The organism is Listeria sp. Marseille-Q6474, from assembly GCF_946902005.1.
GTDB classification, from domain to species: Bacteria; Bacillota; Bacilli; order Lactobacillales; family Listeriaceae; genus Listeria; species Listeria innocua.
The window spans coordinates 1-115343 of record NZ_CAMPPS010000001.1; the positions used below are offsets into that span (position 1 = coordinate 1).

Genomic DNA, 115343 nt, shown 5'->3' on the forward strand with positions numbered 1-115343 from the left:
CAAGGGGTCGCAGGTTCGAATCCTGTCTTCCCGATTGTTTCATCTTTTATAATGGGGCCTTAGCTCAGCTGGGAGAGCGCCTGCTTTGCACGCAGGAGGTCAGCGGTTCGATCCCGCTAGGCTCCACTTACTTCACATTTAATCACATAATTAGAAAGAAAATGGTAGCCTTATTATTATGGCGGCGTAGCTCAGCTGGCTAGAGCGTTCGGTTCATACCCGAGAGGTCGTGGGTTCGATTCCCTCCGCCGCTATTTTCAATCTTGGACCTTTAGCTCAGTTGGTTAGAGCAGACGGCTCATAACCGTCCGGTCGCAGGTTCGAGTCCTGCAAGGTCCACTTGTCACTTTATTATTATCATGGAGGAATACCCAAGTCTGGCTGAAGGGATCGGTCTTGAAAACCGACAGGCGGGTAATACCGCGCGGGGGTTCGAATCCCTCTTCCTCCGTTTTTTCACTTGTGATATGTGGACTAAATTAAATATTATTGTCGCGGGGTGGAGCAGTCTGGTAGCTCGTCGGGCTCATAACCCGAAGGTCGTAGGTTCAAATCCTGCCCCCGCAATAGTGGTTCCGTGGTGTAGGGGTTAACATGCCTGCCTGTCACGCAGGAGATCGCGGGTTCAAATCCCGTCGGGACCGCCATTATGGCTTGGTAGCTCAGTTGGTAGAGCACTTGATTGAAGCTCAAGGTGTCGGCAGTTCGATTCTGTCCCAAGCCATTCTTTTTAAACATTTTTGCCTTATGGCGGATATGGCGAAGTGGTTAACGCACCTGATTGTGGTTCAGGCATTCGTGGGTTCGATTCCCATTATCCGCCCTTTGTTTTTAAATTTTATTATGCGGGTGTAGTTTAGTGGTAAAACTACAGCCTTCCAAGCTGTTGTCGTGGGTTCGATTCCCATCACCCGCTTTTTACCATGAAATTAGATTTACTAGGGGCCTATAGCTCAGCTGGTTAGAGCGCACGCCTGATAAGCGTGAGGTCGATGGTTCGAGTCCATTTAGGCCCATTTTATTCCACAGTAGCTCAGTTGGTAGAGCAATCGGCTGTTAACCGATCGGTCGCAGGTTCGAGTCCTGCCTGTGGAGTTATTCTTTCAAAAAGAGAATAGATTTTTTATATCTGGGGAAGTACTCAAGTGGCTGAAGAGGCGCCCCTGCTAAGGGTGTAGGTCGCTCGCGCGGCGCGAGGGTTCAAATCCCTCCTTCTCCGCCAGATATGGCCCGTTGGTCAAGCGGTTAAGACACCGCCCTTTCACGGCGGTAACACGGGTTCGATTCCCGTACGGGTCATCTAAAAAAACAATGTCGAACATCGACATTGTTTTTTTTTAGTAAGTTTTCGGAGGTGTGTTATGGGGGCAAAAGGGAAGTTTTGGATTTTAACGATGGTTGTAGCTATATCTGGATTATCTCAGGGTGTTTTACTGCCACTTATTGCGATAATTTTAGAAGAAAAAGGGGTAAGTGCTGGAATAAATGGGTTTCATGCAACAGGAATTTACTTAGGTGTTCTACTGATTTCTCCATTTATTGAGGCACCTTTACATAAATATGGTTACAAGCCTATAATATTAGTTGGCGGAGGGCTTGTTGCGATTGCAATATTTGCTTTTCCTATTTGGTTTAATTTATATTTTTGGTTTATATTGCGATTGCTTATTGGTATTGGGGATCATATGTTGCATTTTTCATCGCAGACATGGATTGGAGCAATGAGTGATCCTAGTAAGCGTGGTCGGAATATGGCTATTTATGGTTTGTTTTTCTCTGTAGGATTTGCGATTGGGCCACAGTTGGTGAATTTGGCAAAAGTAAATGCAAACTTGCCTTTCTTTTTGTCAGGTATTTTAGTATTGATTGCTTGGAGCCTTGTTTGGTTTATTCGAAATGATTTCGTGGGAGAAAAGGCTGTTATTCGGAAAATTTCTTTTTGGGGAAGTATAAAACGCTTTTCGGGCGTATTTAAGATGGCTTGGGTTGCGATGATTCCACCGTTTTTGTATGGGATTCTTGAAACCGGACTTAATGCGACATTTCCAGTTGTAGGGTTGCGAGATGGCCTTGATACAATGATGATTGCGATGATTATTTCTTCTTTTTCAGTTGGGACGATTATTTTTCAAGTGCCGATTGGGATTATTAGTGATAAATTTGGTCGTGGTAAAATGTTACCGCTTTTGACTGGAGCAGGGGCTGTGGTTTTTGTATTAACAGCGTTTGTTAAGATACCTATTTTCTTTGTGATATTTTTCTTTATTTTGGGGATATTGCTAGGCTCCCTTTATTCACTAGGGTTATCTTATATGACTGATTTGACGCCGCTTGAACTACTTCCGGCTGGAAATATTTTGGTAGGAATGTTCTTTAGTTTAGGGAGTATTATTGGTCCGAGTGCAACGGGGATGATGATAGGGATTTTTGGAAATCAAATATTTTATTTTGTGGTCGCTGGAATCCTTTTGCTAGGCTGTTTATTATTAGCTTTGGGAGGACGGAAGGAAGCACATTGAAAGAAAATAAAAATTTAATGATTGACAGTTTTTAGTTGCAAGTGGTATGATGATTTCAATCCAATTTAAGTGATTAAAAAAACTAAATAAATTACTCTTATTATGAGTGGTAGAGGGACTGGCCCGTTGAAACCCAGCAACCTTTCAATTCGTTGAAAAGGTGCTAAATCCTGCGAAGTGTGATGCTTCGAGAGATAAGAGAGACTTAAAAAGTTTCACTGTATTTGTGTATCGAAACTTCCAAACCTCTCTAGTTCTCTAGGGAGGTTTTTTATTGGCAAAAAATTGAGAGGATAAGGTGATAGGTATGGTAAAGGCGATTAGTTCAAACTTGGGGTATCCGAGACTTGGGGAGAAACGTGAATGGAAACGTGCGCTAGAAAAGTTTTGGAATGGTGCGATTTCAGAAAAGGAATTATTGGCGGAAACGAAAGCTCTAAGATTACATGCGCTAAAAAAACAACAAGATAAAGGAATTGATTTGATTCCAGTTGGTGACTTTAGTTTTTATGATCAAGTGCTTGATACGAGCGTTACATTTGGGATTATTCCAAAACGTTTTCAACATGATGGTGGGAAAGTTTCGCTAAATACATATTTTGATATTGCGCGTGGTAAGAGTGACGCGGTTGCTTCTGAAATGACTAAATGGTTCAATACTAACTATCATTACATCGTGCCAGAACTTGCTGAAGCTGATCCTAAAGTATTAGATAACCGGGCGCTTTACTACTACGAGGAAGCGAAAATCGAGCTTGGGATTGAAGGGAAGCCAGTACTAGTTGGTCCAGTTACTTATTTAAAACTTGGAAAAGGTAGCGATGCAGAAAGCTTTGAAATATTATTAGATAAATTTATTCCAGCGTATATTGAAATTTTGAAAGAGCTTGAAACTGCTGGTGCTACGTGGGTTCAAATTGACGAACCTTATCTTGCAACTAGTTTTGATAAAAAAGAAATTGCTTTATTTGAAAAAGTATACAAAGCGTTTCATGATGCTGTACCAAACTTGAAAATAGAATTACAAACTTATTTTGAAAGTTTGGATTATTATGAAGAGGTTGTTAATTTGCCAGTTGCGGCGGTTGGAATTGATTTTGTTCATGATCACGGCGATTCGATTAAAGCGTTGAAAGCTCACGGATTTCCGCAAGATAAATATTTAGCGGCTGGGGTGATTGATGGTCGAAATGTTTGGCGCAGTGATTTGGATGCGAAATTGGCACTCCTTACTGACATCGCTCATTATGTGGCGGAGGATAAATTGATTGTCCAACCATCCAATTCATTATTACATGTACCAGTAACCAAACTAAGCGAACCTGATTTAGATGAAGTGATTCTAGGTGGTTTATCATTTGCTGATCAAAAATTAGATGAAATTGCTATTTTAACGAAAGCTTTAACAGAAGGTGAGGAAAGTGTGGCTGCTGAGCTAAATGAAGCTCGTGAGGCTGTAAAAGCACTTAATGAATCAAGCCATCGAAATAATTTAGAAGTTCAAGCGGCGATTGCTAATTTAGAAAATGTTCGGGTTGACCGAGAATTACCATTTGCAGAACGAATCAAATTACAACATGAATGGCTCAAATTACCACTGTTTCCAACAACGACTATCGGAAGTTTTCCACAGTCACCAGAAGTTCGGAAAACACGTGCAGATTGGTTAAAAGGAAATATCACCGATGCAGAATATAATGCATTTATTGAAAAAGAAACTGCTCGCTGGATTAAAATTCAAGAGGATTTAGATATCGATGTGTTAGTTCACGGTGAATTTGAACGTACTGACATGGTAGAATATTTTGGACAAAAATTAGCAGGCTTCCAGGCAACTAAATTTGGGTGGGTACAATCTTATGGTTCGAGAGCGGTTCGTCCACCACTTATCTACGGGGATGTTGCTTTTACAGAGGAAATTACAGTGAAAGAAAGCGTCTATGCCCAGTCGTTAACGAAGCGCCCAGTGAAGGGGATGCTAACGGCGCCAGTAACAATCATCAATTGGAGTTTTGTCCGTGATGATGTGCCGGAAAGTGTTGTTGCGAATCAAGTTGGCCTCGCGCTTCGTAAAGAAGTAGAAGCATTAGAACGTAATGGCATTAAGGTTATCCAAGTGGACGAGCCAGCCTTACGTGAAGGTTTACCATTGAAACAAGCGAGATGGCAAAAATATTTAGATGATGCGGTATATTCATTTAAATTAACAACTGCTTCGGTTCAAAATGATACGCAAATTCATACGCATATGTGCTATTCGGATTTTGATGACATTATTGATACAATCAGCGCTTTGGATGCCGATGTTATTTCGATTGAAACGTCAAGAAGTCATGGGGAGATTATTTCGACATTTGAAGAAGTGACTTATGATAAAGAAATTGGACTGGGTGTTTATGATATTCATAGCCCGCGAGTTCCAACTGTTTCAGAAATTCAAGATAATATCCGTCGTGCGTTACGTGCAATTGATGCAAAACAATTTTGGATTAACCCGGATTGTGGGTTGAAAACGCGTAAAGAGCCTGAAACAATTGCCGCACTTCAAGATATGATTAAAGCTACTAAAGAAGTTCGTGCAGAATATCAAGTATTAGAGAAATAAAGGAATGGAGGAGAGGTAATTATGGCAAAGCTGAAACAAGAGACGATAGCAGCGCAAATTGGAAATAGAAAGTGTGAAAGAACGGGTGCTGTCAATATGCCAGTCTACTTCTCTACAGCTTACCAGCATGCCGATCTTGGGGTATCAACGGGATATGATTATACTAGAACGGGAAATCCAACGCGAGATGCTTTACAAGAAGCACTTGCGGAACTAGAGAATGGAACGCATGCATTTGCGACGAGTTCTGGGATGAGTGCAATTCAATTAGTCTTTCAGCTTTTTAAAACGGGTGAACATATCATAAGCTCGCAGGATTTGTACGGTGGGACTTTTAGATATTTTGAACAGTTTGGAGCGCAATATCAGATTGGTTTTTCTTATTGGGACGGGGCGAACGTGAATGATTTGGAAAAATTGGTTCGCCCGGAAACAAAAGCGATTTTCATCGAAACGCCGACTAATCCATTGATGCAAGAAACAGACATTGCTAGTGTGTCTCGGTGGGCACATGCGAATGATTTACTTGTTATTGTAGATAACACTTTTTATACACCTGTTTTGCAGCAACCATTAACTTTAGGCGCAGATATTGTTATTCATAGTGCGACGAAGTATCTTGGTGGACATAACGATGTGCTGGCAGGCGCGGTTATTGTTAAAGAGGAATGGCTTGGAAAATTCTTTTTTGATCAGCTAAATGCAACGGGTACTGTGTTATCGCCATTTGATAGTTGGCTTTTGATTCGTGGTCTGAAGACGCTTGTTTTACGAGTGAGACAGCATCAAGCAAATGCGGAGAAAATCGCTGCGTTTTTGGAGGAGCATGAGTTAGTGGAGGAAGTGCGTTATCCGGGCCGCGGGGGAATGATTAGTTTCTTTATTAAGGATGCAGCGCTCGTATCGCCACTTTTAAAAGAGCTTGAGTTGTTTACTTTTGCGGAAAGTTTAGGTGGGGTAGAGAGTTTGATTACTTATCCAACAACGCAAACTCATGCCGATATTCCAGTGGAACTTAGAAATTCTTATGGGCTCACAGATAAATTATTACGAATTTCGGTTGGAATTGAAGCTAGTGAAGATTTAATTGCTGATTTATCTAAAGCGCTTGATGCGGTTTTGAAAGGGGTGACCGCTCGTGGCTAAGGATTATGGGCAAGATACAGCTGTAATTAAAGCTAGTTTAGGAATCGATAAAGAAACAGGTGCACTTAATACGCCCATTCATTTATCGTCTACATTTCATCAACATGATTTTGATAATTACCATACTTATGATTATGCAAGAAGTGGCAATCCAACGCGGGAAAAAGTGGAGCAAGCGATTGCGGAATTAGAAGGTGGCACGAACGGTTTTGCTTTTGCAAGTGGTATGGCTGCTGTTTCTGCGGCACTTTTCACACTATCTAAAGGGGATCATTTTATTATTTCAAAAGATGTGTATGGTGGAACTTTTCGTTTGGTTGAGCAAGTGTTGCCGAGGTTTGGGATTACGCATACTTTTGTTGATACGACAAACATTGATGAAGTTGCGAAGGCGTTTCAAGCGAATACTAAGTTGGTTTACTTGGAAACACCATCCAATCCGCTATTACATGTGACGGACATTCGGACTGTTTCTAAACTTGCGAGAGCGAATGGCTGCCATACGTTTGTTGACAATACATTTTTAACACCGCTTATTCAAAAACCGTTAGAGCTTGGGGCAGATTTGGTTATCCACAGTGCGACGAAATTTCTTGGCGGTCATAGTGATATTTTGGCGGGGCTTATTGTTACTAATAACCCGGATTTGGCTGAAGCTATTTACTTTTTGCAAAATTCAACTGGTGGGGTTCTTGGGGTGCAAGATTCTTGGCTGCTGCTTCGTGGACTTAAAACGCTATCTGTTCGGATGAAAGCTGGGACGGAAACTGCGGAAAAAATTGCTTTGTTTTTAAATGCGGAACCAGATGTAGTTGCGGTGCATTATCCTGGGTTACCATCCCATGCAGGCTATGAAATTCAAGTAGAACAAGCCACGAGTGGTGGAGCTGTTTTGTCTTTTGATCTTGGTAGCGAAGAAGCTGTGCGCGAGCTCGTAAATCATTTGGAGTTACCGGTATTTTCCGTGAGTTTAGGTGCGGTTGAGAGTATTTTATCTTACCCTGCTAAAATGTCTCATGCTGCTGTTCCGGAAGAGGAGCGTTTGGCGCAAGGAATTACACCAGGATTATTACGTTTTTCAGCGGGACTAGAGGATGCCGATGATTTGATTGCTGATTTAAAACAAGCACTTTCGTTCGTTAAGAAAGGAAGTGTCGCGAAATGAATTTAAGAAAAGATTTAAGCGAAAAAGTATTAATTGCAGATGGTGCGATGGGCACTTTGCTTTATTCCTACGGGGTGGACCGTTCGTTTGAAGAACTGAATTTATCTCATCCGGAAGATATTGTAGCGATTCATAAGGCTTATATTGGTGCTGGTGCGGATATTATTCAAACTAATACTTACGGAGCCAATTATATTAAACTCGCTCGATATGGTCTTGAGGATGAAGTGAAGCGAATTAACCAAGCCGCCATTCGGTTAGCAAAGGAAGCGGCGAGAGGGACTGGGACGTATATCTTTGGCACGATTGGCGGGATAAATGGTGCTGTGGATGCAAGACTTCCGGCGGCTCCTCTGGAAGAAATTAAGCGTAGTTTTCGGGAGCAGCTATACTGTTTTTTGTTAGATGGTGTGGATGCAATTTTGCTCGAGACGTATTATGATTTAGATGAACTTAAAACGGTGTTGAAAATTCTCCGTGAGACGACTGATTTACCTGTCGTGGCAAATGTATCGATGCATGAACCAGGTATCCTTCAAAACGGGAAAAAATTACCAGATGCGCTGGAAGAACTTATTGCGCTCGGTGCAGATGTAGTTGGTATCAATTGCCGACTTGGACCATATCATATGGCGCGTGCTCTTGAAACAGTACCACTTTATGATAAGGCATACTTAGCTGTTTATCCCAATGCGAGCCTGCCAGAAGTGCAAGAAGGGAAAGTCATTTATCAGTCAGATACAGATTATTTTGAGCATTACGGGGAAGTTTTTCGACAAGAAGGTGCACGAATTATTGGTGGCTGTTGCGGAACGACTCCAGATCATATTCGTGCTTTGCGTAAAGGATTAGAAAGTACTAAGCCCGTTTTGGAAAAAGAAGTTCGACCGATTTTGGAGCTTGTTCCTGAAGAAGTGGAGGACGAGGAGTCTGGTGAGCGTTTACTTGATAAGGTGAAGGAACGGTTGACGATTTTAGTAGAACTTGATCCACCTCGGACTTTTGATACATCGAAATTTTTTGAAGGAGCTAAGGCGCTGGATGAGGCTGGAGTTGACGCGATTACGATTTCGGATAATTCGCTAGCGACTCCGAGAATTAGTAATATGGCGCTGGCTTCCATTTTGAAACATGAGTATGGCATTAAACCGCTGATTCATTTGACGACGCGGGACCATAATTTAGTTGGGATGCATTCACATGTGATGGGATTTCATAAGCTCGGTCTCCATGATGTGCTTGCGATTACGGGCGATCCGACTAAAGTAGGTGATTTCCCAGGAGCATCCTCGGTGTTTGATTTAAGATCGGTGGAGCTCGTTCAGCTGATTAAAAAGTTCAATGACGGTATTTCATATACGGGAAAATCGTTGAAGGAAAAAGCGCGGTTTCATGTTGGCGCAGCGTTTAACCCCAATGTGCTTAACTTAGAAAAGGCGGTTCGATTAATTGAACGAAAAGTAGAATACGGCGCGGATTATATTATTACGCAGCCCATTTATGATGTAAATAAAGCTGTTTTGCTTAAAGAAGCTTTGCAAAAGGCAAATATTGATGTGCCGCTTTTTATCGGGGTTATGCCATTACTTTCAAGTCGAAATGCAGAATTTCTTCATAATGAAGTTCCGGGCATTCGCTTGACTGATGAGGTTCGGGAACGGATGAGAGAAGCGGAAGAACACGGTCACGCAAATGAAGAAGGCATGGCGATTGCGCGTGAATTAGTTGATGCTATTTGTGAGCATTTTCAGGGGATTTATATTATTACGCCATTTTTACGATATGATTTGTCGATTGAACTTGCGAAATATGTTCAAAATAAACAACAATTACAAATTGCTTCCAAATAAAAAAACTGGTTGTCATTAGGACAACCAGTTTTTTACATGAATAAGTTTCTAGATAATAGGCTTAAAAGATAAGCGAATGCTAGTGTAATTCCAAAAATAGTTAAAGCCTTGGAAGTAGATTTCATTGCTGGAACCATTGTGATAGGTGAAGTTTTTCCAATGAAACGACGAACAGCACGAATGGCTTCTGGCAAACTAAGTAGAATTAATAGTGTCCACCACGGAGCATCTTGGGTAAAGATAAGGGCGATTTCAAATACATAACTGAAAAGAAAAGCAGCTGCGAAAAGAACGGTTGCCCATTTACGACCAAGTAAAATAGCTAAAGTTAAACGGCCATTTTTCTTATCAGGAACTAAATCACGAATACTATTGGCTAGTAACAAGTTTCCAACAAGTACCATTATTGGAATGGAAACGTAGACGATAAACGAACTAATAAATTCCGCTTGGATGTAGAAAGAAATAAAAGTAATAATTCCTCCCATAAAGAACCCTGCCATAATTTCACCAAACGGCGTATAAGCGATTGGATAAGGTCCGCCTGTATAAAGAAAGCCAACAAGCATACAAATTGCGCCAAGTAAGCCAACGTACCAATTTAATTCAATGGATAGATAAACGCCACCGAGAATCGATAAAATGTATAAAAAGATTGCTAGGAACAATATAAAACCTGGGCGCATACCATTACGAACGATAGCACCACCATTTCCAACCGAATGTTCATCGTCTTGTCCTTTTTTATAATCAAAATATTCATTGAATAGATTGGCTGATGTTTGAATGAAGAAACAAGCAATTAGCATGACGATAAAACGTGTAAAATGAAAACTGGTATAGCTCATTGCGACGGAGGTTCCTAAAAATACCGGAACAAAAGAAGCTACAAGCGTATGAGGGCGAAGTAACGACCACCATTTTTGAAATCCAGTTTGTTTCGTAAGTGCAGATTTTGAGGCATTAGCCATGTTTTTCTCTCCTTTTTCACTTCCATATGTTTCAGATGTCTACCCTTCATTTTAGGGAATTAATTGAACGACGTCAATAATTAATAACGAAATGAAAGAAAAAACGCAAACCAAGCAGTTTAGCTCTATTTTTGGTATAATAGAAGATGTGAATGTAAAAGGAGAGATAAGCATATGAATACTAAATTGCCTCTTGATTTATTTAATCAAGCGAAACGTAGCGCAAGCCAAGATCAACCGGCTCTATTTAGCTGGGTAACTGAGTTAGATGAATTAGTGTCTCCAGTCAAATTGTTTAAAAAAGCTGGTACGGCTTTTAAAGGTGAACGTTTTTTCTGGCAAAATCCAGAAATGACACTGACGATGACCGGTTTTGGTGTAACGAAACAATTTTTGGCGGAGAAGAAAAAAGATGCTTTTCTTGGACTGCAAGAGAAAATTGAAAAAAGACTGCGCACTTGTGTAACAAATGCAACAGTAGATGCAACTGGGCCAATTTACTTTGGCGGTTTTGCTTTTGATCCTGAGCGGGATACAGAGAAAGAATGGCAAAGTTTTAAAGATGGTTTGTTCTACTTACCGCTATTTATGTTGACTAATAAGGATGGGAAAAGCTACTTAACGGTCAATTTGTCCATCTACTCAGATGATACGGAGAGCAAATTAGAAGCTGTTTTTAATCAGTGGCAAAAAATCATTCATCAAGAGGTTAATGAAGCTGAAATGGCATTGCTAACAGATTTTAAGGAAATTGGTAAAGAGCATTTCCTAGAGACTGCAAGTGAAATTATCGATATGATTAATCATTCAGAAGACGTGAAAAAAGTAGTTTTAGCTAGACGGATGGGGTTACGTTTCCAGCGACAAGTAGATAGCGCAATTATTTTGGAAAATATGCTAGCAACACAAGAAAATAGTTATTTCTTTCTTATAGAAAAGGGAACGGGAGTCTTTTTTGGCGCAACTCCAGAAAGATTGCTTGCTGTAAATGGGGATACAATCCAGTCCTCTTGTGTAGCAGGTTCAACCGAACGTGGTGCTACGGATGATGCAGATGAAGCCCTAGGAAATGCTTTACTGCAAGACGCAAAAAATTTACGAGAGCATTCCTATGTTGTACAAATGATGGAAGAAACGTTAAAACCATTTACGACAGGTCTTTCGTTATCTAGCCAACCCGTTCTACTAAAAAATCGCGATATTCAACATTTATATATGAATATTACAGCGAAGAAAAAGCCTGATGTGACAATGCTTGAAATGGTGAAAGCTCTTCATCCGACACCGGCACTTGGCGGATTACCGCAAAAAATGGGGCTGGCGATTATTCGAATGAAGGAAGAAATGGACCGCGGATTTTACGGCGCACCAATTGGCTGGGTTGATTTAAAAGGCTCTGGTGAGTTTGCTGTTGCGATTCGTTCTGGTTTAATTGTTGATTCGCAAGGTTTGATCTATGCTGGTTGCGGGATTGTTGGTGATTCTGTTCCAAAAGAAGAATTAAAAGAAACTGAGGTTAAATTCCAACCGATGTTACGCGTATTAGGAGGCATAAAGAAATGACAAACCACGAACAAGTGCTGACAGATTATTTAGCTGCATTTATTGAGGAGCTTGTGCAAGCCGGTGTAAAAGAAGCAATTATTAGCCCGGGTTCTCGTTCAACTCCGCTGGCACTGATGATGGCAGAACATCCAACATTGAAGATTTATGTAGATGTTGATGAACGATCGGCTGGTTTTTTTGCGCTTGGGCTAGCGAAAGCATCCAAACGTCCAGTTGTTCTGCTCTGTACTTCCGGAACTGCAGCGGCAAACTATTTTCCTGCTGTGGTGGAAGCAAATTTATCACAAATTCCATTAATTGTCCTAACTGCTGACCGTCCGCATGAACTTAGAAATGTTGGAGCACCACAAGCAATGGATCAACTGCATTTATACGGTTCGCACGTAAAAGATTTCACTGATATGGCGCTTCCTGAAAACAGTGATGAAATGCTTCGTTATGCTAAATGGCATAGTAGTCGCGCGGTGGATATTGCTATGAAAACACCTAGGGGACCAGTGCATCTTAATTTTCCGCTTCGTGAACCACTTGTACCTATTTTAGAACCTTCTCCATTTACTGCTACTGGGAAAAAACATCATCATGTACATATTTACTATACGCATGAAGTTTTAGACGATAGTTCCATTCAAAAAATGGTCACCGAATGCACGGGCAAAAAAGGCGTATTCGTTGTTGGACCGATTGATAAAAAAGAATTGGAACAGCCCATGGTAGATTTGGCGAAAAAACTAGGGTGGCCAATTTTAGCGGATCCTCTTTCTGGCTTACGTTCTTACGGGGCAATGGATGAAGTGGTAATTGACCAATATGATGCATTTTTAAAAGAAGCGGATATTTTGGATAAATTAACACCAGAAGTAGTGATTCGCTTTGGAAGTATGCCAGTTTCTAAACCACTAAAAAACTGGTTGGAACATCTTTTTGGTATCAGATTTTACGTAGTAGATCCTGGTGCTGCTTGGAAGGATCCAATTAAAGCTGTAACTGATATGATTCACTGCGACGAGCGATTTTTACTTGATATTATGCAACAAAATATGCCGGACGATACGAAAGACGCTTCATGGTTAAATAGATGGACTTCTTACAATCAAAAAGCGCGCGAAATCGTTCTGGAAGAAATGGCGAATACAACTACTTTAGAAGAGGGCAAAATTGTTTCGGAATTGCGCCGTTTGTTACCAGATAAAGCTGGTTTATTTATTGGTAATAGTATGCCAATTCGCGATGTAGATACCTATTTTTCGCAAATTGATAAGAAAATAAAAATGCTCGCAAACCGTGGCGCTAATGGTATTGATGGGGTTGTTTCCTCGGCGCTAGGTGCTAGTGTTGTATTCCAACCAATGTTTTTACTGATTGGTGATTTATCGTTTTATCATGATATGAATGGCTTGCTTATGGCGAAAAAATATAAGATGAACCTTACTATTATTATCGTCAACAATGACGGCGGTGGGATCTTCTCATTTTTACCTCAAGCAAACGAACCGAAGTATTTTGAGTCACTGTTTGGTACTTCAACTGAACTTGATTTCCGCTTTGCTGCGGCATTTTATGATGCTGATTATCATGAAGCAAAATCTGTGGACTCACTTGAAGAAGCTATTGATAAAGCAAGCTACCATAAAGGTTTAGATATTATTGAAGTAAAAACCAATCGTCATGAAAATAAAGCAAACCACCAAGCGCTTTGGGAAAAAATTGCGACTGCTTTAAAGGCGTTAGATTAATATGCTAGTAAACGGTCAACATTATCATTTAATAAATGATATAAGCGGGGAAAAACCAGTTTTATTAATGTTACATGGTTTTACTGGTTCCAGCGAGACTTTTCAAGATAGCATATCGCTTTTAAAAGAGCATTTTAGTATCATCGCGCCTGATTTACTTGGGCATGGAAAAACTTCTTGTCCCAAGGAAGTTGCGCGTTATTCGATTGAAAATATTTGCGATGATTTGGCCAGTATTTTACATCAATTAAAAATCGATAGCTGTTTTGTTTTAGGGTACTCAATGGGCGGGCGAGTAGCGACTGCTTTTGCTGCAAAATATAAGGAGCTTGTGCGCGGGCTTATTCTAGTTAGTAGTTCACCAGGACTGCGAGACGAAAAAGAACGCGCAAGTCGAATTAGTGCAGATAATCGTTTAGCTGACACGCTTGATGCAGATGGTATTGAACCTTTTGTAGCTTACTGGGAAAATTTAGCCCTTTTTGCATCACAGAAGAATTTACCGTTTGCGTTAAAAAAGCGAATAAGATTAGAGCGATTAGCTCAAAATCCACATGGTTTAGCAATGAGTTTACGCGGAATGGGCACCGGGAAGCAACCTTCTTATTGGGAAAATTTAGCGGGCTTTACGTTTCCTGTGCTACTGATTACGGGCAATTTAGATGAGAAATTCGAAAAAATCGCCCGAGAAATGAAGCAACTTTTACCAAATAGCACACATGTCACGGTACAAGAAGCGGGGCATGCTGTTTATTTAGAACAACCAAACATTTTTTCAAGTCAGCTCATATACTGGCTGGAAGGTATTTTAAAGGAGGAAGAAAAATGAGTTTTAATTGGCAAACAGAAAAAGTATACGAGGAAATCAAATATGAAAGTTATGAAGGAATCGCAAAAATTACGATTAATCGTCCAGAAGTACATAATGCATTTACACCAAAAACAGTAACAGAAATGATTGATGCATTTAACTTAGCACGCGATAATTCGGATCTTGGCGTTATTATTTTAACAGGGGAAGGCGAAAAAGCATTCTGTTCTGGCGGAGACCAAAAAGTGCGCGGTCACGGCGGTTACGTTGGCGATGACCAAATTCCACGCTTAAACGTACTTGATTTACAACGTTTAATTCGTGTTATTCCAAAACCAGTTATCGCGATGGTTGCAGGCTGGTCCATTGGTGGGGGAAATGTTCTTCAATTAGTATGTGACTTAACAATTGCAGCAGATAATGCGAAATTTGGACAAACTGGGCCGAATGTTGGTAGTTTTGATGCTGGCTACGGTTCTGGCTATTTAGCACGTGTTATCGGACATAAGAAAGCGAAAGAAGTTTGGTTCATGTGCCGTCAATATACAGCGGACGAAGCACTTGAAATGGGCTGGATTAACACAGTTGTTCCAGTAGCAGATTTAGAAAAAGAAACAGTAGCTTGGGCGAAAGAAATGCTACAAAAAAGTCCAACTGCCTTGCGTTTCATCAAAGCAGCTTTCAATGCAGATACTGACGGTTTAGCAGGTATTCAGCAATTAGCTGGTGACGCAACACTTCTATACTATACAACAGATGAAGCCAAAGAAGGTCGCGATGCCTTTAAAGAAAAACGTGATCCAGACTTTGACCAATTTCCAAAATTCCCTTGATTTGAAGGTGTAAAAATGGACATGACAAACTGGCTTCAAAAACGAGTGCGGCTTTCTCCTGGAGAAACCGCGCTCGTTTTTGAAGGAAAACAAGAAACGTTTGAAGAAATATATGAAGCCGTAGAGAAACTTGCGGGTAAATTATTCGCGCGTGGTATTAGAAAAGACGAGATGGTTGCTTTACTTGGAAAAAATGACCGAATGACTTTTTTACTTATTCATGCTTTGCAACAACTTGGAGCTATCACTTTATTCCTTAACAATCGTTTAACGAAAAAAGAGATTACTTTTCAATTGGCAAATGCTGAGGTAAAACAAGTGATTGTAGCAGATGTGTTTTTGGATAAAGTGACTTCTGGAATTAGCTATGAAGAGTTAGAGCAAACGACATACGTGGAACCCGATTTATGCAAAACATGGGATTTATCACGCACGGCTTCGGTTATGTATACTTCAGGAACAACTGGAAAACCAAAAGGTGTAATGCAAACATATGAAAATCATTGGTGGAGCGCTGTTTCTTCTGTTTTAAATTTAGGTTTAACGGAGAAAGATAGTTGGCTTTGCGCTGTACCTATTTTTCATATTAGCGGTTTATCAATTATGATGCGTTCCGTTATTTATGGTATTCCCGTGTATTTAGAAGAGCATTTCGATGAAGAAAAAATTACGCAATTGCTTGAAAGTGGTAAAATTTCTACCATCTCTGTAGTGACTTCGATGTTAGAACGATTGTTAAAAATTCAAGGCGGAAGCTACCATCCGAATTTGCGAACTGTTTTGTTAGGTGGGGGTCCGGCAAGTAAAGCTGTTTTGGAAATTTGTAAACAACGCGATATTCCATTAGTACAGTCGTTTGGAATGACTGAAACGGCTTCACAAATTGTGACATTGCCACCAAAAGATGCCTTAAACAAAATTGGCTCCTCAGGTAAAGCGTTATTTCCTGCAGAAGTAAAAATTGCTGACGATGGCGAAATTTTACTAAAAGGACCTTCGATTACACCTGGATATTTACACAATGAAGAAGCAACGGCAAAAGCTTTTATAGATGGCTGGTTTAAAACGGGCGATATTGGTTATTTGGATGAGGAGGGCTTCTTATTTGTTTTAGAGCGGCGTTCTGATTTAATTATTTCTGGTGGCGAAAATATTTATCCGACTGAAATAGAACATGTGATTGGCGCTTATGAGGCTGTGGAAGAAGTTGCGGTTGTAGGTAAATCAGATGCTAAATGGGGCAGTGTTCCTGTTGCTTTTATCGTTGTAAATGAAGGATTTGATGAAGGGGTATTAAAAGATATTTGTCAAACGAACTTGGCTAGTTTTAAAATCCCTAAGCAAATAACAATTGTGGAGCATCTACCGAAAACAGCTTCAGGCAAAATTCAGCGAAATAAATTAAAAGAAAGACACTCTAATTAATTAGAGCGCCTTTCTTTTTTTTAATAATCAAGTCCTTGTTTTAAAGCTTTTAAATTATCGTTCATGATGGAAAGATAATCGCGACCTTGGTCTATATCTTTTTGTGTCAGTGTTTCGAGATTATGAAGTGTCAGCGTTTTTGTATTTGTTTCTTGTTTGATGACATCTGCTATTTTTGAATTAGTGTTTTGTTCCAGCATAATGTAAGGGATTTTTGCTGCTTCGATTTTTTCCACGATAGTTTTTAATTTTTTTTGAGAAGGTTCGTCGCTAGTCGATACGCCGGCTATAGGGATTTGATGTAAGTTATATTCTGTTTCCCAGTAACTGTAAGCGGCATGAGCTGTAACAAAATCTTCTTGTTTTGCTTCACTTGTAACGGAGCGGAAATCTGTGTCTAATTTTTTTAATTTTTCTTCTACAGCTTGATAATTTTGCTCGAATGTTTCTTTTTGATCGGGCATTTCTTTAATTAACTTATCTTTTACGATAGTGGCCATTTGTTCCATATACACAGGGTTTAACCATACGTGTGGGTTTATATCGCCGTGCTCGTGTTCCTCTTCGCTTTCGTGGTCATGTTCTTCGGCCGCATCAGGATCTTTTGGCAAGTCGAGTTTTTCTGCGGTAGAGACAAAAGTAACATGTTCGTTCGCTAATGTTTTTTCTGCTTTATCGACAAAACCTTCCATACCAAGTCCGATATAGAAAAATAAATCGCTATCGGCAATTTTCATCATATCTTTCTGTGTCGGTTCAAAACTGTGGGCATCAGAACCAGGCGGGTAAATGCTTTTAACGTCTACATATTTGCCACCAATTTGTTCTGTTAAATACTGCAAAGGATAAACGGTAGTGTAGACGTTCAATTTACCGCTTTTTGTTGCTTTTGTATTACTACTGTCTGAACAGCCCGTAAGTATTAAAAAAACGGATAATAATGCTGTTAAAGCAAGAAGATAACTTTTTTTCAATCCATTCACTCCTCTAAATCGAAATTGTTCTTGTTTAAATAGTATACTAATCGTAGCAATTACGATTTATAGTCCGAATTTGATAATACCTTATTATTTCAGAAAAAGCAAGAAAAAATGAACCGGTATAAACCGATTCATGCTATTATTAATGGTGATGATGGGCTTTACAAGTATGGCCAGAATCATCATTTTTATCTTTTTTAGGTGGTACGAAATCAAGTCCGCCTTTATGAAAAGGGTGGCATTTGGAAATACGTCTAATTGCGAGATAACTTCCTTTTAGGGCGCCATGTGTTTCTATCGCTTCAATTCCGTAAGCAGAACAGGTCGGATAAAAACGACACGTAGCCGGAGTGAAACGAGAGATATATTTTTGATAAAGTCGGATTCCTCCGATAAGCATTTTTTTCATTAATATTCATCCTCTAAAATTCATCTTACTAACAGCTTACCATATTTTTGAAAAAAGAAAAGGAAGTGAGTTTTTGTTTATTTATAAAGATACTTTAGGCAATAAAGTGACCATTTATTTTGAAGAACAAGGGAAAAATCCAGATGACGTACTCATTATTCCTAAAATTGACGATGGTTGGCTTTTTACGGAACATAAAATTCGCGGTCTCGAATTCCCCGGTGGTAAAGGAGAGCACGGTGAAACGAGTCTTTTAGCAGCCCGCCGCGAACTAATGGAAGAGACTGGTGCAGTGGCTGAAGGATTTCATTTTGTTGCGGATTATTTAGTTGAATCTAAGGAACGAACTTTTACTAAACGGGTTTATACAGCAAAGATTGTTTCAATAACAAGGCAACAAAACTACTTTGAAACAAAAGGTCCAGTTGTTGTGAAAGGAACACTTAGTAAGTTTATTTTGCAACCGGCATTTAGTTTTTTTATGCGTGACGCTGGAATGGTACAAATTGTTAAGCAGGCTGAGCGGATTTTAAACGATAAAAACTAGTCAAACCAGGGTAATCTCTGCTATTATAAAAGAAACTGGAGGTGAGAAAATTGGGTATGCCACTTGAGGTAAACACAATGATCGTAACAAAGGGAAATGAAAAAAGAATTTCAGATAATTTCTTTGAACTGGAAAAAGTAGGTTACCGGATTTATCCAATTGATGTTCCAATTGCTGTTCGTAAAACAAAAGAAGGCGAAACACTTGGAGAAGCAATTCCGCGCAAACTTGTATGGGAAAATAATAAAACCATCATTAAATATGAATTAATCGCTTTAAATTCAAGTAACTAATTTTGGAGGGGATTTTTTGAAACGCAAAGTTGGTATAATTGGTGCTGGTCATGTTGGAAGCGACGTGGCTTTTTCTCTTGTTACGCAAGGGATTTGTGATGAAATCGTTATAATTGATAAAATAGAAGCAAAAGCAGAGAGTGAAGCGCTTGAGTTACGCGATATGGCATCGATGACTCGTTCCTATACAACCATTACAGCGAATAACTGGGAAGCTCTTTCAGATGCAGATATTATTGTGATGGCTGTTGGTCCGGAAACACTACTACGAGAAGATCGTATGGAAGAACTCGTTGAAACAAGTCGTTCGGTAACGGAGATTGTGCCGAAAATTTTAGCGACAGGTTTTAAAGGGATTTTTGTGAATATTACTAATCCGTGTGATGTTATTACCATGCTCATTCAAAAAATATCTGGTTTTGATCGTTCCCGTGTATTTGGAACAGGAACATCGCTTGATACCGCTAGAATGAGAAGAGTGGTTGGAGAAGCTTTACATATTAATCCAAAAAGCATCGAAGGTTACGTTCTTGGCGAGCATGGTGAATCACAATTCGTTGCGTGGTCGACTGTGAAAATCGGTGGCGTCAATTTCACTGATTATAAAACGAAGGCACCGCTTGATTTACCTGCTTTAAAAGATGCTGTACGCGGCGGTGGCTGGAATATTTTAACGGGTAAAGGTTGGACGAGTTTTGGAATTGCTACTGCTACAGCGGGAATTGTTGATGCTCTCTTAACAGATGCGAAACAAGTATTTCCGTTAGCTGTTTTTTCAGAACAAACAAATACATATATCGGACAACCAGCACTTATTGGAGCAAATGGGGTTCTAGATACGATAAAACCACCACTAACCAAAGAAGAACAAACTAATTTTGAACATTCAGCGGAAGTTATCCGTAAAGCTTTCGACTTGCTTTAGATTTAAAATTATCCATAAAAAAACTAGCTACATTAAAGATTCTCATCTTTTAACGTAGCTAGTTTTTTAAGCTGTTTTGACTTTTTTCTTTTGTTTAGGTTTTTTTGATTTTTTGGAAATAAAGCGAACTAGGCTAATAATAAGTGATACGACATATTCACCAAATGAACCAATAAAAATAGCAATAGCGATTTCTGTTTGTGACATCCCACCACCGTAAAAACTGATGAAAAATACCACACCACTTGCAATTAATCCCATTGTTGCTAGGAAATATTTAAACCAATACCAACGAAAAACAAAATCAAATAAACATACAACGGCTAAAAACCCAAGAAAAATAATCAAGGATAACGTAATTAAACTCATAGATACAATCTCCTTTAGATAAGTAAAACATCTTTTTTATCCATCTATCATACCACAGGATGGAAATAATGATAAGCGAAAAATAAAGGAAGGCATTTTTTTACTGTTTTTTGCAAATGGAAATCAAGACAAAACCGAATTTTTATTGCATATAGCCTCAGTTTATGGTATTCTATCTTAGAATTAAAATTTATCTCTTATCCAGAGCGGTAGAGGGACTGACCCTTTGAAGCCCAGCAACCTACACATATAAGTGAAAGGTGCTAATCTGTTGCAGGAGTAATATCTCCTGAACGATGAGAGCAAAGGTATAATTATAGCCTTTCTCTATTCGTGCGCGTTTCGTGCAAAATAGAGAGAGGCTTTTTATATGAGACGTATTTGGAGAGAACTAAAGGAGGAAAATAAAATTGGCTAAAAACCGTCATCTATTTACATCGGAATCGGTTTCTGATGGACATCCAGATAAAATTGCAGATCAAATATCTGATGCAATTTTAGATGCAATTATTTCAAAAGATCCGGACGCACGTGTCGCTTGTGAGACTACTGTGACGACTGGTTTAGTTTTAGTAGCAGGTGAGATTACTACTTCTGTTTATGTAGATATTCCTAAAATCGTTCGTGATACTATTAAAGAAATCGGCTATACTCGAGCAAAATATGGTTTTGATGCAGAGACATGTGCTGTTTTAACGGCTATTGACGAACAATCACCAGATATTGCGCAAGGTGTGGACGAGGCACTAGAATCAAGAAGTGGCAGCGAAATTGATGCTGCTATTGAAGCAATTGGGGCAGGAGACCAAGGTTTGATGTTTGGTTTTGCTACAGATGAAACAGAAGAGTTAATGCCACTACCAATCTTTTTGGCACATGGCTTGGCACGCAAGTTAACAGAATTACGCAAAACGAATAAATTAGATTATTTACGACCAGATGCGAAAACACAAGTAACCGTAGAATATGATGAATTTAATCAACCTGTTCGCATTGATACAATTGTTGTTTCAACGCAACATCATCCTGACATCACACAAGAACAAATCGCGAAAGACTTACACACACATCTATTCCCAGAAGTAATTGATGCTTCTTTCTTAGATGAAAATACGAAATACTTTATTAATCCAACTGGCCGCTTTGTTATTGGTGGACCACTTGGCGATGCTGGACTTACTGGCCGTAAAATTATCGTGGATACATACGGTGGTTATGCGCGTCACGGCGGGGGAGCGTTCTCTGGTAAAGATCCAACCAAAGTAGACCGTTCGGGTGCTTATGCTGCAAGATACGTAGCTAAAAATATCGTTGCTGCTGGACTTGCTAAAAAAGTAGAAGTACAAGTTGCATATGCCATCGGAGTTGCGCATCCAGTTTCCATTTCGATTGACACATATGGAACAAGTGACTATTCAGAACAAGAACTAATTGATGGCGTTAATGAGCTATTTGACTTACGCCCAGCTGGGATAATCCATATGCTTGATTTACGTCGTCCAATTTATCGTCAAACAGCTGCATTTGGTCATTTTGGCCGTAGCGACCTTGATTTACCTTGGGAAAGAACGGATAAAGCAGAAGCCTTAAAAAAATTAATCGTAAAATAAGCTTAACCGAACATTTCTTGTGAGGAATGTTCGGTTTTTTTCTTTCCTAAACAGTGCAAAGAAAGCCTAGTTATGATATGATAGACGTTGTGAAAAAAAGATAAAATGATTATCTATATAGAGGAGAAATGTTACCATGTGTGGATTTGTAGGATGCGTACATGACCGCATTACAGAAATTACTGGCGCTGATAAAGAAACCTTTAGACAAATGAACAGTATGATTACGCACCGTGGGCCAGATGATGAAGGATACTTCACAGATGATCACGTGCAGTTTGGTTTCCGCCGTTTAAGTATTATTGATGTAGAAAACGGTCATCAACCGTTAACGTATGAAAATGAACGTTACTGGATTATTTTTAATGGAGAAGTTTATAACTATGTGGAACTCCGCGAGCAATTAGTTGCTGAAGGAATGACATTTGAAACCGAAAGTGATACAGAAGTAATTATCGCTACATATGCGAAATACAAAGAAAAAACAGCAGAACGTCTTCGTGGGATGTTTGGTTTTGTTATTTGGGATAAACAAGAAGAACTTGTTTACGGCGCACGCGACCCATTCGGAATTAAACCATTTTTCTATGCAGAAGAAGACGGTAAGCTATTTATGGGTTCTGAAAAGAAATCCATTTTACATGCTTTAAAAGAAAAAGAATTAGATGAAGTTTCATTACAAAACTATATGACTTATCAATTCGTTCCAGAACCAGATTCCTTAACTAAAAATGTAAAACGCTTAGAACCAGGGCATCAGTTCACGAAAAAAATCGGTCAACCAATGGAGATTACAACTTATTGGAAAGCATCTTTTGCACCAGTAACTAAATCAGAAGACGCATGGATTAAAGAAGTGCGTGACGTAATGTATGATTCTGTAAAAATGCATATGCGCTCCGATGTACCAGTTGGTTCATTCCTATCTGGCGGTATTGATTCATCGATTATTGCGGCGATTGCCAAAGAATATCATCCTGCAATTAAAACATTCTCTGTTGGTTTTGAACGCGATGGTTTCAGTGAAATCGATGTAGCAAAAGAAACAGCAGATAAGCTTGGTGTAGAAAATATTAGTTATGTTATCTCACCGGAAGAATATATGAAAGAATTACCAAAAATTGTTTGGCATATGGATGACCCACTTGCTGATCCGGCTGCTATTCCGCTTTATTTCTTATCAAGAGAAGCGCGTAAACAAGTAACAGTAGCCTTATCAGGTGAGGGCGCAGATGAACTTTTTGGCGGTTATAACATTTATAACGAACCAAATTCCCTTGCGATGTTTAACAAAATGCCAGGCGTATTTAAATCAATGTTAAATAGCGTGGCGCGTATTATGCCTGAAGGAATGCGTGGTAAAAGTTTCTTAGAACGCGGAACAACACCGATGGAAGAACGTTACATCGGAAACGCCAAAATGTTCACAGAAAAAGAAAAACAAATTTTACTTCCGAAATACCAATCTGGTCATGATTATACGAACATTACAGATCCATTTTATGCAGAAACTAAGAATTATCATCCTGTAGAAAGAATGCAGTATATTGATATTCATACGTGGCTACGTGGAGATATTCTCCTAAAAGCTGACCGGATGACGATGGCTAATTCACTGGAAGTTCGTGTACCTTTCCTTGATAAAGAAGTGTACAATGTAGCAAGAAATATTCCAGATACAATGAAAACAACCAATGGAACAACCAAATACATCTTACGTAAAGCGGCAGCCACTTTTGTACCAGAACACGTACTTAATCGCCGTAAACTAGGATTCCCAGTACCAATTCGTCACTGGCTAAAAGACGAAATGAACGCTTGGGTTAAAAATATCATTAAAGAATCACCAACCGATCATTTAATTAACAAACAATATGTTCTAGGCTTACTAGAAGACCACTGTGCTGGTAAATTCGACTATAGTCGTAAAATCTGGACAGTTGTTATCTTTATGATTTGGTATGATGTATACGTAGCAGATAAATACGATTTTGGAAAATAAAAAGAAAACCTAGACAGGCTAATTACTAGCTTTGTCTAGGTTTTCTTTTTTCGATGATAATGACGAATGGGGCATCATTTTTTTGATTGATAAATTGATAAGATAAAACGTGGAAATCTTGTTGTGGGATTGCTTCACAAAAAGTCACAACAGCATCTTTTTCCAGTTTTCCAGCGGGGTGGCCGTGATATATAACGAGAATAATGACGCCACCAACTTCGAGTAGCTGCATTAAATGGCCAATGCTTTCTAACGTAGAATCAGCGGTTGTCGTAATTTCTTTATCGCCACCTGGCAAGTAGCCGAGATTGAAAATAGCAGCGCGAACAGGTTTTGTTGCATATTCTGGAATAAGCGCATGGCTAGCACATACGAGCTCTACTTGTGATGCGACACCCGCATTTTCTAAACGAGTTTTCGTTGCATCAATTGCCATTTGTTGAATATCAAACCCGAGCACATGACCATTTACACCCACAAGTTCTGCTAGTAAAAGCGTATCATGCCCATTGCCACATGTTGCGTCAATTACATAATCTCCAGAGCGAACTACTTTTCGAAGTGTGTCATGAGCGAAGGGGAGAATACCACGTAAATTCATTTGGAACTCACTTCCACAGGTTGATATAATTTCCCTTGCCAACTATCTCTTCGAACGAGTTCCGCATCAATGGCATTCAGTACTTCAAATTTATTTAAACTCCAAACTGGGCCAATTAAGTCATCCACGCCACCATCACCTGTAATTCGGTGAATAACCATTTCAGGAGGCAGAATTTCGAGTTGGTCAGCCACTAAGTTCACATAACCATCACGGGTTAAAAATTCTAAGTCACCTTTTTTATAATCTTCTACCATTGGCGTTCCTTTTAATAAATGGAGTAAATGGATTTTAATACCATCAACGCCACTTTCAACTACTTTTTGTGCGGTTTCCATCATCATTTCCGGCGTTTCTTTCGGAAGACCATTAATAATGTGAGTACAAATGCGGATATTATGTGTTTGTAGTTTGCGCACGCCTTCTAAATAACAATCATAGTCATGCGCGCGGTTAATTAAGCGCCCAGTTTCATCGTGAGCAGATTGCAAACCAAGCTCTAACCATAAATAAGTCCGTTCATTTAATTCAGCCAGGTATTCAACGACATCATCCGGCAAACAGTCAGGTCGTGTCGCAATCGAAAGCCCAACCACGCCAGGCTCATTCAAAACTGTTTCAAATTTCTCACGCAGTTCAGCAACAGGGGCATGAGTGTTAGTAAAAGCCTGGAAGTAAGCAATACATTTCCCGTCTTTCCATTTCGTTTGCATTTTGTCGCGCACTTGCTGGAATTGTACTTTTAAATCAAGCGCTCGGTTCCCAGCAAAATCACCAGAACCAGCCGCGCTACAAAATGTACAACCACCATGCGCTACTGTGCCATCACGATTTGGACAATCAAAACCGCCATCGAGCGCAACTTTATATGTCTTTTGCCCAAATTCTTCTCGTAAACAGTAGTTCCATGTATGGTATCTTTTATTATCATTACTATATACAAATGGATTCGTTTGTTTCACTAGTTTTAGACTCCTTCAAATGAAATTCTCCATTCATTTTAGCACATTTTACTACGAAAGTTAGATAAATCTTCAGACCGCTTGCTAAAAAACCTAAATTCAGCTACAATAAGACTAATGAATTTTGCGAAATAGCGATGAATTGGAGTAGTAATCTGCATATTTTGATGTGAAGAGAGCTGACGGTTGGTGCAAGTCAGTCACAAAATCCGGATGAACTTACCATGGAGCTTGGGTGTATCCCCGTTTTCCGCGTTAAGGAATTGTTAAGTTGAGTGGTTAAACACTAATGTGGGTGGTACCGCGGGAGAAGCATCTCTCGTCCCATGGCGATAAGCCGTTGGGATGTAGGGATTTTTTTGTAGCCAAAATTCGATATTTTAAGGAAAAGAGGATGAGTAAAGTGACATTTAATCATAAAAAAATGGAACCGAAATGGCAACAATATTGGAGTGAACATAACACTTTTAAAACAACAGAAGATAAAGACAAAGAAAACTTCTATGCACTAGATATGTTCCCTTACCCATCTGGAGCAGGTCTTCACGTAGGACATCCAGAAGGTTATACAGCAACAGATATTTTGTCTAGAATGAAACGTATGCAAGGGAAGAATGTCCTTCATCCAATCGGTTGGGATGCATTTGGACTTCCTGCAGAGCAATATGCGATTGATACTGGTAACGATCCAGAAGAATTCACCGCACTGAATATTGCCAACTTTACTCGCCAAATTAAATCTCTTGGTTTTTCCTATGATTGGGACCGTGAAATTAATACAACAGACCCAGAATATTATAAATGGACACAATGGATTTTTGAAAAACTATATGAAAAAGGCCTAGCTTATGAAGCCGAAATCGCTGTAAACTGGTGTCCGGCACTTGGAACCGTACTAGCCAACGAAGAAGTAATCGATGGCAAAAGTGAACGCGGTGGTTTCCCTGTTTTCCGCAAACCAATGCGTCAATGGATGCTTAAAATTACTGCCTATGCAGACCGTTTGCTAGATGACCTTGAACTTGTAGACTGGCCTGAAAATATTAAAGATATGCAACGTAACTGGATTGGTCGTTCAGAAGGCGCAGAAGTTACTTTTAAAATTAAAGATAGCGATGAAACGTTTAATGTCTTTACAACACGCCCAGATACACTTTTTGGCGCAACATATACGGTTTTTGCACCAGAACACGAACTTATCGAAAAAATCACAACACCTGAGCAAAAAGAAGCAGTTGAAGCTTATAAAAAACAAGTAGAACTAAAAAGCGAACTAGAAAGAACCGACCTTGCAAAAGACAAAACAGGCGTATTCACAGGAGCTTATGCGATTAATCCAATCAACGGCGAAGAAGTGCCGATTTGGATTGCGGACTACGTGTTGATTCAATATGGAACGGGTGCAATTATGGCCGTACCAGCACATGACGAACGCGACTTTGAATTTGCGCAACAATTTGGTTTGAATATTCGTCCAGTACTTGAAGGCGGCGACGTTACAAAAGAAGCTTTCACTGGCGATGGACCACATATTAACTCTGATTTCTTGAACGGACTAGCTAAAGCCGAAGCGATTACCGCTGCAATTGATTGGCTAGAAAAAGAAGACATCGGTAGCCGTAAAATCACGTATCGTTTGCGCGACTGGTTGTTCAGCAGACAACGTTACTGGGGTGAACCAATTCCAGTTATTCACTGGGAAGACGGGGAAACAACGCTTGTACCAGAAGACGAACTACCACTACTTCTACCAAAAGCAACAGAAATCAAACCATCAGGAACAGGCGAATCACCACTTGCTAACTTGCATGACTGGGTAAACGTAACAGACGAAAACGGTCGAAAAGGTCGTCGTGAAACAAATACTATGCCACAATGGGCTGGGTCAAGCTGGTATTTCCTGCGCTATATCGATCCAAACAATACAGAAGCAATTGCTGATAAAGAAAAATTAGCAGAATGGCTTCCTGTAGATGTTTATATCGGCGGGGCAGAGCATGCTGTACTTCACCTTCTTTATGCACGTTTCTGGCATAAATTCTTGTATGATATTGGCGTAGTTCCAACAAAAGAACCTTTCCAAAAACTATTTAACCAAGGCATGATTCTTGGCGAAAATAACGAAAAAATGTCCAAATCAAGAGGCAATGTCGTTAACCCTGATGAAGTAGTAGAAAAATACGGTGCAGACACACTTCGCTTGTACGAAATGTTCATGGGACCACTAGAAGCTTCTATTGCTTGGAATGAAAATGGACTAGAAGGTGCGCGTAAATTCTTAGACCGTATTTGGCGCTTGCTAGTAACTGAAGAAGGCACTCTTGCTGAAAAAGTAACAACCGATGCGAATGCTAATTTAGAAAAAGCGTATCATCATATGGTAAAAACAGTGACTAATCATTACGAAAATCTGCGTTTCAATACGGGAATTTCGCAATTAATGATTTTCATCAATGAAGCGTACAAACAAGATACGATTCCAAAACAATATGTTGAAGGTTTCGTGCAACTCTTGTCCCCAATCGCGCCACACCTTGCAGAAGAATTGTGGGAAATCCTTGGTCATACAGAAACAATTAGCTATGTAGCTTGGCCAGCCTACGATGAAACAAAACTAGTAGAAGATGAAGTAGAAATCGTACTTCAAGTAAATGGCAAAGTAAAAAGTAAAATCACCGTTGCAAAGTCACTCGGAAAAGAAGAACTAGAGAAACTCGCACATGAAGACGATAAAATCAAAGAAAACATAGACGGAAAAACCATCCGTAAAGTAATCGTCGTTCCAGGAAAACTTGTAAATATTGTTGCGAATTGATTAGAGAAACGCTTCGAAATTGAGCTTTGTTGCTAATTTTGAAGCGTTTTTTCTTTGGAAAATTTTAAGCAACATGCATAACAAATATAGCTAATATTTTGCTAGTATTAATGTAAAACGGGGTGTCAGCAATGAAAAACAGTATAGACTACATTAAAACTGTCCAAAATGTAAAACGTTTTTTTGAGGAGTTTCAGTATTTGGTCTTCCTTTTAGGACCTAGGAACAAAATAAAACTTAATTCTGAGGGAATAATAGAAGAAAAGTTAGTAACTGATGACAGTAGCTATCTAACTGCAATAGGAAAATTAGTTCAATTATATACAGAGATATTAAATACCATGAAACCTCTGCATCGTTTCATTCTAATTAAATGTTATATTGATAAACAAAAAGACATCGCTACAATGATGGAATTACCTTATGAAATAGCACAATTTAAAAGAATAAAAAAACAAGCCGTTCTCAGTTTAGCCGAAGAACTTGAGATTATCGTTGAAAAAAACTAGTTTAGGAAGAAAATCTGTATTACAGGTTGCATATTTCTCGTTTTTATGGTATATTAGGAAACGGTGTTAAATCACACACGCACGGTGACAGACTGAGAAGGTGCTTGGCGCTTGTTCGCTTAAGTTTTTCAGCTGGTTGATCCATGCGGAGGGCGGTTATCCGCAAAAAATAAACCAATAGGAGGGAATAACACATGCCTGTTATTTCAATGAAACAATTACTCGAAGCAGGAGTTCACTTCGGCCACCAAACTCGCCGTTGGAACCCAAAAATGAAGAAATATATCTTCACAGAAAGAAATGGTATTTATATCATTGACCTACAAAAAACAGTGAAAAAAGTAGACGAAGCTTTCAACTTCATGCGTGAAGTAGCTAGCGACAACGGAACTATCCTGTTTGTAGGAACTAAAAAACAAGCTCAAGAATCCGTTCGCGACGAAGCTATCCGTTCTGGACAATATTTCGTAAATCATCGTTGGTTAGGTGGTACTTTAACTAACTTTGAAACTATTCAAAAACGTATTCAACACCTTAAAAAAATCGAAAAAATGGAAGCAGACGGAACTTTTGAAGTCCTTCCTAAAAAAGAAGTAGTCCTTCTTAAAAAAGAACAAGAAAAACTAGAACGCTTCTTAGGCGGAATCAAAGACATGAAAGGTCTTCCTGATGCTTTATTCATCGTTGACCCACGCAAAGAACGTATTGCGGTTGCAGAAGCTCGTAAACTTCATATTCCTATCATCGGTATTGTTGATACAAACTGTGATCCGGATGAAATCGACTACGTAATCCCTGCAAATGATGATGCTATCCGTGCGGTTAAACTTTTAACTGCTAAAATGGCTGACGCTATCATTGAAGTGAACCAAGGGGAAGAGTTAACTGAAGCGGAAGTTGCTCCTGTAGAAGAAAAAGCTGCAGAAGAAACTACTGAAGCATAAGATTTTATTTGAAACTTTCAAGGTGATAAGGCACTATTCTTATCACCTTTTTTAAAGAGAAAAATTGGAGGGAAAATAAATGGCTAATATTACAGCTCAAATGGTAAAAGAATTACGTGAAAAAACTGGCGCTGGTATGATGGATTGTAAAAAAGCGCTTGTAGAAACTGAAGGAGATATGGAAAAAGCAATTGACTATCTTCGTGAAAAAGGAATCGCTAAAGCTGCGAAAAAATCTGATCGTGTTGCTTCTGAAGGTATGACTCATGTAATCAGCAATGAAAAACATGCAGTAGTACTTGAAGTAAATGCTGAAACAGATTTCGTTGCTAAAAACGACAACTTCCAACAATTAGTTGATGCACTAGCTAAACAAATTCTTGAAGTACGTCCAGATAGCTTAGAAGATGCACTTAAAACAGAAATGCCTAATGGTCAAACTGTTCAAGACTACATCACTGAAGCAATTACAAAAATCGGTGAAAACATTTCCCTTCGTCGTTTTGAAGTTAAAGAAAAAGCGGACAACTCTGCTTTCGGCGAATACATCCACATGAACGGACGTATTGGTGTTCTTACACTTCTTGAAGGAACTACTGACACTACTGTTGCAAAAGATGTTGCAATGCACATCGCTGCAATCAACCCTAAATACATTTCTCGTGAAGACGTTTCTACTGAAGAAGTTGAACACGAAAAAGAAGTATTAACTCAACAAGCATTAAACGAAGGCAAACCAGCTAATATCGTTGAAAAAATGGTAGAAGGTCGTTTGAAAAAATATCTAAGCGAAATTTCTTTAGAAGACCAACCATTTGTTAAAAACCCAGACATCACTGTTGGTGAATACGTAAAACAAAGCGGCGGAAAAGTTGTATCATTCGTACGTTTTGAAGTAGGCGAAGGAATCGAGAAAAAAGAAGATAACTTTGTTGAAGAAGTAATGAGCCAAGTGAAAAAATAAGTAATATTTGAATGAATATCAACTCCTGCAACCCTCTACGGATTGCAGGAGTTTTTTTATTTATTTTGATAGTTTATCCTGCGTGTGTTTTTTGCTATACTTAGAAGGTACAATAAAACTAAGGGAGAACAGCATGAAAAAAATCATCAAGGTTATTTTTGTTACTTTATTTATTTTATTTTTAGTAAATAATTTACGAGTAATGATTCAAACAAAGGACGGATTAGATTCACCTCTTTGGCTGCAAATCGTTTATTTATTAGCTTATCTAGTTTCTGCAATTGGTGCCTATAAAGAAAAGTGGTTCGGTTTTTTTATCGCATTTTTATTTGGAGTTATGATTATGATAGCAAGTATTATTATCACTTTATAAACAAAAAGCCTCGATTTAATTATCGAGGCTTTTTTTGAGAATTTTAATATACTACGGATGAATATTTATACATTTTATATATAAGAATTTATATATATAAAGGGATTTTGGTATTGGTTCTTAACCACGAAATCCAGTTCCTTGAACAATTTGTCATATTTGGAACGTCAGTTGCATAAAATAGTGAAATACACTCAAAATAAGGTGAAATAATAGACCAAATAGACGATTCGTTTCAAAAAGTGTAATAATAATTCTAATTTAAGCCTGATTTTAGTCGTTCATGACAAGAATCGGCTATTTCATTACATTTTTGGTTATACATTCGCTATCCATGTTACAATTTTTTTGGAGGGTATAAAGTTTAGAAATGAGGAGTTCAAAGTTGGAAAAAGGGATGACGAACATTAAAAGAAATATTTATAAATTACTTTTATTTTTACTTAGTTTCCTAGTAGCTTTTATTGTATATTTCCGTATATTTTATAATATCTTACCCATGTACTTTGGCAATATGGAGAGCTTGAATAAAAATGTTTTAGCTTTTGGGATTGTGGTACTCACGCTATACATTTTACTCAAAATGGTTTTTAAGCTTCAAAATAAATGGGATGGATATTTATTACTTTTATTGTATTTATTCGTTTTAACTATCGGCTTATTAAGACCTGATGATAGTGTATCTTTAGAGTCCTATTTCAATGTCAATGTGATGCTTATTTTAGAAGATTTACGCATTAATGAAGCTTCGTGGTCCGTACTTTTAATTAATTTAGTGTTATTCACTCCTATGTATTTTCTGCTAAGCTTTGTTCCATTTTTGGATGATTTTCTAAAGCGCTTTATTGCCTTTTTTACTTTGATTTTAGTAATCGAAAGCTTGCAATCTGTATTAAAAGTGGGGATGTTTGATGTAACCGATTTGCTATTATATATCATCGGATTTTTCGCTGGATTCGGAGTTTACTGTTGTATAAAAAATGTATTTAGAGCACAAAAGCCCAGAAACTCGAGCCAATTTTAAAAATTTAGTACGTACGAAAGCTTGTTATTATTTAAATAGGGATTTCCTATTTTTATGATATAGTTTGAGAGAAAAGGGGGAGTATTCATCACGTTAGGAAGAAAAAAAGGTATACGTATTAACTAATATGTTTACTGTTTCACTTGAAAAATTACTTACAAAGAGGAGCGACACAGAATGAAGAAAATTTTATCATTGTTAGTAGCATTTATTTGCGTATGGAGTATGGTTATGCCGAGCGTGGAAGCGAGTGCGGCAGCTAAAATTATTACATGGGATTTAGTAGATAGTAGTAAGCATTTAGATTACTCGGGTAATTCGAAGTATATGTCTTTTATAAGATCAGGGGCCAATACTTGGAACGCCTATAAAAAGGGAGTAATTAGACCAGCTTCTGCGCAGAATAAATCAGATGTTTATTGCAGTGATGTTTCCGTCAATAACAATGTTAATGCTACTACTTATAGCAATGGAAAAATTACTTTTAACAAAAAAAATATGGATAAAAAAAATAATGCTGGTAAGCAAAATGTAGCAACACACGAATTAGGTCATGGTTTGCGATTAGCTCATAATGCATCCTCTGATGTGATGTACCAATATAGTACTTCCAAGACGAGCTTATCTACGAACGACAAAATATCTTATGATGCAGCATATAAAAAATATTAAAAAGGGGTACTTAAGATGAAAAAGACAACTATGGGAATAATTGCTTCAACAGTAACAATTTTAGGTATCGGTTGCTTGCTAACAGTAAGTACATATGCAGAAAAAACAGAACCAAAGAAAAAAGAAGTTCCAACTTATGCAATCCATTCAGACTATACACTAAATATCGATAATCCAAATGAAGTTGTTGGTGATGCGGATTATGTGTTTGTCGGAAAAGTAACAGAAGAGAGCGGGACTATTTATAAAAATAAAACGCCAATCGAACAAGAAGATGGTTCGGTAAAATATATCGGAGAAGCCTACACAAATTATAAAATCAAAGTTATTTCTAATTTAAAAAATGAACTGACAACGGATAAAGAACTTGCGATAGCCAAACAAGGTGGTATTCGAGAGGACGGTTCTGCCTATGATATATTTGAAGATGACATACTGCCAGATGTAGGAAAAGTTTATATTTTTACTGCTTATACGCAAGATGATGGTTCATTACTTATTTCAGGTGGTAACTCTACAATAGCCTTCGATGAAAAAACAAAAAATATCGATACAGCAAAAGAAGTTACGCAAACAGAAGAATATGAAACGTATGAAAATGCCGTAGAAAACCAAGTGAAAATAGAAGAAAACTAAATAGAAATGATCAAAAAGCATAACGGTGCTTACTAAGTATCGTTATGCTTTTATTGTATATAGCTGTATTTTTTCTTAAAAGTAATCCCGAAATACAAATAATTTTTAAACAATTTGCAATTATTTGTTGCGCTTTCAAATGAAATCGGTTAAACTAATATCGTTGCATAATAAAACAAAGGAGGAATGGACGATGAATAATTATATTACGACTTCAAACATGGCATTATTGCGCTTAAAAATAGAATTTATTTCACCGGACCATTTCGCGAGCAAGGGAACTCTCCTTTAAGTTGGTTTTATTTTATACAAAGTGGTGACAAATAAATATATTTTTTCGGGTAATAATGGGCAGAAATAGGTCCATTATTTTTATTTGTCCAAATTTAAGGAAAAAAGGGAGGGATAGTTGTTTGAAAATTTTTAAAGCATTAAGCTGGTTTTTTAAAGAAAATTGGAAGTCTTATGCGTTTGGGGTAACAATTTTATTTACAATTGCGCTTTTGCAGTTAGTACCGCCGCAAATAATTGGCTACACGGTGGATGCAGTCACAAATGACTCACTGACAAAAGAAAAATTGATTAAATGGATGCTTATTCTCGTTGTAGCAGCTGTTCTTGCTTACGTTGGACGTTACGTTTGGCGGATGTTGATTTTCGGTTCTGATAACAAATTACAACGGACGTTACGCTTGCGACTGTTCGAACATTTTACGAAGATGTCACCATTTTTCTTCCAACGGTATCGTACTGGGGATTTAATGGCACATGCGACGAATGATATTACCGCTATTCAACAAGTGGCGGGAATTGGTGTTTTGACATTATCGGATTCTGTGTTAACAGGAGGAACGGTTATTGCAACCATGGCGATTACGATTGACTGGCGCCTTACTTTGATTGCATTACTTCCAATGCCGTTTATGGTACTCGGAAGTTCGATTTTAGGTAAAAAATTACATGATCGTTTCCACGGGGCTCAAGCTGCTTTTTCGATGTTAAATGATAAAACACAAGAAAGTATTTCAGGAATTAAAGTCACACGAACATTTGGGCAAGAAAAAGAAGATATTCAAGATTTTGCCAAACAAACAAAAGAAGTAGTTCAAAAAAATATTTCGGTTGCTAAAGTGGATGCGATGTTCGATCCAATGATTTCGATTATTGTAGGGATTTCCTTTGTGCTTTCCTTAGGGTTTGGAGCTAAATTCGTTGTTGACGGAGAATTGACTATTGGACAAGTGATTGCTTTTTCAAACTATTTATTCTTACTCATTTGGCCGATGTTAGCATTTGGATTTTTATACAATATCATTCAGCGCGGAAATGCTTCTTACGACCGTGTGCAGCATTTGCTTGCGGAAAAAGAAGATGTAATTGATCACGCAGATGCAGTAGATGTTGCGCCAGAAGGTAATTTACATGTGGAAATTAATGCATTTACCTATCCAGATGAAAGTGAACCAGTATTGTCTGAGATTGGTTTTGACTTAGAATCTGGTGAAACGCTTGGAATTGTTGGGCGAACTGGTTCTGGGAAAACATCGTTATTAAAATTATTAATGCGAGAATATGATACGTACGATGGCGAAATTTCTTTTGCAGATGTAAAAATTCAAGATTACACTGTACGAGCTTTGAGAGAAGCAATCGGTTATGTGCCACAAGATCAGTTTTTATTCTCAACAACCGTGCGTGATAATATTCGTTTTGGGAAACCAGAAGCACCTCAAGAAGAAGTGAGCAAAATCGCGCAACTTGTATCTGTTGATGAAGATATTCTTGGGTTTGAACATGGGTATGATACGATTGTCGGCGAGCGCGGAGTTTCACTTTCTGGTGGGCAAAAACAGCGGCTTGCCATCGCACGTGCCTTAATTATGAATCCAGAATTGCTGATTTTGGATGATGCACTTTCGGCGGTAGATGCAAAAACGGAAGAACAGATTCTATCTAATTTAAAAGAGAATCGTTCTGATAAGACGACTATCATTAGCGCACACCGACTTAGTTCTGTGGAACATGCTAATTTGATTATTGTTATTGATAAAGGGAGAATTGTGGAACGAGGAACGCATAGTGAGCTAATGACGTTAGATGGCTGGTATGCAGAAATGTTCCATGAGCAACAACTAGAGGAAGCTTTAGGAGAAGGGGGTGCGGCTGATGGAAGTGATGAATGAACAAGACGAAATGTTAGTGATGTCCGGTAAAGAACACCGTGCAGTATTAAAGCGAATGCTTAGTTACACAAAATATCATATTCCAAGTTTGATTTGGACTGGAATTCTTGTTCTTCTTGTAACGCTTGCAGATGTATTCGCGCCAATTTTGATTAAAATATTCTTGGATGATTATTTAACGCCAATGAATTTAGAAATGCAAGCTTTGTTAATTTTAGGAGCGGGGTATTTAGGGCTGACAATTGGGAAATCCATTGTGTGGTACTTCCAATTGCTTTATTTCCAAAAAATCGCGCTTGAAATTGTGCAGCAAATGCGGATTGATATTTTTACGAAGCTTCATTCACTTGGAATGCGTTATTTTGATAAAACGCCTGCTGGGAGTATCGTTTCGCGTGTGACAAATGATACGGAAGCTGTGAAAGATATGTTTATTAATGTGCTTTCAACTGCGATTCAAAGTTTGTTTATGCTCGTAGGGATTTATGCGGCGATGTTTGCGCTCAATGTTCAGTTAGCGCTTTATAGCTTGCTGTTATTCCCACTTATTGTCTTTATTATTTTTGTTTACCGGAAATATAGTTCCCAGTTTTACCGGGCAAGACGAGAAAAATTAAGCCAATTAAATGCGAAAATTGCTGAGTCGATTTCAGGGATGTCGATTGTGCAACAATTTAATCAAGAGCGCCGTTTAGTAAAAGAATTCGAGCACATCAACAAAGACTATTATGATGTTGGAATGAAAAATATTAAATTTAATGCGCTCTTACTTGGGCCAGCCATTGACTTGATTTACGCGCTAGCAGTTGTGATTATTCTTAGCTTTTTCGGGGCTGAATCATTAACTGGTCCTGTAGCTATCGGGACAATTTATGCGTTTGTTAGTTATTTTGATCGGTTTTTAGAAGCGATTTATAACGTAATGGAACGTTTGGCTATGTATCAAGAAGCCATCACAGCAGCGTCTAGAGTATTTCGTATTATGGATGAAACAGAAGAAGTCCCAGCTCAATTAAATGATCCAGAAGCAAAAATTACTCGTGCAAAAATTGAGTTTAAAGATGTTTCGTTTGCGTATGAAGGCGGACGTGATGTACTTAAAAATATTAGCTTTACAGCAGAACCTGGTCAAACGGTGGCTTTAGTTGGTCATACAGGAAGCGGGAAAAGTTCGATTATCAATTTAATGATGCGCTTTTATGAATTCGAGCGTGGCGATATTTTAATTGATGGTAAGTCGATTAAATCCCATGAAATTGCTGAATTGCGTAAGAAGACTGGACTTGTCTTACAAGATAGTTTTATGTTTTATGGCGATATTAACACGAATATTCGTCTTTATGATAAAAACATTACGGATGAGCAAATTGTGGATGCCGCGAAATTTGTTCAAGCAGATGGTTTTATTCAAACGCTATCCGATCAATATCAACATAAAGTTATTGAGCGAGGTGCTTCATTTTCAAGTGGGCAAAGGCAGTTGATTTCTTTTGCTAGAACAGTTGTGACGAATCCACAAATTCTTGTGTTAGATGAAGCGACGGCAAATATTGATACAGAAACAGAAAGCTTAATTCAAACTGGGTTAAAACGAATGAGAGAAGGACGTACAACGATTGCGATTGCGCATCGACTTTCGACAATTAAGGATGCCGATTTAATTTTAGTTTTATCTAAAGGGCGAATTATTGAGCGCGGTACACATGATTCATTAATTGCAGAACAAGGTGTATATCACTCAATGTATCAATTACAAAATAGCGGAATGGATTTAGACGAAGCGCTTTAAGCAGAGAAGTTTATTTCAAGCGGTAAAAGGAATATAATGAGGAGCGAAGTGTTACAGCAGATAAGTAGGGGGAATTAATCGTGTCATTAGTCATTTCAATTATCATTACACTTGTTTTTGGGGCTGGAATTATCATGATAAGAATGAAAGCATCGAAGCGTCCAGCAAGTGTGAAAGGGATTATCATACCGCCAATTATGATGTCGACAGGCGCACTCATGTTTGTTATTCCTTTTTTCCGTGTTTCGGTAGTAGATATTTTAGAAGCAATTGCCATGGGGCTAGTGTTTTCTGTTATTTTAATTTGGACTACAAAATTCGAAGTTCGTCATAAATACGTATTTATTAAACGCACGAAAGCTTTTCCGGTTATTTTGATGGGATTATTGCTTATTCGGATTTTCATTAAATATTGGATTAGCGGCAGTTTGGAAGTAGGCGAATTATCTGGTATGTTCTGGATTATGGCGTTTGCAATGATTGTGCCTTGGCGAATCGTTATGTATTTCCAATATAAAAATACGGAAAAACAGCTAGGTAAAGTGGAAGTTAGTGGCGAGTACGAATAATAGTGAAAGCATTTTCCAAAACAGCTTGAATTATCTAGTATGAATAGCTTATAATGAATAATGTTACATCGTGAGTAATGTTACTTGCCGGATGGGTGAAGCATATCCGAGACTGACGCGGCCAGTTACAAAAGGGCTTCCGAGTTTGGCTTGAAAAAAAGGAGGACATCATCTTGAAAAAATGGTTATTAGTAGTTTTAACTTTAGCACTAGGATTGTCGCTTGCGGCTTGTTCCGGTTCTAATAGTTCCGACAAAAAAGAAGACACAAAAAAAGAAACATCAAACGTTAAGGACGACGTATTAAATTATTACATGGACTTAGTAGACGTTATTAATGAAAACAATGGCGATTACAACGCTTATGTAGGAGCGGTTGGCGCAGATCCTAAACCATCTGAAGCAGACCTTGCTGCTCTTGCAAAACCAGCTAGTGAATCAGCACTTAAAGTATCTGAAACACTTGCTAGTGAAAAAACACCAGACCTAGGTAAATACACAGATGATTTCAAAGCAGCTGTGAAACAATTAAGTGATGCTTATAAATTAGAAGCAGATGCTCTTAAAGCTAGTGGTCGTGATACAACAAAAGCAGACGAAGCGATGGCAAAAGCGGACGAAGCAATTGCTGGCGTATTAAAAGATGCTGGACTTAATCCTTCAAGCATTACAACTGATACAGCTTCCTGATAATAAAAAAGACAGTTTCCAAATTGGAAGCTGTCTTTTTTATTATTTGTTTTTTGTCTGGTTAATTTCATTTTGAAGTTGTTCAAATGTCGCCATTAATTCTTGAGACTTAACTTCTAGTAGCTCTTTTTGGTCAAGTTCGGTATCATTGAATAATACTGGATCGCCAAAACGAATAATGATTTTTTTGCGTTTTAAAATTTCTCCAAATGTTTTGGGCCCATCATAAACAGCAGGTAGCATTGGAACTTTTGCTTTATGGGCAATCGTTACAGCACCACGTTTTAAATGAAGGTTGGTTGTTTTTCTTGTACCACTAGGGAAAATCCCAACTACTTTACCAGACTTTAGCATCCGGATTGGGGCTTTAATGGCACTTGGTCCAGGATTATCACGATTGACTGGAAAAGCGTTAAGGTGTGTCATTAGCCAGTTGAGGAATTTTCCTTTGAAAAGCTCTTGTTTCGCCATATAATGTACTGGTGTTGGCGACAAAGCGAAACCAAGATATAAGATCTCAATCCAAGACGTATGAGTGGAAACTACAACATAAGGCGCTTCGATAATTTTCTCTTTGTTTTGTACTTGAAATCGTCCACCAATAATAATTAAAATAAAATGAACGAGGTTTTTTGCGAAATGATAAAACAACTTCTTCACTCCCAATATTGCTAGTTATTTTTTTAAACTATATCTAGTATACTTAAAAATGACGAGTTTTGCATTAAAAATAAATAATCTCTGAGAAAAAGAAAAGAGGAAAACGATGAAATTTTTACATACAGCTGATTTGCATTTAGGGAAAATTGTATCTGGCGTATCGATGCTAGCTGAGCAAGAATATATTTTGGCACAAATAACGAAGATTGCCGAGGAAGAACAAGTTGATGCGCTTATTTTGGCTGGAGATTTATATGACCGTGCTGTACCGCCTGCGGATGCGGTGAAAGTGCTAAATGATATTTTAGTGAAATGGAATGTAGAACTAGGTATTCCGATATTTGCGATTAGTGGTAATCATGATAGTGCAGAGCGACTAGCTTTTGGCAGTCAGTGGTACGAAAGCAGCAAGCTATATATGAAAGGGAAATGTACTTCGCAGTTTGAACCAATTTCGTTTATGGATGCGGAAGTGTGGCTTGTGCCTTATCATGAGCCGGCAATTATTCGTGAAGTCTTGGCTGATAGTTCAATTCGTAGCTTTGAGGACGCTATGCAAGCCGTGACGAAACAAATTCGAACAAAATGGAACCCAGCTAAGGCGCAAATTTTAGTAGGACATGCGTTTGTTTCTGGCGGGATTCCTAGCGATTCAGAACGCCAACTTGCGATAGGAAATGTGGACCGAGTTTCAACGAACTGTTTTGATGGATTTACTTATACCGCGCTTGGTCATTTGCATCACCCACATGCGATTAATCATCCTGCTATTTTTTATAGCGGATCGCCGTTAAAATATTCTTTTTCAGAAACAAAGGATAATAAAAGTGTGCGCATTGTAGAAATTGAGGGAAATGAACTTATTAATGTAAAAGAGCGATTTCTAACGCCGAAACATGATATGCGCATTATTTCTGGAACACTGGCGGAACTTACGGAAAACTTAGTGGAAAATCCAAATGATTTCTTTCAAGTTAATTTAATGGATGAAGGTGCTTTAATTGATCCAATGGGGAAATTGCGCCAATTTTATCCCAATATTTTACATTTAGAACGTAAAAAGCAAACCTTAAAAGAAACGCAAGATAACTTTGAAGAAATGATGAAAAAAGATGATTTAGAGTTATTTGGGCAATTTTTTGAATATGTAAATGGTACGAAATTAACGGAGACGCAACAACAAAAATTAGCAGATGTGTTTGAAGAAGCGCGAAAGGAGGATACTGAATGAGACCGATAAAATTAACCATGCAAGCTTTTGGAGCTTATGCCAAAAAAGAAGTAATTGACTTTGAAAAACTAGGAACGGAACAAATTTTCGTGATTTCTGGTAAAACAGGGGCAGGGAAATCCACTATTTTTGACGCAATTAGCTTTGCAATTTTTGGAAAAGCAAACACATTTGATCGGGAAAGTTTTTCCATGCGCAGCCATTTTGCGACGGACAAAGAAATAACGGAAGTAACGCTTGTGTTTAGGTTGAAAGACAAAATTTATCAGATCAGTCGTATTCCTCAACAAGAAATTGCTAAACAACGAGGAAATGGAACGACAATTTCTCCTCAAAAAGCTGAATTATACGAACTCATAGGTGATGAAATGAAGCTCCTTGCGAGTTCCGTTCGTGATGTTAATACGAAAATGGAAGAATTAATTCAACTTAATGTGGATCAATTTAGACAAATTTTAATGATTCCTCAAGGTGAATTTAGAGAACTACTTGTATCGGATAGTAAAGAAAAAGAAGTAATTTTGCAACGATTAGCGCATACCGTGTACTATGAAAAAGTTGAAAATTTGCTGTGGGAAAAACAAAAAGAAGCAGAAATTTTAGTTGTCGAAGCGAGAAAAAAAGTCACCGAGCTTGCCGAACTCAGCTTGCCAGGAATAGAAATAACCGGCAAGACAACAACTGAAATTAGTTTGCTGCAAACAGAAGCTATCAAGCAAGAACAAGCAATTTTAGCAGAGTTAGAAAGTGCTTTAAGCATCATTCGTAAAGAAACAAGTGAAGCTGTTGAAAAAGTGACTCTTGCGAAAGAACAACTGCTTGATTGGCAAAATTTAGATTTATATATAGAAGAAGTAGCTAAATTAGAAGCTGAAAAAGATTTTTATCAAGTGATAGCAAACCGAATTGAAGCAGCTAAAAGAGCCAGTAACCTGCGTTCTCAGGATGCGCTTTGTATCCGTTTAAAAGAACAATTAGAAACAGCAGTAAATACTGAAAAACAAGTAGCGCATGAAGTAGAGTTGATAACAAACCAATTTTCAAATGCAAAAAAACAAAAAGAAGCACTCGCCGAACAAGAAGAAATACTAGAAACTAACAAACGGACACTTTTTCAATTAGAAGAAATGGAACCAAAAATCATTGAATTAGAAACAGTAACGATTCAAAAAAGACGCGCAGAAATTAATTGGAAAGAAGCAGCGAATCGTTTAGAAAAAGTGATGAAAACAGAGCAGGAAATCGCAGCAGAACTACAGTCAATGGAAACTCGTTTAGGAGAAATTAACCAAGCAGAACTAGCGATTTTAGAGGCTATTAATAAACGAACAACTGCCGAAGCTCTCATTGAAAAAAATCAAGAACTTGTTAATAAACGAATGAAAATGGATCTATGGAATAAACAAAAACAAACAGAAGAACAAACGCTAAAACAACTTTTAACAGAAAAATTAGCTATAGAAACAACGATTAAACAAGAAGAATCAAATTTACAACAAGAACAAGCTGCAACACTCGCAGCTCATTTGCACGAGGGTGACGCTTGTCCTGTCTGCGGATCTGTGTCACATCCACAATTGGCAGAATACGGGGAATCGGCCAGCCTTACAACGCTAGAAGAGGCAAAAGCCAAACTACACGAAAAACAATTAGCGATTAATGAGGTTGAAAAATCAATCAGCCAACTTGAATGGCAATTAGCTGAATGGGCAGACATAGCAGGTGTCGATCTAGTTGCAGTAGAAAAGTTATTAGCAGAAAACCGCCAATTAGCTAAAAACCTATCAGATCAAATAAATCAATTACAAACTAACGTGGCGCAAAAAGAAAATATTCAAGGCACACTTGAAACATTAAAAAACAAACAAAAAGAGCTAGAAACAGAAAAAAATAATACGGCTCTTCAAGTAGAAAGTTTTCATCAAGAAGTCCAACTCTCATCTGGAAAACTAAGCTATTTAGAACAAGCAATTCCAGTCGATTTACGAGACAAAACTATTTTTGATAAGAAAAAGAATGAATTAAGTAACAGCATTAAAACGCATCTGGAACAAGCCGAACAAGTGGATAAAATATTTAGAGAAGCTGAAAAAGAAACAACTAGGCTAGAATCGACATTGCAATCTGCCGAGAAAACAACACTAGACGCTAAAGAAGCATTACAAATTCAACGCGAAGTTTTTAAAGACGCAATGAAACAAAATGATTTTCCTACTTATGAGGCTTATAAACAAGCTTTAATGTCAGTAGAAGAACTAAAAAGTAAAGAAGAACAACTAGCTGACTTTGAGCGGAAACGCCATTTAGCTATATCACGCCAAGCTGATTTAACAGAAAAACTGAAAAACAAACAAAAACCAAATATCGAACAACTAGAATCATTTATGACCGAAAAGCAATTAGAACTTGCTCAGTCAGAAGAAAACACAATTAAACAACGTGACTTTGTTTTGAAACGAAAAGAACTTGCCGAAAACTATCAAAACAGTATTCAAGCAGTAGAAAAAGCAGAAGAAAATTATGCGGACATTGGCTTATTAGCAGACTCAGCTCGTGGTAAAAATGCTAGAAGGCTAACATTTGAACGTTATATTTTAGCGATGTTTTTAGATACTATTATCCACCGAGCTAATCATCGTTTATCTAAAATGACTAGCGGACGCTTTGAACTCAAGCGAAAAATCGAAAAAGCAAAAGGGAATGTCCAAAGTGGGTTAGAACTTGAAGTTTTTGATGAATATACGGGGCTGACGCGTCATGTAAAAACACTTTCAGGTGGAGAAAGTTTTAAAACTTCGCTAGCACTTGCTTTGTCGCTTGCAGAAGTTGTCCAAGAAATGGCTGGTGGAATTTCACTGGAAACCATGTTTATTGATGAAGGATTTGGTACGCTTGATCCAGAATCACTAGAGGCCGCCGTAGAATGTTTACTGGAAACACAAGAAAACGGCCGCTTAGTCGGGATTATTTCCCATGTGCCCGAGCTAAAAGAACGCATTTCAGCAAGGTTAGAAGTAACCGCAACTAATCACGGAAGTACAACTAAATTTATTACTGCTAATAGCTAAAAGACCGCTTGCGTTGCCGTCACTCGTCTTTTCCTATATAATAGTAGTTTAGAGTAATGGACGGTTTTGGGAGGAAGAAAGTAATGGAGCACTTTACAGCAATTCAAAATAAAATGATTCCATATAGTGTGAAACAGGCTGGAAAAAAACTGATGGAAGACGGAGAAATCATTCAGTTTCGTGAAAAAGACGCATCAGACCATTTTTTAACCTATTTTATTGATCAAAATGTCGTAGAAGATGCTGGGAGTGAAAATTATGCTTGTAGCTGTGCCGATTTTCAGCTAAATGCTATTTGCAAACATATCTACGCGACACATTTAAAAATGGAAAAAGAAAAACAAAAAGCAGCCAAACAAGATTTTAAAAATCGAATTCTCACACAAGAATCAAATACACTTCTTTCCCTTTTTCAACAAAATATGGCGCAACAACTTGAAGTGGAAGAGGATATTACTAATAAAATACCACTTCAAACACAATATATCATTCGCTTAAAACCCGATGATTCTAGTTATATTATGACAATTGAAGTCAAAGTAGGGACAGAGCGAACGTATGTAGTAAAAAATATGAATACATTTTTAGCTGCGATTCGTGATCGGCAGTGGCTTGTCTTTACTAAGAATTTTGCTTATGATCCAAATGAGCATTTCTTTTTGGAAGAAGACAAACAAATTTTGGATAAATTACTTCAAATCAGTGAAATTGCCAAGATGTATGATACAGATTCTTTCTACTGGTCAAAATCCTATGCAGAAGAGAAAAATCTAACTATTCCACCTAGCATGGCTGGTGAACTATTAGAACTCTTAACTGAACGCGACACGACTTGTATTATTATGAAAGAACGCGTAGAAGATATTAAATACCGCGGCATCAACGTTCGCCGCGATAACCTAGACTTTATTTTTGAACTTAAAAAAAGTGCGGATGACAAATATCAACTGGAAATGGAAGACTTACAGCAAGCAATCTTTTTCGAAGCTTATCAATTACTTTTCTTTGATGGTACTTTTTTCATCCCTGTTAAAGAAGTTTGGGAATCTTTAAAACCGTTAATGGAGTTTCATAAAGTCACGAAAAATGAAGTGGTGCAGTTTTCAGAGTCGCAATTGAGTGAAGTGATTTCCTATGTTTTACCAGCTTTACAAAAAAGTGGTAAATTGAAACTGGACGACTCGATTGAAGACCGGATTACACAGCAACCACTTGATTGTAAATTATTTATTGCATTGGAATACGGAGAGCATACATTACGCCTTGAATATCATTATGGCAATCAATTATTTGATCCATTTGCAATTACGGAAGAAGAAAACGAAAAAATCATGATTCGTGATGTGGAAAAAGAAGCACGCGTGATGAATATTATCGAAAGCGCTCCTGTTCATTTTTCAGGAACAAAAATGGTTGTTAATAAACAAGAAAAGGATTTATATCAATTTTACTATCGAACCATTCCAAAACTTGCCGAGTATGCGGAGATTTATATGGAAGATGGTTTAGAAGAAATGGTAGAAGACAATGTGCGCCCTGTGACAACGCTAGATGTTTCTTCAGATAATGATTATCTTTCTGTTTCGTTTGATTTCAAAGGCATCCCGGAAGAAGAAGTCCAAAATGTCCTGGAATCATTGCGAGAAAAACGTAGCTATCATCGTCTGAAAAATGGACGTTTCTTATCGCTTGAATCGGAAAACTATAAACAAATGGAAGACGTACTACAAATGTTAGAAGTGCGTAAAAAAGATGTCCAGCCGAATATGCAAGTTCCGCTTTATCGAGGTATGCAAATTTACGATATTTTAGGGGCGGGAACGCAAGATGAACATCATAAATTCAGCCGTTCTTTCCGTGAACTACTGACAGACATAACTACTCAATCAGAAGACAGTTTTAGTTTACCAATAGGATTAAAAGCAGAGTTGCGTGATTATCAGTTAACAGGTTTTGAATGGATGAAGTCACTTGCTAAATATAATCTTGGTGGTATTTTGGCAGATGATATGGGACTCGGTAAAACTGTGCAAACGATTAGCTTCTTGGCATCAGAATTAGAAGAGAATCCGAACTTAAAACCGGTCTTAATAGTTACACCAGCTTCACTGCTCTACAACTGGCAAAGTGAATTAGAAAAATTTGCGCCAGAAATCCCTGTGACTGTTTTACATGGAACAAAACAAGCTCGTATGGCAGAAATGGAAGAGATAAAACACGGTCATGTTTATTTGATTTCTTATCCATCTTTACGTCAAGATATTATTCATTTCGCTGATGTAGCTTTTTCAAGTGTCATTATTGATGAATCGCAAGCCATTAAAAACTACCATACAAAAGCATCCCAAGCGGTGCGAGCGCTTAAACGAAATCATGTATTTGCGTTAAGTGGAACGCCGCTTGAAAATAGTATTGATGAATTATGGGCGATTTTCCAAACATTAATGCCAGGATTTTTCCCATCGCTACGCAAATTCAAAGAAATCCCGTACGAAAACATTGCCAAAATGATTCGTCCGTTCTTACTGCGCAGATTAAAACAAGACGTAGTAAAAGAACTACCCGATAAAATTGAAACAAACCTTTATTCTGAATTAACCGATGAGCAAAAAACAATCTACTTAGCTTATTTAGAGAAAATTCAAGCTGACTTAGAAGAAAGTAATGGCAATGCTTCGGAAGAGCGAATCAAATTACTCGCGGGATTAACCCGTTTACGCCAAATTTGCTGTGATCCGAGTCTTTTTGTCGAAAATTATCAAGGTGAATCTGGTAAATTACTACAGTTATTTGATACAATACAGACAGCAAGAGAAAACGGCAAACGAATACTGATTTTTTCTCAGTTCACTGGTATGCTTGCGATTATTCGCCGGAAATTAGAAGAAGATGGTCAACCCCTTTTCTATATGGATGGTAAAACGCCTGCTAAAACAAGATTAGATATGGTTAATGCTTTTAATGAAGGTGAGAATGATATTTTCCTAATCTCTTTAAAAGCAGGAGGAACCGGGCTAAATCTTGTGGGTGCAGATACGGTGATATTATACGACTTATGGTGGAATCCAGCTGTAGAAGAACAAGCGACAGGACGTGCTCACAGAATCGGTCAAAAACGTGTCGTTCAAGTGTTCCGAATGATTACAAAAGGAACGATTGAAGAACGAATTTTTGACTTACAAAAGAAAAAACAAGCGCTCGTGGATGAACTTATCCAACCAGGGGAACAAATGCTAGGTAAGTTAAGCACAGAAGAAATTAAACAAATTTTACAATTGGATAATGGAAGGGATGACAAATAATGAAAAAGTGGGAAGTATTCGCAGTTCAAAATGTAGGCGCAGCAGAGGAAATTATCAACAAGTTAGTAAGTGAGGGTTATGAAAAAGAAGATATTTCTGTTTTAGCTAAATCCAAACATAATAAAAATCTCGAAACATTAGCGGAAAAAGAAAACATTGAAATCGAACGTCCAGTTAATGAAGAGGCGTTTGGCATTATTTCTGGAATACTGCAATCACTTAGTGGCGCAATTGTTATTCCTCAAGCTTATAATCCGAAATACGGCGCTCTATATGCGGCAGGACCTTTTGCTAAATGGTTCTCAAAAACAGACGATAAATCTGTTAAAAAACTTCTAGAAGATTTCGACTTAACAGAAGAACAGGTTGATAAAATGATTGAAAATTTACATGCAGATAACATCTTAATTTTTGCGAGATAGTATCGGTGAAAAAGGAGAAGTTTATGCAAATTAAAGAATTTTTGATTAGTCGTCGTTCAGAGGTAGTTAACAATTTTTACGATAATTATTATACTCAAACGGATGAATATAAGTTGAGGCTTAGTGCTGGTGAGGATGAACAATCTATTCGCTCACTAAGTACCGCATCGTGTGGCATGATTATTGATGTCATTACGGGAGTGAAAGAACGAGATTTTGAAAACATCGGTAAAAGACGCTTCAATGACAAAACGGACATTAGAAAAATCCATCAACATATGAGCGAAATTGATAAATTTATTATAAACAGCTTACTTAAATGGAAAGAAACTGAAGATGTTTTTTATACGGATGCTGATATTATTCAGTTTATGTTAGAAATAAAAGACACACTCGCATCCATTCAACAGCAGCTTCTTGAAGGATTTATGCAAGAAAATAGAAATCAAGTTATGGCTCAGCGCAAAGAAATTATCCAATTATCGACGCGTATTATTCCGATTACTGATTCCATCGGAGTTTTACCGATAGTTGGAAGTTTGGATGATGATCGAGGCTATTTTATGAAAGAAAAAGCAATCGAATCTGCGGATAAGTTAAATTTAGACTTCATCGTAATAGATTTTTCTAGCGCCGTTTTAAAAGATGATTTTGCAACAAAACACATGGAAGATATGATTCAGTCATTTAAATTGATTGGATTAATCCCGATACTTTCTGGTATGCAACCAAGCTTTGCCCAGCGCACAATTCAAGTCGGTTCGAATATTTCGAAACTCCAATCATTTGGCTCCCTAGAACAAGCATTAACCAATTTAGGTCTATAAAGAAAAGGTGAATGGCATTTCGTTGTCATTCATTTTTTTGTTATAAGAAAAAGTTATTGAATTATAGCGAATTCTCTTTGTTTACTTATCGCTTATTTTTAAGTACAATAGATGAGAGAGACCAGTCGTTTCAAGAATTGAAGGAGGAAACGTGGATGACTAATTGGAAAGAAAAAGCAAAAGCATCATTTAAACTTAATGACAAAACGTATCATTACTACAAACTTAAAACCTTAGAAGAGGACAAAATCACAAACATCGAGAAATTACCTTATTCTGTACGAGTTCTACTTGAATCTGTATTAAGACAAGCTGATGGTAGAGTAATTAAGGATTCACACGTTGAAGACCTAGCTCATTGGTCAAAAAATGGTAACGAAGGAGAAGTTCCTTTTAAACCAGCTCGCGTTATTTTACAAGATTTCACGGGTGTACCAGCAGTTGTTGACTTAGCATCATTACGGAAAGCGATGGCTGACCTAGGCGGCGACCCAGAAAAAATCAATCCAGAAATCCCAGTTGATTTAGTAGTCGATCACTCGGTACAAGTTGATAGTTATGCGAATCCAGAAGCGCTAAAAATCAACATGGAGCTAGAGTTCAAACGCAATATGGAGCGTTATCAATTTTTAAACTGGGCGCAAAAAGCATTTGATAACTATCGTGCTGTGCCACCTGCAACTGGTATCGTTCACCAAGTTAACTTAGAGTATTTAGCAAACGTCGTCATTGCGAATGAAGTTTCGGACGGCGAATTTGTAGCGTTTCCAGATTCCCTTGTTGGGACAGATAGTCATACGACAATGATTAATGGTATCGGCGTTTTAGGTTGGGGAGTTGGCGGTATTGAAGCTGAAGCCGGAATGCTCGGACAACCATCTTATTTCCCAATTCCGGAAGTTATCGGTGTGAAATTATTAGGTGCTTTACCAAACGGCGCAACTGCCACTGATTTTGCCTTGAAAGTAACACAAGTTTTGCGGGAACAAAAAGTAGTAGGGAAATTTGTTGAATTTTATGGTCCAGGTGTTGCAACACTTCCACTAGCTGACCGCGCGACTGTTGCCAATATGGCTCCTGAATACGGCGCAACTTGCGGATTTTTCCCGGTAGACAAAGAAGCACTTAACTATTTAAAACTAACTGGTCGTGACAAAGAACAAATCGAATTAGTAGAAGCTTATTTAGAAGCAAACGATTTATTCTTTACGCCAGAAAAAGTAGAACCAAATTATACACAAACAGTGGAAATCGATCTTTCTGCTATTGAGCCAAATCTATCTGGGCCAAAACGTCCACAAGATTTGATTCCGCTTTCGAAAATGAAAGAAACATTCCGTGAATCCATTACCGCTAAAGCAGGCAACCAAGGTTTCGGTCTTGATAAATCAGCTTTAGACAAAGAAGTAACTGTTACATTTGGCAATGGTGACCAATCAACAATGAAGACTGGTTCCGTTGCTATTGCAGCAATTACAAGCTGTACAAATACCTCTAACCCATACGTAATGCTAAGCGCCGGTTTGGTCGCTAAAAAAGCTGTTGAAAAAGGCTTAGAAGTACCAAAATTCGTCAAAACTTCCTTAGCGCCAGGTTCCAAAGTTGTTACAGGCTACCTGGAAAAAGCTGGTTTACTTCCATATTTAGAAAAACTTGGCTTTGACCTAGTTGGTTATGGTTGTACAACTTGTATCGGTAACTCAGGTCCATTAAAAGAAGAAATTGAAGAAGCGATTCAAGAAAGTGATTTACTAGTTTCCGCAGTTCTCAGTGGTAACCGTAACTTTGAAGGACGAATTCATGCACTTGTGAAAGCAAACTTCTTAGCTTCACCACCACTTGTAGTTGCTTATGCGCTTGCTGGGACAACGAACGTAGATATGTTAACAGAACCAATCGGACGTGGTAATAATGGCGAAGATGTCTTCTTAAACGATATTTGGCCAAGTTCAGAAGAAGTGAAGGCGCTTGTAGAAGAAACCGTAACGCCAGAACTTTTCCGTGAGCAATATGCCCATGTATTTGATGAAAATGAAGCTTGGAATGCGATTGAAACTACAGAAGATGCTTTATACAAATGGGATGAAAATTCGACGTATATTGCCAACCCGCCATTCTTTGATAATTTAGCAAAAGAAGCTGGCAAAGTAGAAGCTTTATCTGGTCTTCGTATTATTGGTAAATTTGGTGATTCTGTTACAACCGACCACATTTCACCAGCTGGCGCAATCGGTAAAGATACACCAGCCGGAAAATTCCTGCAAGAAGAAGGCGTAGCGATTCGTGATTTCAACTCGTATGGCTCTCGTCGTGGTCATCATGATGTTATGATGCGCGGTACATTCGCCAATATTCGAATCAAAAACCAAATCGCTCCTGGAACAGAAGGTGGTTACACAACATACTGGCCAACTGGGGATGTGATGTCCATTTATGATGCATCTAGAAAATATATCGAAAACAACACTGGCTTAGTGATTCTTGCTGGCGATGATTACGGAATGGGATCTTCACGTGACTGGGCTGCCAAAGGAACTAATTTACTTGGAATTAAAACTGTAATTGCAAAAAGTTATGAACGGATTCATCGTTCTAACCTTGTAATGATGGGTGTTTTACCACTTCAATTCCTACCAGGAGAAGATGCAGATACACTAGGCCTTACTGGTTCAGAAAGTTTACAAGTGGAAATCAGTGAAGGTGTAGCGCCAAGAGATATTGTCAAAGTAACAGCTGTTCGCGAAGACGGCACTAGCTTCACCTTTGATGCACTTGCACGATTTGACTCAGAAGTAGAAATTGACTATTACCGTCATGGTGGGATTTTACCAATGGTCCTTCGTGGCAAATTAAAATAATTACCAAAAAAAGAAGCGAGCAAATAAGTTCGCTTCTTTTTTTATTTTCACTTGCAAAAAGGGAACGTATGTTTTATGATTGGTAAATAGGAGGCTTGAGCGAATGAGGTATCAAAAGATAAGTTTGGTTGTAACAGGAATAATTGCAGCAGTAGTTGGTTATCTTATTTTCAAAAGCGAGTATCACCCAGATGTTCCGAACTGGCTATTATTTTTATTTTTAGCATTAAGTATCGCAGTTGCAGTTAGTCAGTGGAAAGAGAAACGGATAATTTGGAGTTGTATTGGTTTGTTTGTAGCCGTATTAATTAGTGTGTATTATATTTTAACTATATAGGAGGAACTCAATTTGTCCGAAGAATTACGTTGTCCATGGTCGATTAATGACCCGTTTGAACTAGCATACCATGATGGCGAGTGGTGCGTCCCGAGTAAGGATGATACTTATTTATTTGAAATGTTGAATTTAGAAGGGGCACAAGCTGGCCTGTCATGGAAATTAATTTTACATAAAAGAAAAGCATATCAAGAAGCTTTTTTTCATTTTGATATTGATAAGTGTGCTCGGTTAACAGATGAAGATTTAGCGCGGATCGTTTCAGAAGCGGCCATTGTGAAGAACCGTTTGAAAGTCAAAGCAGTTCGCACCAATGCCCTAGCTACACAAAAAGTCCAAGCAGAATTCGGCTCATTCGCTAATTATATTTGGAGTTTTACAAATGGAGAGCGAATTATTAATGAATGGCAGGGAATGGGAGAAGTGCCAGCTAAGACGGAACTATCCGAAAAAATAAGTAAAGATTTGAAGAAACGAGGATTTAAGTTCGTTGGACCTGTGATTATCTATTCTTATTTACAAGCTATTGGCATCCTAGACGATCATTTACGTTCATGCCCATTCCATACACTAAATAGGGAGGCGATCAAATGATGATTCCCGCAAAATTAAAACAAGGTGATGAAATTCGTATCATTGCTCCAAGTCGATCTCTTGGTATAATGGCAGAAAATCAAGTCGATTTCGCTGTTAAACGCCTAAATGAGATGGGTTTCAAAGTTACTTTTGGAGAGCATGTTTCAGAAATAGATTGTATGTTAAGCTCTAGTATTCGCTCAAGAGTAGCTGACATTCATGAAGCGTTCAATGATTCGAATGTGAAAGCGATTTTAACGGTTATCGGTGGTTTTAATAGCAATCAATTACTACCATATTTAGATTATGATTTAATTGCTGAGAACCCTAAGATCTTATGCGGATTCTCTGATATTACAGCGCTAGGAACGGCTATTTATACCCAAACCGAACTCGTTACTTATTCCGGCGCACATTTCTCTACCTTTTCAATGAAAAAAGGCCTAGACTACATACTTGATTCATTTAGCGCTTGCTTAGTAGATAAAGAACCATTTGCGCTAACGGCAAGTACCTCGTGGAGTGATGATGAATGGTACTTGGATCAAGAAAACAGGGACTTCAAGCCAAATGAAGGGCTAGTTGTTCTTCAAGATGGAGAAGCAGAAGGAACCATTATTGGCGGGAATCTCTGCACGCTTAATTTACTACAAGGAACCGAATATATGCCTGATTTATCTGGTGCTATTTTATTTCTGGAAGATGATTTTATGACTGTTCCAGAAACGTTTGATCGTGATTTGGAGTCACTTCTTAATCAACCAGGTGCAGATGAAATAAAAGGTTTGGTCATTGGTCGCTTCCAAACAAAAACGGCAATGACGAAAGAGAAACTTGCTTTTATTATAGAAACGAAAACAGCTTTACAAAAAATCCCAGTTATTTCAGGTGCGGATTTTGGCCATACGCAACCACTTGCTACTTTCCCAATTGGCGGAACAGCAAGAATTGATACAAATGCAGTAAATAAAATTGAGATTATCAAACATTAAAAAAAGAGGTTGTCCATAACGGACAACCTCTTTTTTGGATTAACTTAACGCGACATCTCGTTTTTTGAAAATGAAGAATGTAAAGAAGAGGATAATCGCTGTATATACGCCTAGGCCAGCAATAATTTGCCAATCTGCTAAACCGCCAGCGATTTTTTGACCGCCAACTGTATCATTTAAGCTAAGCAAGTTGAAAATAATCCATTTCATCCAGTCGTATTTTTCGATAGCGAGTGGTAGTAGTTGACGAATAATTCCACCAGAGAATAGTACGCCAACACCAACACCAACTGCTAATGCTTGTGAACGAACAACGGATGAGAAGAAGAATGCGATAGTTGCATACACAATCATCAGTAAGAAGTTTGTTCCGAGTAACATCCAAGCATGATCCCACGCTGTCATTGCGCCTGATGAAGGGGAGAGCGGCATGAAAATCGATTGCTTCGGAAGAATAAACGAGAAGATAAAACTAGCTAATAATAGCGTGATGGAACTAATGATGCTATAAACAATACACATAAAATATTTAGAGAAGAGAATTTGACTTCTAGAATAAGGTCGTGCGAGTAATAACTTAATTGTTCCGCCAGAAAACTCTGTTGCAACAATAATACTTGCGACAATTACTACTAGCATCGTTGCGACTGCCCCGGAGCTACCGAGTGATGCAAAGAAGTCAGCACTTGAAATTCCCGCTGAATTGCTAGCAGGTTTTTCATCTGCATCTACATAAGCTTGATAGAAATCAATTTGTTTTTGAACTGATTCTTTTTCATCTTTCGTTTGAGCTGCTTGTTTTTGAGTTTTTAAGTAAGCAACGGAATCTGTTAGTGATAGTGTTTCGGTTTTATATGTTGGGTTACCATCTTTATCTGCTGAATTCCAGTATTCCTCCTCACTAACCGGAGTTCCTTTATCATCGTAATAAGCTGTAATTCCAGCATTACTTGCATTGCCACCTTCAACACCGCTTGTATCAATCTTACTAACGAAAAACATAAGTAGTGCCAAAGTTAAAACTGCTGCAAATAAGACAATTTGCATAATCCAACTAGATTTTCTAGAAAATAATTTAGTAAATTCATTTTTTATTAATGCTATCATGCTTTCACACCTCCGCCATTTGTTAATTCTAGGAATCGTTCTTCAAGGGAGGCTTGAAGTGGAACCATTTCCAATAAATCGATATTTGCTTGAATAATCGCGCGGGCAATTAAATGGACATCTTCGTGAGCCACTTCGATTTTAAAGGAATTTTCTTTCTCAGCAACAAGTTTTACTGGAAGTGTAGCAAGAACAGTTTTTGCTGCTACGCTATCAGTGACTTTTAGTTGATAAACAGCCACGTGATTTTCAAGTACGTCACTCATTTTTTCCGTATGAGTTAAGACACCTTTATTAATAATAGCAAAACGATCGGTAATTTGTTGAATTTCGCTAAGTAAATGGCTAGAAATTAAAACAGAAGTACCGTTTGTTGCTAAATCACGAATTAATGCTCTGAATTCTGCCATCCCTTGTGGATCAAGTCCATTGGTTGGCTCATCTAAAATAAGTAGGGCGGGGTTGTGAAGTAAGGCTTGTGCAACGCCTAAACGTTGACGCATACCTAAGGAATATGTTTTTACTTTTTGATTGATGGCATCTGAAAGTTTTACAAGTTCTACAATTTCACGAATATGGTCGTCTGTAATATTTTTTTGACTCATCCGTGCAAATTGCTTTAAGTTAGCCCATCCAGACATATACATATAAAATTCCGGATTTTCAATAATTGCTCCTACTTCAGAAATTGCTGCTTTAAAGTCGGTATCAATATTTTTACCATTAATATAAACTGTACCTTCTGAGCGGCGAATTAAGCCTACAATCGAGCGGATAATAGTTGTTTTACCGGCACCATTTGGACCAAGTAAACCAAATACTTCTCCTTTATGTATGTCAAAGCTGATATCGTGGACAATATTTTTTTGTCCGATTTTTTTCGTGACATGTTCTAATTTTAAAACTGTCTCAGTCATGAACTCACTCCTTTTTTTCTCTCACTACTAAAATTGTACTATTTTTTAGTTCTAATTACATTCGGCTAGAGGACGGGAAAAAATCATACTTTAGTAGTAGACTCATTTTCTAAGTTAAGGTGCCAATCTATGCTGTAATGATCGATAACTTTTGCGTATTTTGCATCCCAAAAAGTTTTTTGAATAGGGATTTCAACGGTCCCTGTTTTAGAAAGTAGTACGAAAGCATGTACAAAACTTTCTTCAGTTTCAAAATTAACTGCAAGTGATAAACGATTTCCCGCATCTGTTTCGCCTTCTAGTGTATCTGAGAAGTAAAACAAATCTTTATCGTCTTTCGTAAGCCTAGCATGAAGGATTCGTTCGCCTAATTTTTCATCTCCAGAGAATCCTTCCATCTCGTGAAAAAAACGAGTTTTTGTAATTTCTGCTTGAAACACTTTTTTATAAAATTCTAGTGCTTCTTGGGCTTCCCCGTTAAAAGTGAAGTAGGGCACAGTTGCTCGTATCATTAAATCAACTCCATTCTTGTTTCATTATACTAATTTTAGTACTAAAGCGAAAGCGCAAGCCCTGGGATGGACTTGCGCTTTCTTCTAACTTTATATATTAATGGTGGACAAGTTAGCTAGTTTTTAAACACCTTTGTAAGCTTCAAGGTAAATTTCTTTTAGTTCGCTTACAAGTGGTTGTTTAGGGTTGGCAGTAGTACATTGGTCCATGAATGCGCGATCTGCAAGTGTATCTACAACAGCATCCAAGTCTTTTTTAGCAACATTTTGTCCTTTAAGACTCATGTCGATACCAACATCTTTACCAAGTTTGATGATTTCATCTACAAGTGATTTAACGCCTTCTTCTGTAGTTGCAGCAGGGAAGCCGATAATACGAGAGATACGAGCATAATCTTCATCAGCACGGAAGCTTTCATATCTTGGGAATAACGCATGTTTTTTAGGTTTAAGTGCGTTATAACGAATAACGTGTGGCATAAGGATTGCATTCGCACGACCGTGAGGAATGTGGAATTCAGGTCCAATTTTGTGTGCCAAACTATGGTTAATTCCTAGGAACGCATTCGCAAACGCCATACCAGCTAGGGCAGAAGCATTATGCATTTTTTCACGCGCATCAGGATCACCAGTAAGAACAGATTCACGTAAGTTTTCAAAAACAAGTTCGATTGCACGGATAGACAATCCACGTGTATAATCGCTTGCCATTACGGATACATAAGATTCAATTGCGTGAGTTAGAACGTCCATACCAGTATCAGCAGTAATGTGTGCTGGAACAGTTGTTACATATTGTGCATCGACAATCGCAACGTCTGGAGTTAGTTCATAGTCAGCAAGAGGGTATTTAATGTTGTTTTCTTTGTCTGTAATAACCGCAAATGGAGTTACTTCAGAACCTGTACCACTTGTTGTTGGAATTGCAACGAATTTCGCTTTTCCACCAAGTTTAGGATATTTGAAAGTACGTTTACGGATATCTAAGAATTTTTGTTTCAAGCCGAAGAATGAAGCTTCTGGGTGTTCATAGAATAACCACATACCTTTGGCAGCATCCATTGCGGAACCACCACCAAGAGCGATAATTGTATCTGGTTTGAAGTCTTTCATTAGTTCTGCACCTTTGTAAACTGTTACGTCAGATGGATCTGGTTCAACATCAGCGAATACTTGATAAGCTACGTCGTTACCACGTTTTTTCAGGTGTTCGATTACTACATCAACGTATTTGAATTGAACCATACCTGGGTCAGTTACGATAAATACGCGTTCAACGCCTTCCATTTTTTGAAGGTATTGAGTAGAATATTTTTCAAAGAAAATTTTTGGTGGAAGTTTGAACCATTGCATATTATTTCTCCGATCCGCGATACGTTTAACGTTCAGCAAGTTAGTCGCACTTACATTTTGTGATACAGAGTTTTTACCATAAGATCCACAACCTAGTGTTAGGGAAGGGATGAAGCCGTTATAAATGTCACCGATACCGCCTTGAGCGCTTGGTGCATTTACGATGATACGGCAAGCTTTCATACGGATACCAAATGCTTTTTGAACTTCTTTATCAGTAGAGTGAATAACTGCTGAGTGTCCAAGTCCACCGTATACTAACATTTCTTCACAACGATCGAATGCTTCTGCTTGGTTAGCAGCTTCGATAAATGCAAGAACTGGGCTTAATTTTTCGTGAGATAGTGGGTATTTGTCGCCAACACCTTTAATTTCAGCTACAAGAATTTTTGTATCTTCTGGAACTTTGAAACCAGCTTGGTTTGCAATCCATGCAGGGGATTTACCAACTACATCTGGGTTAAGTGTTCCTTTTTCAGGGTTGATTACATAGCTTTCTAATTTTTTAAATTCAGCGCCTTTAACGAAGTAACATTTGTTTGCTTCCATTTCTGCTTTTACTTCTTTAGCAACTTCTTTGTCCACGATAACTGCTTGTTCAGAAGCACAAATCATACCTTGGTCAAAAGATTTAGAAAGAATGATGTCATTAACAGAACGTTTGATTTTAGCTGTTTTGTCAATGTAAGCTGGTACGTTACCTGGTCCAACACCTAGTGCAGGTTTACCAGTAGAGTATGCTGATTTAACCATTCCAGCACCACCAGTTGCAAGTACAAGTGCTACTTTATCGTGGTTCATTAATTGTTTTGTTGCTTCTAGGGAAGGTTTTTCTACCCATTGAATACAATGTTCTGGTGCTCCAGCTGCAACTGCTGCATCATAAACAACTTTTGCTGCTTCAGATGAACAACGTTGCGCACTTGGATGGAAAGCGAAGATGATTGGGTTACGCGTTTTAATCGCGATAATTGCTTTGAAAAGTGTTGTTGAAGTTGGGTTAGTTACTGGTGTAACCCCGGCAACTACTCCGACTGGTTCAGCAATTTCGATAACACCAGTTTGAGTATCTTCGTTAATAACTCCGACTGTTTTGTTGTTTTTAATGTTGTTCCAAATATATTCTGTTGCGAAGATGTTTTTAATACATTTATCTTCATATAATCCACGTCCTGTTTCTTCTACTGCTAATTTTGCAAGGGGCATATGTTGGTCAAGTCCGGCAAGCGCCATTGCGTGTACGATATTATCTACTTGTTCTTGGTTGTAACTTTCAAATGCTTTCAATGCTTTTTGTCCATTGTCTGCTAATCTGTCAATCACTTTTTGAACTTCTAATACTTCTTGGGCCGCATTTTCTTTAATTGCCATTTTCCAGAACCTCCTAATATTTGTGCGGGACTCTAAATGTCCATAGTAGACTTTTGACGTCCCTGATAATCCAAAAAAATTTGGCTTGTTGCTGTGCCATATTCTTTTGTTTTATTTGATTACACCGTTAGTATAAGCCATCAATAAAAGTTTGTCCAGTGTTTCACGTGAAAATATTCACAAATAGACGAAAATGAGCGGATAGTCCTTCTGGGAAAGTGGTTTTTAGTCTATAAGGCATAGCTTGTATGAGTGGTTTTATCATATGATTTTAAGGGGATTTTCATCTCTAGTTGACTCGTAAATAAAAGGTAATTAAGATAATGATTCTTTTTTTACTATTAATAATATCCTGTATTAATAGAGTGTAGATGAGTTTTCTATGATAGTTCTTTTTACTTAGTTGTTTATTAACTGCTATTTTGATTTATGTGGTTTTATTTTCTTGACTTTCCGTTTGTTCTTATGTAAGATGAATACAAGTAAAAAATGATAGCTTTGATGAAGAGTAAGTAGCATGATGAAAGTTTTTAGAGAGCTGACGGTTGGTGAAAGTCAGTAGCGGACATGATGTGAATGGACTTCTGAGCTCTGGTTTGAAAAGGAATTTCCTTAGTAGGATGCAGCGATTAGGCCTTATCGTTACACAAGGCGCCCATTCGGAATTTGGATGGATTAAGTGAACTGTTTTTGCAGTTAATCAAGGTGGTACCACGGGTCTCTCGTCCTTGTCTAGTATATTTGCTAGGCTTGGAGAGAGGCCCTTTTTTAATTTTATAAAACGAAAACATGAAACAAGAATAGTACTTTTCATCGATTTTCAAAGAGAGTTAGCGTTTGGTGCGAGCTAATAAATAGATGAAATAGGAATGGGCCTTGTGCGTGATACCTTGAAATGAAGTAGGGGTGAACGGGAGCTCCCGTTATAGAGCAGCTGCAAAAAAGCAGCACTGAGATAGGGGGAATTCCCTAAAATGAGGTGGCACCGCGATAACTCGTCCTCTGAAAAAGCATGATAGTAGGCTTTTTCAGAGGGCTTTTTTTATTTTAATGAAGAAGGGATGATTTAAATGAGAAAAATGAAAAGAATGGATGCAGATACATTAACCGCGATTTTAGCCTTTCAACGTCTTTCCGGAACAGGCAAAAGCTTACTTGAAGGAGCTGCAAAAGATGCAGAGGCAGGAAGATATTCTATTATTGCTATCAATCCTGTGCATGAAATTAAAGTATATCAACATGAATATTATATAGACGGGGCACTTCAAATAGTGACAGACCCTTTAAAAGAAATTGAACTATTTATTGAAAAAGCAAAGACGGAGGAAGAAAGCTTGCCTTTAGATTCAGGGGCAATTGGTTATGTTGGTTATGACGTTATTGCACTTTATGAAAATTTAGGTGATATTCCAGTCGAAACGCGGGACATGCCAGATATTCGTTTTTATATATATGAAAGTTTTGTCATTATGGATCATCAAGCGGAAGAACTTATTTTAGTGCAAGATAATTGCTACTCTGGGAGAAGTGAAGCGGAACTAGATGAGGCACTTGAAGCGATGTTTTTAGAACTTACAACACCAAAAAAAGACGAACACAAAGCAGTTCAAGTTCCGAAAATGACTTACAAAAGCAATTATTCAAAAGAGGAGTATATGAACTTAGTCAAAAAAGCGAAAACCTATATTCAAGATGGCGATTTCTTTCAAATAGTACTTTCTCAGCGATTAGAGGCAGATTTTACAGTGGAGCCGTTTGATTATTACCGAAAATTACGGTTGTTAAATCCTTCTCCTTATCTCTTTTTCATTGATTTTGGCGATACGGTCTTAATTGGTTCTTCACCAGAGAGTTTAATTAAAACGAAAGGGCGGACTGTTACGACAAATCCAATTGCTGGTACAAGGCGTCGCGGGGCAACAAAACAAGAAGATGAAATGCTGGCAGCGGAATTATTATCCGATGAAAAAGAACTTGCAGAGCACCGAATGTTAGTGGATTTAGGACGTAATGATATTGGAAAAATTGCAGAAACGGGTTCGGTTCATGTACCAGTATATCTAACAATCGAACGTTACCGATTCTTGATGCATTTAGTTTCTGTTGTTGAAGGTACATTAAAACCAGGATTAAGTGCGATGGATGCTCTTCGGTCGACGCTGCCGGCTGGTACAGTTAGCGGAGCACCAAAAATAAGAGCCATGGAGCGAATCTATGAATGGGAAAATGTAAAACGTGGACCATATGCTGGTGCGGTAGGTTACTTAACGAAAAATGGTGATTCTGATTTTGCTCTTTCGATTAGAACGATGGTACTCCATGATGGAAAAGCTTATGTGCAAGCTGGCGCGGGAATTGTTTATGATTCAGAACCTGAGAGTGAATACTTGGAAACATTACAAAAAGCGAAAGCCCTTTTGGAGGTGGGAGAATGATTTTATTAATTGATAACTATGATTCTTTTACGTATAACCTAGAACAGTATTTGGCAGAGTTCAGTGATGTCATAGTAAAACGAAATGATGCCGTGGATTTAATGGAATATGCGGCTTTGGCGGATGGAATTGTTCTTTCACCAGGACCAGGAAAACCGAGTGAAGCCGGACTTTTGGAAGAAGTTGTTCTCAAATTTGCGAAAGAAAAACCACTACTTGGGATTTGTTTAGGACACCAAGCGATCGGTGAGGTATTTGGCGGAGAAGTAAAACGAGCAAAGCAAATTCGTCATGGTAAAGTTTCGCTGATGCGGCAAACAAGTGGAGCCATTTTTACTAACTTGCCAAAAGAAATGCCTGTGATGCGCTATCACTCTTTAATAGTAGATAAAAATACTTTGCCAGATTGCTTAGAAGTATTAGCAGTGGCGACGGATGATGCGGAAGTAATGGCAATGAAACTGAAAAATTATCCGGTTTATGGATTGCAATTTCATCCAGAATCAATCGGCACGAATGACGGAAAACAAATGATGGAAAACTTTATTCACATAGTAGAAAGGGCGGGAGAAAATGGAAATCTTATTACAAAAAGTATATGACCAAAAAAATCTATCAAAAGCAGAAATGAATATCGTTGCAACAGAAATTTTTGAAGGCCGACTTTCAAAAACGAAAATTGCTGCCTTTCTAATGGCACTTAAAGTCAAAGGAGAAACCGCAGAAGAAATGGCTGGAATAGCAGAAGCGATGCAGCAAGTTGCGATTCAAGTGGATTTCCCAGCTGGAACTGCGATGGATAATTGCGGAACTGGTGGAGATAAATCGAATAGTTTTAATATCAGTACAACGTCGGCATTCGTCCTTGCAGCAGCAGGAATTCCAGTGGCGAAACATGGGAATCGAAGTATTTCTAGTCGTTCAGGTAGTGCGGATGTTTGTCAGGAATTAGGGATTGATATTAATATGCGTCCTGAAGATATGACTTATTTACTTGAAAAAGTAGGGATTGCCTTTTTATTCGCACCACATGTTCACCCTAATATGAAATACGTGATGGACGTTCGGAAAGAACTTGGGACGCCAACCATTTTTAACTTGATTGGACCTTTAACCAACCCGGTTCATCTCGAAACACAATTAATGGGTATTTATCGTCGTGATTTAATCAGACAAACTGCGGAAGTTTTAGGACAACTTGGACGAAAACGGGCCGTAGTTTTAAATGGGGCGGGCTTTATGGATGAAGCTTCTCTAGCCGGTGAAAATCATTACGCATTATATGACAGTGGGGAAGTTCACTTATATACACTAAAACCTGAAGAAGTCGGTTTAGCTAGCTACCCACTAGAAGCAATTAGGGGCGGGGATGCAAAAGAAAATGCAGCAATTCTTCGTAGTGTACTTGACGGCGAACCTGGTGCCTATTTAGACACTGTTTTGCTAAATGCCGGATTTGGTTTATTCGCAAATGGCAAAGTAAAAACAGTAAAAGAAGGCGTTGATTTAGCCCGCGACCTAGTTAGAAGTGGTCTAGCTAAACAAAAATTGCAAGATTTAATTACTTATCAAAAAGAGGTGCTAGCGAAATGACATTTTTAGAAGAAATTTTAGCTCAAAAAGCAGTAGAGGTAGCTGAAATGCCATTAGAACAAGTAGCAGAAAAACGGAAAACTTATTCGTTTTATGATTTTTTAAAAGAAAATACGGAACAAATGCAACTTATTGCGGAAGTAAAACGCGCCTCGCCTTCAAAAGGTGAAATAAATATGGATGTGAACCCAGTCGCTCAAGCAAAATCGTATGAGGCAGCTGGAGCAGGTATGATTTCTGTATTAACCGACCCGATTTTCTTTAAAGGATCGATTGAAGATTTACGAGAAGTAGCGAAAAACGTAGCAATTCCAGTACTGTGTAAAGACTTTATTATTAGTGAAAAACAATTAATTCGCGCTCGAAATGCTGGAGCAACGGTTGTATTACTAATAATTTCAGCTCTTACGGAAGATGAGCTAGCCTTACTTTTTAAACAAGCGAGTGCCCTTGATTTGGAAGTATTAGTAGAAGTACATGACCGAGACGAATTAGCTCTCGCTCAAAAGATTGGAGCTAAATTAATCGGAGTGAATAATCGGAATTTGCACACGTTTGAAGTAGATATTGCGGTAAGTGAAATGGTTGCGAGTGATTTTTCAACGGAGGCATGTTTCATTAGTGAATCGGGTTTTAAAACGGCAGACGATGTTAACCGAGTGAGTAAAGAATTTAATGCGGTGCTTGTTGGAGAAGCGCTTATGCGAGACAAAACTCCACAAAAAGCAGCAGAAAGTTTGAAGGTGAAACGATGATTGTAAAAATTTGTGGATTGAAAAAAAGTGTCGATGTAAAAGCAGCAGTTGAGAATGGTGCGGATATGATTGGTTTCGTTTTTGCGAAAAGTAAACGCCAAGTTACGATTGAACAAGCACACCAATTAGCTAAAAACATCCCACCTAATATTAAGAAAGTTGGCGTTTTTGTTAATCCAACTGAAGAAGAGTTAACTGCTGCGATTAAAGGCGTACCACTAGACATTGTGCAACTCCATGGACAAGAACCAACCGAGCAAGCAGACCGCACCGATGCCGAAGTAATTAAAGCTTTTCCAGTTAAAGAGGGCAAACTTCCTAACAATATAAATGATTATTCAAATGCTTATATCTTACTTGATGCTCCGGCAGAAGAATACGAGGGCGGCAGCGGGAAAACTTTTGATTGGGATAAAATAAATAGCGATTTACTAATAAAAAATAAATTAATCATTGCTGGTGGCTTAAATGCCGAAAACGTGAAAGAAGCTATTAGTCGCTTTGAACCATATGCCGTCGATATTTCTTCTGGCGTAGAAACAAATGGTGAAAAAGATCCTGAAAAAATTAAATTCTTCATTAAAACAGCAAAAGGAGTTGGAAAATAATGACATATCAAGCACCTGATGAAAATGGTTTTTACGGAAAATTCGGTGGCAGATTTGTGCCAGAAACTTTAATGAAAGCAGTGAAAGAATTAGATGAGGCTTACCGAGCTTCTAAAACAGATGCAGCTTTTCAAAAAGAATTAAATTACTATTTAAAAGAATATGTAGGCCGGGAAACGCCGCTTTATTTTGCGGAACAACTTACTGCCTATGCTGGCGGGGCTAAAATTTATTTAAAACGAGAAGATTTAAATCATACTGGTGCGCATAAAATCAATAATACGATTGGACAAGCCTTACTTGCGCGGCAAATGGGCAAGCAAAAAGTAGTGGCAGAAACTGGAGCAGGGCAACATGGTGTAGCTACAGCGACAGTAGCAGCACTTTTTAATATGGAATGTACTATTTTCATGGGAGAAGAAGATGTTAAACGTCAATCGCTTAATGTATTTAGAATGGAGTTACTTGGCGCAAAAGTTGTCAGCGTGAAAGCTGGCAGCCGTACTTTGAAAGATGCCGTAAATGAAGCACTGCGGTTCTGGGTGGCGAATGTGGAAGACACGCATTATATTATGGGATCTGTTCTTGGGCCCCATCCGTTCCCAGAAATTGTTCGTGATTACCAAAGTGTCATTGGGACAGAAGCACGTAAACAACATCTAGAGAAAGAAGGTAAGTTACCTGAGGCGATTGTGGCTTGTGTAGGTGGTGGCAGTAATGCGATGGGCTTATTTTATCCGTTTGTGGATGATTCTTCTGTTCAAATGCACGGCGTAGAAGCTGCTGGTCATGGTCTTGAAACAGAGTTCCATGCAGCCACGATTTCTAAAGGCGAGATTGGCATTTTGCACGGGGCAATGATGGATGTTTTACAAGACGAAAATGGACAAATCCTTGAAGCTTTCTCGATTTCCGCGGGATTAGATTATCCTGGTATTGGGCCGGAACATAGTTTTTTCCGTGATTTAGGTCGCGCTGAGTATCATTCTGTTACAGATGATGAAGCAGTCGAAGCTTTTCAACTTTTATGCCGGACAGAAGGGATTATTCCAGCACTTGAAAGTTCGCATGCCATTAGTTATGCTGTGAAACTTGCAAGCCAGATGCGTCCGGATGAAAGTATGGTTGTATGCCTATCTGGTCGCGGGGATAAAGATGTTAATCAATTAAAAGAACGATTGGAGGGGCAAACTAATGACTAAAACATTATCAAAAAAATTAGCGAATAAAGACCATGCTGCTGTAGTAACTTATATTATGGGCGGCGATGGTGGTTTAGATAATCTAGAAGAACAACTATTATTCCTTGAAAAATCCGGCGTTAGCGCGATTGAAATCGGGATTCCTTTTTCTGATCCAGTTGCTGACGGCCCTGTCATTCAACTTGCTGGTTTGCGCGCATTAAAAGAACGAGTTAGTTTAGAAGCAATTTTAACTAAATTAGCCACAAGCAAGGTGCAAATTCCACTAATTATTATGAGCTATATTAATCCGATTTTTCATTTAGGTATTCCAAAATTTATCGAAATGGTTCAAAAAACACCTGTAAAAGGACTTATTATTCCTGATTTACCTTATGAACACCGTACGCTTATTACACCCGAACTAAAAGGAACAGATATTGCGCTCATCCCGCTTGTTTCATTAACCAGTCCGAAAGAGCGCTTAGAAGAAATAGCTAACCAAGCAGAAGGTTTTATTTATGCCGTAACAGTCAACGGGACGACGGGCGTAAGAAATGAATTTAATACGCATATTGATACCCATTTAGCTTATTTAAAAAGTATTAGCCCTGTTCCTGTTCTTGCAGGTTTTGGAGTTTCTTCTATTGAACATGTGGAAAAATTTGCGCGTGTTTGTGATGGTGTGATTATTGGAAGTAAGGTCGTACAAATGTTGCATGACGGGGAAACGAGGGAGTTAGGTACGTTTTTACAAAATGCAGCAGAAGTTCAAATCGAAAACTAATTACTACTTACAATTTCTCTTTAAATATGGTAAAGTCTGGTGTATAGAATGTTAAAGAGGAGTTGTAAGAATGTCTGTTGAAGTAAAACCAGAGCATGCAAGAATGCTCAATAACACGAAAAATGTAACACTTGGGATAGCGATTGTATCTACTATCCAAGCCGTATTAAGTAGCGTTTCTATTGTGGGACTTATTGCTCTACAACAAAGAAAAGAAGTACTTGCTAATGCAAATGCAACCGCTGTCGTTCAAAATACGATTATGACGACAACGATAATGGCTGTTATTTGTATCGCATTTACGATTATGCTATTCCTTTCTTATAACAAACTTAGAAAAGGCATTATAATTACACCGCTTGTTTTTTATTTATATGGTGCGTTTACCATTCTTGGTGTCGTTTTATCAATGATTAATAGTGGTGTGAACTTTGTTTCGCTTATTTTACCAGCAGTGCTACTTGCTCTTAGTGTAACTTGTATTTTAAATCTTAGAAGAATGCGTTAAAAGTAGTAATGTAAGAATGATTTTTACATAAACATATATAACAGACAGACTTAAAAGAAAAAATCAATTGAGGTAATAGAAATTATGAGTTCAAAATTAATGCGAGGAACGGCCGTACTTACTGCGGGAACTTTATTATCGAAAATTTTAGGGATTTTATATGTTATTCCATTTTACTGGATTGCTGGCGGGGAACAGGCAACGATTCTTTATCAATACGGATATGTTCCCTACCAAATCTTCTTAAATATTGCGACAGCTGGAGTTCCATTAGCAGTTGCTAAGTACATTTCTAAATATAATTCGCTAAATGAATATGCTTTAAGCCAAAGATTGTATAGGTCTAGTACATATTTGATGATATTTACCGGGATTATTAGTTTTTTAATTATGTATATTTTTGCACCGCTTTTAGCTGGGATGCAAGAGGTTAGTGGCGGAACGAGCATTCAAGATATTACAACCGTTATTCGTGCAGTGAGTTTTGCGTTACTTATTATTCCAGTAATGAGCTTACTTCGCGGTTATTTCCAGGGGTTTCATTCAATGGGACCCTCTGCTGTATCGCAAGTAATTGAACAAGTAGCAAGAATCGTTTTCCTGCTTGCAAGTACCTATATTGTACTTCATCTTATTGGTGGAAGCCTTGTAACAGCAATGAGCTTAGCGACTTTTGCTGCTTTTGTTGGAGCTTTCTTCAGTTTAATTTGTCTACTATGGTATTACCGAAAACGTAAACCCGGTATTCAAAAAATGATTGCCGGCAGTGAAAATAAATTACAAGTGTCGACATTACATTTATTAAAAGAAATCTCTATCTCAGCAGTGCCTTTCATTATAGTAGGAATGGCGATGTCACTATATCAACAAATTGATTTATTCACCTTTGCGCGTGTTTTAACATACGATGGCATGCCCGGGAAGGCAGCGGAAGATTTACTTTCTATTTTCAACTTTTCTGTCCAAAAAATCATTATGATTCCGGGGACATTAGCGTTAGCGTTTTCGATGACGCTCGTTCCACTCGTGGCAGCTTCATTTCATAAAGGTCGTATTCGTGAAGTGCACCATCATCTAACAGCTGTTTTTCAAGTATTGCTATTTTTAGTCGTGCCAGCTTGTTTAGGAATAGCACTCTTGGCCGATCCGCTCTATACGATATTTTATGGTTATAACGCTGATGGATCAATGTTGCTAAGCTTTTTCGCTCCATTTGCAATTTTCTTCTCGCTGTTTAGTGTTACTGCTGCGATTCTACAAGGGATTGACGAGCAACGTTATACAGTACTTAGTTTACTTCTCGGGTTACTAACAAAATCCGTACTACAAATGCCGCTAATTTTACTTCTTGGTGCAAAAGGTGGCGCACTTGCGACCGGACTTGGTTACATTGTTTCTGTGCTGTTCACCATTTTTATTATTAAAAAATATGCTCATTATTCATTTAAGTATATTATTAGACGTCTGGTGTTAATTCTTGGAATAAGTTTTGTGATGTTAGTTAGTGTTTGGCTCATTTATCATGGGCTCGCATTATTCTTAAATCCGCATGCACGATTTACTGCATTAGTGATTGTTTTTATATCAGCTGGAGTGGGGGCTTATATTTATGCCTTTTTAGCTGCAAAAGCAGGGCTATTAAACTATATTCTAGGTGACCGGATGTATAAAATTCGTAAAAAACTTCATTTGATTTAACCTTTTTATAAAGAGCAAGCCGATATTTATTTGGGTTTGTTCTTTTTTTTTAAAAGAGTTAATGGTAAAGTAAACAAGGATATATAATTTAATGTAAAGGAAGTTAGACGATGGGTTCAAAACTGCTCAGAGGAACATTTATTCTGACGCTAGGGACATTAATCTCTAAAGTGCTCGGAATATTGTATGTGATTCCGTTTTATGCGATTATTGGAGGAGATGAACCAGCGCTTCTGTATAATTTCGGTTATGTACCGTATCAATTATTCTTAAGCATTGCAACTGCTGGGATACCGTTAGCTGTTGCCAAATATATAGCGAAATATAACGCCATGGAAGAATATGCTGTAGGTCGTCGATTATTTAAAACCGGTGTATATTTAATGATTTTTTCTGGGATTGTTTGTTTCCTTGCGATGTATGGACTTGCTCCAACGCTCGCTCGAATGCAGCAGTTGGAAGGCGGATATAGTTTAGCGGATGGTATTCAAGTTATTCGTGCAGTTAGTTTCGCGCTACTTATCATTCCAGTAATGAGCTTGCTTCGTGGCTTTTTCCAAGGATATAATTCGATGGGGCCGTCTGCTGTATCTCAAGTGTTAGAACAAGTTGTTCGTATTGTGTTCTTGCTTGCGGGGACTTTCATTGTAATGTATGTACTTGACGGGAATGTAGTTACAGCAATTAGTATCGCTACTTTTTCAGCTTTTGTTGGAGCTTTTGCGAGTTTACTATTACTACTTTGGTATTTTTATAAACGAAAACCTGGACTGGACCGAATGCTTTTAGAAGATAGAGGCACTGTAAAAATTTCCATTCCGACACTATATAAAGATATTATTCTTTCGGCAATTCCTTTTATTATAGTTGGGTCTGCTACTTCGCTTTATCAATTAATTGACCAATTCACTTTAGGAAGAGTGTTAGAATATATTGGAACTGCTCCTGATTTGGTCAATTCTTTTGTAGCAATTATTAACTTTGATGTACAAAAATTAATTATGATTCCAGGGACGTTGGCAATTGCGTTTTCGATGGCACTTGTTCCACTTGTTACTGGTGCTTATGTAAGGAAAGAGTACGCGCAAGTGAAGCGTCAACTCAATGATGTTTTTCAAATTTTATTATTCTTAACGATTCCAGCTTGTTTTGGAATTGCTATGCTAGCGAGACCTTTATTCACAGTGTTTTTCGCACCTAGTGATAATGGGACAGCGCTATTACAATTATTTGCACCAATCGCCATTTTATTTTCATTGTTTAGTGTTTCCGCGGCTGTTCTTCAAGGGATTGATGAACAACGATTCACAGTGCTAGGCTTGCTGTTAGGGCTACTAGCGAAATCGGTATTACAAATGCCGCTCATTATGATGTTTGAAGCGCCTGGGTCAATCATTGCAACTGGTATTGGTTATGCAGTATCTTGTCTGTTCATGTTATTTATTATTAAAAAATATGTTCGTTTCTCGTTTAAAGTTATTTTGCGGCGAACGGTGCTTTTCTTCTTTATGACAGCTTTGATGGGCGTTATTGTCATCGGACTGTACATGGGACTTGCTAACTTTATTAGTCCGGATCGTAAAATGTCTGCGCTAGTATTGACGCTTATTTGCGGAGGAACGGGTGCTGTTTTCTACGGTTATATGGCATTCAAACTTCACTTGTCTGATAAATTATTTGGCCCACGTGGTACTAGATTACGTGAGAAATTAAGAATTCGCTAGGAGGATTTTATGAAAAAAACATCATTTGTAATTAGTGGCATTGCTCTCCTTGGATTTGTTTTCTTTATGATAGGCGTTATGACTGGGGCAAAATGGATTCAAACGTTTGACCAGTACTGGAATAGTATTATTCGGGTCGGAATAACGGATACAAAAACTACACTGATTTCTTATTTAACTGATATTGGCGGGGTAGCGACCATTTGTATTTTAACCGTTGTTGTTATTATTGCGCTTGTTCTAATGAAAAAAGTGGATACGGCAATTTGGTTTGGTGGGATTGTCCTAGTTGGCGGGGCGCTTATTCCATCAATCATTAAAAATATCGTTCAGCGCCCAAGACCAACCTATAAATTAATCGAACAAGGTGGATTTAGTTTTCCAAGTGGTCATGCGACTGGTTCAACTGTTTTTTATGGAATGCTAGCGTTCTTTTTAATTTTATATGTTAGTCATAAATGGCTTCGTTTTGCGATTAGTATTCTTGCGCTAGGGCTTGTATTGTTTATTATGTATTCCCGCGTTTATTTAGGAGTACATTTCCCAAGTGATGTTGTAGCAGGATTCTTAATTGGAAATGCTGTTATTTTCAGCGGAATTGGTTGTTACTTTATTTGGAATAAAAAATTAGCTTTATGGGCTAATAAATTTAATAAATCGTAAAAAAATCCTCTCTTTAGATAAAGAGAGGATTTTTTATTAAGCATGTTCGTCTGTTTCGCTAAAAATTTTCAAATAGGTCGGTAACTCTTCAGCAATTTCAGTCGGCAACACAACATAGCGTTTTTTAGCTAAAATTTCTCCAATATAGCTATGAAGAAAAACAGCAGCTAATGTTCCGGTAAGCGGCTTCTCTGTTTGTGCCATCAAGCCACATATCGTTCCAGCGAGAGTATCGCCCATGCCACCTGTTGCCATTGCGGGAGTGCCGTACATATTTTGCCATGCTGATTCACCTGAATACACTTTTGTACGATGCCCTTTTAGAACAATCGTTGCGTCAATATGAAGTGCGACATCAGTTGGCGTTTCTGCTTCAGGTGCTAGTGCTTTCAGTCGTTCCCATTCACCTGCATGTGGTGTAAAGGTAAGCTTGGCGGCAGGATGAGGATTTTCCCCTTTTGCATAAATAGTAATACCATCGCCGTCAATAATTAGTTGTTGATGTTCTGTTGAATTTTGTAATACTAATCGAAAAATTTCTTCGGCATAGGCATCTAATCCAAGTCCAGGACCAATTAAAATGGTATCAAAATGATTAATTTGTTCACTTAGACTTGTGATGTTTTCGTAGTCAATAAACATACATTCAGGAATTCGTGTTTGCAGCGCAGGGCGATTAACACTATCTGAGGCCACCGTTGTTAAACCAGCACCACTTTTAACACAAGCCTCTGCAGCCATAATCGCGGCCCCACCAAATTGTTTATTTCCAGCGACAATTAAAACGCGCCCGTAATCACCTTTATGTGTTTCATCTTCACGTTTTGGAATCCACGCGCACATTGCTTTCGGTGTAATTTTCTTCACTTTTGTAAAACCTCCTTATGACACTGGCTTTTATCTACTCAACCGGGTAAAATAAAGAACAGATAAATCATGTTTATCTTAAATGATAAGGAGGCTTTTGTAAAATGAAACCTATATATCCTGCCGTAAAAGCAGTTATCGTAAAAGATGGTAAATTTTTAGCTCTTAAAAAAAGAGGCGTAGAAGGCGAAGTATTTGAACTTCCGGGAGGCCGTATGAACTACGGTGAAACTCACGGAGAAGCGCTTTTTAGAGAAGTTTATGAAGAAACTAAATTACAAGTCCAACCATTTATCTTATATGACACATGGGAGTTTTTTCATGAAGACTACCAAATTACAGGCGTTATTTATTTAGTGGAAATGCCTGAAGAAGGGGAAGTAGTGTTGTCTGATGAACACGAAGAATATCGCTTCTTACCACTTGAAAAAGAAAGTCTGAACATAATGGATGTCGTATTTTCTTCGCGGATGGAACGTTGGGATTTTGAAGCAATTAAAGGTTTTATGAGAAAATAGTAGTTCCGACTTCCAAGCGGCGTGAAAACAGTTTACAATAGAGAAGATAAGTTTGAAGGAGGGAATAATAATTATGACAGAAATTAATTGGCAAAAAGAAGTGGAATCACGTAAAGATGATTTCTTAGAAGATTTAAAAGGGCTTCTTCGCATTCCGAGTGTTCGCGATGATAGTAAAAAAACAGAAGATGCGCCGTTTGGACCAGATGTTAAACGCGCACTCGACTATATGATTGAATTAGGTAAAAAAGACGGCTTTACCGCGAAAGAAGTTGGTAATGTTGCTGGACACCTTGAATATGGTCAAGGAGAAGAACTTGTTGGCGTATTAGGACACGTTGATGTAGTGCCAGTTGGTGATGGCTGGACTAATGGACCTTTTGAACCAACATTACGCGATGGTAAACTATATGCGCGCGGAGTTGCAGACGACAAAGGCCCAACAATTGCTGGTTACTATGCGTTAAAAATTATTAAAGAACTAGGTTTACCTCTTTCTCGCCGCGTTAGAATCATTGTTGGTTCTGATGAAGAAAGTGGTATGAGCTGTGTAGAACGTTATTTTGAAACAGAAGAACAACCAACACTAGGATTCGTTCCAGATGCAGAATTCCCAATCATTCACGCTGAAAAAGGTATCTCAGAACTAGATGTATCTTTTAAAGACGGAGAAGCAAGCGGAGAAGCAGCATTCCGTCTACTTAGTGTAGAATCAGGCGAACGCTATAACATGGTTCCTGACCACGCTACAGCTATTATTGAAGACGTAAAAGACTTTGATAAAGTAGCAAGTGAATTTAAAACGTTCTTAGCAAATCATCCAATTGAAGGCTCATTAGAAGAAAACGGCAAAACAGTTAAAATCAATATCGTCGGAAAATCCGCTCATGCGATGGAACCAAATAATGGCATAAATGCTGGTCTTCACTTAGTAGCTTTCCTAGGTAAATTTAAATTAACTGGTGCTGCAAATGATTTTGTGACATTTGGTCGCGATTACTTATTCGGTGATTCTCGTGCTGTAAAACTTGGTATTAGCTATGAAGACGTAGAAAGTGGCGAATTAACAATGAACGTCGGCGTTATTCGTTATGATGTAGCAGAAGGTGGTAAATACGGTCTTAATTTCCGTTACCCAGTGACAGCTAATATGGATAAACTAAAAAATAAAATGCAAACAGTTGTATATGAGTACAACGCTCAATATACACATTACGATGATTCCAAACCGCTTTTCGTACCAAAAGATCACCCGCTTATTCAAACTTTACAAGAAGTTTATACAAAACAAACAGGTGAAGAAGCTACCTTGCTAGCGATTGGTGGGGGAACTTATGCACGTCATATGGAAACAGGAGTAGCGTTCGGCGCACTGTTCCCAGGCCGCGAAGATACAATGCACCAAAAAGACGAATTCAGCTATTTTGATGATTTATTAAAAGCTACTGCAATTTACGCAGAAGCACTTTACAAATTAGCGAAGTAAGGGTTATAATTGAAAAAATTAACTGCTGCAAAGCTTAGTTTTGTGGCAGTTTCTTTGTTTCATTAAGTTTTTAGATAGTTCCAAAAATTAACTATGCAAGGAGAGACTCGACATGAAAGTACTAGTAAATGACCGTTTAGTAGAAAGAAATGATGCTACAGTTGACGTAGAAGACCGTGGATACCAATTTGGTGATGGAGTATATGAAGTTGTTCGTTTATATAATGGTAAATTTTTTACTTATAACGAGCATATCGATCGTTTATACGCTAGTGCAGCAAAAATTGACTTAGTTATTCCTTATTCCAAAGAAACATTAAGAGCGTTATTAGAAAAATTAGTAGCTGAAAATAATATCAATACCGGAAATGTATATTTACAAGTAACAAGAGGCGTTCAAAATCCTCGTAATCACGTTCTTCCAGATGATTTCCCGTTAGAAGGGGTATTAACTGCAGCAGCTCGTGAAGTACCAAGAAATGATCGTCAATTCATAGAAGGTGGCTCAGCAATTACTGAAGAAGATGTACGTTGGTTACGTTGTGATATTAAAAGCTTAAATTTACTTGGAAATATTTTAGCGAAAAATAAAGCACATCAACAAAACGCACTTGAAGCTATTTTACATCGCGGGGAGCAAGTTACTGAGTGTTCTGCTTCTAACGTATCCATTATTAAAGATGGGGTTTTATGGACACATGCTGCCGACAATCTAATTTTAAATGGTATTACTCGTCAAGTTATTATTGATGTAGCGAAAAAGAACGGTATTCCTGTAAAAGAAGCCGATTTCACTTTAACAGATTTACGAGAAGCAGATGAAGTGTTTATTTCCAGTACTACAATTGAAATCACACCAATTACTCACATTGATGGAGTACAAGTTGCTGATGGAAAACGTGGTCCAATTACCGCTCAACTTCATAATTACTTTGTAGAAGAAATCGTTCGCGCTTGTGGCGAATTAGAATATGCAAAATAATAAATCCTAACCTTCCTTTTTTAAGGAAGGTTTTTTTATGTTTAGCCACCTATGTAAAAATTTATATAACTTTTTTATGCGTTGAAACGACTCATTTGGCTCCGCTTTCAGACGAAAACAACTGTTTTAAAGCAATTGACAAATTTTTTTGAAGGTGTATAATTCAAAAGGCTAATAGTTCGCATGCGAAATATTTGTGGGCGAACAGTACGGAGGGAAGTTAATGGATGAGAAGTTAGTAAAAGAGGTTATTTTCTCTTTTCGTGAAGTACAACGCAAAACGCATCACGTGCTAGCGGAAGAAGCTGCTAACCGTGAAATCACAACGACACAATTGCTTGCAATCAGAGAACTACAGAAAGAGTCGGATTTAACACTTGGTGAACTAGCAGAACGCATGAAACTTGGAAAAAGTACTGTTTCGGGCATTGTTGATCGCTTAGTAAAAGCCGGATTTTTAAAACGAACAAGAAATGAAAGCAATCGACGCGCGCTTAGCTTAGAATTAACCGAAAAAGGAGCGACGAAAGCTGCAGAAACGTATCATGTATTTTTTAACCGTTTAGAACCTATTTTAGAAATTGGCGAAGAAAGGTTAAAAGAAATGTTAGAAATGCATCAGGAGATAATTACTATTTTAGAAAGGGAAGGTGCACGAGATTGAATATGAAAGCAGCAAGTACATCAGTGAAGCGTAATGGTATTTTAATTGTTATGCTTATGGGCGCCTTTGTTACGATTCTCAACCAAACGTTGATGAATGTCGCGCTACCAAGTATTATGAAAGATTTTGGGATTACTGCCAGTCAAGGACAGTGGTTGTCTACTGGTTTTATGTTAGTAAATGGTGTCATGATCCCGATGACAGCCTTTTTAATTGAAAGGTTTACGACTCGTCAGCTTTACTTATTTGCGATGATTACTTTTGCAATTGGTACAGCTATTGGCGGATTTGCAACAGATTATACAATGCTTATTGCTGGTCGTATGGTACAAGCAATTGGCGCTGGGATAGTTATGCCACTTCTAACCGTTGTCGTATTAAACTTATTCCCGATGGAACGAAGAGGACGAGCGATGGGCTTAATTGGTCTAGCTATGAACTTTGCCCCAGCAATTGGTCCGACACTCTCAGGTTGGATTGTTCAGCAATATGATTGGCGCAATTTATTCTTTATTATTATTCCATTTGCAATACTTGATATTGTAGTAGCAATCTTCTTACTTAAAAATGTCGGTAAAAGAACTTTCCCGAAACTCGATATACTCGGAGTCATTATGTCGACTGTTGGGTTCGGTAGTTTATTACTTGGATTTAGTAACGCCGGAGATCACGACTGGTTAACGTGGAAAGTAGCCGGATTTATTATTCTTGGTTTAGTAGTATTAGGTATCTTTATCCGTTATCAATCAAGCAACAAAGCGCCACTTCTTAATTTTAAAGTGTTTAAATATCCAACATTTGCACTTACAACAGCAATTAGTTTCTTCGTTGTGATGGGGCTTTTTGGCGGTATGTTGTTACTACCGATTTTCTTACAAACTGTTCGAGGTTTTTCACCGCTTGAATCTGGTTTAGTCCTTTTACCTGGTGCGCTTGTTACAGCTATACTATCGCCGGTGACTGGGGTTATGTTTGACCGGTTTGGGGCTAAATATTTATCGCTAGTAGGCTTAATTATTATGGCAGGTTCAACCTTCATGTTTACAAATCTAGATGAATCAACCACGTTAACTTTTATTATTATCGTTCAAACTATTCGTTCTGCGGGTATGGCGATGGTTATGATGCCGCTTCAAACAGCTGCACTCAATTCACTACCACTAAAACTAGCTTCTCACGGTTCAGCGATGTTTAATACGATGAGACAAGTAGCTGGCTCGATTGGTACAGCTGCACTTATTACGGTAATGTCAAAAAGTGCCGCGAGTTTTGCAGATAAACTTGGTCCAGCTGATGTAATTGGAAAAACGAAAACAGAAGTTGCTAACCATGTGCTTATTCACGGAATTGAAACAGCCTTTTTAGTCGCAGGAATTCTTTCTGTAGTAGCTTGTATTTTAGCATTATTTATTCAAAAAAATAGAAGCGCAATGGATCCAATTGTTACTAAAACAGAAGAAATAAAAAATTAATTTAAAAGCGCATTCCATTTAATGAGAATGCGCTTTTTTCATGCAAAATAGTTCGATATATAAAAAAATACGCGGAACGAACATATGTTGACTTGACGAGAGCTCTTAAGAGAAGTAAAATCATGAATAGTTACCTATTTGTTCGGAAGTTAAAAACAGGGGATAATGAAGTTGCAAAGAGCTAATAAAAGGTGTGCATGTAAATGAAAGATAATTTTTTTGGGAGAGAATATGACATAGCGCCGGCTGGAGGGGAAACTGGCCAAGCATTTGTTGCAACACATGAAGACGAAAAATTCTTTTTAAAAAGAAATTCTTCGCCTTTTTTAGCAGCGCTTTCGGTAGAGAACATTGTTCCAAAACTCGTCTGGACAAGAAGAGTAGAAAACGGAGATGTTATCACTGCGCAAAAATGGGTGAATTGCCATATTTTAACTCGTGAGGAAATGGTTGGTCCTAGAGTGGCGAAACTCTTAGCGAAAATTCACCATTCGGAAAACTTACGCCATATGCTCGAAAAAATCGAAAACTGCTATTTTTCTGCCCACCAATTACTAGCTCGTCTAAAAGCAGAAATGGAAGCTAAAAATGAAGCTACGAAAGCAATGCTCACGGCAATTGAGTATTTAGAGCAAAATATTACAGCTGTCGAGAAAGCAGATTACGTCGTTTGTCACGGAGATGTCAACCACAATAATTGGATAATATCAGAAGAAAATGAATTGTTTCTTGTTGATTGGGACGGCGCAATGCTTGCTGATGCTGCAAATGATTTAGGAATGATATTATACCAATATATCCCGCGTGAAGGCTGGGATGAATGGCTTTCTAATTATGGAACAACACTAACTAGCGAATTACATCGTAAATTAAAATGGTATACACTTTGCCAAACCGTCATGCAACTTACGACCAACCAATCAGAAGAAGCATACGAACGAGCAAAACAAATTTTTCAAAATGCAATAGAAGATGATGAGGTGTAAAGAAAGATGCGTGTAAAACATAAACCATGGGCAAAAGATCGATTGGAAGAATTTCCAGCAATTTACATTAAAAACCCAGAAGATTTTAAGGGGCGCTGGCAAGAAGTATTTGGAAATAATAATCCTATTCATATCGAAATCGGTTCCGGTAAAGGCCAGTTCATTAGTGGTATGGCAAAAGCGAATCCGGAAATTAATTATATCGGCATTGAAATGATTGAAAGTGTCCTAGTTTCTGCGCTTGATAAAGCGATTGAAGCAGAAGTACCTAATTTGCGCCTTGTTGCAAGAGATGCCAAATTACTGGAAGAATCTTTTGAAAAAGGAGAAATAGCACAAATTTATTTGAATTTCTCTGATCCGTGGCCGAAAAAACGCCACACAAAACGTAGATTAACGAATCCAACCTTCTTAACTATTTATGAGCGACTATTACCAAAAGCAGGGGAGATTCATTTCAAAACGGATAACCGCAGCTTGTTCGAATATTCATTAGTAGCTTTTTCAGAATATAATATGTTACTAACTTTTGTATCACTTGATTTGCATAATAGCGATTACAAAGGGAATATAAAAACTGAATACGAAGAAAAATTTTCAGCTAAAGGATTCCCAATCTATCGTCTTGAAGCAAAATTTGATAGAAATTGACTAGGATAAACCAGGTGCACTTGCTGCATCTGGTTTTTATTTTTAATTGGAGGCGTTAAAAATGGATTCCATTCAAATTGGAGAAATAAAAGTTTATTGGTTGCGCGGAGGCTATACTCATTTTGACGGCGGGGCAATGTTTGGGGTAGTTCCAAAACCTTTATGGGAGAAAAAATATCCAGCAAATGAAAAAAATCAATTAGCTAATGTAACCGATCCGATGTTTTTTCAGTATTTAGGGAAAAATTATTTAATTGATAGCGGGCTAGGGAACGGGCGACTAACAGAAAAACAAAAGCGTAATTACGGGGTAACCGAAGAGTCTTTTGTATTAGAAGATTTAGCAAAACTAAATATTGCCCCTGAGGATATAGACTACTGTTTAATGACTCATTTACATTTTGACCATGTGTTAGGTTTGACTGGTTGTTCAGAAGAGGGTTATTATTCTATTTTTCCAAATGCGGAAATCTGGACTTCTGAAATTGAATGGGACGAAATGCAACACCCGAATATTCGTTCAAAAGCAACTTATTGGCAAGAAAACTGGCAAGCGATAAAAGGGCAAGTCCACACATTTACGAAAGAAAAACGATTTAATGATGCGATTAAAATGACTCATACTGGAGGACATAGTGCTGGACATTCTGCCGTTTGGTTTGAGTCCGGTGGAGAACTAGCGATTCATATGGCAGATATTTTTCCGACATTCGCTCACCAAAATGTTTTATGGGTAACGGCATATGACGATTATCCTATGACATCCATCGCGGCAAAACAAGATATTTTCACACAAACTTTCGGGAAAAATTATTGGTTTTTATCGTACCATGATGCTAGATTCCGAGCAGTTAAAATTGGCGCAAATGGAGAAATTGATGCTGAACTAAAAATAGAAAATCGAAATTAAGAAGTGGGATTCCGCTTCTTTTTTTGAGGGTATTTTTATTTTGTGTTATTATATAACTTATAAAGCTTTATTTAAAGCCAAAACAACAACCTGGGTAGGGGGTTCCTATCTAATATACTGTAAGGGGGTATATATGAAAAACGAACAAAAGAAAGCACTAGTAACAAGATTTGCGAAGATTGAAGGTCACGTACGTTCAATCAAAAATATGACAGAGGAAGAACGCGATTTAGAAACAATTATGCAGCAAATAGCAGCTGTGAAAAAAGCAATGGATGCAGCAGCAAAAGTGATTTATACAGAACAAATGAAAGAACTAATTGAGCAAGGCGTGGTGGACGAAGCTCTTATTAAAAAGAAAATTGACAGTTTTATTCGTTAAAAAAACGACTCCCCAAGTGGGTAGTCGTTTTAATTTTTAGGCTAAATACACATCAATGATTGTTCCTGTGTTAGCGTCTGCGATAAATTCGAATTGTTTTTTCTCGCCCTCACGAATGCAAGTGATACCACCGTGGTATACGAATGTATCAATGGCGAATTTTTTATAGTGTTGCTTTTTTAGTTGAATCCAAGAACCTTCAATAGGTCCTTCTTGTTTGAACGCATTTTTTACATTTTCTAAGATGACGTCCCCTGAAATTGTTTTATCGCTAAGTAAATAATGATAAACAAGGTGTCCAGCTGCTGCTCCTGCTCCAACGCCGGCAATGAAAGCTTTCCAGTTCATCGCTTTTCCTCCCTAGTGTTTGCTATTCTTTTTAAAAGACGTCTTACGAACATCTCTTTTAACCATTATACTACAAATTTTTGATTATAAAAGGATTTTTGAACGCGCTTTCGATAAAATGGAGAAGTATGGCGAGCGGAAACATCTTTTATTTGCTATAATAAAATAGATTTCACACGGAAAGAGATGATTATTAATGGAAAAAGAAACGTTAGCAATGTTTAAAGAATTAACGGAACTTCAAGGTACTTCGGGTGATGAACATAGAATTCGAGCATTTATGCGAAAAGAACTTGAACCGGTTTCCGATGAAATTATCCAAGATGGCTTAGGTGGCATTTTTGGCGTGCGACACGGAGCGACTGATGGTCCGCGCGTATTAGTTGCGGCCCATATGGATGAAGTTGGCTTTATGGTAACGCAAATTACAGACAATGGTTTGATTCGTTTCCAAACAATTGGTGGTTGGAATCCGCAAGTTTTACAAGCGCAACGTGTGCAAATTATGGCGCCAAATGGTCCTGTAATTGGCGTTGTAGCCTCTGTTCCTCCGCATTTACTATCAGAAGCGGAACGTAGCAAACCAACTGACCCGAAAAACTTACTTATTGATATTGGTGCAGATGATAAAGCGGACGCTGAAAAAATCGGGATTAAGCCAGGGCAATTTATCGTTCCTGTCGCTGAATTCACTCCACTTGCAAATCCAAAGAAAATTTTAGCTAAAGCGTGGGATAACCGTTATGGTGTCGGTCTTGCAATTGAGCTTATGAAAGAATTAAAAGGAGAATCTTTACCAAATACGCTTTTTGCTGGTGCGAATGTGCAAGAAGAAGTCGGTCTTCGTGGTGCGGGTGTAAGTGCGAACATGATTAAACCAGATTTATTCTTCGCGTTAGATGCTAGCCCTGCCAATGATACGACTGGTAACAAGTCGCAATTCGGTCATATTGGTCAAGGTTTCTTATTACGTATTTTTGATCGGACGATGATTATGCACCGTGGTATGCGTGAATTTTTACTTGATACTGCGGAATCAAATAAAATTCCTTATCAATATTTTGTTTCACCTGGTGGAACGGATGCTGGTAAAGTTCACACGTCACTTAGTGGTATTCCGAGTGCAGTAATTGGTGTTCCAGCTAGATATATTCACTCATCTAACTCGATTTTACATGTGGATGACTACGCTGCGGCGAAAGAAATGATTACAACGCTTATTCGCGGTTTGGATAAAACAACTTTTGAAACCATTAAAAATAATGCGTAAAATAATGAAAAAACCAGTATTCTTGGTTGGGTTTCTACTTTTAGCAGCAAGTCTAGTATTCTTAGTAGGTTATGCTACAGGGATACCTTACCTTCGCGATGCTGAAATTGGCTGGATCATTACCACTCTAATAGCGGGAGTGATGACGTTAATCGTTGGTTATTTTAATCTTTATATAGAAAAGAAAAAAACGCGATCTAAAGTACGGTGAAAAGTTTGGCTCTTATAACGGAGCCGGACTTTTTTCATGAGCGTTATTCTGGACGAAAGTTAGCTAAGGCGTTAGGATTTAACTAGTATGAAAGAAGAAGGAGCGAACAAAAAATGAAAAACTTAGAATCAGTAGAACAATTTAATGAGATAAAAGCGGAAGGTAAATCTGTTTTTATGTTTAGCGCTGATTGGTGCGGCGATTGTAAATATATTGAACCTGTAATGCCAGAAATTGAAGCTGAAAACGAGGATTTCACTTTTTATCATGTAGATCGAGATGAATTTATTGATTTATGTGCTGATTTAGCGATTTTTGGAATCCCTAGTTTCCTTGCTTTTGAAGATGGTGAAGAAGTAGGGCGTTTTGTTAGTAAAGATAGAAAAACAAAAGAAGAAATTAATGATTTTCTAGCTGCAATATAAAAAGTGACTGCTTTTTATGGAAGGGGAGGCACCTATGGCAAAAATGACGACATTAAAAATGAAAGAACGACTAGAGAAGGAACTGAATAAACCTAATCGGCAGTTTGCTTACGATCGAGATAGTGACACACTTTCGGTTACCCAAAATGGCAAAAAAGTAACTTTGGCTATCCCACAAATCATCGCAAATTATGAAAACGATGGTGAAGCTGCGATTGAAAAGATTATTTACTATGTCGAAGAAGGTTTTCTGGCTGCATCTGGAAACGTTGAACTCAAAAGCAATACAGCGAATATTTTTCCTGTTGTTAGAGCGACTTCTTTTCCTGATACCACCAAAGCGGGAGAAGTGCTATTAACAGATGAACATACCGCTGAAACAAAAATTTTCTATGCATTTGATTTAGGAAAATCCTACCGTTTCATCGAAAAAAACATGCTGGAAAAAGAAGGGCTTTCCCATGAAGAAGTCAGAAAAGCAGCCTTCGATAATCTGGGAAAACTAGAAATTCCGCTAAAAAAAGATTCGGTTAATGGGAATGATTTTTATTTCGTACGTACAAATGATGGCTATGATGCGAGTCGTTTACTAAATGTTAGTTTTCTTCAGCAAATGCGCGAAAAGCTAACCGGGGAAATGGTGCTTGCTGTGCCGCATCAAGATGTTTTAATTATTGGCGCTATCAAAGATAATACCGGTTATGACGTTCTGGCTCACATGACGATGGACTTTTTCGCAGATGGACTTGTGCCAATAACCTCTTTGCCATTTGTCTATAATAATGGTAAACTTGAACCGATATTTATAATGGCAAAAAACAGATTAAAGGAGTAGAAGACGTGATAGTAAACGCATTTTATAATGAAAAAGGGGTAGGGGACACTCTACTAATTGAAACAGGCGAAGTAACATTTGAAAATCGCGAGTGGGAGCGCCGTGGGGATGTCGCACGAATTTTTGACCGCGAAACAAAGCAAGTTGCAGGTTTCAATATTTTTAATAGCTCCAAATACTTTGACATTACTGCAAATGGCAAAGTAGATTTAACTGAAGAACTTGTTGCGTTAATGAATCAAGTTATCGAAAAAGCGGGATTTGAACCTGAAATCGTAGCTGATTTAACCCCGAAATTTGTAGTTGGGTACGTGGAGTCGAAAGAAAAACATCCGAATGCGGATAAACTAAATGTATGCCAGATTAATGTAGGTGGGGAAGTATTGCAAATTGTTTGTGGTGCCCCAAATATCGAAGCTGGACAAAAAGTAGTGGTTGCGAAAATCGGCGCAGTAATGCCTAGTGGTTTAATCATTAAACCATCTAATTTACGAGGCGAAGATTCTTTTGGTATGGTATGTGCCGCGCGTGAATTAGCCATTCCTAATGCGCCAACTGAAAAAGGTATTCTTGTTTTAGAAGATTCCGCTACTCCGGGAGAAGAGTTTCCGGTAAATTTTTAAATAATTGATTTTTTTAAGCGTCTGATGCTATATCGGGCGCTTTTTTGCTTGCTAAATTCGCTACTTTGTGAAAATGAGTAAAATGTAGAACAATATAACTTTAATTGTATACAATATATACATAAATCGTACAAAATAAAGATAATTTTCAAGGTATAATAAAAACTTATATCGGGTTTAAACCTAGTTGTATCAAGGTATTATAACGAATATGGCTCGAAAAATAGCGAATTCACAATTTTGTCATAGATTATTTTGTTTTTGTCTGTTAAAATCAAACAAGAAAATTAAATTTAGGGTGATAATGAATGGGATGGTTTAAAGATTTTTTCTTTGGCGATATGGACGAAGAAATAGATACATATGAAAATACGCCTACTAAAAAAGTAGAAAAGAAAGTAACGTATGCTCCTGAAGTAGAGCCGAAATCAAAAGTTACGGCAATTAAAACAAAAGAACGAAATACAAGAACTGTACGACCTACACCAAAAAGTGTAGTGCCAAAGCAAAAACACCTGCAACCAGTGAAACGGCAAGTGAAAACACAAATGGTATATCAATATCCGAAAGGTGAATTCCGCTTTCCGCTAATACCTGATAAGCCAGTCAGCCAACCAATTCAAACACAAAAACAAACGCAACCAACTAGAACTATGCATCAAACGAGCGAAAAGCCTGTTGTAAAAGAAGAAACAAGAAAACGTCCTTTTGCCGCAACAGATGTTCCTTCTCCTGTTTATGCATTTAATAAACGACCGAGTAAATTTGAGTTTGCAGTGTCTGAACCAGATGAAATTGCAGAAATCCAAGAAGATTTAACTATTCCTCCAGTGGATTTACCAGAATTAGCAGAAGCAGAAACAATTGCTTTTGATACAGAAATTGAAAAACAAATAGAAGACACTTACCCCGAAGAAGTTGGAATTGAGGAAGTAGTAGAAGAACCAGTTTTAGCTACTAATGAAGCTACTCCAGTTGAACCAGCTCCAAAACGCGTGACCCTTATTCAAGAAGAAACGACGCAAGTACCTAAACAAAAGAAACAAGTCGAAGCAAGTAGACAAGAACAAATGTTGAAAAGCAGAATTCCATTTAACGTTATGATGGTAAAAAAAGATAAACAAGCACTTCAAAAAGAACCAGCAGCTGAAATCGTTCAAGAGAAAGAAGTAATTACTGAAAATATTCAACCCGTTGCTATAACAGAAGAAAAACAAGTAGCACCAGAATATCCAAGCAATTATCAATTTCCGTCGTTCGGGTTGCTACATCCGCCCGTATCGAAACGAGAAGACGATTCATGGTTACAAATGCAACAAGAAATGCTAGATGAAACATTAGAAAATTTCAATGTTCATGCGAGCGTTGTTAATAGAACACAAGGACCCGCTGTAACTAGATTTGAAGTCCAACCAGAAAAAGGGGTCAAAGTAAGTAAAATCACTAATTTAACAGACGATATTAAGCTAAACTTAGCTGCAAAAGATATTCGAATAGAAGCTCCAATTCCAGGGAAAAGCACAGTTGGTATCGAGATTCCAAACCAAACAAGTCGTCCTGTGATGCTTTCTGAGTTAATGAATACAGAAGCGTTTCAATCATCTAAGTCGCCGTTAACTGCCGCACTTGGTCTTGATATTTCTGGAACGCCGATTATTACAGACCTTCAAAAAATGCCTCATGGCTTAATTGCTGGTGCTACAGGCTCCGGTAAAAGTGTTTGTATCAACTCATTACTCGTAAGTTTGCTCTATAAAGCGACTCCCGACCAATTGAAATTGCTTTTAATTGATCCAAAAATGGTTGAACTCGCTCCATATAATCGTATTCCGCATCTCGTCAGTCCGGTAATTACAGATGCAAAAGCAGCAACAGTTGCACTCAAATGGGCTGTAGAAGAAATGGAACGTCGCTATCAACTCTTTAGTCATACCGGCGTTAGAAACATGGAAAAATATAATGAATATGCAAGTCATCCTGATCATACCGGCGAAAAATTACCATATATTTTAATAGTTATTGATGAATTAGCTGATTTAATGATGGTTGCGCCGAATGACGTAGAAGAATCTATTAGTCGTATTGCACAAAAAGCGCGGGCATGTGGTATCCATATGATTGTAGCGACGCAGAGGCCATCTGTAGACGTAATTACCGGTCTTATTAAAGCTAACATTCCGACACGCGTTTCTTTCTCTGTGTCTTCACAAATCGATTCTAGAACCATCCTTGATGCAAGCGGTGCTGAAAAACTTCTTGGCAAAGGGGACATGCTTTTCTTACCAAGTGGTGCAAGTAAACCAGTGCGTCTTCAAGGGACATTTGTTAGTGATGAAGAAATCGATGCAGTCGTAGCTCATGTTCGTAGCCAAGGGGAGGCAGATTACATCTTTGAAGAACAAGAGTTACTTGTAAAAGAATCGGTTAAAGAAAACACTGATGAATTATTTGAAGAGGCCTGTGACTTTGTTTTAAGCCAAAATGCCGCATCTACCTCTTTACTGCAAAGACATTTTAGGATTGGTTACAACCGAGCGGCTAGATTAATGGAATCTCTTGAGAATCATCAAATAGTTTCAGGAATTAATGGTTCTAAGCCACGAGATGTTATCATCACGAAGGACCAATTGGCTAAACTCAGAAACAAAGAAACTTAATTTTATAGTACTAAAATAACACGATACTTAATTAGTTTTACAAATCACCTGTATTTTCATGAGTAATTTCGCTTATATTTGCTGAAAGATTTTTCTAATTACATGGAAAGTGATATAATAAGCTGGTGAATTATTGACTCAACTATGAAATCAAGCATAAAACACAATTGGAACGTAAGATGATGTCTAGAAAACGGAGACTTTATACTGTTTTCAAAGTTAAGACTTGGTGCTTAACAGTTAACATGTTTTTTTTAGGCACCCTCTTCAAGATAAATTAATGGGGGTTCAAATAATGACTATCTATCATTTTGTTGGAATAAAAGGGTCGGGAATGAGTGCACTTGCTCAGATCCTGCACGATAAAGGTTTTCAAGTGCAAGGCAGCGATGTAGACAAATATTTTTTCACGCAGAAAGCATTGGAAGAAAAACAAATTCCAATTATGACGTTTTCAGAGGATAATATAAAAGAAGGCCTAACAATTATTGCTGGTAATGCATTTCCAGATACACATGAAGAAATTGAGCGTGCTAATGAGCTTAATCTTCCCGTGATTCGATATCATAAATTTTTAGGTCAATTAATAGATGGCTATACAAGTATTGCAATAACTGGTTCTCATGGTAAAACATCGACAACTGGTCTTCTTTCTCATGTGGTCGGTGCCATTCGTCCCACTTCATATTTGATTGGTGATGGAACTGGTAGTGGCACAAAAGATGCTAAATATTTTGCGTTAGAAGCTTGTGAGTATCAACGCCATTTCCTTGCGTACAAACCAACTTATGCAATTATGACCAACATTGACTGGGATCACCCAGATTATTTCAAGAGCGTAGATGATGTATTTAATGCATTTGAAACGCTTGGTAAACAAGTGAAAAAAGCAGTTTTTGCCTTAGGAGACGATGTTGAACTACGCAAATTATCGTTAGACGTTCCGATTATTTACTTTGGCTTTGGTTCAGAAAACGAATTTCAAGCTAAAAATGTTAAAAAAGAAACTACTGGAACTAAATTCGACGTCTATCATCGCGACGAGTTTTTAGCTTCATTTGAAATTCCTGCTTACGGAGATCATAATGTTTTAAATGCCTTAAGTGTTATTGCGCTTTGTGACTATGAGGGATTACCAGTAGACGAAGTGAAAAAAGAATTAAAAACTTTCGAAGGTGTAAAAAGAAGATTTAGCATTACTGAAAAAGGAAATCAAGTTTTAGTAGATGACTATGCGCACCATCCTTCAGAAATTCGTGCGACTGTTAATGCTGCTAGACAAAAATATCCAAATAAAAAAATCGTTGCTGTATTTCAGCCGCATACATTTACAAGAACGCGCACCTTCTTACAAGGTTTTGCAGATAGCTTGAATTTAGCAGATGAAGTTTATCTTTGTGATATTTTTGGCTCTGCGCGTGAAAAAACTGGTAATTTAACTATTGCTGATTTAGCGCATAAAACCAAAGGAAATCATATTATTAAAGAAGAGCACACAGAAGAATTATTACAATATCCAGAAGCGGTTATTTTGTTTATGGGAGCAGGGGATGTCCAAAAATTCCAAGCTGCCTATGAAAAAGTTCTAGATAACGAAATCGTGGCTAATGAAGTTCTGAAGAAAAGCGCGATTAATTAACTTTCAGTAAAGCGTGTCATTTATTTGGCATGCTTTTTGCTTGTTTATAATTATTATAAATAAAGCTTTACACGATTTGATAGGTGTATTAAAATATACCATGTGATACAAAATACAACTACATAGATTAATGGAGGGATAAAAGTGGCAGAACGTTTAGTAGGCACACAAGCTCCTAGATTTGAAATGGAAGCTGTTATGCCAAATCAGACTTTTGGAAAAGTAAGTCTAGAGAAAAATATAGAAGACGATAAATGGACAGTTCTCTTTTTCTATCCAATGGACTTTACCTTTGTTTGTCCGACTGAAATTGTAGCGATTTCCGCTCGGTCAGATGAATTTGATGCATTAAATGCGCGGATAATTGGTGCTTCAACAGATACGATTCATTCCCATCTTGCATGGACGAATACACCGATTAAAGAAGGCGGAATTGGAAAATTAACCTATCCTCTTGCTGCGGATACTAATCATCAAGTAGCAAGTGATTACGGGGTACTAATTGAAGAAGAAGGCGTGGCACTGCGCGGACTTTTCATTATTAATCCAAAAGGTGAAATTCAATACGAAGTGGTTCATCATAATAATATTGGTCGTGAAGTTGACGAAGTGTTAAGAGTACTTCAAGCTTTGCAAACTGGTGGACTTTGCCCGATTAACTGGCAACCAGGCGAAAAAACAATTGTTTAAACTATAAAAGCGCTTAGGAGCATATCCTAAGCGCTTTTCTTATACTAAGTTTTCTGGATTAAGAGGAGCTAATTCTGGAAGAACGAAAATGCCATCTTTACGAATAAGCACATCATCAAAGTAAATTTCGCCGCCACCATAATCAGCGCGTTGAATATTTACTAAATCCCAGTGAATGGCTGATTGATTGCCATTAAATGCTTCATCGTAGCACTGGCCAGGAGTGAAATGGAAACTTCCTTCAATTTTCTCATCAAAAAGAATATCTTGCATTGGTTCGTGGATAAACGGATTGACACCGATAGCAAATTCCCCAACAAAACGAGCACCTTCATCAGTATCTAAAACTTTATTAATGCGATCTGTATCATTGGCAGTTGCTTTAATAATTTTTCCGTCTTTAAAAGTGAAAGAGACATTTTCAAATGTGAAGCCTTGGTATGGTGAAGGCGTGTTATACGTAAGTGTTCCATTGATAGAATCACGAACTGGAGCAGTAAATACTTCGCCATCTGGAATGTTCATTTCGCCCGCGCATTTAATTGCCGGAATATCTTTAATACTAAATGTTAAATCTGTTCCTGGTCCAACTAAGTGCACTTTATCTGTTTTATTCATCAGTTCTACTAAACCGTCCATTGCAGTGCTCATTTTACCGTAATCTAAATTACATACATCAAAATAGAAATCTTCAAAACCAACCGTGCTCATTTTTGCAAGTTGTGCCATGGAGGAGCTTGGGTAACGGAGCACGACCCATTTAGTTTGTTTTACACGAATGTCAGAATGCATTTTGCCAACAGTCTCACCGTGAATTTTTAATTTATCTGCGGGTACATCAGATGTTTCGTTGATATTATCACCAGCACGTAAACCTATGTAAGCATCCATTTCTTTCATAACATTACCTTCGAACTCGGCAATTTTTTCATATTGAGCACTATCAGCACCGAGCATCATCGCACGGTCGATTTGTGGTTCTTTTAAAGAAACGAACGGGAATCCTCCAGCTTTATATGCTTCTTCTACTAAAGCCATTACTAGTTCTTTTTGCACACCGAAGTTTTCGATTAATACTTTTTCCCCAGCGCCAAGTTTGACGGAATAGTTGATTAAATTATGTGCTAATTTTTCGATTCTTGCATCTTTCATATTGTACCCTCCCTAAAATTTAACAAAATAAGCCTAAAAAACAAGCCTGTTTCTATTTTACTCCAAATTACGCTAAAAGCAACCTTCTATAACAAATTAGCGGGTTTCTTTCATATTAGTTTATTTTTCAGCAGTTACTTGCTAAAATGAAGCTAATACCTTTTCTTTTTTACATTTTGTACATAGATTCATTAGAGAAGAAAGTTTTAGAGGGGAATACTCAGGGTATAGAAAAAAGAATATGGAGGTGTGGATAGATGATAGTAATTTTGTATATTGCAGCACTCATTGCCGCAATTGCGCTTTTAGTTATTGCCATCTATTTGGGAAAAACGTTAAAATCAACTTCCCAAACAATGGATGAGGTAGCTAAATCGTTAGAAAAAATAACAGTAGAAGTACAAGGGATTACAGGACAATCACAAAAATTGCTTGATAAGACCAATACACTTCTAGAAGATGTAAATGGCAAAGTTGCGAAAGTTGATCCAGTTTTTGATGCAGTTGGTGATATTGGGACTTCTTTACTAGGATTAAGTCAATCTGTTCGCGAACTAGCAACACTCGCAACTAACAAAGTAGAACAAAATGAAGCAAAAATTTCTCAAGCTGTCTCAATTAGCAATTCAATTCTTTCTTTTAGAGAAAAGATGAAAGCGAATAAAGCAGCGAAAGAAGCCGCAAAAGAAGCTCGAGAGCAATCTAATTTCTAATATAATTTGGAGGGATTTACAATGGCAGAAAAAGATGGTATTAATACAAAAGATTTTCTAATCGGTGGTTTAATTGGTGCAATCGTTGGTTCAGCCGCAGCACTTCTATTTGCACCTAAATCAGGTAAAGAACTACGCGAAGATTTAAATACACAGGTAGATACAATTAAAGAAAAAGGCAACCAATGGAAAGACGTTGCTTATGAAAAAGGTATCGAAATCAGTGGTGTAGCAAAAGGAACAAAAGATAAATTAGTAGATTCCGCTGGCGGGTTTGTTGATGTTGTTAAAGACAAATCAGGCAAATTAGCTGATACAGTTTCTAAACAAAGTAAAGCTGTGAAAGAAGTTGTTTCACAAAATAAAGAAGAAAACCAAGAAGCTGCTAAAAAAGCGGCAGAAACAGTAAAAAATGAAGCGAAAGATGCTGCAAGCGATGTAGAAAAAGCAGCAGATAAAGCAAAAAAAGAAGCAAAAAAATCATTAGATGATGGCAAAGATGAAGCGAAAAAAATTGCTTCTGATGTGAAAAAAGAAGTAAAATAAGATTAAGTTAAAAAACAGCCTTGCGAGGCTGTTTTTTTTATACAAAAAAAGCAATATCCGCTTGTAATTTATTTTAAAACGTGTTAACATTAGTTTTACATTATTCACTTTAATGCTTAAAAGCGATTAAGTATAAAAGTGGATTCGTGACAAATTATCTGTTTTCCTCTATAATGAGAAATAATCTTGGAGCAGATTTTTAGAAGGGTGGAAGTAAAATGGTTAATACAAATTTAGAGGAACTTAGAACAGAGGTGGATCAATTAAATATTGATTTGCTTGAATTAATCAGCAAACGTGCCAATTTGGTACAAGAAATCGGTAAAATCAAAGGAACACAAGGTTCTCTACGTTTCGATCCATTACGTGAAAGAGAGATGCTTAATACGATTCTTGCAGCAAATAAAGGACCTTTTGAGGATAGCACGGTTCAAAAATTATTTAAAGAAATTTTTAAAGCGGGACTAGAACTTCAAGAAGAGGATCATTCAAAAGCATTACTTGTTTCTAGAAAAAATAAAAAAGAAGACACGATTGTTACTGTTAAAGGTTTACCAATCGGAAACGGTGAACCCGTATTCGTTTTTGGGCCTTGTTCCGTAGAATCTTACGAACAAGTGGCTGCAGTTGCTGAGTCTATTAAAGCAAAAGGTTTAAAACTTATTCGCGGTGGAGCATTTAAACCACGTACTAGCCCATATGACTTCCAAGGATTAGGCTTAGAAGGCTTAAAAATTCTTAAACGTGTATCAGATGAGTATGGTTTAGCTGTTATTAGTGAAATCGTAACTCCAGCTGATATTGAAGTTGCACTTGATTATGTAGATGTTATTCAAATCGGTGCAAGAAACATGCAAAACTTTGAATTACTTAAAGCAGCAGGTCGTGTTGATAAACCGATTTTACTTAAACGTGGCTTATCTGCAACGATTGAAGAATTTATCGGTGCTGCTGAATATATTATGTCACAAGGTAACGGTAAAATTATTCTATGTGAACGCGGTATTCGCACATATGAAAAAGCAACAAGAAATACTCTTGATATTTCTGCCGTGCCAATCTTGAAAAAAGAAACGCATTTACCAGTAATGGTCGATGTAACACATTCTACTGGCCGAAAAGATTTATTACTTCCATGTGCTAAAGCTGCCCTTGCTATTGAAGCTGACGGCGTAATGGCTGAGGTTCATCCGGATCCAGCTGTTGCTTTATCTGACTCTGCACAACAAATGGATATTCCTGAATTTGAAGAGTTCTGGAATGCAATTTTAGCTAGTAACCTAGTTCCTCACAAAATCAAATAATCTCGAAAAGCCCTGGTACGCCAGGGTTTTTTATTTTGGCCAAAACTAATAATGCATAATTGGTATTTAATACTAATATTCAATGCCGTTTCGGTATGAAAATAAATGAAAATAAAGAGTAAAAACAATTGCATATCGAAAAAAGTTATCGTATTATTAAGGGAAGGCAAGTTTGTTTCCGTTTACAATGGTATATAGAGCCATTAAAATAATGAATATGGAGAGTGAATAGGGATGAATGTAACAATTTATGATGTTGCTCGTGAAGCGAATGTTTCTATGGCGACGGTATCTCGGGTAGTTAACGGCAATCCGAATGTTAAACCAGTAACAAGAAAGAAAGTATTGGATGTTATTAATCAATTAGGTTATCGTCCTAATGCAGTAGCTAGAGGTCTTGCAAGTAAACGTACAACGACTGTCGGTGTAATTATTCCTGATATTTCTAACGTTTTTTATGCAGAGCTTGCGCGCGGAATTGAAGATATTGCTACAATGTACAAATACAATATTATCCTTAGTAATTCGGACGAAAATGAGGATAAAGAACTTCAAGTACTAAATACACTGCTTGGTAAACAAGTAGATGGTATTATTTATATGGGTGAACGAATTTCTGAACAATTACAAGAAGAATTTGACCGTTCTCCTGCACCAGTAGTTTTAGCTGGAGCGGTAGATATGGAAAACAAATTAGCTTCTGTTAATATCGATTACAAAGAAGCGACAAAAGAAGCAGTGAAACGTTTTGTAGATAATGGACATAAGCAAATCGCTTTTGTTAGTGGTTCCTTAAATGAGCCTGTAAACCGTGAAATGAAATTGGCTGGTTATAAAGAAGCGCTAGAAGAAGCTGGTATTACTTACCAAGAAGACTACATTATTGAAGCAAAATACAATTACAATGCTGGTGTAAAAGTTTGGGAAGAATTAAGTGCATTATCTAAGAAACCAAATGCTGTTGTTGTTGCGGATGATGAACTAGCAATCGGAATTTTAAATGCGGCATTAGATGCTGGTATTAAAGTTCCTGAAGAATTAGAAGTCATGACAAGTAACAATACAAAATTAACATTAATGTCACGTCCACAACTTTCTACAATCATACAACCTTTATACGACATTGGAGCAGTAGCAATGCGTCTATTAACAAAATTAATGACGAATGAAGAAGTAGACGAAAAAACAGTTATCCTTCCACATAGTGAAAAACTACGTGGGACTACAAAAGAAAAAAAATAAGTTGACAGCATTTTTAGCGGTATGTTATAAATGTATGTATACTTTTCATAACGAAAATGACTATGAACGGACGAAGTAGTTGCTTATTCTTATTCCTAGAGAGCTAGTGGTTGGTGGAAACTAGTAGAGATAAGTAGACGAATTACATCCCGGAGTCACGCTGCACAGGATAATGGTGCGGCCGGTGTTGAGCCGTTATTTTTTGAAGTAGGATTTTTTCCTAAAAGTAGGGTGGTACCACGTTAATTAATACGTCCCTTCGCTAAACTGTTTAGCGGAGGGGCGTTTTTTATGTCCAAAAATAAAAGGAGAATGATGAAAATGAATATTATTGATGAATTAGAGTGGCGCGGAGCTATTTACCAGCAAACAGATGAAGAAGGATTACGCAAATGGGTAGAAGAAAAACAGATTTCTTTGTACTGCGGGATTGATCCATCTGGAGATTCGATGCATATCGGTCATTTAATTCCATTTATGATTTTACGCCGTTTCCAAAACGCTGGGCACCGTCCGATTATTTTAGTTGGTGGAGCGACAGGAACAATTGGTGACCCAAGTGGTAAAAAAGAAGAGCGCAAGTTGCAGTCGATGGAACAAATTAGCAAAAACGTCGAAAGCTTACGTGTCCAACTTGGAAAGATTTTTGATTTTGAGGGTGATTCGGCTGCTAGCATGGTAAACAACTATGACTGGACGAAAGATGTGAGTATTCTTGATTTCTTACGGGATTACGGAAAAGAATTCAATGTAAACACGATGCTTTCAAAAGATATTGTCGCTAGTCGTTTAGAAGTGGGAATTTCGTTTACAGAATTTGCTTACCAAATTTTACAAGCGATGGACTTTAATCATTTGTATGAATTTAATGATTGTCGTCTGCAAATTGGTGGTAGTGACCAGTGGGGGAATATTACTGCTGGACTAGACTTAATTCGTAAAAAACAAGGTGAAAATGCCAAAGCTTTCGGTCTAACAATTCCACTTTTAACAAAAGCTGATGGAACTAAATTTGGGAAATCAGAAGGTGGCGCGATTTGGTTAAATCCGGAAAAAACAACGCCATACGAATTTTACCAATTTTGGATTAATACGGATGATCGCGATGTAGTGAAATACTTGAAGTACTTTACATTCTTGACTGAAGCTGAAATTGATGAGTTAGCGAAACAAGTGGAAGAAGAACCACATTTACGAGCTGCACAAAAAACGTTAGCTGCTGAAATGACTAAATTTGTGCATAGTGAAGAAGCGTTAGAACAAGCGCTTAAAATTTCAAAAGCATTATTCAGTGGGGATGTAACAGCTCTAACTGCGGATGAAATTGAACAAGGTTTCAAAGATGTGCCAACATTTGTAGCGGAGGATGTAGAAGTAAACCTAGTAGATTGGTTAGTATCACTTGGGATTGAACCGTCAAAACGCCAGGCTCGTGAAGATGTAACTAACGGAGCAATTTACATTAACGGTGAACGTCAGCAAAACGTGGAAAAAGTAATTGATGCAAGTGACCGGATTGAAAATAAATTTACAATTGTGAGACGCGGGAAGAAAAAATACTTCTTAGTTTCTTATAAATAAGAAGAAAAGCACTCGTTTTTAAAGGCGAGTGCTTTTTTGTGCATAAAAAAACCTTACAACCACAACCGAAGTCATGAATTGTAAGGTTTTTAGTTCTAATTAACGGCTGTAGAATTCTACGATAAATGCTTCGTTGATTTCAGCAGCAAGTTCAGAACGTTCTGGTAGACGGTTAAGAGAACCAGTTAGTTTTTCTGCATCGAAAGTTACGTATTCAGGCACGAAGCTTGAAACTTCTAAGCTTTCAGCGATTGCAGAGTTTTTAGCAGATTTTTCACGAACAGAGATCACTTGACCAACAGATACTTGGTAAGAAGGGATATCTACGCGTTTGCCATCTACAGTGATGTGGCCATGGTTTACTAATTGACGAGCTGCACGACGAGTGCGAGCAAGACCAAGACGGTAAACGATGTTATCAAGGCGTTGTTCTAGTAAGATCATGAAGTTCTCACCGTGTTTACCTTGTAATTTACCAGCTTTGTTGAACGTGTTTTTGAATTGACGTTCAGTTAATCCATACATATGACGCAATTTTTGCTTTTCAGCTTGTTGCAAACCATATTCTGAGATTTTTTTACGTTGAGTTGGGCCGTGTTGACCTGGAGCATACGGACGACGCTCTAATTCTTTACCTGTTCCAGAAAGTGAAATTCCTAAACGACGGGAAACTTTCCAGCTTGGACCTGTATAACGAGCCATAAGAGACTCCTCCTTTTATTTGTTTTTGGTATAAAACAAACGTGACGTAAAACCAAATCAGGGCAGTTTACCTTCATATACCATCACCATAGCAGCCGCCGGTTACGCGATATACCACAGAATTACATCTGGGGGTAAACAACACACTCATTCATTTTACTCAAGCTGCATTTTACACATCTTCCAGTATAGTATAGTTACTAGTTCTTTGTCAATTTATTTCTTGAGTAATCGCATCACGGATTTTTTCTAGCCACAACTGGTCCACTTCATCAAAACGATTAAAGAGGGGACTATCAATATCAAGCACACCAAGCAACTGATTATTTTTTACAATGGGTAGAACGATTTCTGAATTAGAGGCAGCGTCACATGCGATATGTCCAGGGAAATCATGCACATTTTCTACTATATATGTTTTTTGGTCAGAGGCAGCAGAACCGCAGACACCTTTACCTAGTGGAATACGAATGCATGCAGGTAGACCTTGAAAGGGGCCGAGTACTAATTGATTTGTTTCTTTTTCAAGTAAATAAAACCCAACCCAATTAATATCGGAAAGTGCTTGATTTAATATAGAAGAAACATTACTTAAATTTGCAATGAGATTTGGTTCACCAGCAATCATTGCTTGTACTTGTTTTAAAGCAAGAGCATAATTTTCTTCTTTTGTACCAGTCATTTTTTGGATTTCAATCATTTTTATCCCCACATTTCTTTTCAAATAATGTTTATAGTATAGCATGAAATAAAATGGATTTTCGGAAATTTGTTTTGAGATAAAGTTGCTTTGAAAATTTTTTCGCTAAACGCAAGTAATTCTGCGCAAATCGTGGTAGAATAAAAGATGTGTATAATGAACTGAAAATAAGGAATTAAAGACTACATATGGAAAGATGTACATAATGGAAAAAGTGTATGGACAGCACGAGTGTGGCTGTTTTTCTTTCACAAGTTAACGTTGATGGGAGGATTTTGGATGTACTACATGTTAATCGGCTTTATTATCGTAGTAATTGCAGTCATTAGTGCAGGCTACATTTTAAAAAGAAAACATTACCAAAGAATAAACGAATTAGAAGAAACGAAAATCAAACTCAGAGAACGGCCGGTTATTGATGAACTTTCAAAAGTAAAAAAATTAAAGCTAACAGGTCAAACAGAAGCGCTTTTCGAATCATGGCGCTCCTCTTGGGACGAAATTGAAACTAGATTATTTCCTGATTTAGAAGAAGTTTTGTTAGAAGCAGAAATGAATGCAGATCGATACAGATTCCGTTCTGCAACAAATACAGAAAACGATATTGAGCAAATGCTTGTTGTAATTGAAAAACAAATGGACCAAATTCTCGGCGGTTTAAAAGAATTGCTTATTAGTGAAGAAAAGAACGCGAAAGAAAGCAGAATGACGAAAGAAAAATTTGCGGAACTTCGTCGGGAAGTTTTGACAAGAGGATTTAAACTAGGAGAAACACTACCTTATGTAGAAGCAAAACTAAACAGCCTTGCTGAAAATTTAAATCGCTATGATTCTCTAACGGACCAAGGAGATCACTTAGAAGCTCGTGAAATCGTCCTATCCGTCCAAAAAGAAATGGCAGTTATTGAAGGTCAAATGGAACGGATTCCTTCATTACTACATGAAACAGATACAATTTTACCGGAAGAAATGAATAAATTGCGTGCTGGTTATGAAGAAATGGTTCGAAAAGGTTATTATTTAGCCCAAATGGAGTTAGATAAAGAAATTTCTCGTATGAAAACGCAAATTGAAAAAATGAAACAAAATGTAATCAACCTTGATTTAGATGAAGCTGAAGAAGGAATTGAAGAATTACATAATGAAATCGAATTGTTTTACGATACGCTTGAACACGAAGCAGAAGCGCGTCATTTCGTGAAAGAAAATCACAGTCCTACTTCTGATAAATTAAAACGACAAAATGCTGTTTCTGATGCACTTGCTGAACAAATCACGGAAGTAAAACAAACGTATCATGTGGCAGAAGATGATTTAGCCGTTTACCTTAAAACAAGTGCTAAATTAAGTGAAGCTAAAGAAAACTTTGAGCAGTTGACAGCATTAATTGCTAGCGGAGAAATTGCTTATTCTGCAGCACAAGATACACTGAAAGAAATCGATGCTGCTTTACTTTCTATTAGTTCAGAACAAGATAATTTTGCAGAGGAATTGCGTTCGCTGCGTAAAGACGAATTAGAAGCTCGCGATGATGCAGAACGGATGAGACGAGCAATTATCACGCTTGATCGTAAAATGGAACGAGAACGCTTGCCAGGTCTTCCAGAAGAGTATCTATCACTTCGAGCACACATGGGAGAATCTATTGATGCACTTGAAAAACGTTTAGAAGAAAAGCCTTTAAACATGAAAGCTGTTAGTCAAGACTGGCGGATTGCGGAAGAAGATTTAACTCATTTAACGGAAAAAGCAGAAGAAATGATGGAAAATGTTCGCTTAGTTGAGCACGTCATTCAATATGCGAACCGCTATCGTTTGCGCAACAAGGAGTTGGCAGATGAGTTAGTTCAAGCAGAAAACCATTTTTATAACGACTACCAATATAAAAAAGCGCTTGAGATTGCTGTAACTGCACTCGAAAAAGTAGAAACGGGCGCATTTAAAAAAGTAGAAAAAGCTTATGAATCAAAAGTAAGCGTAGATGATATTGAATAAAGCCTAAAAAACAAGGATTTCTATTATAATAATAGGAATCCTTGTTTTTTTCTAAATTAGTAGTTGGAAAGTGTTGGAATTATGATAAAATGGAGAGTGGAATATTTGGGAGGAGAGTCTATTTTTTATGATTTATTTCGATAATAGCGCGACGACTAAGCCAAATGCTGCCGTGCTTGAAACATATACGAAAGTAGCAAGTAATTACTTTGCTAATCCATCTTCACTTCATCGTTTTGGCGCTAAGTCTAAAGAATTGCTAGACACATCCAGAAAACAAATCGCCACAATGTTAGACGTTTTGCCCGAAGAAATTATCTTTACATCTGGTGGAACGGAAGGGAATAATTTAGCGATTAAAGGGCTGGCCTATAGCTACAAAAACCGTGGAAAACATATAATTACTTCAAGTATCGAACATCCTTCTGTACGTTTAGTAATGGAAGAGCTTGAGGAAAATGGTTTTACAGTGACGTATTTAAAAGTTGATAAAAATGGCGTTATCCAGTTAGATGAATTAAAAGCGGCACTTACGGATGAAACAATTTTAGTATCTATTATGGGCGTTAATAATGAAGTCGGGAGTATTCAACCACTGCAAGAAATTGGCGAGATTCTTGCTAGTCGGGAACATACTTTCTTTCATGTCGATTTCGTTCAAGGGATTGGAAAAATTCCGCTTGAAATCGATAAGCATGCGATTGATTTACTAACTTTTTCAGGTCATAAGTTTCATGCTTTACGCGGCACAGGAGCACTTGTTAAACGAAAAAATGTTCATTTGCATCCGGAAATTATTGGTGGCGGCCAGGAAATGGGCTACCGTAGTGGAACAGAAAATTTAGCTGGTGGAGTGGCACTTGCTAAGGCATTAAGGTTGACGCTAGAAAATGAATCAAAGAGAGCAGAACTAATCGAAATCCGTGATTATTTATTAACGGAAATCACTCAAATGCCTGATATGACTGTCCATACGAAGAAAAGCGTAGCCGCACCGCACATCGTTTGTTTTTCCGCCAAAGGTCATCGCGGAGAAATTCTAGTTCATGCATTAGAAAAAGAAGATATATACATTTCGACGACGAGTGCTTGTTCATCTAAACAAAAACTAGCAAGCAGTACATTAAAAGCGATGGGCGTGACAGACGAAGAAGCAACTGGTGCTGTGCGAGTAAGCCTATCCTACGAAAACCGTTTATCTGAGGCGGAAATTTTTATTCAAAAGTTGCAAGAAATTATTGAAAATCTAAATAAAGTGGTGAAATAAATTGGAATTTGATCGTATGTTAATTAGATACGGAGAACTATCTACTAAAGGAAAAAACAGAAAGCAGTTTGTGACTAGACTGGCACAAAATGTGAAACGCGCAATGAAAGATTTACCGGAAGTCCGTATTCACGGGGAACGCGACCGGATGTATATTATTTTAAATGGAGCGGATTACCAACTTGCAGAGGAACGTTTAAAACCGATTTTTGGGATTCAATCATTTAGTCCAGCAGTTCGTGTTAATTTAGATTTAGAAGAGGTCAAAGCGGCTGCACTTTCTTTAGTTCAAGATGCGCACGAGGAAAATGGCACGTTTAAAGTAGCGGCAAGACGTAGCCACCGTGAGTTTCCGCTTGATTCTAATGAAATCAATCAGGAAATCGGCGCACATGTGTTACAAAATATCGAGGACCTGACTGTCAATGTAAAAAATCCAGATGTAAAACTAACGATTGATGTTCGTAAAGAAGGCGTCTTTTTATCATGTCGGACGATTCTTGGGGCAGCTGGTCTTCCGGTTGGTTCTTCTGGTCGCGCGATGCTGATGCTCTCTGGTGGTATCGACAGTCCAGTTGCTGGGTATTTAGCACAAAAACGTGGTGTGGAGATTGAAGCGGTTCATTTTCACAGCCCGCCATATACGAGCGAACAAGCTAAACAAAAAGCAATCGATTTAGCAGGGAAATTGGCTAAGTATAGCGGACAAGTTCAAATGCATATCGTTCCATTTACAGAAATTCAAGAAGTAATCAAACAGCAAATTCCTGAGAGCGTGATTATGACTGTTACACGCCGAATGATGCTTCGAATTACGGATGAACTTCGCCGTAAGAGAAATGGATTAGCGATTGTTAATGGTGAAAGTTTAGGCCAAGTTGCCAGCCAAACACTCGAAAGTATGCTAGCAATTAACGCTGTAACAGCTACACCGATTATTCGCCCAGTTGTTTCAATGGATAAAAATGAAATTATTCAAATCGCACAAAAAATCGATACGTATAATTTATCTGTCCAACCATTTGAAGATTGCTGTACGATTTTCACGCCGCCTTCTCCAAAAACAAAGCCAAAACTTGATAAAATCGAGCATTACGAAAGTTTCACAGATTTTGATTCCTTAATTTTAAAGGCATTAGAGAATGTCGAAACGATTTCTGTTAATGTTGCCGAGAATACTGAAATAAAAGATGAGTTTGCTGACTTATTTTAAGATAAACCGTTTATCCTTTTTAGGGTAAATGGTTTTTTTGTATATTATATACAAAATAAATAACTAAAAATGCATAAAATAGTTTTAAATATTAATAAAAAACCATTTGACATTATAAATATACATCATTATAATGAAAAGTATCATTTAATAATTAACGGGAGGGGTTAGGATGAAAGTTTCTATTATTGGGGCGACAGGATACGGAGGGCTTGAGCTAATCCGCTTGCTGCACCAGCATTCTTCGGTCGACATAGCGACGTTACATAGTTTTTCCACACAATCAGAAACATTGGCAAACTTTTATCCACATTTAAAAGGTTTAGAAGCTAGCCCCTTAGAGAAAATAAATCCAGCAGAGATTATCGAAAAAAGCGAAACGGTTTTTATTGCTACTCCATCGGGAATCGCGAAAGATGTAGCCTTACCGTACATCGATGCCGGGCTTAATGTGATTGATTTATCCGGAGACTTTCGGCTAAAAGATAACCAACTTTACGAGAAATGGTACGGGAAAAAAGCGGCACCTGAAGATTATTTAGCTAAGGCGGAATATGGTTTAGCAGAATTTCGCGACAATAAACTTGCGACTTTTATTGCTAATCCAGGATGTTACGCAACGGCGACTTTACTAGGGTTAGCTCCACTCGTGAAAAAGCAGCTAATTGATCCCACATCCATTATTGTAGATGCCAAATCAGGTATTTCCGGAGCGGGAAAAGTGCCATCTAAAAGCACCCATTTTACAGAAACAAATGAAAATATGACACTATATAAAATGAATTCCCATCAACACATTCCGGAAATTATGCAACAACTAACAAAATGGGATAAGAGTATCCCTGCAATTCAATTTTCCACTTCATTAATTCCCATCACACGAGGAATCTTCACAACCATCTACGTAAAACCTAAAAATCCAATTACCCAGCAAGAATTACATCAATTATACGAATCCACCTACGAGCATGCTTCATTTGTCCGAATTCAAGCAGAAAATACTTACCCAACTGTAAAACAAGTAACGGCCTCTAATTATTGTGATATTGGCCTTGCTTATAATGAAAAAACGAATGTAATCACCATCGTTTCCGTAATCGATAATTTAGTTAAGGGAGCGGCTGGTCAAGCAATTCAAAATTTAAATATAATGGCGAATTTTGCTGAGAGTGACGGATTGGGATTTATTCCAGTGTATCCGTGAAAGGGGAAAGAAAAAATGGAGCTTATTAAAGGAAATATCGCCTCACCAAAAGGCTTTTATGCGGACGGGAAACATGCTGGGCTGAAAAGAAAACGAAATGATATTGGCTGGATTTACTCAGAAGTACCAGCAAATTCTGCGGCAGTTTACACGATGAACCAAATGCAAGCCGCACCCATTTTTGTTACAAAAGATTCTTTTAAAAATAGCGCGAAGTTACAGGCGATTATTGTGAATAGTGGCAATGCCAATGCGGTGACAGGAAATCAAGGAATGTTAGATGCGCTTTCAATGCGAGCAAAAACGGCAGAAAAATTAGCGATTCCACTGGATACAGTCGCAGTTGCTTCGACAGGAATAATTGGTGAAATGCTCCCAATGGATAAAATAATGACTGGAATCGATTTATTAGAAAAACAAACAGGAAACGCAGCTGATTTTGAAGAAGCTATTTTAACAACAGATACTTTTCAAAAACAGATTAGTTTTCAAACAGAAATAGGTGGTAAGACAGTCACGATGTCAGGGGTAGCGAAAGGTTCAGGAATGATTCACCCTAATATGGCTACCATGCTCGCTTTTATTACGACAGATGCTGCCATTCCAGCTGAATTATTGCAAAAATTACTAAAAATAAAAGTAGATAAAACTTTCAATCAAATAACGGTTGATGGCGATACTTCTACTAATGATATGGTCGTTGTTATGGCAAATGGATGCGCAGAAAACCCGCTTATTCAAGAAGGAACAGCTGATTTCGAAAAATTTGCAGCTATGTTTCAAGCAGTAACAGAACACCTTGCTAAAAGTATTGCTCGAGACGGTGAGGGTGCGACTAAATTAATTGAGGTTCAAGTAAAAGGCGCGACTAAAACAGAAGATGCCAGAATGATAGCTAAAAAAATCGTTTCTTCTAGTCTCGTGAAAACAGCGGCATTTGGTGGGGATGGCAACTGGGGACGCATTATTTGCGCAATTGGTTACTCAGGTGGTCGTTTTGCACCAGATAACATTACTATTAAAATTGGCGGCATAGAAATACTAAATCATAGTAGCCAAACAATTTTTAATCAACAAGCATTAGATGCCTATTTAGAAGAAGAACATATCGTTATTGAAGTCGACCTTCATATTGGCCTTGAGTCAGGAACAGCGTGGGGATGCGATTTAAGTTATGAATACGTCAAAATCAATGCATGTTACCGGACGTAAGGAGTGAATAGAATGAAAGATACGATAGTGATAAAATTAGGCGGTGTTGCAAGTGATAATTTGACAGACGATTTCTTCCAGCAAATTATCAAATGGCAAGCAGAGAAAAAGAAAATCGTACTAGTTCACGGCGGCGGTCATTATATAACAAAGATGATGAAAGCACTTGATATTCCTGTTGAGACAAAAAAAGGCTTGCGCGTTACTAATAAACAAGCGCTTGAAGTCACAAAAATGGTTTTAATTGGCCAAGTCCAACCAGCCATCACTACAGCTTTTCAAAAAAGAAATATTTCTGTTATTGGATTAAACGCAGGCGACACTGGTTTGTTAGAAGCGGATCAAATCAATGATTCTGACCTCGGTTTCGTTGGGAAAATTACTAAAGTGAAAACCGCTTTAATCGAACAATTACTTGCTGAAAATATTATCACTGTGATTGCGCCGCTTGGTATCAATAGCGCGCATGATTGGCTAAATGTCAATGCTGATACAGCGGCATGTGAAGTAGCAAGTGCGCTAAATGCAGAAGCACTTTACTTACTAACAGATGTCCCAGGTGTGAAAAATGGAGCAAAAATTATCGACGAAATAGCTACGGATGAAATAAACAAATTACAAACTACCGACATAATAAAAGGCGGAATGATTCCAAAATTAGCAAGTGCCGCTTTTGCTGCTGAAAATGGTGTCGGGCAAGTAATTATTACAGATTCACTGGAAAATCCTGGAACAAAAATTAAAAGTAAGGTGGCGATTCGATGAAACATGTTTTTCCGACGTATAATAGATTCCCGATTGATATAGTTAAAGGTAACGATACAGTTGTTAAAGACACAACAGGTAAAACATATCTTGATTTTACTAGCGGGATTGCAGTTTGCAACTTAGGTCATTGTCCGGAGAATGTCACGGAGGCGATTCAATCCCAATTAGCAAATATTTGGCATACCTCGAATTTATATGAATGTGCACTGCAAGATAGCGTGGCGGAATTAATTACTGATGGGACAGACAAACTAGTCTTTTTTTGTAATAGCGGAACAGAAGCAAATGAGGCTGCTCTTAAATTAGCGAGAAAATATACAGGCAAAGAAAAAATAATAACGTTTGAAAAATCTTTCCATGGACGTACTTTTGGTTCGATGTCAGCTACCGGACAAGCTAAAATCCATCAAGGTTTCGGAAGTCTTGTTCCTGGTTTTACATACGTTCCCTATAACGACATAGAGACTTTCAAAACCGAGCTTGACGAAAATACAGCGGCTGTCATGTTAGAGGTAATCCAAGGTGAAGGCGGCGTCATACCAGGGAATGCAGCCTGGCTAATGGAAGTTCAAATGCTATGTAAAAAAGCGGGCGCATTACTAATTATTGATGAGGTTCAAACAGGACTTGGTCGAACGGGAACGCTTTTTGGTTTTCAGCAAACGTTCTTAGATCCAGATATTTTTACTTTAGCAAAAGGGCTTGGGAACGGCTTGCCAATTGGAGCAATGGTCGGAAAAGAACACTTAAGCAGTGCTTTTGGTCCGGGAAGTCATGGATCTACTTTTGGCGGAAATAAACTGGCACTCGCTGCTGCGAAAGAAATTTTATTAACAATGAAGCAAACCGGATTTTTAGAAGAAGTGAATGCAAAAGCAGCTTATTTTAGAAATTTATTAGAAGAACATTTCGAGCAGTTAGAAAATGTTGTAGCGATTCGCGGTGAAGGCTTTCTCATTGGCATAGAACTGGGTAGTAGCGCGGCGCCAGTTGTTACAGAATTACGCGATAAGGGTTTATTAATACTAACAGCCGGACCTAATATATTACGGATTTTACCGCCTTTAACTGTCAGCTATGCAGAAATAGATCAAGCAATTAGCATATTAAAAAGCGTTTTGGAAAAACAATTGATTGGAAGTGAGTGAGATGACAATGTACGTAAAAAGTAATACGACAGGAAAAGATATGTTAAGTTTACTTGAATGGAATAAAGAAGAATTAATCGATATTATTAAGCTAGCTGTTGCAATGAAAACAAATCCAGCTCATTATAGTCATATTTTAAGTGGAAAAATTTTAGGAATGATTTTTGATAAACCTTCTACTAGAACGCGGGTGTCTTTTGAAGCGGGGATTTTGCAATTGGGTGGTCAGGCGATTGTAATGAGTTCTAAGGAACTTCAAATCGGCCGCGGCGAGCCAATTAAGGACACAGCGCATGTGATGTCAGAGTATATTGACGCAATCATGATTCGGACTTTTAGCCATGAAAAAGTAGAAGAATTGGCGTACCATGCAGCGATTCCCATTATTAATGGTTTAACCGATTTACATCATCCATGCCAGGCGTTAGCGGATTTAATGACTATTTATGAATGGAAAGATCAATTTGAAGGTGTCAAATTAGCCTATATCGGTGATGGAAATAATGTATGCCACTCTCTCGTTTTAGCAAGCGCGATGGTTGGACTAGATATACGACTAGCAATGCCAAAAGGATATGAAGTGGATGAAGCGATTCTTAGTACTGCTGAAAAATTAGCAGAAGAAAGTGGCGCAAAGATTTTCATAACTGAAGATCCAAAACTTGCAGCAGCAGATGCTGATTTTATTTATACAGATGTTTGGACAAGCATGGGGCAGGAAGAGGAAAATGCAAAACGTTTAGCTGATTTTGGGGAAAAATATCAAGTGAACACAGAGTTAGTTAGTGTTGCTAAGCCAGATTATCATTTCTTACATTGTTTACCAGCACACCGAGAAGAAGAAGTGACAGCTGAGATCATTGATGGCGCTCACTCGGTTATTTATCAACAAGCAGGAAATCGACTTCATGCACAAAAAGCATTACTAGCAGCGATCTTAGAAGTAAAATAATTAAAGGAATAGATAATGTGAGAAAAATGTTTGAAAATCTCTGAATTCTAATATAATTCTCCTAACTAATTTGTTTGTGATCAATAGTAAAAGTGAAACCCCTATTGATTTAACAATATCACTATGCTATATTGTTTGTGTGAAAAATCAAGTGAAGCGATTTTATGTTAGGTAGGGGCAGAGTAGACACAAAATTTTTACATGAACTTGAAGCAATCGTATATGACCCAATTTTTATTGGAAAGAATTTTTGCAAACAGCTTATGATAATTCTATAATGGAGCGCGTAGATATGAATAGAGATAAAGTAATACATGTTTTTTTAAGTAGTGATAATTTATCCGAAAATTTAGCTTATAAGATTGTTGCAAATTTAAAATCTGAAAGGGAAGCTAAAATGACCTTTAATCTGACACAATTAAATTTTGAGTTTGAAACACAGGAAGTAATAATCTCCTATTATATTCTTGACGAAGAGTATCCGGATAAAATAGTAACTTTTCAGGAGTTATTAGATTTGCTAAAACAACAACTACTAAAATAAAAAAGCAATATGAATTGGAAAAATTCCAAAACATATTGCTTTTTTATTCATTTATTTGATGCTCAGTTTTTTATAAGAAATTACGTTTAACTTTATCCCAGAACGAATTCTTAGGCAATTTAATAATATTGATAAAACGATCGCCTACTTCTAAATTAACTTCATGAACGTGTTGGATACTAAGTGCTTCGCTGTCCATTCCGATCATTGGGAATTCATTGTTTCCTTCCTCAGACGCAATTTCAATACGTAGTTTGCGTTTTGGACTAAGAATGAAAGAAGAACCAAGTGTACGGAATTTATTATTATTAATAGAAGCGAGTTCACTTACTTGCATAGATGGCAGTAGTGGATCCACGATAGAACCGTTCACTGATTTATTATAAGCTGTACTTCCTGTTGGTGTGGAGATAACCATTCCATCGCCGCGGAAAGTTTCAAAGTGAGAATCATTAATATAAAGATCCATCGTAAGCGTTCTAATAATAGAAGAACGAATGTTGAATTCATTTAATACGTAAAATGCTTTCGTATTATTCACTGTTCCATAAATAGTTGGGTAACGACGTACTAACCAACGATCTTCTATTGCTGCTTTGATGATTTCATCCAATTGATTAATATGGAAATCACAGTATTGACCTAATTGTTCTGTAAGCGCAATTCCTGCATATAAACAATCTTGACGGAAGCCTGTTTCTCTTACGGATTTAAGAAAAGCACCATCGCCACCAATACTAATAATAACGTTTGCTTTTTGATAATCATCAGTTAATTCATAGCCATAATCCGTCGTAATTTTCTTTAGTTCTTTTGCTTTTGCATGTAGTTCTTCTGTTTTTCGATAGGAAAAATAAAAAATAGTTTTTGCCATGTTAGTTGTCCCTCCAGAATCCAATTTTAATCAACAAACTTATTATAACACGACTTAAGTTCAATTACTTTCTTCATCCAGTAAAAAAGTGAAATAGGACACAATTTAAAAGAAAGATTGTGCAAAACAGAGGAGACTGGTATTATTACAGTATCTAAATAGAAAAAGGGGAGAATTTAATGAACGCAAAAAGATGGATTGCACTAGGAATTGTATTTGCACTTTTAATTGTTAGTGCGCTAGCTAAGTTTACATCAAGTCAAATTGCTTCAATGGAAGATAGTGAACCGACACTAATGGAAAGTATATTCGCTGACACTAGTGAACTAACTGAAACAGTCATCGAGGAAGGCGGGTCAGATACAATTGCTGTATTATCCGTAGATGGAACGATTCAAGACACTGGAGAAGCGGGCTCTTTATTTAGTGAGACTGGTTATAACCACGCGTTTTTCATGGATCAATTAGAAGAAGTGCGAAATAACGATGCTATTCAAGGTGTTCTGTTGTATGTTAATTCACCAGGTGGCGGTGTTATGGAATCCGCGCAAATTCGCGATAAAATTTTACAAATAAAAAAAGAACGTAAAATTCCGTTTTATGTTTCCATGGGGAGTATGGCAGCATCAGGCGGGTATTATATCTCAGCTCCAGCCGATAAGATTTTTGCAAGTAAAGAAACGCTAACAGGTTCTCTGGGGGTTATTATGCAAGGTTATGACTACAGCGAATTAATGAAAAAATTAGGGGTTTCCGATAATACCATTAAAAGTGGTGCATATAAAGACATCATGAGCGGAACAAGACCGATGACTGATGATGAGAAAAAAATTATGCAGTCAATGATTGATGATTCTTATAATGAGTTTGTTAAAGTAGTAGCGACAGGACGAGGTATGTCTGAAGAGCAAGTTCGTAAAATTGCTGATGGTCGTATTTACGATGGTCGCCAAGCAAAAGAAAACGGCTTGATTGACGCATTTGGTTATCAAGAAGATGCTTTAGAAGCCTTGAAAAAAGAAAAAGACTTAAAAGACGCTACGGTAATTCAATATGATGCTCCTGAAAGCTTTAGTTCATTATTCTCTGTAGCTGCTCAAAAAATGAGTGGTCAAAATGCTGATATTACTCAATTAATTAAGTTAACTGGCACACTCAAAGCACCAAGGATGATGTATTTATATGGAGAATAATGTGAGAGGAGAGGCGCAAATGAGTAATGAAAATGTTGCTTTGGAAAATAAACGCCAAGTCTATCATTATGAGCCGCCAATCAAACAAGAAGATGCTATTCCTAAGCAGTACTTTGCTGGGTTTTGGGTGCGCTTTTTAGCTTACTTGGTTGATTTAGTTGCTATTGCTGCACTTAAAGGAATCATTGTTAATCCTATTTTCCGAGTTGCTGGAATCAATATGGAGAACAGTTTTTTCTCTGGTTATTGGATAATGGTTACCGTCCTATTTCTCGCGTATTTTATTCTACTAACGAAATTTTTCGGGCAAACTCTTGGTAAAATGCTGTTCGGTCTTCGTGTAGTAAAATTAGACGGCGAGAAATTAACGTGGCTTACCGTTCTATTTCGTGAAGGTGCCATGCGCTTTGTTTTAAAGACAGTGTGGCCACTTTATGTAGTTTGTGCTTTCACGCCAAACAAACAAGGGATTGCAGACTTTTTTGAATCCACTTCTGTTGTCCATGTTGGTTATTTAGAGCTAGACGAAAAATGGAAAAATGGAGCAAAAAAATAGCTTATCGAGTTTTTCTTCTTTAGAATGGAATAGAAGCGTCAATTTAAAGGAGGAAGAAAAATGACTCAAGTAACATTTAAGCATAATCCAGTTACACTAGTAGGTACTGAAAGAAAAGTAGGCGATAAAGCGCCAAATTTCACTGTGGTTAATAGAGATCTAGAAGAAGTAACTTTGCACGATTATGACGGGAAAGTGAGACTTATCAGCGTAGTTCCTTCCATTGATACAAGTGTTTGTTCTACTCAAACGCGTAAATTTAATGAAGAAGCAAGCAATCTTGATAACACGGTAGTCTTAACTATTTCAGTTGATTTACCATTTGCGCAAAAGAAATGGTGTGCAGCAGAAGGTTTACCAAATGCGATTACTTTATCTGATCACCGTGACCTTTCTTTTGGAGAAGCATACGGTGTCGTTATGAAAGAACTTCGCTTGCTCGCACGTTCAGTGTTTGTTGTAAACGCAGCAGGAGAAATTGTTTACACAGAAGTTGTTCCTGAAGGCAGCGATCATCCGAATTATGAAGCAGCTATAGAAGCAGCGAAAAAAGCATAAATGATAAAAGCCTTCCTTGTATGAGGGGGGCTTTTTTCTGTATTACTACTAAAAATAAACTGTACTAATCCTAATTAAATATTTCCAGCAGATATTTCACATTTTACTACAGAAAATCCTTTCACATTCTTTGGAAATACTGTATAATGTTTGGTGGTGTTAGTAATGATAAAAATTCGAGGTGTTACTTTTGGCAAATGAAGCAACGCAAGAATTATTTCAAGTGCTTGATAATACAGCTATTATCTTGCAAAATGAGCTTGAAATAAGCTATTTGGAAGCGGTTTATGAAACAGGAGAAAATCTGTTTCAAAAAGAAGTTTTACAAAAAGAAGAGTTGTCTTCTGAAAAACAATTGAAATTACAAGAGTCCTATGAAAGTATAGAACTCGAAAATTTCTCAAATGAAGAAATACGCAAAGGTCTTCAGTTAGCACTACTAAAAGGCATGAAACATGGTATTCAAGTTAATCACCAAATGACACCAGATTCGATCGGATTTATTGTGGCATACTTACTTGAAAAAGTGATTCAAAAAAAGAAAAACATTTCTATTTTGGATCCAGCCTGTGGAACAGCGAACCTTTTAACTACTGTGATAAACCAACTAGAGCTAAAAGGCGATGTAGAAGTTCATGCGAGTGGTGTGGATGTAGATGATTTGCTTATTTCGCTTGCATTAGTAGGCGCGGATTTACAGCGACAAAAAATGACCTTACTTCATCAAGATGGGTTAGCTAATTTATTAGTAGATCCAGTAGATGTCGTAATTAGTGATTTGCCAGTTGGCTACTATCCAGATGATGAAAATGCAAAAACATTTGAACTTTGCCGTGAAGAAGGGCATTCATTTGCACATTTCTTGTTTATAGAACAAGGAATGCGCTACACAAAGCCAGGAGGATATTTATTCTTCTTGGTACCTGACGCAATGTTTGGGACTAGTGACTTTGCTAAGGTGGACAAGTTTATCAAGAAAAACGGTCATATTGAGGGAATTATTAAATTGCCTGAAACACTGTTTAAGTCTGAACAAGCACGAAAAAGCATCTTGATTTTACAAAAAGCGGACGTAGATGTAAAGCCGCCAAAAGAAGTTTTATTGGCCAATCTCTCTTCGCTAACAGATCCGAGCGTAACTGCACCGATTTTAGCTGAAATAGAGAACTGGTTCAAAAGGAAACGATAATGGAAGGAATTGACAAAAACAAAATGGAAAAAACGATTGCAATTAACGCCGGAAGTTCTTCACTGAAATTCCAATTATATGATATGCCATCTGAACGTGTTATCACAGCAGGGATTGTAGAAAGAATTGGTTTGAAAGATTCTATTTTTACAATTACAGTAGACGGAGAAAAAATCAAAGAAGTTATTGATATTCCTGACCATGAAATTGCTGTTCAAATGCTACTTGAAAAATTAATTAATCACAAAGTTATCGGTTCTTACGATGAAATCACTGGAATTGGTCACCGTGTTGTTCATGGTGGAGAAAGATTCCCTGAATCCGTTTATATTGATGACCAAGTAATTAAAGATATTGAAGCTTTATCTGAACTTGCGCCGCTTCACAACCCAGCGAACGTTACTGGTATTAAAGCATTCCGCAAAATTTTACCTGATGTTGTTTCGGTAGCTGTTTTTGATACAGCTTTCCACCAAACAATGCCGCCAGCAAGCTACCTTTACAGCTTGCCTTATAGCTACTATGAAGACTACGGTATCCGTAAATACGGTTTCCATGGTACAAGTCACAAATATGTATCCGAACGCGCTGCAGAACTTCTAGGACGTCCTGTAGAAGAGTTACGTTTACTTACTTGTCACCTTGGTAATGGTGCTAGTATCGCTGCAATCGAAGGCGGAAAATCAATGGATACTTCCATGGGATTCACACCACTAGCTGGTGTTTCTATGGGAACTCGTTCTGGTAACATTGACCCAGCCCTTATTCCTTTCATCATGGAAAAAACTGGTAAAACAGCAGAACAAGTACTTGATGTGTTAAACAAAGAATCTGGTATGCTTGGCGTATCTGGTATTTCAAGCGATCTTCGTGATTTAGAAGATGAAGCAGCAAAAGGAAACGACCGCGCAGAACTTGCCCTTCAAGTTTTCGTTGACCGTATTCATAAATACATTGGTTCTTATGCAGCTCGCATGAATGGTGTAGATGCCATTATCTTCACAGCTGGTATCGGTGAAAATAGTTCATACATCCGTGAAAAAGTACTTCGTGGACTTGAATTCATGGGCGTATACTGGGATCCAGCACTTAACCAAGTGCGCGGAGAAGAAAGATTCCTTAACTATCCGCACTCCCCAGTAAAAGTTATCATCATTCCTACAAACGAAGAATTAATGATTGCTCGTGATGTAGAAACAATTAAACAAAACCATTAAAATAAAAAAACTCGCTCTTGAATTTCAAGAGCGAGTTTTTTTATTTAGCTTTATTCTTTATAATCAGGAACATCATTACGAACGACAAGCACATCACAAGGGGAGTGGCGAATAATATATTCAGATACACTACCAATTAATAAACGTTCTACAGCGTTTAGACCAGTAGCACCACACATAATTAAGTCAGCTTGGAATGCTTTTGCTGCTTCTTTTGTGATGGCTGTTTTTGGCGAACCGTATTCGATATAGCTTTCTACTTTAGTTACGCCTGCTTTTAAAGCATCTTCTTTATAGCCGCTAAGTAATTCATCCGCATATTCAGTCGCTTTGTCAGCCATGCTTGTATCATAATTGGCTACGGACGAGAAAGCACGTGTATCAATAACATGTACAAGACCAAGTGCAGCATCATTACGATTAGCCACTTGTATTGCTTTTTGGAAAGCTCTTTCTGCTTCTTTGGATCCATCAACTGCTACTAAAACTCTTTCGTATTGTTGTAACATAATAATTCCTCCAATCAAAATATGTATCTACTATATTTATATTTTACCCTTTTTTTCCTAAAAGAACCATAAATTGGAAAATAAATTAAGAAACCATGAAAATCCTTTACTTTTGTAATAATTCTTTTGTTTAAATTTAAGTTAGTTAATTTTTTACAATTTAGGTATATTGTGTTAGCATGGGGGTGTAGAAAATCTTTTATAGTCTATTATACCTATACCAAGGAGAGTGATTTTGATGTTGATCGGCGTACCAAAAGAGATAAAAAATAATGAGAATAGGGTGGCAATGACTCCGGCAAGTGTTTTTTCCTATGTAAATGCAGGGCATACTGTATACGTGGAAAAAGGCGCGGGAAGTGGCTCTAATTATCAAGACGCTGATTTTGTGCAAGCGGGGGCAACAATTGTCGAAACAGCAAAAGAAGCTTGGGACGTAGATATGGTTGTAAAAGTAAAAGAACCCATTGCATCCGAGTATACATATTTTAAAGAAGGCTTATTACTTTTCACATATTTACATTTAGCAAATGAACCAACTCTTGCGAAAGCTTTGCTAGAGAGTAAAGTAAACAGTGTGGCTTATGAAACAGTAGAACTTGCTGATCATACACTACCACTACTTTCTCCGATGAGTGAAGTTGCAGGAAGAATGGCGGCTCAGATTGGTGCACAATTTTTACAAAGAACAAATGGTGGCATGGGCGTGTTGCTTGGTGGTGTTCCTGGCGTTGAAAAAAGTGAAGTTGTTATTATTGGCGGCGGAATCGCTGGAACAAATGCAGCAAAAATTGCCGTAGGTCTTGGCGCTAATGTTACAATACTAGATATGAATTTAAAACGACTTCGCCAATTGGATGACATTTTCGGCAACCAAGTACAAACTTTAATGTCGAATGATTTTAATATTGAATTAGCTGTCAAAAAAGCGGATTTAGTTATAGGAGCAGTATTAATCCCAGGCGCAAAAGCACCAAAATTAGTTAAGGAACATGTTATTAAACAGATGATTCCTGGCTCGGTTCTTGTTGATATTGCAATTGATCAAGGCGGAATTTTTGAAACTACCGACCATGTTTCCACACATGATGATCCAACATATGAAAAATATGGAGTGCTTCATTATGCAGTTGCTAACATGCCAGGAGCAGTTCCGCGGACATCTACGCTAGCGCTAACAAATGCTACTTTACCGTTTGGATTAAAACTTGCAAATGATGGATTAGAAGAGGCTGTGAAAAAAGATCCTTACTTGTTACGTGGTTTAAATACGTATCAAGGTCACATCACGTATAAAGCCGTTTCGGATTCTCTCGACTTACCATATACAAATAGTGCAGAATTAATTTAATAAAAAAAGCAAACTTCCACGTGGAAGTTTGCTTTTTTGTTATTTGATAACTTGTAAAGTTTTAGGGAATTCAGTTAGTACCTGAACACCATCTTTTGTAACAACTAAATCATCTTCAATACGAACCCCAGCGACTCCTGGAACGTAAATACCTGGTTCAATTGTAAATACCATATTTTCTTGCAGTTCCATATTGTTTGTTTCTGTAATGGAAGGGAACTCGTGTACACTAGCTCCTAGTCCGTGACCAAGACGATGTGGGAAATAATCGCCGAACCCTGCTTCACGAATAATATTTCTAGCAGTTAAATCAATTTCGCTTGCTTTTATGCCAGCTTTTACTTTATCAACCGCAGCTACTTGAGCTTCTAAAACAGTATCGTAAATCTTTTTCTGTTCATCAGTAATATCGCCAAATGCAACTGTTCGCGTAATATCTGAACAATAACCTTTATGAACTACTCCTAAATCAAATAAAACTAAATCGCCTTTTTTGATTTTTGTTTCTCCGGGAGTTCCGTGTGGTAGGGCGCCGTTTTTACCAGTGAGTACCATCGTATCAAATGACATGGCTGTAACGCCTTTTTTCTTCATTTCATATTCGATTTTGGCAACGATTTCTGCTTCTGTTTTACCTTCTGCGATTTCATCAACACCGACTTGGACAGCGTAATCAGCTAATAAAGCAGCTTCTTTTAAAATTTTAAGTTCTGCTTCTGTTTTTATAAGGCGGATTTGTTCAATTTTATGTTCAATCGGAATGAATGAGCTGCCAGAGAAAAGTCCTGCTAATTGTTCGTAACGGTCGACACTCATATGTTTTTTCTCAATGGCAAATTTACTTGGATTTGCTACACGTTTTTTGATTTCATCTGCAATAATTTTGAATGGGTTTTCGGTATCGTTATAACCGTATGCCTGGTGGGACCAATCGCCGCCGCGTACATCTTCTACTTCAAGTGCTGGCGTGAATAAAAACGGTTCGCTTTCCGGGAAAACAGCTAGCCCTAGCACGCGTTCATGAGGCTCACTATGATAACCTGAAAAATAAGCGATGTTTTCTGGGTCTGTGATAAATGCCACTTCGGCACCTTGGTCTTTTAGCCAGTTTTGTAAGACATCAATATTTTTTTCCATTTTTGTACCTTCTTTCCAATTGATTTCTCTACAATGATAACATGCAACGGAAATATTTTGGTAATAAACACCTCCTAGTTTACGAGGTGTTATATATTAGTTTATAATAATAGTGGTACAATAATACACATAGAATAATTAATCAGGAAGGAAGTTTTTTAACATGAAGATTTCATTTCATGGTCAGTCTTGTATTAAAATTATCACTGGGAATACGACTATTCTAGTTGATCCATTTATTTCTGGTAATGAAAAATGTGATTTAAAAGCAGAAGAGCAAATGCCAGATTTTATCGTTCTGTCGCATGGGCATGACGATCATGTCGGTGATACAGTTGAAATTGCTAAAAATTCAGGAGCAACTGTTATCTGTAATGCAGATTTAGCTTCATTTTTAGCAGTAGAAGATGGGCTTGAGAACATTGCGCCAATGCATATTGGTGGGAAAAGACAGTTTGATTTTGGACAAGTGAAGTTGACACAAGCTTTTCACGGTTCGCAAACAGTGCGTAATGGGCGTATAATTAACCTTGGTTTTCCAACAGGAATCGTTTTTACAATAGAAGGTAAAAATATTTATTTTGCTGGAGATACTGGTTTGTTTTCCGATATGAAATTAATTGGAGAATTAAATCCGTTAGATGTTGCGTTCTTACCGATTGGCGATAATTTTACCATGGGTCCAGAAGACGCGGCGATTGCGGCACGTTTTTTACAAGCAAAACTAGTTATTCCAATGCATTACAATACATTTCCGTTGATTGAGCAAGATCCACATCAATTTGTTGCGTCGCTTGATGAAGGTATTTCCGGAAAAGTACTTGAAATTGGGGAAGGTATCGAAATCTAACAAAATAGGAATGGGTGAACGAGTCGTGGCCACAAAACATGAACAGATTTTAAAATACATTGAAAATCTTGCA

At 37.7% G+C, this 115343-nt stretch carries 104 protein-coding genes, 13 tRNA genes, 1 pseudogene, 2 riboswitches and 4 other annotated features (1 of these 124 running past the window's edge); of the genes and pseudogenes, 99 read left to right on the top strand and 19 right to left on the bottom strand.

The features are described 5' to 3' along the window. Positions 1-53: 53 nt before the first annotated feature. From OC533_RS00005 to OC533_RS00090, 18 genes are all read left to right on the top strand, one after another. Positions 54-126: transfer RNA gene (locus tag OC533_RS00005), tRNA-Ala, on the top strand. A 54-nt stretch (positions 127-180) separates the two neighbouring features. Continuing rightward, a tRNA-Met gene (locus OC533_RS00010) sits at positions 181-254 on the top strand. A gap of 11 nt (positions 255-265) precedes the next feature. Continuing rightward, positions 266-339, top strand: a tRNA-Ile gene (locus OC533_RS00015). Positions 340-361: 22 nt separating this feature from the next. Next, positions 362-451 (top strand) — tRNA-Ser (locus tag OC533_RS00020). A gap of 42 nt (positions 452-493) precedes the next feature. Next, positions 494-567, top strand: a tRNA-Met gene (locus OC533_RS00025). A 4-nt stretch (positions 568-571) separates the two neighbouring features. Beyond that, positions 572-647 (top strand) — tRNA-Asp (locus tag OC533_RS00030). Between the two features lie 4 nt (positions 648-651). Continuing rightward, positions 652-724: transfer RNA gene (locus OC533_RS00035), tRNA-Phe, on the top strand. A gap of 26 nt (positions 725-750) precedes the next feature. Then, positions 751-823 (top strand) — tRNA-His (locus tag OC533_RS00040). A 22-nt stretch (positions 824-845) separates the two neighbouring features. Next, positions 846-916: transfer RNA gene (locus OC533_RS00045), tRNA-Gly, on the top strand. Between the two features lie 26 nt (positions 917-942). Next, positions 943-1016, top strand: a tRNA-Ile gene (locus tag OC533_RS00050). 6 nt (positions 1017-1022) lie between these two features. Further along, a tRNA-Asn gene (locus OC533_RS00055) sits at positions 1023-1095 on the top strand. Between the two features lie 36 nt (positions 1096-1131). Beyond that, positions 1132-1222 (top strand) — tRNA-Ser (locus OC533_RS00060). A 5-nt stretch (positions 1223-1227) separates the two neighbouring features. Further along, positions 1228-1299 (top strand) — tRNA-Glu (locus tag OC533_RS00065). A gap of 62 nt (positions 1300-1361) precedes the next feature. Further along, positions 1362-2519, top strand: coding sequence for an MFS transporter (locus OC533_RS00070; protein ID WP_160463755.1), 1158 nt, complete (start codon positions 1362-1364; stop codon positions 2517-2519). Positions 2520-2613: 94 nt separating this feature from the next. Next, positions 2614-2720: riboswitch (SAM riboswitch) on the top strand. Between the two features lie 106 nt (positions 2721-2826). Continuing rightward, entirely contained in the window at positions 2827-5124 is a 2298-nt protein-coding gene (metE, locus tag OC533_RS00075; RefSeq protein WP_194323535.1) for a 5-methyltetrahydropteroyltriglutamate--homocysteine S-methyltransferase, read from the top strand. Positions 5125-5145: 21 nt separating this feature from the next. Then, a complete protein-coding gene (locus tag OC533_RS00080) occupies positions 5146-6270 on the top strand; it encodes an aminotransferase class I/II-fold pyridoxal phosphate-dependent enzyme (RefSeq protein ID WP_033532951.1) in 1125 nt (374 codons plus the stop codon). Then, positions 6263-7435 (top strand): cystathionine beta-lyase, encoded by a 1173-nt coding sequence (metC, locus tag OC533_RS00085; RefSeq protein ID WP_194323534.1) that lies wholly within the window; start codon positions 6263-6265, stop codon positions 7433-7435. The genes OC533_RS00080 and metC overlap by 8 nt, the downstream gene beginning before the upstream one ends. After that, the gene (locus tag OC533_RS00090) at positions 7432-9285 is read left to right on the top strand and encodes a bifunctional homocysteine S-methyltransferase/methylenetetrahydrofolate reductase (RefSeq protein WP_045553112.1); all 1854 of its coding nucleotides are present in this window, start codon (positions 7432-7434) and stop codon (positions 9283-9285) included. The genes metC and OC533_RS00090 overlap by 4 nt, the downstream gene beginning before the upstream one ends. 32 nt (positions 9286-9317) lie before the next feature. On the opposite strand, the gene OC533_RS00095 is transcribed toward OC533_RS00090, so the two are convergent. Further along, a complete protein-coding gene (locus OC533_RS00095) occupies positions 9318-10256 on the bottom strand; it encodes a 1,4-dihydroxy-2-naphthoate polyprenyltransferase (protein WP_003767239.1) in 939 nt (312 codons plus the stop codon). Between the two features lie 174 nt (positions 10257-10430). On the opposite strand from OC533_RS00095, the gene OC533_RS00100 reads away from it, so the two are divergent. Genes OC533_RS00100 through OC533_RS00120 form a run of 5 tightly spaced genes read left to right on the top strand, consistent with a single transcriptional unit; the run spans position 10431 to position 16627 of the window. Beyond that, the gene (locus OC533_RS00100) at positions 10431-11819 is read left to right on the top strand and encodes an isochorismate synthase MenF (RefSeq protein WP_003772173.1); all 1389 of its coding nucleotides are present in this window, start codon (positions 10431-10433) and stop codon (positions 11817-11819) included. Then, positions 11816-13558 (top strand): 2-succinyl-5-enolpyruvyl-6-hydroxy-3-cyclohexene-1-carboxylic-acid synthase, encoded by a 1743-nt coding sequence (gene menD / locus OC533_RS00105; RefSeq protein WP_003772171.1) that lies wholly within the window; start codon positions 11816-11818, stop codon positions 13556-13558. Before OC533_RS00100 ends, menD begins: the two co-directional genes overlap by 4 nt. 1 nt (position 13559) lies before the next feature. Next, positions 13560-14387 carry a 2-succinyl-6-hydroxy-2,4-cyclohexadiene-1-carboxylate synthase gene (gene menH / locus OC533_RS00110; RefSeq protein WP_194323533.1) on the top strand — a complete coding sequence of 276 codons (828 nt, stop codon included), beginning with the start codon at positions 13560-13562 and terminating at the stop codon, positions 14385-14387. Next, positions 14384-15202, top strand: coding sequence for a 1,4-dihydroxy-2-naphthoyl-CoA synthase (gene menB, locus OC533_RS00115; RefSeq protein ID WP_003723264.1), 819 nt, complete (start codon positions 14384-14386; stop codon positions 15200-15202). Before menH ends, menB begins: the two co-directional genes overlap by 4 nt. 15 nt (positions 15203-15217) lie before the next feature. Then, positions 15218-16627 (top strand): o-succinylbenzoate--CoA ligase, encoded by a 1410-nt coding sequence (locus OC533_RS00120; RefSeq protein ID WP_194330283.1) that lies wholly within the window; start codon positions 15218-15220, stop codon positions 16625-16627. Positions 16628-16647: 20 nt separating this feature from the next. On the opposite strand, the gene OC533_RS00125 is transcribed toward OC533_RS00120, so the two are convergent. Continuing rightward, positions 16648-17601 (bottom strand): metal ABC transporter substrate-binding protein, encoded by a 954-nt coding sequence (locus OC533_RS00125; RefSeq protein ID WP_194323531.1) that lies wholly within the window; start codon positions 17599-17601, stop codon positions 16648-16650. Positions 17602-17749: 148 nt separating this feature from the next. Next, on the bottom strand, positions 17750-18016 hold the full coding sequence (yidD, locus tag OC533_RS00130; RefSeq protein ID WP_003762576.1) for a membrane protein insertion efficiency factor YidD: 267 nt from the start codon (positions 18014-18016) through the stop codon (positions 17750-17752). Between the two features lie 73 nt (positions 18017-18089). On the opposite strand from yidD, the gene ytkD reads away from it, so the two are divergent. From ytkD to OC533_RS00145, 3 genes are read left to right on the top strand one after another with little or no spacing between them, the layout of a single operon-like run. Then, complete coding sequence (gene ytkD, locus OC533_RS00135; RefSeq protein WP_185482014.1) at positions 18090-18563, top strand: RNA deprotection pyrophosphohydrolase; 474 nt, start codon at positions 18090-18092, stop codon at positions 18561-18563. 50 nt (positions 18564-18613) lie between these two features. Then, complete coding sequence (locus OC533_RS00140) at positions 18614-18856, top strand: DUF2584 domain-containing protein (protein WP_003762570.1); 243 nt, start codon at positions 18614-18616, stop codon at positions 18854-18856. Between the two features lie 16 nt (positions 18857-18872). Then, positions 18873-19781: an L-lactate dehydrogenase gene (locus OC533_RS00145; protein WP_194323530.1), complete on the top strand. Its 909-nt coding sequence runs from the start codon at positions 18873-18875 to the stop codon at positions 19779-19781. Positions 19782-19847: 66 nt separating this feature from the next. Here OC533_RS00145 and OC533_RS00150 read toward each other — a convergent pair whose 3' ends face one another. Then, positions 19848-20150, bottom strand: coding sequence for a hypothetical protein (locus OC533_RS00150; protein WP_003772154.1), 303 nt, complete (start codon positions 20148-20150; stop codon positions 19848-19850). Between the two features lie 194 nt (positions 20151-20344). Then, positions 20345-20453, top strand: a riboswitch (SAM riboswitch). A gap of 107 nt (positions 20454-20560) precedes the next feature. On the opposite strand from OC533_RS00150, the gene metK reads away from it, so the two are divergent. After that, positions 20561-21760 (top strand): methionine adenosyltransferase, encoded by a 1200-nt coding sequence (gene metK, locus OC533_RS00155; RefSeq protein WP_194323529.1) that lies wholly within the window; start codon positions 20561-20563, stop codon positions 21758-21760. Between the two features lie 136 nt (positions 21761-21896). After that, positions 21897-23762, top strand: coding sequence for an asparagine synthase (glutamine-hydrolyzing) (gene asnB / locus OC533_RS00160; RefSeq protein WP_070752903.1), 1866 nt, complete (start codon positions 21897-21899; stop codon positions 23760-23762). A 25-nt stretch (positions 23763-23787) separates the two neighbouring features. Here the strand turns inward: asnB and OC533_RS00165 are convergent, their stop codons facing one another. Beyond that, a complete protein-coding gene (locus OC533_RS00165) occupies positions 23788-24363 on the bottom strand; it encodes a class I SAM-dependent methyltransferase (RefSeq protein ID WP_194323528.1) in 576 nt (191 codons plus the stop codon). Then, a complete protein-coding gene (locus OC533_RS00170) occupies positions 24360-25325 on the bottom strand; it encodes a TIGR01212 family radical SAM protein (RefSeq protein WP_194323527.1) in 966 nt (321 codons plus the stop codon). Before OC533_RS00170 ends, OC533_RS00165 begins: the two co-directional genes overlap by 4 nt. Positions 25326-25453: 128 nt before the next feature. Further along, positions 25454-25655, top strand: a binding site (T-box leader). Positions 25656-25728: 73 nt separating this feature from the next. On the opposite strand from OC533_RS00170, the gene leuS reads away from it, so the two are divergent. From leuS to OC533_RS00230, 12 genes are all read left to right on the top strand, one after another. Beyond that, complete coding sequence (gene leuS / locus OC533_RS00175) at positions 25729-28140, top strand: leucine--tRNA ligase (protein WP_194323526.1); 2412 nt, start codon at positions 25729-25731, stop codon at positions 28138-28140. A 131-nt stretch (positions 28141-28271) separates the two neighbouring features. Then, on the top strand, positions 28272-28649 hold the full coding sequence (locus OC533_RS00180; RefSeq protein WP_070752911.1) for an ArpU family phage packaging/lysis transcriptional regulator: 378 nt from the start codon (positions 28272-28274) through the stop codon (positions 28647-28649). Positions 28650-28843: 194 nt separating this feature from the next. Continuing rightward, positions 28844-29593: a 30S ribosomal protein S2 gene (rpsB, locus tag OC533_RS00185; protein ID WP_003772143.1), complete on the top strand. Its 750-nt coding sequence runs from the start codon at positions 28844-28846 to the stop codon at positions 29591-29593. Between the two features lie 79 nt (positions 29594-29672). Then, positions 29673-30557 carry a translation elongation factor Ts gene (gene tsf, locus OC533_RS00190; protein WP_003762546.1) on the top strand — a complete coding sequence of 295 codons (885 nt, stop codon included), beginning with the start codon at positions 29673-29675 and terminating at the stop codon, positions 30555-30557. Positions 30558-30690: 133 nt separating this feature from the next. Continuing rightward, the gene (locus OC533_RS00195; RefSeq protein ID WP_160463767.1) at positions 30691-30930 is read left to right on the top strand and encodes a hypothetical protein; all 240 of its coding nucleotides are present in this window, start codon (positions 30691-30693) and stop codon (positions 30928-30930) included. Positions 30931-31444: 514 nt separating this feature from the next. Then, positions 31445-31954, top strand: a complete 510-nt coding sequence (locus OC533_RS00200; protein WP_226894260.1) for a VanZ family protein — start codon at positions 31445-31447, stop codon at positions 31952-31954. Between the two features lie 177 nt (positions 31955-32131). Continuing rightward, positions 32132-32626, top strand: a complete 495-nt coding sequence (locus tag OC533_RS00205; RefSeq protein WP_070752915.1) for a matrixin family metalloprotease — start codon at positions 32132-32134, stop codon at positions 32624-32626. 15 nt (positions 32627-32641) lie between these two features. After that, complete coding sequence (locus OC533_RS00210; RefSeq protein ID WP_070752917.1) at positions 32642-33262, top strand: cell surface protein; 621 nt, start codon at positions 32642-32644, stop codon at positions 33260-33262. Positions 33263-33675: 413 nt separating this feature from the next. Then, positions 33676-35445 carry an ABC transporter ATP-binding protein gene (locus tag OC533_RS00215; protein WP_185484713.1) on the top strand — a complete coding sequence of 590 codons (1770 nt, stop codon included), beginning with the start codon at positions 33676-33678 and terminating at the stop codon, positions 35443-35445. After that, positions 35429-37234, top strand: a complete 1806-nt coding sequence (locus OC533_RS00220; protein WP_003772133.1) for an ABC transporter ATP-binding protein — start codon at positions 35429-35431, stop codon at positions 37232-37234. Before OC533_RS00215 ends, OC533_RS00220 begins: the two co-directional genes overlap by 17 nt. Positions 37235-37314: 80 nt before the next feature. Further along, positions 37315-37803 carry a CcdC family protein gene (locus OC533_RS00225; protein WP_003772132.1) on the top strand — a complete coding sequence of 163 codons (489 nt, stop codon included), beginning with the start codon at positions 37315-37317 and terminating at the stop codon, positions 37801-37803. Between the two features lie 173 nt (positions 37804-37976). After that, positions 37977-38492, top strand: coding sequence for a hypothetical protein (locus tag OC533_RS00230; protein WP_003767188.1), 516 nt, complete (start codon positions 37977-37979; stop codon positions 38490-38492). Positions 38493-38534: 42 nt separating this feature from the next. Here the strand turns inward: OC533_RS00230 and OC533_RS00235 are convergent, their stop codons facing one another. Continuing rightward, entirely contained in the window at positions 38535-39143 is a 609-nt protein-coding gene (locus tag OC533_RS00235; RefSeq protein WP_003762533.1) for a lysophospholipid acyltransferase family protein, read from the bottom strand. Between the two features lie 115 nt (positions 39144-39258). Here OC533_RS00235 and OC533_RS00240 point away from each other — a divergent pair, with 115 nt between their 5' ends. The 9 genes from OC533_RS00240 (at position 39259) to OC533_RS00280 (ending at position 52765) form a co-directional block, all read left to right on the top strand. Continuing rightward, positions 39259-40383 (top strand): exonuclease SbcCD subunit D, encoded by a 1125-nt coding sequence (locus tag OC533_RS00240; RefSeq protein WP_185484711.1) that lies wholly within the window; start codon positions 39259-39261, stop codon positions 40381-40383. Beyond that, the gene (locus tag OC533_RS00245) at positions 40380-43451 is read left to right on the top strand and encodes an AAA family ATPase (RefSeq protein WP_070752927.1); all 3072 of its coding nucleotides are present in this window, start codon (positions 40380-40382) and stop codon (positions 43449-43451) included. The genes OC533_RS00240 and OC533_RS00245 overlap by 4 nt, the downstream gene beginning before the upstream one ends. 83 nt (positions 43452-43534) lie before the next feature. Then, positions 43535-46753 (top strand): DEAD/DEAH box helicase, encoded by a 3219-nt coding sequence (locus OC533_RS00250; protein ID WP_194323498.1) that lies wholly within the window; start codon positions 43535-43537, stop codon positions 46751-46753. After that, complete coding sequence (locus tag OC533_RS00255) at positions 46753-47175, top strand: general stress protein (RefSeq protein ID WP_003762529.1); 423 nt, start codon at positions 46753-46755, stop codon at positions 47173-47175. Before OC533_RS00250 ends, OC533_RS00255 begins: the two co-directional genes overlap by 1 nt. Before the next feature lie 23 nt (positions 47176-47198). Beyond that, a complete protein-coding gene (locus OC533_RS00260) occupies positions 47199-48002 on the top strand; it encodes an STAS domain-containing protein (protein ID WP_003762527.1) in 804 nt (267 codons plus the stop codon). 155 nt (positions 48003-48157) lie between these two features. Next, a complete protein-coding gene (gene acnA / locus OC533_RS00265; RefSeq protein ID WP_194323497.1) occupies positions 48158-50860 on the top strand; it encodes an aconitate hydratase AcnA in 2703 nt (900 codons plus the stop codon). A gap of 103 nt (positions 50861-50963) precedes the next feature. Next, positions 50964-51197 carry a hypothetical protein gene (locus tag OC533_RS00270; protein ID WP_003762523.1) on the top strand — a complete coding sequence of 78 codons (234 nt, stop codon included), beginning with the start codon at positions 50964-50966 and terminating at the stop codon, positions 51195-51197. Positions 51198-51209: 12 nt separating this feature from the next. Beyond that, on the top strand, positions 51210-51791 hold the full coding sequence (locus OC533_RS00275) for a DNA-3-methyladenine glycosylase I (protein WP_010991642.1): 582 nt from the start codon (positions 51210-51212) through the stop codon (positions 51789-51791). Next, complete coding sequence (locus tag OC533_RS00280) at positions 51791-52765, top strand: S66 peptidase family protein (protein ID WP_194323549.1); 975 nt, start codon at positions 51791-51793, stop codon at positions 52763-52765. The genes OC533_RS00275 and OC533_RS00280 overlap by 1 nt, the downstream gene beginning before the upstream one ends. Positions 52766-52804: 39 nt before the next feature. On the opposite strand, the gene OC533_RS00285 is transcribed toward OC533_RS00280, so the two are convergent. The 4 genes from OC533_RS00285 to lap all read right to left on the bottom strand — a co-directional run bounded on the left by OC533_RS00285 (position 52805) and on the right by lap (position 58025). Next, entirely contained in the window at positions 52805-53872 is a 1068-nt protein-coding gene (locus tag OC533_RS00285; protein WP_003772110.1) for an ABC transporter permease, read from the bottom strand. Beyond that, entirely contained in the window at positions 53869-54789 is a 921-nt protein-coding gene (locus OC533_RS00290; protein WP_003762518.1) for an ABC transporter ATP-binding protein, read from the bottom strand. Before OC533_RS00290 ends, OC533_RS00285 begins: the two co-directional genes overlap by 4 nt. A gap of 83 nt (positions 54790-54872) precedes the next feature. Further along, entirely contained in the window at positions 54873-55301 is a 429-nt protein-coding gene (locus tag OC533_RS00295; protein WP_010991640.1) for a VOC family protein, read from the bottom strand. A gap of 123 nt (positions 55302-55424) precedes the next feature. Beyond that, complete coding sequence (lap, locus tag OC533_RS00300) at positions 55425-58025, bottom strand: adhesion-mediating acetaldehyde/alcohol dehydrogenase LAP (protein WP_003762516.1); 2601 nt, start codon at positions 58023-58025, stop codon at positions 55425-55427. Between the two features lie 489 nt (positions 58026-58514). Continuing rightward, positions 58515-58758 (top strand) — a binding site (T-box leader). 48 nt (positions 58759-58806) lie between these two features. Beyond that, positions 58807-59031, top strand: a binding site (T-box leader). A 64-nt stretch (positions 59032-59095) separates the two neighbouring features. On the opposite strand from lap, the gene trpE reads away from it, so the two are divergent. The 11 genes from trpE (at position 59096) to OC533_RS00355 (ending at position 69977) form a co-directional block, all read left to right on the top strand. Then, on the top strand, positions 59096-60460 hold the full coding sequence (gene trpE / locus OC533_RS00305) for an anthranilate synthase component I (RefSeq protein WP_194323496.1): 1365 nt from the start codon (positions 59096-59098) through the stop codon (positions 60458-60460). Beyond that, positions 60457-61062 carry an aminodeoxychorismate/anthranilate synthase component II gene (locus tag OC533_RS00310; protein WP_194323495.1) on the top strand — a complete coding sequence of 202 codons (606 nt, stop codon included), beginning with the start codon at positions 60457-60459 and terminating at the stop codon, positions 61060-61062. The genes trpE and OC533_RS00310 overlap by 4 nt, the downstream gene beginning before the upstream one ends. Then, positions 61034-62053, top strand: coding sequence for an anthranilate phosphoribosyltransferase (gene trpD, locus OC533_RS00315; RefSeq protein ID WP_185520334.1), 1020 nt, complete (start codon positions 61034-61036; stop codon positions 62051-62053). The genes OC533_RS00310 and trpD overlap by 29 nt, the downstream gene beginning before the upstream one ends. After that, positions 62050-62808, top strand: a complete 759-nt coding sequence (gene trpC, locus OC533_RS00320; protein ID WP_185549635.1) for an indole-3-glycerol phosphate synthase TrpC — start codon at positions 62050-62052, stop codon at positions 62806-62808. The genes trpD and trpC overlap by 4 nt, the downstream gene beginning before the upstream one ends. Continuing rightward, positions 62805-63416: a phosphoribosylanthranilate isomerase gene (locus tag OC533_RS00325; protein WP_194323494.1), complete on the top strand. Its 612-nt coding sequence runs from the start codon at positions 62805-62807 to the stop codon at positions 63414-63416. The genes trpC and OC533_RS00325 overlap by 4 nt, the downstream gene beginning before the upstream one ends. Beyond that, complete coding sequence (gene trpB / locus OC533_RS00330; protein WP_003772095.1) at positions 63416-64618, top strand: tryptophan synthase subunit beta; 1203 nt, start codon at positions 63416-63418, stop codon at positions 64616-64618. Before OC533_RS00325 ends, trpB begins: the two co-directional genes overlap by 1 nt. Then, complete coding sequence (gene trpA / locus OC533_RS00335; RefSeq protein ID WP_185482035.1) at positions 64611-65384, top strand: tryptophan synthase subunit alpha; 774 nt, start codon at positions 64611-64613, stop codon at positions 65382-65384. The genes trpB and trpA overlap by 8 nt, the downstream gene beginning before the upstream one ends. Positions 65385-65454: 70 nt before the next feature. Further along, positions 65455-65892 carry a hypothetical protein gene (locus OC533_RS00340; RefSeq protein ID WP_003762507.1) on the top strand — a complete coding sequence of 146 codons (438 nt, stop codon included), beginning with the start codon at positions 65455-65457 and terminating at the stop codon, positions 65890-65892. An 84-nt stretch (positions 65893-65976) separates the two neighbouring features. Further along, the gene (locus OC533_RS00345; RefSeq protein ID WP_003772092.1) at positions 65977-67590 is read left to right on the top strand and encodes a polysaccharide biosynthesis protein; all 1614 of its coding nucleotides are present in this window, start codon (positions 65977-65979) and stop codon (positions 67588-67590) included. A gap of 110 nt (positions 67591-67700) precedes the next feature. After that, positions 67701-69314, top strand: coding sequence for a polysaccharide biosynthesis protein (locus OC533_RS00350; RefSeq protein ID WP_003772090.1), 1614 nt, complete (start codon positions 67701-67703; stop codon positions 69312-69314). 9 nt (positions 69315-69323) lie between these two features. After that, entirely contained in the window at positions 69324-69977 is a 654-nt protein-coding gene (locus OC533_RS00355) for a phosphatase PAP2 family protein (protein WP_194323493.1), read from the top strand. Positions 69978-70013: 36 nt separating this feature from the next. On the opposite strand, the gene OC533_RS00360 is transcribed toward OC533_RS00355, so the two are convergent. Beyond that, positions 70014-70844: an NAD(P)H-hydrate dehydratase gene (locus OC533_RS00360; protein ID WP_003772085.1), complete on the bottom strand. Its 831-nt coding sequence runs from the start codon at positions 70842-70844 to the stop codon at positions 70014-70016. A 104-nt stretch (positions 70845-70948) separates the two neighbouring features. Here OC533_RS00360 and OC533_RS00365 point away from each other — a divergent pair, with 104 nt between their 5' ends. The 9 genes from OC533_RS00365 to OC533_RS00405 all read left to right on the top strand — a co-directional run bounded on the left by OC533_RS00365 (position 70949) and on the right by OC533_RS00405 (position 78895). Continuing rightward, entirely contained in the window at positions 70949-71362 is a 414-nt protein-coding gene (locus tag OC533_RS00365; protein ID WP_070023869.1) for an NUDIX hydrolase, read from the top strand. Positions 71363-71435: 73 nt separating this feature from the next. Continuing rightward, the gene (gene pepV, locus OC533_RS00370; protein WP_185501164.1) at positions 71436-72848 is read left to right on the top strand and encodes a dipeptidase PepV; all 1413 of its coding nucleotides are present in this window, start codon (positions 71436-71438) and stop codon (positions 72846-72848) included. Between the two features lie 112 nt (positions 72849-72960). Next, positions 72961-73830: a D-amino-acid transaminase gene (dat, locus tag OC533_RS00375; RefSeq protein WP_194323492.1), complete on the top strand. Its 870-nt coding sequence runs from the start codon at positions 72961-72963 to the stop codon at positions 73828-73830. Between the two features lie 223 nt (positions 73831-74053). After that, positions 74054-74494: a MarR family winged helix-turn-helix transcriptional regulator gene (locus OC533_RS00380; protein WP_003762499.1), complete on the top strand. Its 441-nt coding sequence runs from the start codon at positions 74054-74056 to the stop codon at positions 74492-74494. Further along, on the top strand, positions 74491-75966 hold the full coding sequence (gene mdrM / locus OC533_RS00385) for a multidrug efflux MFS transporter MdrM (protein WP_072218547.1): 1476 nt from the start codon (positions 74491-74493) through the stop codon (positions 75964-75966). Before OC533_RS00380 ends, mdrM begins: the two co-directional genes overlap by 4 nt. Before the next feature lie 203 nt (positions 75967-76169). After that, positions 76170-76952, top strand: a complete 783-nt coding sequence (locus OC533_RS00390; RefSeq protein ID WP_045553091.1) for a phosphotransferase family protein — start codon at positions 76170-76172, stop codon at positions 76950-76952. Between the two features lie 6 nt (positions 76953-76958). Further along, positions 76959-77603: a tRNA (guanosine(46)-N7)-methyltransferase TrmB gene (trmB, locus tag OC533_RS00395; RefSeq protein WP_194323491.1), complete on the top strand. Its 645-nt coding sequence runs from the start codon at positions 76959-76961 to the stop codon at positions 77601-77603. Between the two features lie 61 nt (positions 77604-77664). Further along, positions 77665-78513 (top strand): MBL fold metallo-hydrolase, encoded by an 849-nt coding sequence (locus tag OC533_RS00400; RefSeq protein WP_194323490.1) that lies wholly within the window; start codon positions 77665-77667, stop codon positions 78511-78513. A gap of 133 nt (positions 78514-78646) precedes the next feature. Continuing rightward, complete coding sequence (locus OC533_RS00405) at positions 78647-78895, top strand: metal-sensitive transcriptional regulator (protein ID WP_194323489.1); 249 nt, start codon at positions 78647-78649, stop codon at positions 78893-78895. A gap of 36 nt (positions 78896-78931) precedes the next feature. Here OC533_RS00405 and OC533_RS00410 read toward each other — a convergent pair whose 3' ends face one another. Beyond that, positions 78932-79243: a PepSY domain-containing protein gene (locus OC533_RS00410; RefSeq protein WP_003762492.1), complete on the bottom strand. Its 312-nt coding sequence runs from the start codon at positions 79241-79243 to the stop codon at positions 78932-78934. A gap of 196 nt (positions 79244-79439) precedes the next feature. Here OC533_RS00410 and OC533_RS00415 point away from each other — a divergent pair, with 196 nt between their 5' ends. From OC533_RS00415 to OC533_RS00450, 8 genes and pseudogenes are all read left to right on the top strand, one after another. Beyond that, on the top strand, positions 79440-80513 hold the full coding sequence (locus tag OC533_RS00415) for a M42 family metallopeptidase (RefSeq protein ID WP_194323488.1): 1074 nt from the start codon (positions 79440-79442) through the stop codon (positions 80511-80513). Next, a complete protein-coding gene (locus OC533_RS00420) occupies positions 80506-80724 on the top strand; it encodes a hypothetical protein (RefSeq protein WP_003772062.1) in 219 nt (72 codons plus the stop codon). Before OC533_RS00415 ends, OC533_RS00420 begins: the two co-directional genes overlap by 8 nt. A gap of 110 nt (positions 80725-80834) precedes the next feature. Then, positions 80835-81149, top strand: a pseudogene (locus OC533_RS00425) (thioredoxin family protein); the annotation flags it as partial. A gap of 34 nt (positions 81150-81183) precedes the next feature. Further along, positions 81184-81984 (top strand): DUF1444 domain-containing protein, encoded by an 801-nt coding sequence (locus OC533_RS00430; RefSeq protein ID WP_194323487.1) that lies wholly within the window; start codon positions 81184-81186, stop codon positions 81982-81984. A 5-nt stretch (positions 81985-81989) separates the two neighbouring features. Next, a complete protein-coding gene (ytpR, locus tag OC533_RS00435; protein ID WP_033532980.1) occupies positions 81990-82607 on the top strand; it encodes a YtpR family tRNA-binding protein in 618 nt (205 codons plus the stop codon). A 308-nt stretch (positions 82608-82915) separates the two neighbouring features. Further along, positions 82916-85264, top strand: coding sequence for a DNA translocase FtsK (locus OC533_RS00440; protein ID WP_194323486.1), 2349 nt, complete (start codon positions 82916-82918; stop codon positions 85262-85264). Between the two features lie 295 nt (positions 85265-85559). Further along, positions 85560-86903, top strand: a complete 1344-nt coding sequence (murC, locus tag OC533_RS00445; RefSeq protein WP_194323485.1) for a UDP-N-acetylmuramate--L-alanine ligase — start codon at positions 85560-85562, stop codon at positions 86901-86903. 144 nt (positions 86904-87047) lie between these two features. Next, a complete protein-coding gene (locus OC533_RS00450; RefSeq protein WP_003762484.1) occupies positions 87048-87593 on the top strand; it encodes a peroxiredoxin in 546 nt (181 codons plus the stop codon). A gap of 39 nt (positions 87594-87632) precedes the next feature. On the opposite strand, the gene OC533_RS00455 is transcribed toward OC533_RS00450, so the two are convergent. Continuing rightward, entirely contained in the window at positions 87633-88745 is a 1113-nt protein-coding gene (locus OC533_RS00455; protein ID WP_003762483.1) for a M29 family aminopeptidase T, read from the bottom strand. Between the two features lie 257 nt (positions 88746-89002). Between OC533_RS00455 and OC533_RS00460 the strand changes: the two genes are divergently transcribed. The 5 genes from OC533_RS00460 (at position 89003) to tyrS (ending at position 94131) form a co-directional block, all read left to right on the top strand. Continuing rightward, positions 89003-89458 carry a DUF948 domain-containing protein gene (locus OC533_RS00460; RefSeq protein ID WP_003762481.1) on the top strand — a complete coding sequence of 152 codons (456 nt, stop codon included), beginning with the start codon at positions 89003-89005 and terminating at the stop codon, positions 89456-89458. A gap of 21 nt (positions 89459-89479) precedes the next feature. Beyond that, positions 89480-90004 (top strand): YtxH domain-containing protein, encoded by a 525-nt coding sequence (locus tag OC533_RS00465; RefSeq protein ID WP_003772050.1) that lies wholly within the window; start codon positions 89480-89482, stop codon positions 90002-90004. A 218-nt stretch (positions 90005-90222) separates the two neighbouring features. Then, entirely contained in the window at positions 90223-91308 is a 1086-nt protein-coding gene (locus OC533_RS00470) for a bifunctional 3-deoxy-7-phosphoheptulonate synthase/chorismate mutase (protein ID WP_003767131.1), read from the top strand. A gap of 234 nt (positions 91309-91542) precedes the next feature. Beyond that, positions 91543-92550, top strand: a complete 1008-nt coding sequence (gene ccpA / locus OC533_RS00475; protein ID WP_194323484.1) for a catabolite control protein A — start codon at positions 91543-91545, stop codon at positions 92548-92550. Between the two features lie 53 nt (positions 92551-92603). Then, positions 92604-92812: a binding site (T-box leader), on the top strand. 59 nt (positions 92813-92871) lie between these two features. Next, positions 92872-94131 carry a tyrosine--tRNA ligase gene (gene tyrS / locus OC533_RS00480; RefSeq protein WP_045554215.1) on the top strand — a complete coding sequence of 420 codons (1260 nt, stop codon included), beginning with the start codon at positions 92872-92874 and terminating at the stop codon, positions 94129-94131. A gap of 99 nt (positions 94132-94230) precedes the next feature. Here the strand turns inward: tyrS and rpsD are convergent, their stop codons facing one another. Continuing rightward, positions 94231-94833, bottom strand: coding sequence for a 30S ribosomal protein S4 (gene rpsD, locus OC533_RS00485; RefSeq protein ID WP_003723325.1), 603 nt, complete (start codon positions 94831-94833; stop codon positions 94231-94233). Between the two features lie 211 nt (positions 94834-95044). Further along, positions 95045-95533 carry a GAF domain-containing protein gene (locus tag OC533_RS00490; RefSeq protein ID WP_031649367.1) on the bottom strand — a complete coding sequence of 163 codons (489 nt, stop codon included), beginning with the start codon at positions 95531-95533 and terminating at the stop codon, positions 95045-95047. 279 nt (positions 95534-95812) lie between these two features. Here OC533_RS00490 and ezrA point away from each other — a divergent pair, with 279 nt between their 5' ends. The 9 genes from ezrA (at position 95813) to OC533_RS00535 (ending at position 105836) form a co-directional block, all read left to right on the top strand. Beyond that, positions 95813-97528, top strand: coding sequence for a septation ring formation regulator EzrA (gene ezrA, locus OC533_RS00495; RefSeq protein ID WP_033838202.1), 1716 nt, complete (start codon positions 95813-95815; stop codon positions 97526-97528). Positions 97529-97655: 127 nt separating this feature from the next. Beyond that, a complete protein-coding gene (locus OC533_RS00500) occupies positions 97656-98795 on the top strand; it encodes a cysteine desulfurase family protein (RefSeq protein ID WP_194323482.1) in 1140 nt (379 codons plus the stop codon). A gap of 1 nt (position 98796) precedes the next feature. Beyond that, entirely contained in the window at positions 98797-100008 is a 1212-nt protein-coding gene (thiI, locus tag OC533_RS00505) for a tRNA uracil 4-sulfurtransferase ThiI (protein WP_194323481.1), read from the top strand. 172 nt (positions 100009-100180) lie between these two features. Then, positions 100181-101212, top strand: a complete 1032-nt coding sequence (argC, locus tag OC533_RS00510) for an N-acetyl-gamma-glutamyl-phosphate reductase (protein ID WP_194323480.1) — start codon at positions 100181-100183, stop codon at positions 101210-101212. 15 nt (positions 101213-101227) lie between these two features. Continuing rightward, the gene (gene argJ, locus OC533_RS00515; protein ID WP_153648088.1) at positions 101228-102424 is read left to right on the top strand and encodes a bifunctional glutamate N-acetyltransferase/amino-acid acetyltransferase ArgJ; all 1197 of its coding nucleotides are present in this window, start codon (positions 101228-101230) and stop codon (positions 102422-102424) included. 12 nt (positions 102425-102436) lie between these two features. After that, positions 102437-103189 (top strand): acetylglutamate kinase, encoded by a 753-nt coding sequence (argB, locus tag OC533_RS00520; RefSeq protein ID WP_194323479.1) that lies wholly within the window; start codon positions 102437-102439, stop codon positions 103187-103189. After that, the gene (locus OC533_RS00525) at positions 103186-104340 is read left to right on the top strand and encodes an acetylornithine transaminase (RefSeq protein ID WP_194323478.1); all 1155 of its coding nucleotides are present in this window, start codon (positions 103186-103188) and stop codon (positions 104338-104340) included. The genes argB and OC533_RS00525 overlap by 4 nt, the downstream gene beginning before the upstream one ends. Position 104341: 1 nt before the next feature. Continuing rightward, the gene (gene argF, locus OC533_RS00530) at positions 104342-105292 is read left to right on the top strand and encodes an ornithine carbamoyltransferase (protein WP_160463802.1); all 951 of its coding nucleotides are present in this window, start codon (positions 104342-104344) and stop codon (positions 105290-105292) included. Between the two features lie 292 nt (positions 105293-105584). Then, on the top strand, positions 105585-105836 hold the full coding sequence (locus OC533_RS00535; RefSeq protein ID WP_112119905.1) for a hypothetical protein: 252 nt from the start codon (positions 105585-105587) through the stop codon (positions 105834-105836). Between the two features lie 70 nt (positions 105837-105906). Here OC533_RS00535 and OC533_RS00540 read toward each other — a convergent pair whose 3' ends face one another. Next, the gene (locus OC533_RS00540; protein WP_003723315.1) at positions 105907-106710 is read right to left on the bottom strand and encodes an NAD kinase; all 804 of its coding nucleotides are present in this window, start codon (positions 106708-106710) and stop codon (positions 105907-105909) included. 179 nt (positions 106711-106889) lie between these two features. Here OC533_RS00540 and sppA point away from each other — a divergent pair, with 179 nt between their 5' ends. From sppA to OC533_RS00565, 5 genes are all read left to right on the top strand, one after another. Then, complete coding sequence (gene sppA / locus OC533_RS00545) at positions 106890-107903, top strand: signal peptide peptidase SppA (RefSeq protein ID WP_194323477.1); 1014 nt, start codon at positions 106890-106892, stop codon at positions 107901-107903. Between the two features lie 19 nt (positions 107904-107922). Further along, positions 107923-108459, top strand: a complete 537-nt coding sequence (locus OC533_RS00550) for an RDD family protein (RefSeq protein WP_003767103.1) — start codon at positions 107923-107925, stop codon at positions 108457-108459. A 60-nt stretch (positions 108460-108519) separates the two neighbouring features. Continuing rightward, entirely contained in the window at positions 108520-109017 is a 498-nt protein-coding gene (tpx, locus tag OC533_RS00555; protein WP_003727378.1) for a thiol peroxidase, read from the top strand. A gap of 190 nt (positions 109018-109207) precedes the next feature. Next, entirely contained in the window at positions 109208-110206 is a 999-nt protein-coding gene (locus OC533_RS00560; protein ID WP_045553083.1) for a class I SAM-dependent methyltransferase, read from the top strand. A gap of 23 nt (positions 110207-110229) precedes the next feature. Beyond that, entirely contained in the window at positions 110230-111423 is a 1194-nt protein-coding gene (locus tag OC533_RS00565) for an acetate kinase (protein ID WP_185334024.1), read from the top strand. Between the two features lie 50 nt (positions 111424-111473). On the opposite strand, the gene OC533_RS00570 is transcribed toward OC533_RS00565, so the two are convergent. Next, positions 111474-111932 carry a universal stress protein gene (locus OC533_RS00570; protein ID WP_003762459.1) on the bottom strand — a complete coding sequence of 153 codons (459 nt, stop codon included), beginning with the start codon at positions 111930-111932 and terminating at the stop codon, positions 111474-111476. 238 nt (positions 111933-112170) lie between these two features. Here OC533_RS00570 and ald point away from each other — a divergent pair, with 238 nt between their 5' ends. Further along, entirely contained in the window at positions 112171-113283 is a 1113-nt protein-coding gene (ald, locus tag OC533_RS00575; RefSeq protein WP_003772007.1) for an alanine dehydrogenase, read from the top strand. A 39-nt stretch (positions 113284-113322) separates the two neighbouring features. On the opposite strand, the gene OC533_RS00580 is transcribed toward ald, so the two are convergent. Next, a complete protein-coding gene (locus OC533_RS00580; RefSeq protein ID WP_194323476.1) occupies positions 113323-114420 on the bottom strand; it encodes a M24 family metallopeptidase in 1098 nt (365 codons plus the stop codon). 163 nt (positions 114421-114583) lie between these two features. Here OC533_RS00580 and OC533_RS00585 point away from each other — a divergent pair, with 163 nt between their 5' ends. Continuing rightward, on the top strand, positions 114584-115270 hold the full coding sequence (locus tag OC533_RS00585) for a metal-dependent hydrolase (protein ID WP_070753003.1): 687 nt from the start codon (positions 114584-114586) through the stop codon (positions 115268-115270). Between the two features lie 25 nt (positions 115271-115295). Beyond that, positions 115296-115343, top strand: partial view of a CBS-HotDog domain-containing transcription factor YtoI gene (gene ytoI, locus OC533_RS00590; RefSeq protein WP_010991612.1) — the 5' portion only. Its footprint extends 1266 nt past the window's final position; the window shows 48 of its 1314 coding nt (coding positions 1-48); the start codon lies at positions 115296-115298; its stop codon lies off the right edge, out of view.

Excerpts from the sequence above, each read along its gene's own strand:
- OC533_RS00070 (WP_160463755.1), top strand. The coding sequence starts at position 1,362 with ATGGGGGCAAAAGGGAAGTTTTGGATTTTAACGATGGTTGTAGCTATA.
- metE (WP_194323535.1), top strand. The coding sequence starts at position 2,827 with ATGGTAAAGGCGATTAGTTCAAACTTGGGGTATCCGAGACTTGGGGAG.
- OC533_RS00080 (WP_033532951.1), top strand. The coding sequence starts at position 5,146 with ATGGCAAAGCTGAAACAAGAGACGATAGCAGCGCAAATTGGAAATAGA.
- OC533_RS00090 (WP_045553112.1), top strand. The coding sequence starts at position 7,432 with ATGAATTTAAGAAAAGATTTAAGCGAAAAAGTATTAATTGCAGATGGT.
- OC533_RS00095 (WP_003767239.1), bottom strand. The coding sequence starts at position 10,256 with ATGGCTAATGCCTCAAAATCTGCACTTACGAAACAAACTGGATTTCAA.
- OC533_RS00100 (WP_003772173.1), top strand. The coding sequence starts at position 10,431 with ATGAATACTAAATTGCCTCTTGATTTATTTAATCAAGCGAAACGTAGC.
- menD (WP_003772171.1), top strand. The coding sequence starts at position 11,816 with ATGACAAACCACGAACAAGTGCTGACAGATTATTTAGCTGCATTTATT.
- menH (WP_194323533.1), top strand. The coding sequence starts at position 13,560 with ATGCTAGTAAACGGTCAACATTATCATTTAATAAATGATATAAGCGGG.
- menB (WP_003723264.1), top strand. The coding sequence starts at position 14,384 with ATGAGTTTTAATTGGCAAACAGAAAAAGTATACGAGGAAATCAAATAT.
- OC533_RS00120 (WP_194330283.1), top strand. The coding sequence starts at position 15,218 with ATGGACATGACAAACTGGCTTCAAAAACGAGTGCGGCTTTCTCCTGGA.
- yidD (WP_003762576.1), bottom strand. The coding sequence starts at position 18,016 with ATGAAAAAAATGCTTATCGGAGGAATCCGACTTTATCAAAAATATATC.
- OC533_RS00150 (WP_003772154.1), bottom strand. The coding sequence starts at position 20,150 with ATGAGTTTAATTACGTTATCCTTGATTATTTTTCTTGGGTTTTTAGCC.
- asnB (WP_070752903.1), top strand. The coding sequence starts at position 21,897 with ATGTGTGGATTTGTAGGATGCGTACATGACCGCATTACAGAAATTACT.
- OC533_RS00165 (WP_194323528.1), bottom strand. The coding sequence starts at position 24,363 with ATGAATTTACGTGGTATTCTCCCCTTCGCTCATGACACACTTCGAAAA.
- OC533_RS00180 (WP_070752911.1), top strand. The coding sequence starts at position 28,272 with ATGAAAAACAGTATAGACTACATTAAAACTGTCCAAAATGTAAAACGT.
- rpsB (WP_003772143.1), top strand. The coding sequence starts at position 28,844 with ATGCCTGTTATTTCAATGAAACAATTACTCGAAGCAGGAGTTCACTTC.
- tsf (WP_003762546.1), top strand. The coding sequence starts at position 29,673 with ATGGCTAATATTACAGCTCAAATGGTAAAAGAATTACGTGAAAAAACT.
- OC533_RS00195 (WP_160463767.1), top strand. The coding sequence starts at position 30,691 with ATGAAAAAAATCATCAAGGTTATTTTTGTTACTTTATTTATTTTATTT.
- OC533_RS00200 (WP_226894260.1), top strand. The coding sequence starts at position 31,445 with ATGGAGAGCTTGAATAAAAATGTTTTAGCTTTTGGGATTGTGGTACTC.
- OC533_RS00205 (WP_070752915.1), top strand. The coding sequence starts at position 32,132 with ATGAAGAAAATTTTATCATTGTTAGTAGCATTTATTTGCGTATGGAGT.
- OC533_RS00210 (WP_070752917.1), top strand. The coding sequence starts at position 32,642 with ATGAAAAAGACAACTATGGGAATAATTGCTTCAACAGTAACAATTTTA.
- OC533_RS00220 (WP_003772133.1), top strand. The coding sequence starts at position 35,429 with ATGGAAGTGATGAATGAACAAGACGAAATGTTAGTGATGTCCGGTAAA.
- OC533_RS00240 (WP_185484711.1), top strand. The coding sequence starts at position 39,259 with ATGAAATTTTTACATACAGCTGATTTGCATTTAGGGAAAATTGTATCT.
- OC533_RS00245 (WP_070752927.1), top strand. The coding sequence starts at position 40,380 with ATGAGACCGATAAAATTAACCATGCAAGCTTTTGGAGCTTATGCCAAA.
- OC533_RS00250 (WP_194323498.1), top strand. The coding sequence starts at position 43,535 with ATGGAGCACTTTACAGCAATTCAAAATAAAATGATTCCATATAGTGTG.
- OC533_RS00255 (WP_003762529.1), top strand. The coding sequence starts at position 46,753 with ATGAAAAAGTGGGAAGTATTCGCAGTTCAAAATGTAGGCGCAGCAGAG.
- OC533_RS00260 (WP_003762527.1), top strand. The coding sequence starts at position 47,199 with ATGCAAATTAAAGAATTTTTGATTAGTCGTCGTTCAGAGGTAGTTAAC.
- acnA (WP_194323497.1), top strand. The coding sequence starts at position 48,158 with ATGACTAATTGGAAAGAAAAAGCAAAAGCATCATTTAAACTTAATGAC.
- OC533_RS00270 (WP_003762523.1), top strand. The coding sequence starts at position 50,964 with ATGAGGTATCAAAAGATAAGTTTGGTTGTAACAGGAATAATTGCAGCA.
- OC533_RS00280 (WP_194323549.1), top strand. The coding sequence starts at position 51,791 with ATGATTCCCGCAAAATTAAAACAAGGTGATGAAATTCGTATCATTGCT.
- OC533_RS00285 (WP_003772110.1), bottom strand. The coding sequence starts at position 53,872 with ATGATAGCATTAATAAAAAATGAATTTACTAAATTATTTTCTAGAAAA.
- OC533_RS00290 (WP_003762518.1), bottom strand. The coding sequence starts at position 54,789 with ATGACTGAGACAGTTTTAAAATTAGAACATGTCACGAAAAAAATCGGA.
- OC533_RS00295 (WP_010991640.1), bottom strand. The coding sequence starts at position 55,301 with ATGATACGAGCAACTGTGCCCTACTTCACTTTTAACGGGGAAGCCCAA.
- lap (WP_003762516.1), bottom strand. The coding sequence starts at position 58,025 with ATGGCAATTAAAGAAAATGCGGCCCAAGAAGTATTAGAAGTTCAAAAA.
- trpE (WP_194323496.1), top strand. The coding sequence starts at position 59,096 with ATGAGAAAAATGAAAAGAATGGATGCAGATACATTAACCGCGATTTTA.
- OC533_RS00310 (WP_194323495.1), top strand. The coding sequence starts at position 60,457 with ATGATTTTATTAATTGATAACTATGATTCTTTTACGTATAACCTAGAA.
- trpD (WP_185520334.1), top strand. The coding sequence starts at position 61,034 with ATGGAAATCTTATTACAAAAAGTATATGACCAAAAAAATCTATCAAAA.
- trpC (WP_185549635.1), top strand. The coding sequence starts at position 62,050 with ATGACATTTTTAGAAGAAATTTTAGCTCAAAAAGCAGTAGAGGTAGCT.
- OC533_RS00325 (WP_194323494.1), top strand. The coding sequence starts at position 62,805 with ATGATTGTAAAAATTTGTGGATTGAAAAAAAGTGTCGATGTAAAAGCA.
- trpB (WP_003772095.1), top strand. The coding sequence starts at position 63,416 with ATGACATATCAAGCACCTGATGAAAATGGTTTTTACGGAAAATTCGGT.
- trpA (WP_185482035.1), top strand. The coding sequence starts at position 64,611 with ATGACTAAAACATTATCAAAAAAATTAGCGAATAAAGACCATGCTGCT.
- OC533_RS00340 (WP_003762507.1), top strand. The coding sequence starts at position 65,455 with ATGTCTGTTGAAGTAAAACCAGAGCATGCAAGAATGCTCAATAACACG.
- OC533_RS00345 (WP_003772092.1), top strand. The coding sequence starts at position 65,977 with ATGAGTTCAAAATTAATGCGAGGAACGGCCGTACTTACTGCGGGAACT.
- OC533_RS00350 (WP_003772090.1), top strand. The coding sequence starts at position 67,701 with ATGGGTTCAAAACTGCTCAGAGGAACATTTATTCTGACGCTAGGGACA.
- OC533_RS00355 (WP_194323493.1), top strand. The coding sequence starts at position 69,324 with ATGAAAAAAACATCATTTGTAATTAGTGGCATTGCTCTCCTTGGATTT.
- OC533_RS00365 (WP_070023869.1), top strand. The coding sequence starts at position 70,949 with ATGAAACCTATATATCCTGCCGTAAAAGCAGTTATCGTAAAAGATGGT.
- pepV (WP_185501164.1), top strand. The coding sequence starts at position 71,436 with ATGACAGAAATTAATTGGCAAAAAGAAGTGGAATCACGTAAAGATGAT.
- dat (WP_194323492.1), top strand. The coding sequence starts at position 72,961 with ATGAAAGTACTAGTAAATGACCGTTTAGTAGAAAGAAATGATGCTACA.
- OC533_RS00380 (WP_003762499.1), top strand. The coding sequence starts at position 74,054 with ATGGATGAGAAGTTAGTAAAAGAGGTTATTTTCTCTTTTCGTGAAGTA.
- OC533_RS00390 (WP_045553091.1), top strand. The coding sequence starts at position 76,170 with ATGAAAGATAATTTTTTTGGGAGAGAATATGACATAGCGCCGGCTGGA.
- trmB (WP_194323491.1), top strand. The coding sequence starts at position 76,959 with ATGCGTGTAAAACATAAACCATGGGCAAAAGATCGATTGGAAGAATTT.
- OC533_RS00400 (WP_194323490.1), top strand. The coding sequence starts at position 77,665 with ATGGATTCCATTCAAATTGGAGAAATAAAAGTTTATTGGTTGCGCGGA.
- OC533_RS00405 (WP_194323489.1), top strand. The coding sequence starts at position 78,647 with ATGAAAAACGAACAAAAGAAAGCACTAGTAACAAGATTTGCGAAGATT.
- OC533_RS00410 (WP_003762492.1), bottom strand. The coding sequence starts at position 79,243 with ATGAACTGGAAAGCTTTCATTGCCGGCGTTGGAGCAGGAGCAGCAGCT.
- OC533_RS00415 (WP_194323488.1), top strand. The coding sequence starts at position 79,440 with ATGGAAAAAGAAACGTTAGCAATGTTTAAAGAATTAACGGAACTTCAA.
- OC533_RS00420 (WP_003772062.1), top strand. The coding sequence starts at position 80,506 with ATGCGTAAAATAATGAAAAAACCAGTATTCTTGGTTGGGTTTCTACTT.
- OC533_RS00430 (WP_194323487.1), top strand. The coding sequence starts at position 81,184 with ATGGCAAAAATGACGACATTAAAAATGAAAGAACGACTAGAGAAGGAA.
- OC533_RS00440 (WP_194323486.1), top strand. The coding sequence starts at position 82,916 with ATGGGATGGTTTAAAGATTTTTTCTTTGGCGATATGGACGAAGAAATA.
- murC (WP_194323485.1), top strand. The coding sequence starts at position 85,560 with ATGACTATCTATCATTTTGTTGGAATAAAAGGGTCGGGAATGAGTGCA.
- OC533_RS00455 (WP_003762483.1), bottom strand. The coding sequence starts at position 88,745 with ATGAAAGATGCAAGAATCGAAAAATTAGCACATAATTTAATCAACTAT.
- OC533_RS00460 (WP_003762481.1), top strand. The coding sequence starts at position 89,003 with ATGATAGTAATTTTGTATATTGCAGCACTCATTGCCGCAATTGCGCTT.
- OC533_RS00465 (WP_003772050.1), top strand. The coding sequence starts at position 89,480 with ATGGCAGAAAAAGATGGTATTAATACAAAAGATTTTCTAATCGGTGGT.
- OC533_RS00470 (WP_003767131.1), top strand. The coding sequence starts at position 90,223 with ATGGTTAATACAAATTTAGAGGAACTTAGAACAGAGGTGGATCAATTA.
- ccpA (WP_194323484.1), top strand. The coding sequence starts at position 91,543 with ATGAATGTAACAATTTATGATGTTGCTCGTGAAGCGAATGTTTCTATG.
- tyrS (WP_045554215.1), top strand. The coding sequence starts at position 92,872 with ATGAATATTATTGATGAATTAGAGTGGCGCGGAGCTATTTACCAGCAA.
- rpsD (WP_003723325.1), bottom strand. The coding sequence starts at position 94,833 with ATGGCTCGTTATACAGGTCCAAGCTGGAAAGTTTCCCGTCGTTTAGGA.
- OC533_RS00490 (WP_031649367.1), bottom strand. The coding sequence starts at position 95,533 with ATGATTGAAATCCAAAAAATGACTGGTACAAAAGAAGAAAATTATGCT.
- ezrA (WP_033838202.1), top strand. The coding sequence starts at position 95,813 with ATGTACTACATGTTAATCGGCTTTATTATCGTAGTAATTGCAGTCATT.
- OC533_RS00500 (WP_194323482.1), top strand. The coding sequence starts at position 97,656 with ATGATTTATTTCGATAATAGCGCGACGACTAAGCCAAATGCTGCCGTG.
- argC (WP_194323480.1), top strand. The coding sequence starts at position 100,181 with ATGAAAGTTTCTATTATTGGGGCGACAGGATACGGAGGGCTTGAGCTA.
- argJ (WP_153648088.1), top strand. The coding sequence starts at position 101,228 with ATGGAGCTTATTAAAGGAAATATCGCCTCACCAAAAGGCTTTTATGCG.
- argB (WP_194323479.1), top strand. The coding sequence starts at position 102,437 with ATGAAAGATACGATAGTGATAAAATTAGGCGGTGTTGCAAGTGATAAT.
- OC533_RS00525 (WP_194323478.1), top strand. The coding sequence starts at position 103,186 with ATGAAACATGTTTTTCCGACGTATAATAGATTCCCGATTGATATAGTT.
- argF (WP_160463802.1), top strand. The coding sequence starts at position 104,342 with ATGACAATGTACGTAAAAAGTAATACGACAGGAAAAGATATGTTAAGT.
- OC533_RS00535 (WP_112119905.1), top strand. The coding sequence starts at position 105,585 with ATGAATAGAGATAAAGTAATACATGTTTTTTTAAGTAGTGATAATTTA.
- OC533_RS00540 (WP_003723315.1), bottom strand. The coding sequence starts at position 106,710 with ATGGCAAAAACTATTTTTTATTTTTCCTATCGAAAAACAGAAGAACTA.
- sppA (WP_194323477.1), top strand. The coding sequence starts at position 106,890 with ATGAACGCAAAAAGATGGATTGCACTAGGAATTGTATTTGCACTTTTA.
- OC533_RS00550 (WP_003767103.1), top strand. The coding sequence starts at position 107,923 with ATGAGTAATGAAAATGTTGCTTTGGAAAATAAACGCCAAGTCTATCAT.
- tpx (WP_003727378.1), top strand. The coding sequence starts at position 108,520 with ATGACTCAAGTAACATTTAAGCATAATCCAGTTACACTAGTAGGTACT.
- OC533_RS00565 (WP_185334024.1), top strand. The coding sequence starts at position 110,230 with ATGGAAAAAACGATTGCAATTAACGCCGGAAGTTCTTCACTGAAATTC.
- OC533_RS00570 (WP_003762459.1), bottom strand. The coding sequence starts at position 111,932 with ATGTTACAACAATACGAAAGAGTTTTAGTAGCAGTTGATGGATCCAAA.
- ald (WP_003772007.1), top strand. The coding sequence starts at position 112,171 with ATGTTGATCGGCGTACCAAAAGAGATAAAAAATAATGAGAATAGGGTG.
- OC533_RS00580 (WP_194323476.1), bottom strand. The coding sequence starts at position 114,420 with ATGGAAAAAAATATTGATGTCTTACAAAACTGGCTAAAAGACCAAGGT.
- OC533_RS00585 (WP_070753003.1), top strand. The coding sequence starts at position 114,584 with ATGAAGATTTCATTTCATGGTCAGTCTTGTATTAAAATTATCACTGGG.